The organism is Caballeronia calidae (assembly GCF_900044055.2).
Taxonomy (GTDB): Bacteria; Pseudomonadota; Gammaproteobacteria; order Burkholderiales; family Burkholderiaceae; genus Caballeronia; species Caballeronia calidae.
This window is the reverse complement of record NZ_FCOX02000023.1, coordinates 1-115,343: the sequence shown is the minus strand read 5'-3', so window position 1 is coordinate 115,343 and position 115,343 is coordinate 1. Positions and strand designations below refer to the sequence as shown.

The 115,343-nt window shown below is 61.5% G+C and carries 96 protein-coding genes, 1 tRNA gene and 8 pseudogenes; 54 read left to right on the top strand and 51 right to left on the bottom strand.

Features of this window, described 5'->3' with window-relative positions:
- Positions 1–305 precede the first annotated feature (305 nt).
- The 3 genes from AWB78_RS21290 to AWB78_RS21280 all read left to right on the top strand — a co-directional run bounded on the left by AWB78_RS21290 (position 306) and on the right by AWB78_RS21280 (position 4,003).
- Positions 306–1,442 carry an RNA polymerase subunit sigma-28 gene (locus tag AWB78_RS21290; RefSeq protein ID WP_062607815.1) on the top strand — a complete coding sequence of 379 codons (1,137 nt, stop codon included), beginning with the start codon at positions 306–308 and terminating at the stop codon, positions 1,440–1,442.
- 103 nt (positions 1,443–1,545) lie between these two features.
- On the top strand, positions 1,546–3,480 hold the full coding sequence (gene dnaK / locus AWB78_RS21285; protein WP_062607812.1) for a molecular chaperone DnaK: 1,935 nt from the start codon (positions 1,546–1,548) through the stop codon (positions 3,478–3,480).
- Positions 3,481–3,628: 148 nt separating this feature from the next.
- Positions 3,629–4,003 carry a hypothetical protein gene (locus AWB78_RS21280; RefSeq protein WP_062607849.1) on the top strand — a complete coding sequence of 125 codons (375 nt, stop codon included), beginning with the start codon at positions 3,629–3,631 and terminating at the stop codon, positions 4,001–4,003.
- 196 nt (positions 4,004–4,199) lie between these two features.
- Here the strand turns inward: AWB78_RS21280 and AWB78_RS21275 are convergent, their stop codons facing one another.
- Positions 4,200–4,583 (bottom strand): hypothetical protein, encoded by a 384-nt coding sequence (locus AWB78_RS21275; protein ID WP_062607810.1) that lies wholly within the window; start codon positions 4,581–4,583, stop codon positions 4,200–4,202.
- A gap of 247 nt (positions 4,584–4,830) precedes the next feature.
- Here AWB78_RS21275 and AWB78_RS21270 point away from each other — a divergent pair, with 247 nt between their 5' ends.
- The 4 genes from AWB78_RS21270 (at position 4,831) to AWB78_RS21255 (ending at position 6,495) form a co-directional block, all read left to right on the top strand.
- The gene (locus AWB78_RS21270; protein ID WP_062607848.1) at positions 4,831–5,274 is read left to right on the top strand and encodes an Hsp20/alpha crystallin family protein; all 444 of its coding nucleotides are present in this window, start codon (positions 4,831–4,833) and stop codon (positions 5,272–5,274) included.
- A 25-nt stretch (positions 5,275–5,299) separates the two neighbouring features.
- Positions 5,300–5,707, top strand: a complete 408-nt coding sequence (locus AWB78_RS21265; protein ID WP_062607809.1) for an Hsp20/alpha crystallin family protein — start codon at positions 5,300–5,302, stop codon at positions 5,705–5,707.
- Positions 5,708–5,808: 101 nt separating this feature from the next.
- The gene (locus AWB78_RS21260) at positions 5,809–6,369 is read left to right on the top strand and encodes an Hsp20/alpha crystallin family protein (protein WP_062607807.1); all 561 of its coding nucleotides are present in this window, start codon (positions 5,809–5,811) and stop codon (positions 6,367–6,369) included.
- 53 nt (positions 6,370–6,422) lie between these two features.
- A tRNA-Lys gene (locus AWB78_RS21255) sits at positions 6,423–6,495 on the top strand.
- A 198-nt stretch (positions 6,496–6,693) separates the two neighbouring features.
- Here AWB78_RS21255 and AWB78_RS21250 read toward each other — a convergent pair.
- From AWB78_RS21250 to AWB78_RS21225, 6 genes are all read right to left on the bottom strand, one after another.
- The gene (locus AWB78_RS21250) at positions 6,694–6,933 is read right to left on the bottom strand and encodes a hypothetical protein (RefSeq protein WP_157697587.1); all 240 of its coding nucleotides are present in this window, start codon (positions 6,931–6,933) and stop codon (positions 6,694–6,696) included.
- A 134-nt stretch (positions 6,934–7,067) separates the two neighbouring features.
- Complete coding sequence (locus AWB78_RS21245; RefSeq protein ID WP_232477777.1) at positions 7,068–7,631, bottom strand: hypothetical protein; 564 nt, start codon at positions 7,629–7,631, stop codon at positions 7,068–7,070.
- Positions 7,632–7,652: 21 nt separating this feature from the next.
- Positions 7,653–7,907: a hypothetical protein gene (locus tag AWB78_RS43735; protein WP_074173502.1), complete on the bottom strand. Its 255-nt coding sequence runs from the start codon at positions 7,905–7,907 to the stop codon at positions 7,653–7,655.
- A gap of 118 nt (positions 7,908–8,025) precedes the next feature.
- Positions 8,026–9,648: a chaperonin GroEL gene (gene groL / locus AWB78_RS21235; RefSeq protein ID WP_062607799.1), complete on the bottom strand. Its 1,623-nt coding sequence runs from the start codon at positions 9,646–9,648 to the stop codon at positions 8,026–8,028.
- A 111-nt stretch (positions 9,649–9,759) separates the two neighbouring features.
- Positions 9,760–10,077: a co-chaperone GroES gene (locus AWB78_RS21230; RefSeq protein ID WP_062607846.1), complete on the bottom strand. Its 318-nt coding sequence runs from the start codon at positions 10,075–10,077 to the stop codon at positions 9,760–9,762.
- A gap of 167 nt (positions 10,078–10,244) precedes the next feature.
- Positions 10,245–10,883 carry a hypothetical protein gene (locus tag AWB78_RS21225; protein WP_062607798.1) on the bottom strand — a complete coding sequence of 213 codons (639 nt, stop codon included), beginning with the start codon at positions 10,881–10,883 and terminating at the stop codon, positions 10,245–10,247.
- 186 nt (positions 10,884–11,069) lie between these two features.
- On the opposite strand from AWB78_RS21225, the pseudogene AWB78_RS43730 reads away from it, so the two are divergent.
- Positions 11,070–11,235, top strand: a pseudogene (locus tag AWB78_RS43730) (DUF1345 domain-containing protein); the annotation flags it as partial.
- Between the two features lie 1,076 nt (positions 11,236–12,311).
- On the opposite strand, the gene AWB78_RS21220 reads toward AWB78_RS43730, so the two are convergent.
- The 3 genes from AWB78_RS21220 to AWB78_RS21210 form a co-directional block, all read right to left on the bottom strand.
- The gene (locus AWB78_RS21220) at positions 12,312–12,614 is read right to left on the bottom strand and encodes a putative quinol monooxygenase (protein WP_062607844.1); all 303 of its coding nucleotides are present in this window, start codon (positions 12,612–12,614) and stop codon (positions 12,312–12,314) included.
- A gap of 502 nt (positions 12,615–13,116) precedes the next feature.
- Positions 13,117–13,515: a host attachment protein gene (locus tag AWB78_RS43720; protein ID WP_332460112.1), complete on the bottom strand. Its 399-nt coding sequence runs from the start codon at positions 13,513–13,515 to the stop codon at positions 13,117–13,119.
- A gap of 46 nt (positions 13,516–13,561) precedes the next feature.
- Positions 13,562–14,776, bottom strand: a complete 1,215-nt coding sequence (locus AWB78_RS21210) for an alkene reductase (protein ID WP_062607794.1) — start codon at positions 14,774–14,776, stop codon at positions 13,562–13,564.
- A 709-nt stretch (positions 14,777–15,485) separates the two neighbouring features.
- Between AWB78_RS21210 and AWB78_RS21205 the strand changes: the two genes are divergently transcribed.
- From AWB78_RS21205 to AWB78_RS43715, 3 genes are all read left to right on the top strand, one after another.
- Positions 15,486–15,728: a hypothetical protein gene (locus tag AWB78_RS21205; RefSeq protein WP_062607792.1), complete on the top strand. Its 243-nt coding sequence runs from the start codon at positions 15,486–15,488 to the stop codon at positions 15,726–15,728.
- A 441-nt stretch (positions 15,729–16,169) separates the two neighbouring features.
- Positions 16,170–17,405 carry an NAD(P)/FAD-dependent oxidoreductase gene (locus AWB78_RS21200; protein ID WP_082883375.1) on the top strand — a complete coding sequence of 412 codons (1,236 nt, stop codon included), beginning with the start codon at positions 16,170–16,172 and terminating at the stop codon, positions 17,403–17,405.
- A 55-nt stretch (positions 17,406–17,460) separates the two neighbouring features.
- Positions 17,461–17,733 (top strand): UBP-type zinc finger domain-containing protein, encoded by a 273-nt coding sequence (locus AWB78_RS43715; protein WP_074173501.1) that lies wholly within the window; start codon positions 17,461–17,463, stop codon positions 17,731–17,733.
- Positions 17,734–17,780: 47 nt separating this feature from the next.
- Here the strand turns inward: AWB78_RS43715 and AWB78_RS21195 are convergent, their stop codons facing one another.
- From AWB78_RS21195 to AWB78_RS21165, 8 genes and pseudogenes are all read right to left on the bottom strand, one after another.
- Positions 17,781–20,615 (bottom strand): ATP-dependent Clp protease ATP-binding subunit, encoded by a 2,835-nt coding sequence (locus tag AWB78_RS21195; RefSeq protein WP_062607789.1) that lies wholly within the window; start codon positions 20,613–20,615, stop codon positions 17,781–17,783.
- A 138-nt stretch (positions 20,616–20,753) separates the two neighbouring features.
- Positions 20,754–21,353: an Hsp20/alpha crystallin family protein gene (locus AWB78_RS21190; protein ID WP_062607787.1), complete on the bottom strand. Its 600-nt coding sequence runs from the start codon at positions 21,351–21,353 to the stop codon at positions 20,754–20,756.
- 79 nt (positions 21,354–21,432) lie between these two features.
- Positions 21,433–21,867 (bottom strand): PRC-barrel domain-containing protein, encoded by a 435-nt coding sequence (locus AWB78_RS21185; protein WP_374729483.1) that lies wholly within the window; start codon positions 21,865–21,867, stop codon positions 21,433–21,435.
- Positions 21,868–21,907: 40 nt separating this feature from the next.
- Positions 21,908–22,483: an HdeD family acid-resistance protein gene (locus tag AWB78_RS21180; protein WP_062607786.1), complete on the bottom strand. Its 576-nt coding sequence runs from the start codon at positions 22,481–22,483 to the stop codon at positions 21,908–21,910.
- A gap of 175 nt (positions 22,484–22,658) precedes the next feature.
- On the bottom strand, positions 22,659–23,495 hold the full coding sequence (locus tag AWB78_RS21175; RefSeq protein ID WP_062607779.1) for a helix-turn-helix transcriptional regulator: 837 nt from the start codon (positions 23,493–23,495) through the stop codon (positions 22,659–22,661).
- A 248-nt stretch (positions 23,496–23,743) separates the two neighbouring features.
- Positions 23,744–24,259 carry a phosphate-starvation-inducible PsiE family protein gene (locus AWB78_RS21170; protein ID WP_062607778.1) on the bottom strand — a complete coding sequence of 172 codons (516 nt, stop codon included), beginning with the start codon at positions 24,257–24,259 and terminating at the stop codon, positions 23,744–23,746.
- A gap of 347 nt (positions 24,260–24,606) precedes the next feature.
- A pseudogene (locus AWB78_RS45820) lies at positions 24,607–24,825 on the bottom strand (IS30 family transposase); the annotation flags it as partial.
- A gap of 191 nt (positions 24,826–25,016) precedes the next feature.
- Positions 25,017–26,468 carry an aminotransferase-like domain-containing protein gene (locus AWB78_RS21165; RefSeq protein WP_062607777.1) on the bottom strand — a complete coding sequence of 484 codons (1,452 nt, stop codon included), beginning with the start codon at positions 26,466–26,468 and terminating at the stop codon, positions 25,017–25,019.
- Positions 26,469–26,996: 528 nt separating this feature from the next.
- On the opposite strand from AWB78_RS21165, the gene AWB78_RS21160 reads away from it, so the two are divergent.
- Positions 26,997–28,247: an EAL domain-containing protein gene (locus AWB78_RS21160; RefSeq protein WP_232477776.1), complete on the top strand. Its 1,251-nt coding sequence runs from the start codon at positions 26,997–26,999 to the stop codon at positions 28,245–28,247.
- Between the two features lie 75 nt (positions 28,248–28,322).
- On the top strand, positions 28,323–29,777 hold the full coding sequence (locus AWB78_RS21155) for an aminotransferase-like domain-containing protein (RefSeq protein WP_062607776.1): 1,455 nt from the start codon (positions 28,323–28,325) through the stop codon (positions 29,775–29,777).
- A gap of 304 nt (positions 29,778–30,081) precedes the next feature.
- Here AWB78_RS21155 and AWB78_RS21150 read toward each other — a convergent pair.
- A pseudogene (locus AWB78_RS21150) lies at positions 30,082–30,647 on the bottom strand (IS6 family transposase); the annotation flags it as partial.
- A 79-nt stretch (positions 30,648–30,726) separates the two neighbouring features.
- Between AWB78_RS21150 and AWB78_RS21145 the strand changes: the two are divergent.
- Positions 30,727–30,972, top strand: coding sequence for a 2,5-dihydroxypyridine 5,6-dioxygenase NicX family protein (locus tag AWB78_RS21145; protein WP_510183595.1), 246 nt, complete (start codon positions 30,727–30,729; stop codon positions 30,970–30,972).
- A gap of 116 nt (positions 30,973–31,088) precedes the next feature.
- Here the strand turns inward: AWB78_RS21145 and AWB78_RS21140 are convergent, their stop codons facing one another.
- The 9 genes and pseudogenes from AWB78_RS21140 to AWB78_RS45320 form a co-directional block, all read right to left on the bottom strand.
- The gene (locus AWB78_RS21140; protein ID WP_063958999.1) at positions 31,089–32,399 is read right to left on the bottom strand and encodes an MFS transporter; all 1,311 of its coding nucleotides are present in this window, start codon (positions 32,397–32,399) and stop codon (positions 31,089–31,091) included.
- Positions 32,400–32,490: 91 nt separating this feature from the next.
- The gene (locus AWB78_RS21135; RefSeq protein WP_062607770.1) at positions 32,491–33,429 is read right to left on the bottom strand and encodes a TauD/TfdA dioxygenase family protein; all 939 of its coding nucleotides are present in this window, start codon (positions 33,427–33,429) and stop codon (positions 32,491–32,493) included.
- A gap of 149 nt (positions 33,430–33,578) precedes the next feature.
- A complete protein-coding gene (locus AWB78_RS21130) occupies positions 33,579–34,289 on the bottom strand; it encodes a GntR family transcriptional regulator (RefSeq protein ID WP_157697586.1) in 711 nt (236 codons plus the stop codon).
- 119 nt (positions 34,290–34,408) lie between these two features.
- Positions 34,409–35,629 (bottom strand): alpha-hydroxy acid oxidase, encoded by a 1,221-nt coding sequence (locus AWB78_RS21125; protein ID WP_062607766.1) that lies wholly within the window; start codon positions 35,627–35,629, stop codon positions 34,409–34,411.
- Positions 35,630–35,737: 108 nt separating this feature from the next.
- Entirely contained in the window at positions 35,738–37,072 is a 1,335-nt protein-coding gene (locus tag AWB78_RS21120) for an MFS transporter (RefSeq protein ID WP_062607765.1), read from the bottom strand.
- 94 nt (positions 37,073–37,166) lie between these two features.
- A complete protein-coding gene (locus tag AWB78_RS21115) occupies positions 37,167–37,892 on the bottom strand; it encodes a ribonuclease activity regulator RraA (RefSeq protein ID WP_232477774.1) in 726 nt (241 codons plus the stop codon).
- A 42-nt stretch (positions 37,893–37,934) separates the two neighbouring features.
- Complete coding sequence (locus AWB78_RS21110) at positions 37,935–39,143, bottom strand: porin (protein ID WP_082883370.1); 1,209 nt, start codon at positions 39,141–39,143, stop codon at positions 37,935–37,937.
- Between the two features lie 132 nt (positions 39,144–39,275).
- Positions 39,276–39,935 carry a FadR/GntR family transcriptional regulator gene (locus AWB78_RS21105; RefSeq protein ID WP_232477773.1) on the bottom strand — a complete coding sequence of 220 codons (660 nt, stop codon included), beginning with the start codon at positions 39,933–39,935 and terminating at the stop codon, positions 39,276–39,278.
- Between the two features lie 435 nt (positions 39,936–40,370).
- Positions 40,371–41,259 (bottom strand): annotated as a pseudogene (locus AWB78_RS45320) (LysR substrate-binding domain-containing protein); the annotation flags it as partial.
- 159 nt (positions 41,260–41,418) lie between these two features.
- On the opposite strand from AWB78_RS45320, the pseudogene AWB78_RS21095 reads away from it, so the two are divergent.
- From AWB78_RS21095 to AWB78_RS49340, 5 genes and pseudogenes are all read left to right on the top strand, one after another.
- Positions 41,419–42,667: pseudogene (locus AWB78_RS21095) on the top strand (MFS transporter).
- The gene (locus AWB78_RS21090; protein ID WP_445344265.1) at positions 42,664–43,698 is read left to right on the top strand and encodes a M81 family metallopeptidase; all 1,035 of its coding nucleotides are present in this window, start codon (positions 42,664–42,666) and stop codon (positions 43,696–43,698) included. Before AWB78_RS21095 ends, AWB78_RS21090 begins: the two are co-directional and overlap by 4 nt.
- Positions 43,677–43,919, top strand: coding sequence for a hypothetical protein (locus AWB78_RS50145; RefSeq protein ID WP_445344264.1), 243 nt, complete (start codon positions 43,677–43,679; stop codon positions 43,917–43,919). The genes AWB78_RS21090 and AWB78_RS50145 overlap by 22 nt, the downstream gene beginning before the upstream one ends.
- Entirely contained in the window at positions 43,825–44,505 is a 681-nt protein-coding gene (locus tag AWB78_RS50140) for an EAL domain-containing protein (protein WP_269768944.1), read from the top strand. The genes AWB78_RS50145 and AWB78_RS50140 overlap by 95 nt, the downstream gene beginning before the upstream one ends.
- A gap of 121 nt (positions 44,506–44,626) precedes the next feature.
- The gene (locus AWB78_RS49340) at positions 44,627–44,800 is read left to right on the top strand and encodes a DUF2934 domain-containing protein (RefSeq protein ID WP_074173500.1); all 174 of its coding nucleotides are present in this window, start codon (positions 44,627–44,629) and stop codon (positions 44,798–44,800) included.
- Positions 44,801–44,910: 110 nt separating this feature from the next.
- Here the strand turns inward: AWB78_RS49340 and AWB78_RS21075 are convergent, their stop codons facing one another.
- Both AWB78_RS21075 and AWB78_RS21070 read right to left on the bottom strand, forming a co-directional pair.
- Entirely contained in the window at positions 44,911–46,350 is a 1,440-nt protein-coding gene (locus tag AWB78_RS21075; protein WP_062607759.1) for an aldehyde dehydrogenase family protein, read from the bottom strand.
- The gene (locus AWB78_RS21070; RefSeq protein WP_062607758.1) at positions 46,347–47,285 is read right to left on the bottom strand and encodes a LysR family transcriptional regulator; all 939 of its coding nucleotides are present in this window, start codon (positions 47,283–47,285) and stop codon (positions 46,347–46,349) included. Before AWB78_RS21070 ends, AWB78_RS21075 begins: the two co-directional genes overlap by 4 nt.
- 297 nt (positions 47,286–47,582) lie before the next feature.
- Here AWB78_RS21070 and AWB78_RS21065 point away from each other — a divergent pair, with 297 nt between their 5' ends.
- From AWB78_RS21065 to AWB78_RS21020, 10 genes are all read left to right on the top strand, one after another.
- The gene (locus AWB78_RS21065; RefSeq protein WP_062607833.1) at positions 47,583–49,085 is read left to right on the top strand and encodes a UbiD family decarboxylase; all 1,503 of its coding nucleotides are present in this window, start codon (positions 47,583–47,585) and stop codon (positions 49,083–49,085) included.
- Positions 49,078–49,698 (top strand): UbiX family flavin prenyltransferase, encoded by a 621-nt coding sequence (locus tag AWB78_RS21060; RefSeq protein WP_062607756.1) that lies wholly within the window; start codon positions 49,078–49,080, stop codon positions 49,696–49,698. The genes AWB78_RS21065 and AWB78_RS21060 overlap by 8 nt, the downstream gene beginning before the upstream one ends.
- Positions 49,695–52,718: a xanthine dehydrogenase family protein molybdopterin-binding subunit gene (locus tag AWB78_RS21055; protein WP_062607754.1), complete on the top strand. Its 3,024-nt coding sequence runs from the start codon at positions 49,695–49,697 to the stop codon at positions 52,716–52,718. Before AWB78_RS21060 ends, AWB78_RS21055 begins: the two co-directional genes overlap by 4 nt.
- On the top strand, positions 52,715–53,536 hold the full coding sequence (locus AWB78_RS21050) for an FAD binding domain-containing protein (protein WP_062607752.1): 822 nt from the start codon (positions 52,715–52,717) through the stop codon (positions 53,534–53,536). The genes AWB78_RS21055 and AWB78_RS21050 overlap by 4 nt, the downstream gene beginning before the upstream one ends.
- Positions 53,533–54,078: a (2Fe-2S)-binding protein gene (locus tag AWB78_RS21045; RefSeq protein ID WP_062607749.1), complete on the top strand. Its 546-nt coding sequence runs from the start codon at positions 53,533–53,535 to the stop codon at positions 54,076–54,078. Before AWB78_RS21050 ends, AWB78_RS21045 begins: the two co-directional genes overlap by 4 nt.
- The gene (locus tag AWB78_RS21040; protein ID WP_062607748.1) at positions 54,071–55,642 is read left to right on the top strand and encodes an AMP-binding protein; all 1,572 of its coding nucleotides are present in this window, start codon (positions 54,071–54,073) and stop codon (positions 55,640–55,642) included. The genes AWB78_RS21045 and AWB78_RS21040 overlap by 8 nt, the downstream gene beginning before the upstream one ends.
- 6 nt (positions 55,643–55,648) lie before the next feature.
- Positions 55,649–56,455 (top strand): enoyl-CoA hydratase/isomerase family protein, encoded by an 807-nt coding sequence (locus AWB78_RS21035; RefSeq protein WP_062607746.1) that lies wholly within the window; start codon positions 55,649–55,651, stop codon positions 56,453–56,455.
- 30 nt (positions 56,456–56,485) lie between these two features.
- The gene (locus AWB78_RS21030; protein WP_062607741.1) at positions 56,486–58,216 is read left to right on the top strand and encodes a GMC family oxidoreductase; all 1,731 of its coding nucleotides are present in this window, start codon (positions 56,486–56,488) and stop codon (positions 58,214–58,216) included.
- Positions 58,217–58,312: 96 nt separating this feature from the next.
- Positions 58,313–59,689, top strand: a complete 1,377-nt coding sequence (locus AWB78_RS21025) for an MFS transporter (protein ID WP_062607832.1) — start codon at positions 58,313–58,315, stop codon at positions 59,687–59,689.
- 61 nt (positions 59,690–59,750) lie between these two features.
- Positions 59,751–60,452, top strand: coding sequence for a sterol desaturase family protein (locus AWB78_RS21020; RefSeq protein WP_061127723.1), 702 nt, complete (start codon positions 59,751–59,753; stop codon positions 60,450–60,452).
- Here the strand turns inward: AWB78_RS21020 and AWB78_RS21015 are convergent.
- A complete protein-coding gene (locus AWB78_RS21015; RefSeq protein WP_062607739.1) occupies positions 60,449–61,369 on the bottom strand; it encodes a LysR family transcriptional regulator in 921 nt (306 codons plus the stop codon). The two genes, AWB78_RS21020 and AWB78_RS21015, sit on opposite strands and share 4 nt — an antisense overlap.
- A 536-nt stretch (positions 61,370–61,905) precedes the next feature.
- Between AWB78_RS21015 and AWB78_RS43695 the strand changes: the two genes are divergently transcribed.
- A complete protein-coding gene (locus AWB78_RS43695; RefSeq protein WP_074173503.1) occupies positions 61,906–62,172 on the top strand; it encodes a hypothetical protein in 267 nt (88 codons plus the stop codon).
- A gap of 321 nt (positions 62,173–62,493) precedes the next feature.
- The gene (locus AWB78_RS21010) at positions 62,494–63,696 is read left to right on the top strand and encodes an MFS transporter (protein WP_157697585.1); all 1,203 of its coding nucleotides are present in this window, start codon (positions 62,494–62,496) and stop codon (positions 63,694–63,696) included.
- A 178-nt stretch (positions 63,697–63,874) separates the two neighbouring features.
- Here the strand turns inward: AWB78_RS21010 and AWB78_RS21005 are convergent, their stop codons facing one another.
- The 7 genes from AWB78_RS21005 to AWB78_RS20975 form a co-directional block, all read right to left on the bottom strand.
- Entirely contained in the window at positions 63,875–65,095 is a 1,221-nt protein-coding gene (locus tag AWB78_RS21005; RefSeq protein ID WP_232477772.1) for a glycoside hydrolase family 88 protein, read from the bottom strand.
- 118 nt (positions 65,096–65,213) lie between these two features.
- On the bottom strand, positions 65,214–66,110 hold the full coding sequence (locus AWB78_RS21000; protein ID WP_062607736.1) for a helix-turn-helix domain-containing protein: 897 nt from the start codon (positions 66,108–66,110) through the stop codon (positions 65,214–65,216).
- A gap of 135 nt (positions 66,111–66,245) precedes the next feature.
- The gene (locus tag AWB78_RS20995; protein ID WP_062607735.1) at positions 66,246–66,719 is read right to left on the bottom strand and encodes a MaoC family dehydratase; all 474 of its coding nucleotides are present in this window, start codon (positions 66,717–66,719) and stop codon (positions 66,246–66,248) included.
- Entirely contained in the window at positions 66,716–67,909 is a 1,194-nt protein-coding gene (locus AWB78_RS20990; protein WP_062607830.1) for a CaiB/BaiF CoA transferase family protein, read from the bottom strand. The genes AWB78_RS20995 and AWB78_RS20990 overlap by 4 nt, the downstream gene beginning before the upstream one ends.
- A 30-nt stretch (positions 67,910–67,939) precedes the next feature.
- On the bottom strand, positions 67,940–69,103 hold the full coding sequence (locus AWB78_RS20985; RefSeq protein WP_062607734.1) for an acyl-CoA dehydrogenase family protein: 1,164 nt from the start codon (positions 69,101–69,103) through the stop codon (positions 67,940–67,942).
- On the bottom strand, positions 69,100–69,912 hold the full coding sequence (locus AWB78_RS20980) for an enoyl-CoA hydratase/isomerase family protein (protein ID WP_062607729.1): 813 nt from the start codon (positions 69,910–69,912) through the stop codon (positions 69,100–69,102). The genes AWB78_RS20985 and AWB78_RS20980 overlap by 4 nt, the downstream gene beginning before the upstream one ends.
- Before the next feature lie 4 nt (positions 69,913–69,916).
- Positions 69,917–70,342, bottom strand: a complete 426-nt coding sequence (locus tag AWB78_RS20975; protein WP_063958997.1) for a MaoC family dehydratase — start codon at positions 70,340–70,342, stop codon at positions 69,917–69,919.
- Between the two features lie 326 nt (positions 70,343–70,668).
- Here AWB78_RS20975 and AWB78_RS20970 point away from each other — a divergent pair, with 326 nt between their 5' ends.
- Genes AWB78_RS20970 through AWB78_RS20960 form a run of 3 tightly spaced genes read left to right on the top strand, consistent with a single transcriptional unit; the run spans position 70,669 to position 73,572 of the window.
- Positions 70,669–71,703, top strand: coding sequence for a TRAP transporter substrate-binding protein (locus AWB78_RS20970; protein ID WP_062607725.1), 1,035 nt, complete (start codon positions 70,669–70,671; stop codon positions 71,701–71,703).
- Between the two features lie 53 nt (positions 71,704–71,756).
- Complete coding sequence (locus tag AWB78_RS20965) at positions 71,757–72,290, top strand: TRAP transporter small permease (protein WP_008346641.1); 534 nt, start codon at positions 71,757–71,759, stop codon at positions 72,288–72,290.
- 10 nt (positions 72,291–72,300) lie between these two features.
- Positions 72,301–73,572, top strand: a complete 1,272-nt coding sequence (locus AWB78_RS20960; RefSeq protein WP_062607723.1) for a TRAP transporter large permease — start codon at positions 72,301–72,303, stop codon at positions 73,570–73,572.
- Positions 73,573–73,626: 54 nt separating this feature from the next.
- Here the strand turns inward: AWB78_RS20960 and AWB78_RS47680 are convergent, their stop codons facing one another.
- The 6 genes from AWB78_RS47680 to AWB78_RS20935 all read right to left on the bottom strand — a co-directional run bounded on the left by AWB78_RS47680 (position 73,627) and on the right by AWB78_RS20935 (position 80,742).
- Entirely contained in the window at positions 73,627–73,773 is a 147-nt protein-coding gene (locus AWB78_RS47680) for a hypothetical protein (RefSeq protein WP_198399311.1), read from the bottom strand.
- A 754-nt stretch (positions 73,774–74,527) separates the two neighbouring features.
- On the bottom strand, positions 74,528–75,454 hold the full coding sequence (locus AWB78_RS20955) for a TrbG/VirB9 family P-type conjugative transfer protein (RefSeq protein WP_062607721.1): 927 nt from the start codon (positions 75,452–75,454) through the stop codon (positions 74,528–74,530).
- 618 nt (positions 75,455–76,072) lie between these two features.
- On the bottom strand, positions 76,073–77,002 hold the full coding sequence (locus AWB78_RS20950; RefSeq protein ID WP_062607719.1) for a D-2-hydroxyacid dehydrogenase: 930 nt from the start codon (positions 77,000–77,002) through the stop codon (positions 76,073–76,075).
- Positions 77,003–77,020: 18 nt separating this feature from the next.
- Positions 77,021–77,758: a GntR family transcriptional regulator gene (locus AWB78_RS20945; protein WP_232477771.1), complete on the bottom strand. Its 738-nt coding sequence runs from the start codon at positions 77,756–77,758 to the stop codon at positions 77,021–77,023.
- Positions 77,759–77,764: 6 nt separating this feature from the next.
- On the bottom strand, positions 77,765–79,678 hold the full coding sequence (locus AWB78_RS20940; protein WP_062607716.1) for a TRAP transporter large permease: 1,914 nt from the start codon (positions 79,676–79,678) through the stop codon (positions 77,765–77,767).
- A gap of 35 nt (positions 79,679–79,713) precedes the next feature.
- The gene (locus tag AWB78_RS20935) at positions 79,714–80,742 is read right to left on the bottom strand and encodes a TRAP transporter substrate-binding protein (protein ID WP_062607714.1); all 1,029 of its coding nucleotides are present in this window, start codon (positions 80,740–80,742) and stop codon (positions 79,714–79,716) included.
- 241 nt (positions 80,743–80,983) lie between these two features.
- Here AWB78_RS20935 and AWB78_RS20930 point away from each other — a divergent pair, with 241 nt between their 5' ends.
- Genes AWB78_RS20930 through AWB78_RS43690 form a run of 9 tightly spaced genes read left to right on the top strand, consistent with a single transcriptional unit; the run spans position 80,984 to position 91,182 of the window.
- On the top strand, positions 80,984–82,465 hold the full coding sequence (locus AWB78_RS20930; protein WP_062607713.1) for an NAD-dependent succinate-semialdehyde dehydrogenase: 1,482 nt from the start codon (positions 80,984–80,986) through the stop codon (positions 82,463–82,465).
- A gap of 12 nt (positions 82,466–82,477) precedes the next feature.
- Complete coding sequence (locus AWB78_RS20925; protein WP_062607828.1) at positions 82,478–83,302, top strand: HpcH/HpaI aldolase family protein; 825 nt, start codon at positions 82,478–82,480, stop codon at positions 83,300–83,302.
- Positions 83,303–83,322: 20 nt separating this feature from the next.
- Positions 83,323–84,504 carry an acyl-CoA dehydrogenase family protein gene (locus tag AWB78_RS20920; protein ID WP_062607712.1) on the top strand — a complete coding sequence of 394 codons (1,182 nt, stop codon included), beginning with the start codon at positions 83,323–83,325 and terminating at the stop codon, positions 84,502–84,504.
- A 12-nt stretch (positions 84,505–84,516) separates the two neighbouring features.
- Positions 84,517–86,295: an FAD-dependent oxidoreductase gene (locus AWB78_RS20915; RefSeq protein ID WP_062607710.1), complete on the top strand. Its 1,779-nt coding sequence runs from the start codon at positions 84,517–84,519 to the stop codon at positions 86,293–86,295.
- Entirely contained in the window at positions 86,288–87,511 is a 1,224-nt protein-coding gene (locus tag AWB78_RS20910) for a CaiB/BaiF CoA transferase family protein (RefSeq protein ID WP_062607708.1), read from the top strand. Before AWB78_RS20915 ends, AWB78_RS20910 begins: the two co-directional genes overlap by 8 nt.
- Positions 87,508–89,148 carry a GMC family oxidoreductase gene (locus AWB78_RS20905; RefSeq protein ID WP_062607706.1) on the top strand — a complete coding sequence of 547 codons (1,641 nt, stop codon included), beginning with the start codon at positions 87,508–87,510 and terminating at the stop codon, positions 89,146–89,148. Before AWB78_RS20910 ends, AWB78_RS20905 begins: the two co-directional genes overlap by 4 nt.
- The gene (locus AWB78_RS20900) at positions 89,145–89,894 is read left to right on the top strand and encodes an electron transfer flavoprotein subunit beta/FixA family protein (RefSeq protein ID WP_062607705.1); all 750 of its coding nucleotides are present in this window, start codon (positions 89,145–89,147) and stop codon (positions 89,892–89,894) included. The genes AWB78_RS20905 and AWB78_RS20900 overlap by 4 nt, the downstream gene beginning before the upstream one ends.
- Before the next feature lie 32 nt (positions 89,895–89,926).
- Entirely contained in the window at positions 89,927–90,871 is a 945-nt protein-coding gene (locus AWB78_RS20895; protein WP_062607826.1) for an electron transfer flavoprotein subunit alpha/FixB family protein, read from the top strand.
- Positions 90,872–90,915: 44 nt separating this feature from the next.
- Complete coding sequence (locus tag AWB78_RS43690) at positions 90,916–91,182, top strand: hypothetical protein (protein WP_232477770.1); 267 nt, start codon at positions 90,916–90,918, stop codon at positions 91,180–91,182.
- 110 nt (positions 91,183–91,292) lie between these two features.
- Here the strand turns inward: AWB78_RS43690 and AWB78_RS20885 are convergent, their stop codons facing one another.
- Positions 91,293–91,574 (bottom strand): patatin-like phospholipase family protein, encoded by a 282-nt coding sequence (locus AWB78_RS20885; RefSeq protein ID WP_062607700.1) that lies wholly within the window; start codon positions 91,572–91,574, stop codon positions 91,293–91,295.
- On the opposite strand from AWB78_RS20885, the gene AWB78_RS20880 reads away from it, so the two are divergent.
- Complete coding sequence (locus AWB78_RS20880) at positions 91,573–92,844, top strand: FAD-binding oxidoreductase (protein ID WP_082883367.1); 1,272 nt, start codon at positions 91,573–91,575, stop codon at positions 92,842–92,844. The genes AWB78_RS20885 and AWB78_RS20880 overlap by 2 nt on opposite strands.
- Positions 92,845–93,057: 213 nt before the next feature.
- On the opposite strand, the gene AWB78_RS20875 is transcribed toward AWB78_RS20880, so the two are convergent.
- The 4 genes from AWB78_RS20875 to AWB78_RS20855 form a co-directional block, all read right to left on the bottom strand.
- Complete coding sequence (locus AWB78_RS20875) at positions 93,058–94,743, bottom strand: ATP-binding protein (protein WP_062607698.1); 1,686 nt, start codon at positions 94,741–94,743, stop codon at positions 93,058–93,060.
- Between the two features lie 4 nt (positions 94,744–94,747).
- Complete coding sequence (locus AWB78_RS20870; protein WP_062607695.1) at positions 94,748–96,265, bottom strand: ATPase domain-containing protein; 1,518 nt, start codon at positions 96,263–96,265, stop codon at positions 94,748–94,750.
- Between the two features lie 574 nt (positions 96,266–96,839).
- A complete protein-coding gene (locus AWB78_RS20865) occupies positions 96,840–97,223 on the bottom strand; it encodes a hypothetical protein (protein WP_062607693.1) in 384 nt (127 codons plus the stop codon).
- A 1,363-nt stretch (positions 97,224–98,586) separates the two neighbouring features.
- Positions 98,587–99,495 carry a LysR family transcriptional regulator gene (locus tag AWB78_RS20855; RefSeq protein ID WP_062607688.1) on the bottom strand — a complete coding sequence of 303 codons (909 nt, stop codon included), beginning with the start codon at positions 99,493–99,495 and terminating at the stop codon, positions 98,587–98,589.
- Between the two features lie 104 nt (positions 99,496–99,599).
- Between AWB78_RS20855 and AWB78_RS20850 the strand changes: the two genes are divergently transcribed.
- From AWB78_RS20850 to AWB78_RS20835, 5 genes and pseudogenes are all read left to right on the top strand, one after another.
- On the top strand, positions 99,600–100,406 hold the full coding sequence (locus AWB78_RS20850; protein WP_062607687.1) for a phytanoyl-CoA dioxygenase family protein: 807 nt from the start codon (positions 99,600–99,602) through the stop codon (positions 100,404–100,406).
- Between the two features lie 228 nt (positions 100,407–100,634).
- Positions 100,635–103,685: a D-2-hydroxyglutarate dehydrogenase YdiJ gene (ydiJ, locus tag AWB78_RS20845; protein ID WP_062607685.1), complete on the top strand. Its 3,051-nt coding sequence runs from the start codon at positions 100,635–100,637 to the stop codon at positions 103,683–103,685.
- Between the two features lie 123 nt (positions 103,686–103,808).
- Positions 103,809–104,589 (top strand): annotated as a pseudogene (locus tag AWB78_RS45315) (MFS transporter); the annotation flags it as partial.
- Positions 104,580–105,256 (top strand): annotated as a pseudogene (locus AWB78_RS45310) (aldehyde dehydrogenase family protein); the annotation flags it as partial. The pseudogenes AWB78_RS45315 and AWB78_RS45310, both read left to right, overlap by 10 nt.
- 539 nt (positions 105,257–105,795) lie before the next feature.
- Positions 105,796–106,236, top strand: coding sequence for an ester cyclase (locus tag AWB78_RS20835; RefSeq protein WP_062607681.1), 441 nt, complete (start codon positions 105,796–105,798; stop codon positions 106,234–106,236).
- Positions 106,237–106,801: 565 nt separating this feature from the next.
- On the opposite strand, the pseudogene AWB78_RS48405 reads toward AWB78_RS20835, so the two are convergent.
- Positions 106,802–106,942, bottom strand: a pseudogene (locus AWB78_RS48405) (4-hydroxybenzoate 3-monooxygenase); the annotation flags it as partial.
- Between the two features lie 4 nt (positions 106,943–106,946).
- Positions 106,947–107,873 (bottom strand): LysR family transcriptional regulator, encoded by a 927-nt coding sequence (locus AWB78_RS20825; protein ID WP_062607825.1) that lies wholly within the window; start codon positions 107,871–107,873, stop codon positions 106,947–106,949.
- A 298-nt stretch (positions 107,874–108,171) separates the two neighbouring features.
- Here AWB78_RS20825 and mdlC point away from each other — a divergent pair, with 298 nt between their 5' ends.
- The 5 genes from mdlC (at position 108,172) to AWB78_RS20800 (ending at position 115,320) form a co-directional block, all read left to right on the top strand.
- Positions 108,172–109,785, top strand: coding sequence for a benzoylformate decarboxylase (gene mdlC, locus AWB78_RS20820; RefSeq protein WP_062607678.1), 1,614 nt, complete (start codon positions 108,172–108,174; stop codon positions 109,783–109,785).
- 40 nt (positions 109,786–109,825) lie between these two features.
- The gene (locus AWB78_RS20815) at positions 109,826–111,277 is read left to right on the top strand and encodes an aldehyde dehydrogenase (RefSeq protein ID WP_062607676.1); all 1,452 of its coding nucleotides are present in this window, start codon (positions 109,826–109,828) and stop codon (positions 111,275–111,277) included.
- 73 nt (positions 111,278–111,350) lie between these two features.
- Complete coding sequence (locus tag AWB78_RS20810) at positions 111,351–112,286, top strand: ketopantoate reductase family protein (RefSeq protein ID WP_062607823.1); 936 nt, start codon at positions 111,351–111,353, stop codon at positions 112,284–112,286.
- 188 nt (positions 112,287–112,474) lie between these two features.
- Positions 112,475–113,851 (top strand): MFS transporter, encoded by a 1,377-nt coding sequence (locus tag AWB78_RS20805; protein WP_062607674.1) that lies wholly within the window; start codon positions 112,475–112,477, stop codon positions 113,849–113,851.
- Between the two features lie 359 nt (positions 113,852–114,210).
- On the top strand, positions 114,211–115,320 hold the full coding sequence (locus AWB78_RS20800; protein ID WP_062607671.1) for an alpha-hydroxy-acid oxidizing protein: 1,110 nt from the start codon (positions 114,211–114,213) through the stop codon (positions 115,318–115,320).
- Positions 115,321–115,343: the final 23 nt, after the last annotated feature.

Here is a 115,343-nt window from a genome sequence, read left to right as displayed (position 1 = left end):
CGTGCCATTGATTCGCCAGCCTCCGTCTCACATCCACGGGCCATAGGGCAACGGGGATCGTCGGGAACGGCGCGAATATCCTCGTGCGCGACGCCGCAGCGCCTGAGAGCCGAGCGCGCCGCGCCGCGCGCCAGGATGGCCTCTAAAACCGGCGCCGCAGGGCGACGCGGAACAGTCGGGACGTCGCATCCTCGTGCCGGGGTGCGGGCGGCTTCCCATCGCAGTGGCCGATGAGAAAAAACTTCTGCGGAGTGCGCGCCGGGAATTGTCGATCAGCAGCGAAACGATTCGTGGACAGGCTTGAGATGAAAACGGTCATTCGTTACCGGAACGTGGCGAAGCTTTCACGTCCGGATCTTCATCAGATGATCGAGCGGCTCGCTGAACGGGTGCTCGGCCCGCATTTGTCTCACTTTCCGGCCGAACTGCTCCGTTTGCACGCTACCCTGGACAGGAGCCGCCACCATGGCTCCTATCACGTCCGTTTGCAGATGACGCTGTCCAGCGCGACGCTGGCGTGCTCAGAGGAATCGTCGCGGTTGGAGAAGGCAATCGAACACGCTCTCACGGAGCTGGATCGGCAGGTCGAACGCCACGTTGCACATCTGCGTCACGAGGACGCATGGCGTCGCAAGGAGCGGCGTGCCGGCATGCGGCAACTCAAGACGGCACTGGCCGACGAAAGCGACGCAGAAACGGCTTCGTTCAGCAGCCTCGTACGCCCGCTGCTCGCATCGCTGCAGCGATTTGTGCAGCGGGAGCTTTCGGACCTGCAGGCGCGAGGCGAACTCGACCCGGGCGAGCCGTCCGTCGACGAGATCGTCGATGAGGCGTTGGCCCGTGCGTGTGAGCAGTCGGCAACGCGCCCACGCAAGCTCGATCCGCTGCAGTGGCTTTACCAGATTACGCTGAGGGTTCTCGCCGACGAAGTGAGCCGCCGTCAGGACGAGGCAGGTCGCTGCATTTCGCTCGAGGGCAGACTGCCGATCGAGCTGCGCGAGCCGCGAGAGGACGAGGAAATCTTGTTCGCCTACTGGCAGCCCGACGAAGTCTTGCATCTTGAAGACGTCATGCCAGCACCGGACGCGACGCCCGAGGAGGCCGTGAGCGAGCGAGAGCTCCGCGCGCTACTCGCGACGCTCCTTTCGGAACTGCCGGCACCGTGGCGCCGCGCAGTTGTACTTTGTCGGTTGGAGGGGCTTTCAGTAGGCGCTGCCGCCCAGGTAGCCGGTGTGACGGCGCACGAACTTGAGCAGGGGCTGGCGCATGCCGACGCGTTCCTTCGGGCGAGACTCAGGGAGCTGCGGTTGATCCCGCAGGCGTCGGACGAGCCCGCTGGCTACGTCACGCCAGGTGTGCTGCCGCCGGCGTCGAGCCTTTCTCAAAAATTCGAGCAGGCAACGCTGCGCGACGTTCGAGAGCCAGAGAAGCAACGACGATGAGCATCCGCGCGATTGCGTGGGCGCAAGAAGTGTCGTAGAGGCCGCATGACTTACGGCGACGAGCGATCAGTAATTGAAGCGTTTGGGTACCGGTGAAGACATCATGAGCAAGATCATTGGCATCGATCTCGGCACGACGAACTCCTGTGTAGCGCTAATGGAAGGCAAGCAGGTTAAGGTGATCGAGAACGCAGAAGGCGCCCGCACGACGCCATCGGTTGTCGCGTATCTCGACGGTAATGAGCTGTTGGTGGGCGCGTCCGCGAAGCGGCAGTCGGTCGCCAACCCGAAAAACACGCTGTTTGCGGTCAAGCGCCTGATCGGCCGCCGGTTCGAGGAAAAGGAGGTGCAGAAGGATATTCGGCTCATGCCCTACAAGATCGTCAAGGCGGAGAACGGCGACGCGTGGGTCGAAGCACGCGACAGCAAGCTCGCACCGTCACAGGTCTCGGCCGAAGTCCTGCGCAAGATGAAGCAGACCGCCGAAGACTACCTCGGCGAGTCGGTCACGGAAGCCGTCATCACGGTGCCCGCCTACTTCAACGATAGCCAGCGCCAGGCGACAAAGGACGCCGGGCGCATCGCTGGACTCGAGGTCAAGCGGATCATCAACGAGCCCACGGCCGCGGCGCTCGCCTTCGGCCTCGACAAGCGCGAAAGCCGTGACCGCAAGATTGCCGTCTACGATCTTGGCGGAGGGACCTTTGACATTTCGCTGATTGAGATCGCCGATGTTCACGGAGAAAAGCAGTTCGAAGTGCTGTCGACCAACGGCGATACCTTTCTCGGTGGCGAAGACTTTGACCAGCGCATCATCGACTATCTCGTTGGCGAGTTCAAAAAGGAGCAGGGCGTTGACGTCTCGACGGACGTGCTCGCCTTGCAGCGCCTGAAGGAAGCGGCCGAGAAGGCCAAGATCGAACTCTCGTCGGGTCAGCAGACGGAGATCAACCTACCTTACATCACGGCGAATGCATCGGGTCCCAAGCATCTGAGCGTGAAACTCACGCGCGCGAAACTCGAATCGCTGGTGGAGGATCTGATTGAGCGGACGATGGAACCCTGCCGTGTTGCGCTCAAAGATGCGCGTCTGACGGCGGAGCAAGTCGACGACGTCATTCTTGTCGGTGGGATGACCCGTATGCCCAAGGTGCAGGAGACGGTCAGAGCGCTTTTTGGGCGCGAACCGCGAAAGGACGTCAACCCCGATGAGGCAGTGGCCGTCGGGGCGGCCATCCAGGCGGCGGTGCTGTCCGGGGAGCGCAAGGACGTCTTGCTGCTCGACGTGACGCCGCTCTCGCTTGGCATCGAAACACTCGGTGGCGTCATGACAACGATGATCGAAAAAAACACCACCATTCCGACTCGGTTCTCGGAAGTTTTCTCGACCGCCGACGACAACCAGGCGGCGGTCACCATCAAGGTGTATCAGGGCGAACGCGAGATGGCGAGCGGCAACAAGCTGCTGGGCGACTTCACGTTGGAGGGGATCCCGCCAGCCGCCCGCGGCGTGCCGCAGATTGAAGTCACTTTTGATATCGACGCAAACGGCATCCTGCACGTCTCGGCCAAAGACAAGGCGAGCGGCAAGGAAAACCGGATCACCATCAAGGCGAATTCAGGGTTGTCCGAAGCCGAAATCGAAAAGATGGTCCGGGAGGCGCAGGCGCACGCCGCAGAGGACCACCGGCTGCGCGAGCTGGTCGATGCACGCAATCAAGGCGATGCGTTGGTCCACACTACGCGCAAAGCATTAACCGAATATGGTGACAAGCTTGACGCCGCCGAGAAGCGCGAGATTGAGGCTGCGGTCAGGGAACTTGAAGATGCATTGAAACGGTCCGACAGGGAAGAGATACAAGCCCGGATCGGCGCGCTGGCGACAGCGTCGCAAATGCTCGGGGAACGGATATATGCGGACAATCCATCGCAAGGAAGCGGTTCGACGGAAACGGCCGGGCAACACGAATCCCACAGAGCGAACCAGGATGAAGATGTGATTGACGCAGATTTCAAGGAGGTGAATCGCAAACGGTGACGCTGGGACACTAACCCGTTCGTTAACGATCGGATGCAGGCGTGACCCCTGAGAGACCGCTTGTATCGCTCGTTCTATGGGATCGGCGGTGCGCGAGGTGCAGCGCCGCGGCGTTTGTCAGCCGGCGCTCATAGGTAAGAGGTTGGCTATGAACATGCAACATATAGGGTTCCTGACTGCGGCGGCGATTGCTATGTGCTGGTCCGGCGAGGCTGGTCCAACGAGTGCGCCTATTCGCACCCTGCCGCTGCAAGACGATATCTGGATTACCGGTACCATCCAGCGTGGCAGCGATCAATACGCTCCTGGCGACTACACGACGATTTTGCTGGATCGACCGGCGACCTCGCCCTGTAGCGACAAGGCGGTCACCGATATCCTTCTCGGTAACGGCGGCATCCCGGGTCCCGCACTGCTGCTTCCCTATCTCGATCAGCGGGTCGCTGTTAAGGGGCGCGTGAGCTGCCCTCGCTCGGGCATACAGTTCTCACCGCAGCCGGACGTGGTGTTTCCGGTCTGGTAGACGCCAAGCGGTGCCGGGGCGCGGCGCGTCGAGTACCGAGACGTGGGGCTCGACTCCGCGGGCGTCGTGCCGCAGGGCCGCCGCCCTGCGGCGGCCTGATGAAGACCGGGTGTGCGCGCGCTGGAGGGAAGTCCAACAACATCGACGGCGCTGCCGCGCCCCGGAAGCTCGGGCCTGAGGCTGGCCAAACGACGCGCTACTGGAGTGGCGGCACCACGCCTAACTTTTCGGCGAGCATCCTCTCGTAGACACCGAAATGCAGATCGACCTCTTCCTGCATCACCACTGTGACGAGGATATTGATTTGCGCAGGCTGCAAGCCTAAGACCGTCGCGATCGCCGCTTTGAGGTGTGGTGCGCATAAGCGGTCATCGGCGAACGTGCTGCCAACCGCGATTTCATAAGTAGATTCCTTTCGCGCCACGACTTCGACCATGCGCGCACGCGCGCTCATGTTGTTGTCGATCGCAAGCCGAATGACCTGGACCGCCGTACGCATCGTCTCAGTCGGAAAGCCTTTCGTCGAGCGCAGCCGGATACGGTGCCGGCCAAGGGTCAGCCAATCGTATTCGAATTCCATAATGTCCTCGCGAGGGCCGTCAGGAACGTTGAGAAAATATAGGATGCGGCCGCCCGATTTCAAGAACAGAAAACTCGCAACATCCCCTTGAAATTTCGGCGCGAGATCCTATCTTGAATTTCGCTCAGGCAGTCGCGCAAGCAGTTCGGCGCGCTGCGTGTTTCGATTTGTTTGCCCGCAGCACGGCAGACGGACTGGAGCGCGTAGGCCGGTTCGTCTTCCTGCTGGTTCCAAGGAGGAAATGATCATGAGCGATCTCTATTCCGGGACCGACCTTTTCAGTGAGCTCGATCGTCTGCAACGGCAGATGGCGAGCGCCTTCGGCGGTTTCCCGTCCAGCATCCGTTCTGGGCGTTTCGGCGCCTTCCCGCAAATCAACATCGGTTCCACCGACGATTCGATCGAGGTCGTTGCGTTTGCGCCCGGAGTTGATCCGAAGAGCTTCGACGTGTCAATTGACAAGGGCCTGTTAAGCATCAGCGGAGAACGCGCGGCGGCGCAAGCCGCGACCGCCGGTGAAGAAATGCGCACCTATGCGCAGGAGCGATTCGTAGGTTCTTTTCGGCGCGTCATTGAGCTGCCGGAGCATGCGGACCCCGACAAGGTCACCGCGCAATACACCAATGGCTGCCTGACGGTGAGCATTGGCAAGCGGGAAGCATCCAAGCCACGGGCCATTACCGTTCAATGAAACGTCACAGTCGAAGGAGAACATCATGAACGCCACGACAGAGCTTGCGAAGAAAGGCGAAACCGCGGTGGCCGGCCGGCAAGGGGACTCGTCCGAGCGTCGGATCACCATCGCGCCGCCGGTAGATATCTTTGAAAATAGCCAGGGCGTCGTCTTGTGGGCGGATTTGCCTGGCGTAACGAAGGACCGGCTCGACGTGAAGGTCCACGACGGTAATCTGTTCATCGAAGCCGAGGCGGTGGTGCCGACTCCGGCCGGGCTGCGGCTGCAGCACGCCGAGATCCGCCAGCCCCACTTCGCGCGAGCGTTCTCGCTCGGGTCCGACCTGGATGCCTCGAAGATCGATGCCAATCTGAAGGACGGCGTGCTGCAGTTGACGATACCGCGTCGGGACGAAGCCCGCCCCCGCCGGATTGAAGTGCGTACGGGCTAAGCCCGGCAAGCGGGAAAAGCAGCAGGAGACCTGAGGTGGCGGTCCGAGAGACCGCCACCCGCAAATTAAGTCGTTGGCTGACGAATCGGCAGGAGCAAACCATGAATACCGATCCAAGGAAATGGAACCCGTTCAAGTTCCTGCGCGGGTCGACGCGCAAGTCTGATGCGGACGCGGAGCACTCACCGGGCGGTGAACAGTCGCGCTCGGCGTGGCCTGACATGCCTCGATTCTTCTCGCGCGATCCGTGGCGCGCCGTCGAAGAATTTTTTCAGGACCCGTTTGCCGGACGCGGGGCGCTGGAAAGATGGTTTGGCGACTTCAGCTCATCGCGCTTCCAGCCGCGTATCGACGTGGTCGACGAAGGAAAGGTGCTGCGCGTGACGGCCGAGCTGCCAGGAATGGAGCGCGAGGACGTGAGCGTAAGCGTCGAGGATGGCACGCTCGTCTTGCGCGGCGAGAAGAAACAGGATGTCCGCAGCGAAGAGGACGGCTGCTATCGGCTAGAGCGAGCCTATGGGCGCTTTACACGGACCATCCCGATGCCGGAAAACGCCGAGCCGGATCGCGCCTTGGCTAAATTCGACCGCGGCATACTCACACTGACCGTGCCGAAGTCGGAGTCGGCACGCTCGGCGAGCCGCACGATCGATATTGGCTAGGAACCGCGTTGAGTGCTACGCCCGCAGCATATTCGTCACTTTCGTGGGCAAGTGGGCCGTTAGCTCGGCTGGTAGAGCAGCGGACTTTTAATCCGTTGGTCACTGGTTCGAATCCAGTACGGCCCATGAGATATCCCGACGTCAATGCTGCCGGCCGCAGGTGTCGCACTTTCGGTCTTGGTAGTCAGCGTGACGACCAATCGGCTGAGCCGATGGAGGCGATCAGCTCGCTGAAACGGGCGCGCTATGACGCGTACGGCTGGCGGTCGCAATCCTCGATGCATACTGGACCGCATCGTTGCTCGTGCCGGATCGAACGTCACATCAGAACTCCTGATGACAGGCGCCGAGAAGGCGGGCGGCCTGATAGCGGTGGGCGTGACTCGCCAGCCAAAACTGACACCCATCGAAGAATATCCTCATGGCGGGCCGCGCGGCGCGCATCGTACCCGTGCGGATGGAAGCCAAAGCGTCTTCTACGGCTGGGCTGCCCCCCGCCGCTCGCATCAGGACTTCATCGCTCACCGACAGTTGCGAAAACTTGAGGTAGTCCAGGGCGAGCACGCCGGATGGGAGCTTGGGGGACAGCGCGCTAGGCGCGCGAAAATATCTCGGCATATCACTCAGATGGCGTACGCACCGAGCAATTGATTACGTTATAGGACATGCCAATTTGAGGGCTCCTCGCGTGTGCACCGTTATCGCGCAGCCTTGGCCCCGTCGTCCGTTGGGCGAATTGATCGCGCTTGCCGCGTGTTCATGGGTCTCGTGAGCGCGGAAAAGCCGAGCCTGCGCAGCGCTGTGTTTGCTTGAGCCATGAAGGTTTCAGGCCAAGCGCCGCAGAGAAACTCAAAGGCGGGTCGGGCCTCTTTTAGCAGCGAGCAGAGCGCATCATTGCATGCAGCTTCCGACGGCGTGCAAGTCATCAATTCGCCGAAGAGAACCTGCTGGACGAGGGCGACGCCGCCGCGCTCTGCCACAAAAGAAATCACGGGATAAAAGCGCGGATCGTCGACGATGGCTTGGCCGTACGTCTCGGCCAACGCAATCAAAATCGCCATGTCCATGCGCGACGGCGCTACGGGAAGATGATATCGACTTGGCTTACAACCGCGCTGCATCGAGGTTTTGCGCATGAGCGTCACGACTCTCTCAAGTTCGGAGACGATGCGCGCGACCGCGCCATCGGGCATCGCCGCGCTGTTACTACCGCCCGAGCTCGCGAGGTCCGTCGAGTCGTTCGGTTTGTAGGCCCTGTTCATGATTTCATGCTCCATCGCAAGTCATTGACCAGTCATGAGGTGACGAATAATCAAAGCCGGGTCGGCGATGTCGAGGATCAGGCGACGGAAAATACGCTTGCGCATATGGTCCTCGTCAAGTACCCACGGCGCACCTTTTTCGCTCAGATAACGGGCGAGGGCGTCGCCAAGGTTCGCGTCGTGGGGCAAATCGAGCCGAAGCGCCAGGAGCGCCGCAATGACATCGTCGAGCTCGACTTCAAGCGGCTTCGAATCAATGCGAAGTTCGAGTTTCATGTCAGCTTGCTAAATGCCTAAAAAGCGGCGCCGCACGACGGAGTAAGATGCGGCGCCGATAATGAACCAATTGCATCTGCCATCAATACAACAGGCACTTCTAGCAACCCGCTGCAGGTCAATATTCCAGCTGCCGTGCGGGCGTCTGCATCGCATTATCGTCCTTTGGCGCTTCGGCGACGGTGGCATCGGTTGTGAGAATCAACCCTGCAATCGATGCGGCGTTCTGCAGCGCGGTGCGTGTGACCTTGGTGGGATCGACAACGCCCGCTTCAACAAGATCGCTGTATTCGCCGATGGCTGCGTTATAGCCAAAGTTGCCATGTCCTTCGACCACTTTGGCGATGACGACCGAAGGCTCGTCGCCCGCATTCGCGGCGATGACGCGCAGCGGCGCCTCGAGCGCATGCAATACGATCTGGATGCCCGCGTCCTGATCGCTGTTGGCGCCTTTGAGTCCGGTCACCGCTTCACGCGCGCGCAGCAGCGCCACCCCGCCGCCCGGCACGATGCCTTCCTCGACTGCGGCACGTGTAGCGTGGAGCGCGTCGTCCACGCGGTCTTTCTTCTCCTTCATTTCGACCTCGGTGGCCGCGCCGACCTTGATGACGGCCACGCCACCGGCGAGCTTCGCCACCCGTTCCTGCAGCTTCTCGCGGTCGTAGTCGCTTGTCGTTTCCTCCATCCCCGTACGAATTGACTTCACGCGCGCCGCGATGCGCTCTTCGTCGCCCGCGCCGTCGATGATGATCGTGTCGTCCTTGCGGACTTCAATGCGCTTCGCTCGTCCGAGATCATCAAGGGCCGCCTTCTGCAGTTGCTTGCCGGTTTCTTCGGAGATGACCGTCGCGCCCGTCAGGGTTGCGATGTCCTCGAGCATGGCTTTGCGCCGGTCACCGAAACCTGGGGCTTTGACGGCAGCGACCTTGAGGATGCCGCGCATGGCATTAACGACCAATGTCGCCAGCGCTTCGCCATCGATGTCCTCTGCGATGATCAGCAGTGGCTTCCCAGCCTTTGAGGTCGCCTCAAGCACCGGCAGCAGATCTCGGATGTTCGAGATCTTCTTGTCGTGCAGCAAAACCAACGCGTCGTCAAGATAGGCAGCCTGCTTGTCGGGATCATTGATGAAGTAAGGGCTGATGTAGCCGCGGTCGAACTGCATGCCCTCGACCACATCCAGCTCGTTCGCGAGCGACTTGCCGTCTTCGACGGTGATCACGCCTTCCTTGCCCACTTTTTCCATCGCCTGCGCGATGATCGTCCCGATCGCTTCGTCGGCGTTCGCGGAGATCGATCCGACCTGGGCGATCTCACGGTTGGTCGATATCGGCTTCGACAGCTTGCGCAGTTCGTCGAGTAAGGCCGTGACGGCCTTGTCGATGCCGCGCTTCAGGTCCATCGGATTCATGCCGGCGGCGACATGCTTCATGCCTTCCTGAACGATCGCTTGCGCAAGAACGGTGGCCGTCGTGGTGCCGTCGCCCGCCACGTCCGCCGTCTTCGACGCGACCTGTTTAACGATCTGTGCGCCCATGTTCTCGAACCGGTCCTTGAGCTCGATCTCCTTGGCGACTGACACCCCATCCTTCGTGATGGTCGGCGCGCCGAAGCTGCGTTCGATCAGGACGTTTCTGCCTCTGGGCCCAAGCGTCACCTTCACGGCATCGGCCAGCACATTGACGCCCTTGACGATGCGGGCACGGGCGGTATCGTGGAATTCGACCTCTTTTGCACTCATGTTATTGCTCCGGACTTTGTCGTTGACCAGCGGGTCGCGACCTACCGATGCATCGACCGGCGCAAATTACCTGCGCAACGACCAGCCGAGCGGCGACGACCCGATTTAAGTTCAGGCAGCCTTGCGCGCTGAACCGGCGTCCGCCTCGAGAACGCCCATGACGTCCTCCTCGCGCATGACGAGCAACTCCTCGCCATCGACCTTGACGGTTTGGCCTGCGTATTTGCCGAATAGAACCTGGTCACCGACCTGTAGCTGGAGCGGGCGCAGCGCGCCGTCCTGCAGCAGCCGGCCGCTGCCGACTGTGACGACTTCGCCTTGTTCTGGTTTTTCTGCTGCTGAATCGGGAATTACGATGCCCGAAGCGGTCATCCGTTGCGTTTCGATTCGCTTGACGATAACCCGGTCGTAGAGGGGACGAATATGCATTTCCATCTCCTGAGCGATTAAAGGATCACCAATAAGGGAATCCGGCTGCACGACTGCGACACGCTAAGTGCCACCGTGCAGCCGAGCCAAGCCTGGCGAAAAGCGAAATAAGGGTGGGCGTTTTTCGATTCAAGGGGTGGCGAAAGCTCGAGTTGTAACGTTTTGTTTCAGGGCGGTAGCAGGATGCGATTAACCTGGCCAAGCCGATAAACCGTGCGCCCCCGGTGGTCTCGCCGGCGAGATATAGGCGCTGCCGGACACGGGGGCCGGCGTCCGCCGTCAGCCCCCAATGTGTCGTCCGGTTCGTTGAGCACGCGCCACAAGCCAGACTGCACAGGTCGAAAAAGCCAGCGGAGATAGCCTCGGCGCGCAGCGAGTTGCATTAAGCTTTCGCGCTCGCTCTCGTCATCGTCTCGCGGTGCCCTGTTGCTCGCGTCTGCCTCGTAGAAACCGAACGCCTGCCGGCAGGCGAGCGCCTCTGCCGCGCTTGCGCCTATGACGTTGCAACTGCGCTGCTCGACACGCTCCACGTCCCACGCGCCGAGTTGCCAGGCTGCGTCAAGCACCAGCAAATCCACCGTCTCGAAGCTGCGCCATTGAAGATTCAGCGTGATGGTCGATGGGGGGACGGGACGTGACGAAATATCAACGCCAGGCAAGACGAGGGGCGTCGCACGCCGGAATCCGTGCCAGTGAAGTAACACGATCAGCGGCGTATTGATGTGCGCCGCAGCGGTGACGGTGACGGCAAAAAGCGGCAGCCGCACCGTGTCGATCTGCTCGTGAAGCCGGTCGAAAAGGTCCATGAAGCCTCCCCGTTGGACAAGTTGCAGAGCCCCTTAATTGCCCGTTCCTTGTGCAATTTTATGCATCGCTCCGACCGTCGACCAGGCGGCGAACATGCGTCGTCGATTCTGTGCCACAGGCAAGCGACTGCGTGGGCAGGCTGATTGGGCCGTTGCGCACCATATCGACCGCTTCCCGTCGCGTTTTTCTACTCGTTCACGATCGCGGTTGCGTCGCAGACCTCGGACGTCGTGCTACGCTCGCGCGAAAATTGCTGCGCGACGCTCGCTCAATCGATCCTGTCGTTCTATTTCAACGTTGCCGTGCTCGGCTTGTGCTTTGAACATCGCGGCGGGGCTGCTGGGCTTATGACACTGCCCGTGCGAGGTGGTAGGACGATTTTCACGCGAACGCCACGAGCGTGCCTGAGCGTTGCGACGCGGGTGCCACCCAAGCTGCGTGCGTCCACTTCAGGTGGACTCGAGCCTCGTCACCCCGCGGACCGCCTGACGCCAGGCGCTATTCCATCGCGTCAATAATCGACGCCTGCATAAGAATCCTCACCAAATGAATTTCCATGCCTCGCATGACGACGTGGCTCGGGCAATCACCGATATATCGAGGATATCGCTCAATGGTGACGCGAGATGAACGGTGAAAACGCCTCATATCTGCTCGCCTAATTGCGTGCTACACCACGCACTTCACGAGCGACCGTTGAACAATCGAAGTCGGCCCTTGGGAGTTCCGGCCACGGTCGTCGCAGACCAACGACGCGGGAAACTGCGATTATTGAATGGTTGAGACCTAGGACCGCATTGGGGCCGAGCTACGTTTCGACCCTTGAGACAGATGGTCACCTGACAATGTTCGTAAGGAAGTCGCTGCGCGCGAACGATGGCACGCCATCGGAAGTGAACGCGGAGACATTTGTCGATGGCCTTGACGATCCAACCGCATCGGGCGATCTCTTTGCCCGTTAGCTCGACCGTCGCCGTCTACCAAGCATCGTCCGATAGATTTGGGACGGCGATGTTAGCGGCGCAATCGGATCTTGTTGGCAGGCTGGAACGACCGAATTGCCGCCGAATGTGCTTGGACATATCGGCGTCTCTGTCGTGCCGTGGAAGAAAGGCACCGGCTAACCCAGGCAGGCGCTCAACATGATGCTCGGCGAAGCGAGGCGGTGTCTGTCCTACGTCAAGCTAACGGTTCACCCCGTGAATATTGCCTCGCAGCGGGTTCGCAGCATGCAGTGGTGTCTTGATCGAGCGCTTCCGAAAGACGGCGGCCTCTGGATTCGAGAGCCTCTTAGCGACCGAGTTGAACTAGTCACTGACGAATCTGTCTTCTCGCGCCTCTTACGCGCAGGCTTTGCGCGGTTTTTCGACGGCCAGGTTGTTCAATCTCTGCGACGGTAACGAGTCCCGCACCGGAAGCCGACGTGGCTACCACGGCAGCTTCGCCGCGAGTACATCGATGTTCATAATTTCTGGCGAGTTCTCCAAAAGCTCCGGGGCCCTCGCCATCAGCGCCTCGGCTACTTTGCCCGACAGGTGCGCCTGGCGTCCGGCGTCGTCGGGGAACGCGTCGAAGATGCCGTACACCGATGGCGCGATTTTCAACGCGAACCACGCGATCGTCGCGGGCTCCTGCTCGACGAGTGGCAATCCGGCCATCAGGAAGCTTTCGACTTCCTGCTCCCTGCCCGGCTTCGCTTCAAGCCGGACGAACAGCGCTGTCTTGACCATGTCTGCCCCTGTGTTGATGCCGCTTACGGATATCGACGGAAACTCCCTTTCGATCTCTTCACGCATGCGTGGCGCGCGCCGTAGCCATGTTACTCTTTTGACCACAAGAAGTTCCGCTAGTGCCTCCTTCGGTCGACTGCGGCAATCCGAAGAAAGTCGCGCCCGCTGCTCAGTGTTCGTGGCTACATGTTCGGCAACCCGTCAGGTTCAGCCATTCGGCCGAGCACTCTGTGATGACCCCGCGTAGATGAAGTGGGCCGGTTCAATTACCGCTTGTGGTCGCCAGCATCCGGCGTTTGAGTCTGGCCCATGTACGCCGCGGGTGATGCGTCTTGACAGAAGTCTCAGCACCCACCGGGTGTGACCCCGACGCTTGTAACGCTCCCTACGGCTTTAATCAATTCGGCTGCAAGCAAAGTTGACTACTCGGGTTCGTCGGCCCGAATTGTGAGGGCGCGGCGGTTGACACATTTGATGCGGCCCACCACCAGGCAGGTCGCCTTCAATGCCTTCCCAAGTGCGCTTGAATTTTGCGCGGGTCGAGGCCCGAGAGATCTTCATTGATCTCCTCGAAAATCATCTGACGCGTCTGCTCGCTCAGACGCTCGCGAAGCATGCCGAGAAATTTCGGCTCTACGGCAAATCGCAATCGCTGATACCGGTGATGAAGCCGTCCTTGTTCGACGTGATCGGCGACGGTCTTTGCGAATTTTTCGCGTTCCTTCTCGCTCAGCGCAGGCCCACTAGGGGCGACATTGACGAGGTCTTCGATTTCCCGCAGGTCTAGTTTAAGTCCCGGAGTCTCGAAGATTCGAGCACGGCTGCCGTCGGCGACGACAACCCAGGTAGTGTCAGCCATGGTGCGCCTCTCAGCGTGATCGGTCGCCAGCTCGGCGGCCATCGCAAATCGTCGCATGACGACAGCGGGCTTTCCGGTCAGCGACAGTCTATCTCCAGCGCCCATCGGTGACGGGCCGTGGGGCTTCCCCGCGCTCCTGCGCGAGCGACGGATAGTCGGTATATCCGCGTTCGCCGCCCCCGTAGAACGTGGACGGATCCGGCGAATTGAGCGGAGCGTGCGACCGCAAGCGCTCGGGCAGGTCGGGATTTGCGATGAACAAACGTCCGAACGCGATCAGGTCCGCGTTGCCGTCCTCGAGCCATCTTTCCGCGCTGCCTCCGTCGAACCCGCCGGCGACCATCAGCACACCACGATAAGTGCGGCGTATCATCTGGCTCATGCGTTTCGCGCGCTCGATGTAAGCCACATCCTCACCGGTCGCCGCCAGCATCGGATTGACGATGTGCAAATAAGCCAGCCCGTATCGATTGAGCTTTTCGATGACGTAGGAAAAGGTCGCTTCGGGATCGTCGTCGTGCATGTCGTTGAAGGTGCCAAGAGGAGAGAGCCGTACGCCGACCTTTTCCGGCCCCCACACTTCGCAAACCGTCTCGACCACGTCGAATAGCAGCTTGGCCCGACGCTCGCTCGATCCGCCGTATTCGTCCGTGCGGCGGTTCGTGCCGGACAAAAGGAACTGGTCGAGGAGATATCCGTTGGCGCCATGTACTTCGACGCCGTCCATACCGGCCGCCTTTGCGTTGCGCGCACCCCTGGAGTATTGGCGCACGAGATACGGCATCTCTTCGACCTGTAGCGCGCGAGGCTTGACGCACGGCGCGACGACACCTTCACCCCGCTCGTTCTCAATGAATGCCTCTGCTTTCGGCTGGACAGCAGAGGGGGCAACTGGCAGCATTTCATCGGGCTGCAATGAGGGGTGTGATATGCGCCCTACGTGCCACAGCTGCATGAACATCAACCCGCCCGTCTCGTGCACGGCGTCTGCCACGAGCCGCCAGCCTTCGACCTGCTCGCGACTATGGATGCCAGGTGTCCATGCATAGCCCTGTCCTTGCATGGACACCTGCGTCGCCTCGCTGATGATGAGCGCGGCCGCTGCGCGCTGGGTGTAATAGCAGGCGTTGAGCTGCGACGGTATGTTGCCTGGTCGGTTCGCGCGCGAACGCGTCAGCGGCGCCATTACGACACGATGACGAAGGTTGTACGGTCCCACCTTTATGGGTTCGAACAGCTTGTGTAGGGAATTTTGCGCGTCGTGCTGCCGGGCTTCTCTGGGTGCGATTTCCGTATCAGGCATATTCGCTCCTTGTGTTTATGGGCTCGGCCCGAAAAGCGCAGCCCTAGACGCATCAAAGCGTCGGCGTCAAATCACATCGACAGGATCCAACTACCGGCAGTCTAGCCATGACCTTGCACGCGCTTCTTTCCGGTTTCTGCTCAGATGTGTCACGATCCTGCGGTCATCCGGTCCATCGCTTCATCGGGGGGGCGTGCGCCCCTGCCGTGCCTCAGCTACTCTGCCGTTTTTGAAAGATTCACGTCTGAGCGCGCCTCGAACTTGGGCACGGGGGATGTATCAGCCGGGCCGAAAGAGGGGCGCCCTAGTCGATGCAGCGAGGTCGTCGCCGGGCGGGAGAAGGGCTTTCCACCTGCCGCCCAGTCGCTCATGGTCCGGAGAACCTTGACGATGATCGCGCTGGCTACGGGGGCGTCTTCAGAACCCGTATCGTGGTTCAGGCCCGGGCCGGCGTAGCAATTGCCTGGCGTGGGCTGCCCGACTGCGGCGAGGCGTCGAGATTGTCTCTCTTCGCGGTTGATGCGGTCGGCCCGCGAGGGTCGCCTTTTTTCTGCGTCTCTCATCAGCGGGTGGGACGATCATTGTATTAGCCGGTCCCTATCCGAATTAGCGACTACACTTAAAAGATCGTAGGCGCATGCTTACCCAAGTGGGAACGTATGCGCACATTCAGTCACGATCCGAACGTGCGACCGAAGGAGGTAGACCGATGCCAAAAACCGTTCGAACCCCTGAGCAGATTCGCGACGAACTGCAAAACCGCATGACGAAATTCGCCGCTGACGCGCCGGGAGCTTTGGACGTGCGCATACCGCTACCAGAGCGGCACCCGCCTGACGCATCCGGCCGCAACTGGAACATCGTGCCGTTCAATGACCTCGGTGCGGATTTTGTACATCACTTCCAGAAGGTGATCGAAGACATGCGTACCGAGTTCGTGCTTCCAGATTGACGCCGTGATACGAAACCTAAACGGATCATACAGCCGCACGCGTGTGCGCATCGAAGCTAGGAGACTGTTGTACGGCAAGGGCCGGGGCAGAACGGACACGGTGCGTTTTAGGCACACAGTGACTGTGCGTCATGCCGATAGCCCGTGGCGGAATTTCGTCCAGAGACGGCTCAGCCAGAATGACTGGCGCAGGAGACCCGGTGCGCAACGGCATCGGGTGGGGTACGCGTTGTTGTTGGCCGCAAGGAAGAGTCGCATGACCGATGTCATGGAATCGCCGGCAGAAAGCCAGCAAAATCCGGCAGAATCGCGAAAGACACATCCCTACGATGTCTCTAATGTGTTTGGGATATGGTCTCGTTGTTATCGAGCGCGTGCTGCTAGTCAGTGAAGGCATGAAACGAAAGAAACTCCTGAATGGCCTCAAAGGCGGACAAGTTCATGGTCAGGATCTATGGGCGCATGCGAAGCGCTAAAGGCTACGCGATACGCGACTTCCTCCATCGTTCCGATATACCGTTCGAATGGATCGAACTGGGCAGCGATAAGGAAGCGAAGGATCTGGCGCACGTGCAGCATCTTTCCGACTCCCGCTTGCCGATCTGCGTCTTCCACGACGGAACCCGGCTCGAATGTCCCACCGTTCGCCAAATTACCGAGAAGCTCGGCTGGTTTGCGAGTCCATCCCGAGAAGCCTATGATCTGGCCATTTACGGCGCGGGACCGGCGGGGTTGAGCGCGGCTGTCTACGGAGCGTCGGAAGGGATGCATACCGTACTGGTGGAGCGGTGGGCGCTGGGCGGTCAGGCAGGAAGTAGTTCAAAGATCGAGAACTATCTGGGCTTCCCACAGGGCGTGTCCGGCGCCGAGCTGGCAGAACGGGCGCGCGACCAGGCCATCAAGTTCGGCGCCGACATCCTGATAGCCCGCGCCGGCGTGCGCGCGGAGTTTCCGCCCGGCCAGGGCATCGTGTATCTGGAGGACGGCACACGTATTACGGCGCGCACGTCGATCTGCGCGACCGGCGTGGCATATCGCACGCTCGGCCTCGAAGGTGAAGCGCGCTTTCTCGGCGCTGGCCTTTACTACGGCGCGGGCGCGAGCGAAGCAGCGCTGATCCATGGCGAAGACGTCTACGTGGTGGGAGGCGGCAATTCGGCGGGACAAGCCGCCATGCACTTTTCGCAATCGGCCAACCGCGTCTATATGCTCGTGCGTGACACCTCGCTCAAGAACACGTTGTCCCACTACCTGGTGGATCGCATCACGGCGGCGCCGAACATTGAAGTTCGGACCAGCACTGAAGTGACCGCGCTCGCAGGCAGTGACACGCTGCAGGCAATTACGCTGACCGATGTGCGCACGGGACGGCAAATCTCGGTAAAGGCGAATTGGCTATTCGTCTGCATCGGCGGCGTGCCCCAGACCGAATGGGCGCAGGAGGTCGGCATTGTCCGGGATTACGCCGGTTATCTAGTGACTGGTCCCGACTTGCAGGAATATCGGTCGAGCCTGAATTGGCCGCTCGAGCGCGCGCCGCTACATTTGGAGACCTGTGTGCCTGGCGTATTCGCAGCGGGCGACGTGCGTCACGGGTCGATCAAGCGTGTCGCGTCTGCAGTCGGCGAAGGGGCGATGGCTGTCGCGCTGGTGCATCGCTATTTAAATAGCGCGTGAGCGTAAGCGCAACTTGTTTCGCATGCCTGCGCGCGTCTGTCCGAGGAGTACGATCATGACCCCTGGTTGCACGCATCTAGACGAGGCCCGCATCCTCCACACGCCCATCGACTATTGCGAGGAGTGCATCAAGCTTCGCCAGCCGTGGGTACATTTGCGGCTGTGTCTTTCATGCGGACACGTCGGCTGTTGTGACTCGTCGCCCAACCGGCACGCAAGCAAGCATTTTCACGCGACCGGCCATCCGCTGGTGCGCTCAATCGAACCTGGCGAGACTTGGATCTGGTGCTATCGCGACGAGATGGTCGTAGGTGAACTTAAATCGTGACGGGACGCCGCCCGTGAGGGCGGCGTCCCGTTCACGCAATGCCGGACTCACGTATGCGCCGGTTCTTCCTTCGCCCCTTCCTTCGTCGCTTCTGCGGGTGCTGAGCCCTTTTGCACACGTACAGAGTGGGAACCCGAGTCGTAGCTCATTGTGACCTTGTCGCCGTCGCGAACGTCCCCCCGCAGCAGCGCATCGGCGAGTTGCGATTCGACTTCAGCCCGGATCTTACGCTTGAGCATCCGTGCGCCGAACTCGGGGTCATAGCCGATCTCCGCGAGATGATTACGCAGCGAATTGTCGAACGACACCTCAATGTTCTGCCCGGCCGCAGTGCGTTGCACACGCGCGAGTTGCAGATCCACAATGCTACGGATTTGCTCCTTGCCGAGCGCATGGAACACGACGACTTCATCGACCCGGTTCAGGAACTCGGGCCTGAAGTGATGCCGCAGTATTTCCATCAGGCGGTCGCGCAGCGCGGGGTAGTCGAGTTGCTTCTTGTCTGAGCGCAGGTTGTCCTGGATCACCTGCGAACCGATATTGCTCGTCGCGATAATGATCGTGTTCGTGAAATCGACGAGACGGCCCTTTCCATCGGTGAGGCGGCCTTCGTCGAAGAGCTGCAACAGGATGTTGTGCACCTCCGAATGCGCCTTTTCAATCTCGTCGAGCAACACCACGCTATACGGGCGGCGTCGCACACGCTCAGTCAGCTGGCCGCCTTCCTCATAGCCGACATAGCCCGGAGGCGCGCCCACCAGCCGAGCTACGGTATGCCGCTCGGCGTACTCGCTCATGTCGATGCGCACGAGCGCGTTCTCGTCGCCGAACACCGTTGCGGCGAGCGCTTTGGCGAGTTCGGTCTTGCCCACGCCAGTCGGTCCGAGAAAGAGAAAGCTCGCGGTCGGCTTGCCGCCTTCGGTGAGACCGGCGCGCGAGAGTCGGACTGCCTTCGCAACAGCGCTGACCGCCTCGTCCTGACCGATCACGCGTTCCTTCAGGCGATCTTCGAGACGCAGGAGCTTCTCGCGGTCCTCGGCGGTGAGTTCAGACACCGGCACGCCGGTGAGCGACGACACGATCTGTGCGATGTCCTCCGCTGTGACCTCTTGCGAACTGGTGCCGCGTTCCTTTTTCCACGTTTCGGTCGCATCGTCAAGCCGCTTCTGTTCCGAAACGAGCTTGTCTTCAAGTTCCTTTGCCTTGTCGAATTGCTTGGCGGCGCTTGCCGCGTCCTGTTCCTGACGTGTGCGGCGGATGGTCGCCTCGATGTCATGCAACTGCCCTGGCCGAGAATTTGACGAGATGCGCACGCGAGCGGCCGCCTGGTCGAGCAGGTCGATGGCCTTGTCCGGCAGGAAGCGCGCTGCGATATACCGGTCCGACAGCTTGGCAGCGGCGGCGATAGCCTCCTCGGTGATCTTCACCTTGTGATGCGCCTCAAGGCGGTCGCGCAGTCCACGCAGGATTTCGATCGTCTCCGCGACGCTCGGCTCGGGCACGTTCACCGGCTGGAAGCGCCGTTCAAGCGCCGAATCTTTCTCGATGTACTTTTGGTATTCGTTGAGCGTTGTCGCGCCCACAAGATGCAATTCGCCCCGCGCGAGCGCCGGCTTGAAGACGTTGCCGATATCCAGCCCGCCTTCGCCGCCGCCCTGGCCAGCACCGACGATCGTATGCAGTTCATCGATGAAGATGATCAGCCGGTCCTGGTTCTCGACGATCTCGTCGAGCACCTGCTTCACGCGCTCTTCGAACTCGCCACGATACTTTGCCCCCGCCACCACGCTGTTGATATTCAACTCAACGACGCGCTTGCCACGCAGCACTTCTGGCACCTGGTCCTGGGCGATGCGCTGCGCGAGTCCTTCGACGATCGCCGTCTTGCCGACGCCGGGTTCGCCGATCAGCACCGGGTTGTTCTTGCGTCGACGCGCAAGGACTTCGATAGTCGTTTCGATTTCCTTGTCGCGGCCGATCACCGGATCGAGCTTGCCGCGCCGGGCGAGATCGCTGAGATCGCGCGCGTACTTGTCGAGCGTCGGCGTGGTGGAGCGGCCCTCGACGGTGCCTTCCTCGGCGCCCTTGCCGACCACCTTGACCGTCCTCTGCCTAAGCGCATGCGACGATAACCCGTACTTGCGCAGCAGCTCGCCCGCGAAGCCGTCTTCCTCTTCCACGAGCCCGATCAGGATATGCTCCGGTCCGACGTAGCTGTGGCCGAGTTCTCGTGATGCGGTGAGCGCGTTTTCAAGCGCACTCTTCGCGCGCGGTGATACGCCGATGCGTTCTTCGTCCGTCTTCTGCGCGCGGTTGCCGCGTGGCGCGTTCTGATCGATGTTCTTCTTGATCTCATCGGGATCGAGCTTGAATTCGCGCAGAATCTCCTGCACCACGTTATTGCTGACGAGTGCGAGCAGCAGGTGCTCGGTATCGACTTCGGACTTGCCGAACTCGACCGCTATCTGCGCGGCCGCCTGCAAGCGGTCCAGGCCGCTTTCGCTCAGGAACGTCTGCAGATCGACGGCTTCACGCGCACGGCGATGCCGGCGCGGTCGGCCGCCTGCGTGACCGCCGGCGGACTCACCCATTTGCCCGCTATCGGCGTCTGTACGCTGATCCGAGCCGCCGGGTTGTCCGGGCGCGCGTCCGATGCGTGGCCGGCTGCCCTGGCCACTTTCCATCTGCGGCCACATGTCGTCGAACAGACTGTCGAACAGTCCGCCGTGAAAGAGGGACTCAAGCGGCGACAGACTGCGCTGATTGCGCGCCATGAACTCCATGTAATGCTCATCGCACAGCATCAACTGACGACGCTGGCCGTTTTCGGTGATCGTGATCTGCGAGGTTGCCGGTTTGCCGCAAACGCTGCAAGTAGGCATGATGTTCTCCGTAGTGTGGACGGGGGATGGTCCGCGTCGTTACGCGCGCACAGCCTGACGGGTTTCGTCGCGAAGGCGGGGGTATCCTCGAGCGCCATGGAAGCTGTCGAGCTGTCGGATGTCGCCGTGCGCACCGCGCTATTTGATCTCGAGGCGCCGCTTCGCCGCGGGTTCATTCGCCGCTTTGGGCACCCGCACGGTGAGCACGCCATTCTCGAAGTTCGCCTCAGCGCGTTCGAGATCGACGCCAGAGGGCAGCGGAATGGCGCGCTGGAACTGTCCGAACGCCCGCTCCACCCGGTAGCAGCCCTTCTCGTCGCTCTTCGATTCGATGCGCTTCTCGCCGGTCAGCACCAGCATGTCCTCAACGACTTCCAGCTCCACGTCCTCGCGAGACAGTCCTGGCAATTCGGCCACGATGCGAAGCGCGTCGCCGTCGTCGACCACGTCGATTCGCGGCTGAAAGCGGCTGGGACTGAAGTCGCCGAACCAGTTGCCGAGCGGTCCCATTCCGCCGAATGGATCGCGGATGAGGTCGGTGAGAAGATGCAGGGGATCGGGCAGAGGCCAACGCGCCGCATCGAACGATGCTGGCCATGCGGACGCGGCCGCATCCGAGGTCGACGGCGCGGGGGCTTGCTGTGAGGGCGGGGCGTTCAGCTTCGCGCCCGCGCCCTTTTCCTCAGGACTCTTGCGCAGGAAGCGGAAGGGGTTCCACTTATCGAGGTCCAATAACATCGCTTTGCTCCTTGTTCCGATGAGCCGTAGGAGCGGCCCGAATCTTCAGTGACTGCCGCCTTGGCGCTCGCGGCCAATGTCAGCCCTTGACATATTCGAACTCCGGCAGTTTCTTGAGCGCGTCCTTGTTGGCGCCAACCAGGATTGCCTTCGGCGCTATCTGCTTGAACTGCTGAACGGGAATGGCGACACGGTGCGCCGCGACCCCGAGAAAGCCGCCGACGTCGATAATCGCGGCCGAAAGCGAGCCATCGGGCGCGACAATCAGGTCGTCGACGCGGCCGATCTTTTCGTTCTTTTCGTTGTAGACATCGGTGTGAATCATCTTGGATGCGCGCCAGCCTTTTGCGACCACTTGCTCTTCGGTGATGGTCACCCCGAGCGTCGCCTTGCCGGCGATGGGCGCATCCTGCGCGGTCGCGCCGCTGGCCGCAAAGCCACAGGCGCACAGCGCGAGGATGAATGACGACAGCCTTGCGGCCGATGCGAGATTAGTCTTCATGGCGTTCTCCAAATGCGCAACGGACTACGTGGACGCCGGGCGCGGGATGCACTCATGAGTGCAGCGGCGTGTTTTGCTGGTCGCGAAGGACGGCGCTGCGCCAATTCCGTGCGCCGAGGCCAAGGACGAACAGAAGCGCACCGGTCATGAACGCGTAGGTGCCGATCATCCAGACGAGGGCAAGCGCTCCAGCACCCGGGACGGCCAGCACGAAGATGCCAAACAGAACCGACAGGCTACCGATGAACAACAGCAGCCACTGCGTGCGGCCGCGTCTTTTCAGCCGAACCCAGGCGATGAGGTCGAGCACTCCGGTGACGATGGCGTTCGCGCCCATCACGGTGATCAGCACGAGCGCCGTGACGCCCGGCGCCGCGACGGCGATCAGGCCCGAAGCGATCATGCACAGCCCAAGCAGCAACGGGAGCCACCAGTCGGTGCGGATCGAACGATTTCGTATCGCTGCGCTGACCGCAGCGACGCCTCCGATGAGTGCATACGCCGCGAACATTGCGACCAAAAGCAGCAGCGTGAGACCAGGCCAACAGAGCGCGAGGAGGCCGAACAGGATTCCCGCGGCGCCACGCAGCGCGAGCATCCACCATGCGCGACCGAGCAGTTCGTCCATCGTTTGGGCTCCTCAGCCGGATCGCGAGTATTCGGCTAACAGTGCGTCCAATTTCTATTTGCTCAAGCCTACGTGCGCGCGGCGCGCTCTTCTTTCGAGTTCCTGCCCAAAGGTGTCGGATTTCTGCGTTTGTTGGTTGCTGACGGATTCAGTCGAAAAGGCCGCACGCCGGATCCTAGGGGCGGTGATGCGCAATGCGGAAAGCGCGGGGCGTACACCCCACATATCGATGAAATACTGCGGTGAAATGCTGCTGCGTTTGAAAGCCGACGCATGCTGCGATATCGATCAGCGGGAGGCTCCCTTCCGAAAGCATCGACTGCGCTAATCGCAACCTTTCGGTTGTCAGGTAGAAGTGCGGCGGATGCCCTGTCGCGTTCTTAAAAGCCCGCGCGAAATGCGACGGGCTCATGTGCAGGAGCACGGCGAGATCCTCGATCTGGATATTGTCCGCGATGTGATCGTGTATGAAATGTTCCACGACGCTTAGCTTTGACTGGGTGAGGCTCGTACCCGCGTCGCGCGTATCAGCGGTGAGTCCATACCGGTGCAGGAGATGAAGTGCAATTACGTCGGCGAACGCGGCGAGGCATCTAAGGTCCGGGCTACTGCTGGCATGCAACGCGGTAAGCGTGTCGCCCGCTTCGCGCAGGAAAGGATCCCACGCCTTGAACCAGCATGGGATCTCGCAAGCCGTGGTGCCGAGCGCGTTTCGAGCAGTTTCTCTCAGCCTAGCCCAATGGAGCGCGACGACAAGGCCGCGCGGATCGTCGTCATTGACGAGCTTGACACGAGCCCACGCCGGCACGATCGCGACGAACGGCGCGCTGACGCTTAGATGATGATAGGGGCGCGCGCTGCTGCCGACGGTGTTCGCGTGCGCGGTGGTCCGGTCCGCCGGGATGATACACAGGATCCATTGCGGCGAATTCAGGGCGCAGTCCGTGCATGACGCCCCGATCCCGTGGCAGCTAAGGCGGTGCAACTGTGGGGAACGCTGTAGTTGCTCCATTGCGCGCGTCCTTCAGGGGGCCGTTCGTTACGCATTGAATGGTAGTGTTCAGTTTCTGTCGATGTCAGCTTGTTTTGTAATATGCACGGAGACGTTCCGCACGAGCGCCAGCAAAATGCAGGTCCGACCTTATGCATTGATGCGCGGAGCCTGACATTGAATCAGGGACTTCGCTCAGCACTCCAGGCCTGCGCGAAGATTGAGCAAAACTTACAGGTATCGATGATCTTTGAGGGAAGATAGGTAAATCAATCGCGCTTTTCGCGATCCCGCACGGTGCGCTCTGCAATAGCCGAATCGACGGGATCGTCGCGTTGCCGCATTAGCCAGTAGACGCCGCCAAGCGCGAGCAGCGCGGCCGCGAGTGCGGCAATGCGACCGGGGTCCGTGGACGGATCAAGGATAATGAACTTGCGTGCTATCGCGAGCATCGCGACAAGGATCACTGTCTTGACTTGTACGATGTGGTCGCGTCTTAACATGACGCGGGTGATCGAATGCTTGAATTCCATCGCGATCAACAACGTCATCACCATCCCGAAAACCGCTTGAAAGATCGCATGATCCAACGGATTGAGTGCCCCGGACAGCAATAGCGCCATGACCGCTCGAATCAACTGCCACAGCGATACGACGATGATCACCGAGATCACGAGGCTCAGGATGTGGGCGATGATCTGCTCGAAGCGCTCGTAGAAGGTCAGCACGCGCCATTGCAGCCGAAATTCGTCGAGCTTCACGCGAACTTGCGCTGGTTTGCTCATGGATCAGTTTTGCAGGAAGACTCGGCTACGGGGTGACGCCGATCATGGCGGGATGCCCAGTGACGGCGGCAACGAAAGCCGTAGCCGGCCCCCTAATGTTGAGCCATGCGTGCGGCCTTTTCTTTCGTTTTTGTGCTGATTCTTTTCCCTTTTATGCTGTGCACAAGGTGTCTCACGTATGCCCCCCAGCTCGCGTAGCATTCATCTCGTGTCTGGCATCCTCAAGTGACGCCGCAATCGCTGCGCCGCCGACGCTGGGGCGAAGAAGGCATTCGCGGCGGACGTCGTGGACGCGGAACGCTTCTGCTCATACGTTCACGGGTGGGACGCGTTCATTTCATTGCGTACAATGGTCGCCACAACTGGGCAGGTATGTCCGCCATGGTCTTCTTGAGTGCGTTGACCACCGTGACAGCTCCGTAGCCGGCCAGCGAGGGTCCGTTTCTCGTGCGCGGAATAATTCCATAGCCTTTCTTCCGAGGTAAGTGCACGAGCACTGTGAAATGGCTTGAACTTTCTACCAGCGTCCCGATGGCGGATCGGCTCAGGCCAATGAAAAGGACGCCTTACGGTTAACGCCGACATGGCACCGACTCTGGGCGCTCAGAAAGAACGACGGTTTTGGTCGACTTCCATCCCGACCGGCTCAAGCTTGCAGAATCAATCGGCGCGATTGCGATCAATTTGGAATGAATGCTGGTGCATGAGATTCACTCTTCGCTGCGCCGCATTCTCTGCCGAGTCTCAGTGGCGGCACTCACGCCGGCTGAACTGGTCCGGCCAGCCTTGCCCCGCAGCGCGATTCGTCGATGCATAACGCACCAAGCGTCGCAATCGCCTTCTCGAGTTGCGAGGACCACTGATATCCGTAGTTAAGACGCACGTGGTGTCGATAGCCACCGTCCGCCGAGAAGATCGGTCCGGGCGCAATGCTGATGCCGTTTTCGAGTGCTATTTGGAAAAAGCGTATCGAGTCGATGTTAGCCGGAAGCTCCACCCACGTGAAATAACCTCCGTCAGCCCTCGTCGCCACCGTATCGGCTGGGAAGTAATGGCGAATCGCATCAAGCATCTGCGATTGCCGATGGGCCAACTCGCGACGTAGTTTGTGCAGGAAGCGATCGTAGCCGCCGCTCTGCAAATAGTCGGCGATTGCTCGCTGGGCCGGAACGCTGGCCGAAAGCGTGGTCATCCATTTTGCACGTTCCAGCTCGCCCGCGAACCGTCCTCCCGCGGCCCAGCCGATACGGTAGCCTGGGGCGAGGCATTTTGCGAACGATCCGCAGTGGATGACAAGACCGTTCCGGTCGAAAAACTTGGCCGAACGCACCGGCTCCGGAGCGAAGTGTAGTTCGCTATAAACGTCGTCCTCTATGAGCGGTACACCATGTCTGGCCAGTAGTTCGACCAGTGCCTGCTTCTTAGGTTCGGCCAGCGTCACGCCCGTCGGATTGTGGAAAGAGGTCATGAACCAGCACGCGCGAACGGGGCGATCTTCTAGCGCCCGTTGCAGCGCAGCCAGATCGTGACCCGCCACGGGGTCAACGGGAATCTCCACCACCTTCAGGCCCAGCCGCTGGATCGCCTGCAGCGCTGCATAAAACGTTGGCTTTTCGATCGCGATGAGATCGCCTGGAGCTGTGAGCAGTTGCACGCTCAGCGTTAGGGCTTCGAGCGCCCCACTTGTAATGATGATTTCGTCGATCGGCACCGTCATTCCCGCCATCAGGTACCGCAGCGAGATCTGTCGGCGCAAACCTTCGTGTCCCGGCGGTAGCGCGTCAACCATCGTCGCTTGGTCCGTTGAGCGATTGACCGCCGCGCAGGACTTGCCCACCCGGGCCATTGGAAACAGCGCGGGGCTCATGAACGCTGAACCAAGTGGGATTGTCTCGACTTGCCTGATCGTGCGAAGGACTTCAAAAACGAGATCGCTGATATTGACTGCTTTTGTGCCCGCCTGCGACGTCGCCCCGGACGTTTCCCGTGGTAATTCTTCGGTCGTCCGCGACACAAAGTAGCCGGACCGTGAGCGCGCGTTAATCAATCCGCGGCTTTCGAGCAGGTAATAAGCACGGAATACCGTCGCGGGGCTGACATCCCAGGCCCTGCATGCCGCCCGAACCGAGGGTAGGCGGGCGCCCGGCGGTAAATCAGCGTGCCTGATAAGTTCGCTGATCTGCTCCGCTAACCTCTCGTACCGTTTCAATCTTCTCCCCCTGCGTGCGAACTCTGTTGCCGTGTCCGATTCGGCGCGGCGGGGCCCCGGTCAACACTACAACACGCCGTAGATCTGATACGGCTTTTTTTTCGCAATCTGCTTCTATTACGCACGCTTGCGCACTGGCAAAGTGCCGCGGTGCGCCTTCTCTTTCTCCAGATGTTTCGAACGACCCCGCGTCCGGCGATTCTAAGGCCGGATCTTTTTCTCGTTAAGTCAACGGAACTCGCGTTCCTGGTAGCGCCGTTCGTGGACAGCGTGTGCATCGCGCTGTTTCGGTCCTCGCTACGCGCTGCCGCAATGTTATTGGCCATGTGGGCTGGCGCCTCACTCGCTAACCCAGCTCCGGCCGAGGGTGTTGCCAGCCGCGGTCGCGCGGAGGAGGGAGTGCAGCGTCACCTGACGGACTGGCTTACTGATCCGCAAGCGGACACGCCTCACTTCGGCACAGCTTGCACGCCCATTACGCGCTGGCCCGCTATGCCCGCCGCTCTCGGCGGACCGGTCGCTAGCCCAATGCTTCTTGCACCGATTGCTTGCGCTTTTCTGAACGCTTCCCGTCTGGACGCCACCGACACCGCTCCTGCTGTCGTCAGCCTGAGCCGGACGGCTGCGCCGCTGCCCGGCGAAGTGCGGTGGCAGATGAGTTACGAGGCGGCAAATCAAGGCGGTATCCCGGCCTCTGACGCAGTAGTGGCTTTCGCATTACCGGTCGACCTGGCGGACGGGTCAGCGGTGCCACCGACGACGCCCGCGGTCGATTGCTTGTTGGACGGGGCGTGTGGAACGCGAGCGGCCACGCCTTCGAACGGCGCCGACGAATTCGATCGGGCGCGGTTCTTAGCGGCCCCGACTCAGGGTTCTTCAGCATGGACCCTATTGAGCCACGTATTTTGGCCGATCCTCCTGTTTCTGTTGGCCATAGCTGCGGGCTGGAGTCTCAAAAGATGGTTTAGCTACGACAAGGCGCTGCTGCGTGCGGCCCGTGCAGGGCTGCGTCGCGGGGATTTCCACGTCGAGTACCAACCGATAGTTGACGTCAGGCGGGCCGTATGCGTTGGCGTCGAAGCATTCCTGCGTTGGGACAACCGGAAGTATGGCGCGCGAGGTCCGGCACACTATCTGGAGTTCATTGAAAACAGTAGTTTGGTCGACCGGATGACGCAGTTCGTCGTGTCGCGGGCCGCTCAGGATCTTCTTGAGATCGGAGCTCCGAAGTCGCTCTACGTAGGCATTACCGCTCCGGTGTCGTACCTTCTAAGTTCCGGTGTCACGGCGCACCGGACTGTAGTTGGCTCCCATGGTCTTCCACCACTGATTCTGACTGTCAGCGCAAGCAGCGTGAGGATGTTCAAAAAACGTCTTACTCCGATGATGGCCCAGGCGCGTGAGAAACGGATGCGCTTCGCCCTCTCGGGAGTGCGTTCTACTGATTACGAACTTGCACTGCCGACAGGGATGACCTTTGAGATAGTCAAGATTGACAGGGAAGTACTCGGATTGGATCCCGATGAGCGTGCCAAACACCTCGATGCGTTGACGCGCATGGGCCACGATTTCGGCGCGGCGGTGGTCGTCGAAGGAGTTGAGCACTCGGCGCACCACAAGCTTGCGCGAGCGAGCCGGGCCGAGTTTGGTCAAGGCTTCTTCTATAGCCGTGCACTCGACGCCACGGGGTTGAAGGTCTTTCTCGAGACCGCCAACGAGCGGTCCTCAAATCGGGCTGGAGCTGCGACCGTGCTCGGCTGGCGGGTTCGAAACTCCTAAGGGAAACCTCGCAAATGCGAACAATAATTCCTCTCATATCGCTCCAACACTTGAGTTAATTCGTATGCCGAAATAATGAAGCGATATCTTCATCTGGTCGCGCAATTCCAAAAAGTGATCGCGGACGGTACGCTTGAGCCGGGTATGCGGCTACCATCAGTGCGGCAGGCGAGCAGCTCATACTGCGTCAGCCCTTCAACGGTTTTCCATGCTTACTACGTCCTCGAACGATTGGGCCTGGTAGTGGCGAGACCTAGGGCTGGGTATTTTGTTGCACGTCGGACGGAGACGATGCAATCGGTAACGTTGGCGTCGGGGTGCAGTTTCGACGAGGTTAATGGAGACAGTCTACTCGTCCGCTTCATGAAGGCGCAGCGTCGTTGCAGACATCCGGGATTGGGTTCATCGGAGCCAAGTGCGCAGTTGTTTCCGTTCGCTCGGCTCTCGCGCTCGTTGGCGGTGGCGACCCGGAAGATGGCGCGCTGCCAGAACGTCTTGCCGGAAGGAAAGGCGGAAGAAGACCTTCGCCGCCAGATCGCCCGGCGCTACATTATCACTGGCCTTACTGTTCAAATCGATGAGATTATTGTGACGAACGGAGCTCTCGATGCGCTGACACTATGCCTGCAGGTGCTGACGCGGCCGGGTGATACTATCGCAATCGAACGGCCGGCTTCTTCTGTCGTGCAAGGCGTGGTTCGGCGCATGCATCTGAAGGCCGTGGAAATTCCAGTCGACCCGCAGTGCGGCCTTGATCTCGGGGCCTTAGCGGCCGCGTTGCGCCAGCATCCAGTGCGGGCTTGCTGGTTTATGACAACGCTACATCATCCGACTGGCGCGACACTTTCAGATACGCAAAAGAAGGCCCTCGTCAGCCCACTGACGAAACATGACGTACCGCTGATTGAGGACGATGTTTTCAGCGAACTGCACTTTGGCTTGACATCTGCGCGTCCAGCCAAGCACTTCGATCCTAACGGCCTCGTGCTTCACTGCGGTTCATTTTCAAATAGCCTCGCGCCGGGACTCCGCGTGGGTTGGGTCGCGGCAGGGCGCTACGCCCCGAGAATACAGCACAGCCGGATGCTGACAATGTCCTCGGCGTCCGTGCCCTCGCAATATGCAATTGCCGACTACCTCGAGCACGGTGACTACGACCGACTTTTACGCAAGCTGCGTCGCGAACTGGCATCCCTTCAATACCAAATGGTGGCCGCAATTGCCAAGTACTTTCCCCGAAGTACGGCAGTTATCCAGCCGCCCGGCGGATTCTTTCTATGGGTGGAGCTTCCAGAAGGCGTCGAAGCAGTTCAACTGTTCGAGACGGCGCAGAAGCACGACATCGCGATCGCGCCCGGTGCAATCTTTTCGCGCAACTCCGAATTTCGCCGTCATATCCGACTTAACTACGGCCGTCCGTGGTCGCCGGACGTAGAGAGGGAGATACGCACTTTGGGCATGTTGGTGGGCGTGCAACGGCAGAGCGAGGTAAGCGCCGAAACGATTCGAACAATGACTCGGGATACTTGAGAGATTGAGATTCATTGATTAAATCCAGTATGCTCATCGCACTGAGCGCGCCTTTGCTCGGCGAAGCTTTTCGGTCCGCGAACAGGGCCTGCGCTTTTGCGCTCTTGCGATACTCAGTGAGAACACTCGCATTTACCGATTTATCGATGCGCTTTACTCCTCCTCAGGCGCAAGCGCCGCCTCATGCAGAATCGACGATCGAATCAACATATCGTTGGGCCGTCATCGGAGCGCCCGCAGTTGCGATGCGTTTTTAGTCGCAGTAAGGCCCGCGGAGGAAGTTGATCGGTATGCAAAGTACTGCTTATGTTGACAGTTCGTAGAATTGATCAGCGGCAGACCGATGGGTTCCGCGGTTCTGCGAGCCCATTTCATCTATCCTTCGGCGGCCATGCGCATAATCTCAATGCCGGCCAAGAGGATCCGAGCACAGCGAAACGTTTTGAATCCCAGCATGGGGCGAGTGCGTCGCTTGATCGCGCGATGGTCCTGTTCGACAAGATTGTTGAGATATTTGGACTGGCGGATCTTGACGGGCGTTTCACGATAATCATTGATGGCTTCGAGTGCAGCGAGATTGGCGCCGCTTTTGCCGATGGTCACCGTCTGGGGCACGCCATTGTGGGCGATCGATTTCTCAGAGTAACGCTGCCGGGCTGCAGTCTTGTCCCGATGGGCGCGCAGTAGAAAGTCAATGGTGTTGCCATCCTTGTCGACGGCGCGGTAAAGATACCGCCATTCGCCCTTGACGCGAATGTACCTCTCGTCCGTTCGTCAGCTCGTTCCGACCGGCCGCTTGCGGCGGCTGAACGCCTTCTCCAGCACCGGCAATTGCTTGAACGCCCAGCGATGCACGGTTAAATGATCAATCACATACTAGGCTCTACGAAGCTATATGGACCAGTTCGACGATCCTTACGTCTATGCGTTGTCCCATGTGGACTGAGGTTTGCAACCACGGGCGCAATGGGCGGCATTGACTCTGAACGACAAGGACAGTTCCATCGGCATGGATGCGCGCGCATTCGAGGGTGATTTTCTCTTCTCGACCGGATCGAACACCGAAGTAGGCGGGCCGCGCAACACGCCATGCCACATGGACATTCCGACGCGCCATTGCACTGTGTCGCTGGGCGATAAGCCCGTCGTCATAGAAGGCCGCGCCGTCGACGGCCACTCTGTGGGACATCTATGACCTGAAAGTCTCCACCAAACAGACTGCCCACACCATGCCCGCGACCGACCGGCCGGCGAGAGAAAGCGAATGCGGTTCGGACTCGCGGACTCGACCCGGCGACCGGTCTTCGTGCATCAATTCAGTTTCGAGAGAGCTAGGTCCGAAACGTCTGCCTCCGGCGCTTCGATCAGCCGGCGCACCACAAACATGTACACGAGCGCGGCGCCGAACGCGACGCCCGCGCTGATCAGAAACGCATTGACGAACGAATGCGTCGTGTCGACGACGACGCCCGTGATGAACGGCGCGAACGATCCACCGAAATAGCCGCCAAAGTTCTGGATGCTTGCGAGCGACGCGACCATGTGCCGTGGTGCGGCAACAGTTGCAAGGGCCCAGCACGCGCCGCTCGCCATGTTCACGAAGAACATCGCGGCGCATAGGTAGACCATCGCCAGCGTCAGGTTCGGCGTGAACGCTGCGGGAACGGTGAAAACTGCCGCCCCGACGAGGCCCACGCAGATCGGCCATTTGCGGCTGCGCATGGGCGCCACGCCGCGCGCCATCAACCCATCGGCGACGAAGCCGCTCGAAAGCATGCCGAGCGTGCCGAACAGGTACGGAATCGAAACGAGCCATCCCGTGTTCGCTATCGACAGATGCCGCTCGTGTTCCAGGTACGCTGGGAGCCAGGTCAGATACAGCCACACCATGTAAATCACGCCCATGTTGCCGAAGATCATGCCCCAGGTCGTCGCTTTACTGAAGAGGCTGCGCCATTCGAGCATCGTCATGCGGCGCTCCACTCGTTCGCCGCTCTCGCCGTCAGTCAGATAGGCGAGTTCACGCGCGTCGAGCGGCATCGTGCGGCGGTCGCGATAAAGCAGATACCAGCCGATCGACACGACAATGCCCAAGACACCCATGATGATGAACATCGCGCGCCAGCCGAACACGAGCAGCAGCACGGTCAGTACCGGAGGGGCGAGCGCGGGCCCGATCGTGGACGACGTGATGAAAATGCCCGTCGGCCTGCCGCGCTCATGTACCGCGAACCATTCGCTCACGACCTTGGCGCCTGCCGGAAAATTAGGCGACTCGCCGAGGCCCAGTGCCACGCGGGCGACGAGAAATTGCGTGAGATTCGAAACGAGTCCGCCGCACAACTGCGCGGTCGACCAGACGAACATGCCGACGCCGAGCATGATCCGTGCGCCGAAGCGGTCGAGCAACACGCCGATAGGCAATTGCGCGAACGCGTAGGCGAACGAAAACGCGGAGAGGAGCAGCCCCATCTGGGAAGCGGACAAGCCCAATTCCGCACTCACCGAATGATTCGCGATCGACAGCGTGCTGCGATCGAGATAATTCACGATGCCCGCGATCGTCAACAACGCGATCGCCATGGCCTGGATTCGCTTCAGGTGTGTCGACTTCTCCTGCATGGTGTCTCCTGCAGAGTTTTTATCTTGAAGGCCGCAAGACGCCGCGACCGCTATCGCTTGTTCGGGATTGCAGGCGCTCGACCGAGGCCCATCAGCGCGGGCGAACCTTATTGATCACGGCATGCGAATACGGACCGAGCACGGGGCCGTCGCCCGCAACGGTCGTTCGGCGGAACACGCGGCGATACGTGCTCATATCGTAGGCTTCGGCCTTGTGCAGCATCGTGCGGTTGTCCCAGACGACGAGGTCGCCCTTTTCCCACTCGTGGAAATAGGTGAACTGCGGCTGCGAAATATGGTCGACAAGTCTGCGATGCAACGCGCGGGCTTCGTCCAGCGGCAGCCCGCTGATTTCGTTGCCGGCGTTCGCCGTGAGGTACAGCGACCGCTCGTAATTGCGGTCGGGATGCACGCGAACGAGCGGGTGACTCACGGGGGGGACGGCTTCCTTTTCGAACTTCGTGAGAGGCGGCAGTTCGGGAAAGAGCCGCCGGCCGAATTCGTAGGTGTGAACCATGTGCAACGGCTCGATCTCGTCCTTGAGATCGTTGGGCAACGCTGCATAGGCCGCGATCATGTTGGAAAAGCCGGTGCGCCCGCCCGGCGCGCCCTTGGGCATCACTTCGATTCCGTACAGCAGGGACACATACGCGGGCACGTACCGATACGAACTGTCCGTATGCCAGCGCGCGTTCACCTTCTGGAAAATCACCCGGAAATCGGTTTCTGGCAAGCTCTGACCGTCTGCCGACACGTTCGCAACGTGATAGACCGATGGCGCGGATACGGTCTTGTCTTCCTCCGGGAAGTCTTCGAGCGGACCCCACAGCTTCGAGAATTCGATTTGCTGCGCTTCCGTGAGCGACTGCTTGCGAAAGCACAGCACACCGTACGTCGCGATGGCTCGCTTCATCTCTGCGATCGTCTCGGGAAGAATCGGCTGCGCGAGATCGAGGCCGGTCACTTCGGCACCTAGCGCGTCCGCCAGCGGCGTAATGACGTAACCAGTATTGAGTTTCGCTTGCTCCATCGTCTTCGCTCCTTAGAAAATTTCGGTTTCCTTCTGGCATGTCACTGGCATGCCAGAGACGAAGTGATGTTAAGGTGCTTGTTGCGCGGCGGGCAACCGCGAGAAAACCCTAGCTGAAACAAATCGTTTGGCCGGACCGGAGCGAAAGGTTAGTCAAGCGTCAGGGGGTGAGGCAGCGTCGACTGCGCGAAAGTGGTGAGATAGTCAATCAGGCGGTTCGAGGCGTGTCCGGCGCGCGCCGGGTCGCCTGAAGCAATCGCCTCGACGAGGCTGCAGTGCACCGGACCGATCTCTCCGAGCGGATTGTGTTGGTCGTGGTGATAGAACCAGAAGCGGCGGGAGACGGTGTGCAGCGTCGAGGCGAGCGCAGCAGCCGTGGCGTTGCGCGCAGCCTTCGACAGCAATTGATTGAGTTCGGCGTCTAGCCGGAGGAATTCGCGCGTGTCGCCATCGGCGACGGACTTCTGCGTGCGCTCGAAGTTTGCCGCGAAGGCTTTGCGCTCCAGCGCGTTGGACCGTCTCGCCGCCGCCGAGCTGAGCAGCCGGTCGAGTTCGCGTCGCGTTTCGAGCACTTCGAACTGGCGGCGCACGTCGATGGTCGTCACAACCACGCCGCGCCGGGGAATGATCTCCACCAGGTATTCGCGCGCAAGCCGTTGCAGCGCCTCGCGTATCGGCGTGGTGCCGATGCCGAGTTGCCGGCTGAGAATGGCTTCAGATACGAGCGCGCCCGGCGCCAGTTCCAGCGTCACGATCATTTCCTCCAGACGCCGATAGGCTTCCTGGTTGAGCGTGGCCGCGGACTCTTGCCCAGGTGCCGTGGTCGTTGGGGTGCCTCTGACGTCCTTCAGGCGCTGCACGTGACGGTCTCCGGATGCCGTATTGAGCCAAGCTGGCAATATACCGCTTATTTGCGCGACCAGGTCCACGGCGCGTCGCTGCGCTCGCCGCTCTCGCCCGCGCGGGGGCTCGCATCCGATCAACGATACACGCCCGCGCTCAGCTCACCGGGCCCAAACCTCAACAGTCGCAGGAATTCTGGCCCGAATTCGTCGAGACGATTCACGCCGAGCAATCCCATATCCGCATGAATCTCTGCCTTCACGAGACCGATGGCATGCTCGACCCCGTCTTGGCCGCCCACGCACGCCGCGTAGTTCATCGGCCGCCCGATGAAAGCGCATTTCGCGCCGAGAGCGACTGCCTTCAATACGTCGGTGCCGCGTCGAAATCCGCTGTCGATCATGAGCGGCATGTCCGGACACGCTTCCCCGATGGGAGGCAGCATGCGCATCGGCGAGACCGATCCGTCGAGTTGCCGGCCGCCATGGTTGGACACGATGATGCCGTCGGCGCCGAGGTTTCGCGCGGTCGCGGCATCGTCCGGATGCAGAATGCCTTTGATCACCAGCGGCCCCTTCCAGCGCGCGCGAATTTCGCGGATCGCATCCCAGTCCAGATGCTCACGCCCGCTGAAATCCCGGTTGGCTCGACGCGAGAGCAACGGTTCGCCCCTTTGCGCCGAGGCATTCTCGAAATGCGGCATGCCATGACGAACCAACGTGCGCAGGAACGTGAAGAGCGACCAGGTCGGATGCGTCAGGCCGTCGCGCAAGAGCTGAAAGTTCGGCCTGAGCGGAGTCCTGAAGCCGTTGCGCAAGTTGTTCTCCCGATTCGGCACGACCGACGAGTCCACCGTGACGACTAGCGTCGATACGTTGGCGGCGCTGAGTCTCTCCACCAGCGCGCGCATCTCTTCGAGCGTTCTCGGCATGTAGACCTGAAACCATGTTCCCGGCGCGGCCTCGACGACTTCTTCGAGCCGGACGAGCGACGCCGCGCTGAGAATCATGGGCACACCGCACGCGCGCGCCGCCTGCGCCTGTGCGAGGTCGCCCCGGTAGCCCGTCAACGAACTGATGCCCATTGGCGCAATGCCGATGGGCGACGCGTAACGCACGCCGAAGAGTTCGATCGACTGGCTTCGCTGCGCCACGTTGCGCAGTACGCGCGGAACGAAGCCGAGTTCGTTGAAAGCCGCGCGGTTGTCCGCGAGGGACGCATTGTCTTCCGTCGCGCCCGCGACGTAACCGAAAAGAGGGCGCGGCAGCCTGCGCCTGGCCGCTGCTTCGAAATCGGCGAGCGACAGGAAGCCGCGCATTTGCCGGGAGACGCTTTTGGATTGCCTGATTGTGATCATGCTGCGCAACGACCTTCCATTTTCCAGTGGTCCCCGCGCTCGTCGGTCTTCGTCACGAGCGCGCAGACCGTTTTCATACGCCCCAGGAGGGCAGGCTTTTGAGCAAAATCAGCGCGTGGCGGTGACCGCATCGTTGCCGTCGCGTCCCGCCAGACCGAGACGGAACCACACGACCAGCGCCCCGGCTCCGAGCAACAGCAGGCTGATGGCCGGCACGAGCATCGGTGCTGATGTACTGTGCATCGTCTTGCCGACCCACGGCATGATGTTTTGCGCCAGGAAGCCCCCGACGCTGGAGCCCGCGGCAATGACCGCGAGTGCGGCGGCGCCGCCCGCGCCTTTCATGAACGATGCGGGCAAGAGTCGCGGCGGCAGCGCCCAGAAGCACGGAATCATCAGATACAGGCACGGCGCGCCGAGAGTAAGCGCCGCGAAACGCACCGCATTCGAAAACGGCCCGACGCTCGCGACGAAGCACAAAATGCCGAGGAACGCGGCAGCGAACGCTGCCATCAGCACGGTTCTAGGCGTGCGCAAGCGGCGGGGGAGCCAGAGCAGCATGAGTGAAGTCAGGAACCACGGAATCATGTTGAGCATACCGTTGACACTGCTCGATACGCCAAAGCCCCGGACAAGTGTAGGGAGCCAGTAGGCGATACCGTAGATCGCAATGGAGATCGTGCCATAGCCGACCGAAAACAGCGCCACGGTCACGAGCGAGTTGAATGACCAAGCGCCGCCGGTCGCCTGGACCGGCGCAGGATCACGGCGCAGATTGTCCTCGATGATCTCCTTCTCGCGCTCGGAGAGAAAGCGCGCCGAGCGCGGATTGTCCGGCAGGAAGTACAGGGAGACGAACGTCAGCAGCACGGCGGGCGTGCCCGTCGTGAGAAATACCCACTGCCAGCCTGCAAGGCCGAGCAAACCGTGCAGTTCGAGCGAGAAGCCGCCGATCAGCGAGCCGAGCATATTGCCCATGCTGCTGCCGAGCGTGAGCAGTCCGATGATGCCGGTGCGCTGGCGCTCCGGAAACCACATGCCGAGATAAAGAATGATGCCGGGATAAAGTCCCGCTTCGGCCGCGCCTAACAGGAAGCGCAGCACCTGGAACGCAGTTTCGGACGGCGTCCACGCGAGCAGCAGTGTCGCGACGCCCCACGTGAACATGATGCGCGAAATCCAGCGGCGGGCGCCATAGCGATGCATCGCCAGATTGCTCGGCACCTCGCACAACAGATAGCCGATGAAAAACAGCGACGAAGCGAACCCATACGATGCCTCGCTCATATGCAGGCTCGTGAGCATCTGCAATTTGGCGAAACCGATGTTTGCGCGGTCGATATAGGCGGTGAGAAAGATCGCGATGAGAAGCGGCACGAGCCGCCACGCCACGCGCGTGAAAAGTTGAGCTTCCGCACTACGGTTTGTCACTATGGTCTCCATGCCCGGCGGCTTTCTCCGCTCGCCGTGGCGCTCAAGGATATTGCAGTTGCGCCGCGCACCGAAGGCGTCGCGCAACTGTTTCGGCTTTGCCGGCCTAGTTGCTGCTGTTTGCTTGCCAGGCCTCGAACTCTGCTCGCGTCGACTCATCGGGCGGATAGAGGCCAAAGGTGGAACGGCCGTCGCGCACTCGCGCATCGACCCAATCCTCGAAAAGCGTCATCGCGGCCGCTTCCTCGGCGGTTTCGTTTGCCAGATGCGCTGGGATCACGACGACGCCTTCCGCATCGCCGACGACGATATCGCCGGGATACACGGCGAGATCGCCACACGCGATCGGCACGTTTAGATCCACAGCGTGGTGGTGTATCAGATTCGTCGGCGCGGACGGACGGGCCGCATAGCACGGGAAGTCGAGCGAGCGCAGATCCGGCGTGTCGCGAAATCCGCCGTCAGTGACGATTCCGGCGACGCCGCGCATCTTCATCCGTGTGATGAGGATGCCGCCCGCGGAAGCGGCGCGCGGGTCCTTGCGGGAATCCACGACCATGACGTAACCAGCCGGAATCTCTTCGATGCCGCGCCGCTGCGGATGACTGCGATCGGTGAAGACGGACATGGTGTCGAGGTCCTCGCGCGCCGGGATATAGCGCAGCGTGAACGCCTCGCCGACCATGCGCGCCGCCGCTGGATTGACCGGCAGCACGCCCTGGATGCAGACGTTGCGCAGGCCCCGCTTGAAGAGCGCAGTGGTCAAAGTCGCCGTGCTGACGCCACGAAGGCGCGCGCGGTTCTCGTCGGTGAGCGAACGGGTGGTATTCACTGGAAGCATCCTGTTGAAGGTGAAGCCGTGTGTAGCGACTCGTTAGAACTTGTGGCGCACAGCGAAGCGAACGGCGGCCTGCTGGTCCGACGACGATGGCGTAAGGCCGTTGAGTGACGCGCGTGCCGCGTGGCCGGTCGAGTCGGTACCTGATGCGTGTTGCAAGACGCCGATCAGATAAAAGTCGGTTCGCTTGGAGACTGCGTAGTCGGCAGCGAGCGCGCCCTGGTGATACCTGGCGTCATGTGCGCCGCTGTTTTTCGTGTAGCTGTAGGCCGCGCCGAGCGACAGCGCCGGGGTCAATTGATACTGAAAGTCGAGTTCGGCGCTGTTAAAGGTCGCCGTGCCGCTGGCGCCCGAAGGGTTGAGGACGGATACGGCGCCGCTCAGGCTCTTGAACTTGGTGTTGGAGTAGACGGCTCCCAGCGTCGCACGGCCGATCGCATAGGTCGCGCCGGCCCCGATGATCTGCTCGGTTTGCGCCGACGCATAACCGTTGATCACGGGAGAACTGCCGAAGTTGTTGCTCGCTGCGGTGGCGCCGACCGCCGTCCCGAAAAACGAAGCATTCGGGTTGCGCGCGTTGAGGTAACCCGCACCGACGTTGAGGGGACCGCTCGAATAGCCAACGCCCATCGACCAAATCTGATTCGCGCCGACGCTACCGGGAACGCCACCAAAGCTATAGAGCCCTTCGGCCGAAAAGCCGTTCAAGGCGACAGTGCGGTACTTGATCGCATTGTTTATGCGGTTCGCGTTGTTCAGGTTGTCGACGTCCGCCGGATGCGCGCCGATGCTTCCGGAGAACATCGCGCTCGGCATCAGCGCATGCACATAATCGACGAGCGGATCGTACTGGCGCCCGAGCGTAACCGTTCCGAGCTTCGCGGAGAGTCCGACATATGCCTGGCGACCAAATTCCAGCGAGCCTTGGCCCATCCGGCCGTTGTTCACGTCGAAACCGTTCTCCAGCACGTAGATCGCCTTCAATCCGCCGCCGATATCCTCCACGCCGCGCAGGCCCCAGCGACTGCCGCTCAGTATGCCGCTGGAGAGGTTGAACAGGTTATGACCGTTGCCGGGGTTCGTTTGGACGTTGCTTGTGTAATTCACGCCTTCGTCGATGATGCCGTATAGCGTCACGCTGCTTTGCGCGTGCACCTTGCCGGCCGCCGTCAATGCGCATGCGGCGGCGAGCCCGACCAGCGGAAGGTTTTTGAGGTAGGTGCGAACTTGGACTTGCTCTTTCATCAAAAGTCTCCGGTTTGTAATTGGTTCGTATAGAAGTCGGATGTGTACGGCGTAGTAGTCTGGAAATCAGGTTGTCAGACAAAGTGTGCAAAACAATCTGCGGCGCTCATCGCGAACGTGAGCGCCGCCGTGTCAGTCGTTGCGGGGCAGGTCGATGCCTTGACGCTTCGCCGCCGCGCGCAAATGGCGCTCGGCTGCTGCGGCTGCCTCTGTGCAATCACCGCGTTCGATTGCGTCGAAGAGCTCGCCGTGCTCGCGCCAGGCGAAATCGCCGGCGTGCTGCGCCGTCTTTTCCCACTGCGCGCGCCGCGCTATCGCGAGTTGGCTATGCAGGAAATCGTGGAACGCGACGAAGTACTCGTTCTTCGTCGCCGCCGCGATTGCGCGATGAAAAGCGACGTCCGCCGCCGACGCCGCTTTCGAATCGTTGCGCTTCAGCTCCATCTGCCGAATCGCATCGCTCATATGCTTCAGGTCCGCGCGCGTCCGACGTCGCGCGGCCGCAGTGGCTGCCTGCGTCTCTATCCACAGTCGAAACTCGAACAATTGCGGAAGATCGATATGACTACCGTCGTGACTGGGAAGGCGAAAGACCGTGCCCGAAGGTGTGCCGGAAATGAAAGAGCCTGCGCCCCGGCGCGCAACCAGCACGCCATCGGACTTCAACTGAGCGATCGCTTCGCGCACAACCGACCGGCTGACATTGAGCCGCTCCGAGAGTTGCTGCTCGGTCGGCAAGCGAGATTCCGCGGGGAAGTTGCCCGCCTGAATCTCCGCGCGGATCGCGCTCACTACTCGCTGCACCAGCGAGTCAGGTCTTTCAAGCTCAAGCATTGCATCGGCGATTAATCAGGTTGTCGGACAATACCGTGTTCGACGTGCTGTGTCAACGCCGACCGTGTCCGCCAACTACGGCGTTCGGAAAGCTTGGCCGTTGTCGCCGTTGGCTGAGTGTCGGCGTCTGCTGCGTCACGCTTTGCGTTACGAGCCTCGCGTATCGACGGCCGAACGGTTTTCACTGTTTGACGAATGGCGCCGTCGACACCGGGGGAAGATCCGGTACATAACCGGGTGAATCGCAGTGCGGCGCACGAAGCCGGCGAACATTCGCAATGGCCGAAGCGTCCCGCGTCCGCTGTCGGCCCCGATCCGGCACGTTGCTCGCAACTCGATCTCGTCATCGGCCGATGCTTCTGCGGCATCCCGAAAGGGTGGTTGGGTGAGCGCGCCGTAGGCGCTCGCCGCGAATACGCTCATCCGCTGCACAATCCAACTCAGCAGTTCTTCGGCCGCGCCGGAAAGCGGCCGTCGCGCCTTCACGAGAATGCGTGCTTTCGCTGCCTCGAATAGGGATGCAGGATGGGTAATGCGGCCAGCTCGCCCGCATCGATTTCCCGGTACAACACAGAAAACGCGCCGATTAGCGTCGCGCCATCGCCGCGGGTCACGAACTGGCGCAGTACCTGGAGCGAGTTGGTGACGAGCGTCGGTCTGACCTCGACATTTTCAGTGTAGGCGAGCATTTCGATGAGTTGTCCGAGATCGAAGGCCGGCGGCATCAATGCGAGCGGATACTGCAACATCTCGCCGATGGTGACAGCGCCGCCGCGTTGCGCAAGCGGATGCGCCGCATTGACCAGCAGTACGACCGGCTGCGATGACGTCGCCCGATACACGATGTCCGGATGCGCCAGCGGGTTGTACGCGAGGCCGATATGCGCCCGGCTCTGGGCGACTTCTTCCAGCACATCGTTGAACGGCAGGATATCGACGGCCACATCGAGCTTCGGATAGTGCATGTGGAAGTCGCTCAGAACTTCCTCCATCAGGCCGTCCGATATAGCCTTCGCTGATCGCAAGCCGGATCCGGATGTGCCCGCGCCGCAGGCCGTGCAACGCGCGCAATCGGTCTTCGAGTTGCTCCTGCTGCGCCTGACAGCCACGCCAGTATTCGAGCAGATGCGCTGCCGCCTCGATCGGCTTCACGCCGCGCGCCTGTCGTTCGAACAGCGCCGCGCCGACTTCTTCTTCGAGCAGGCGGATTTGCCGCGTAATTGGAGCCTTGCGCGAGCACTTCTTGAAAATACCGCGGCCTTCGCTGATTCAGTTCGCGCATTCCCGTCCCATTGTGGAAGCGTTGCCAAACAGGCAACGATAGCGGACTTCGGTTGCTCCTGCTCGTCGCATTCTGGCTGTTGCAGATACTTTTGCTTCACGACCGAAACGTTTATCCGAGACTCCCTTGTCCGCCATTCCCTCTACGCACATCACCGAAATGCACGCGGCGCTGTATCGCAAGCTCGACTGGCGGCTGCTTCCGTTTCTGCTGCTTTGCTACACGTTCGCGTACCTTGACCACGTCAATATCGGATTCGCCAAACTGCAGATGCAGAGCGATCTCGGTTTCTCCGACACCGTTCATGGCCTTGGCGCGGGCATCTTTTTTCTGGGCTACGTGCTGTTCGAGGTTCCCAGCAATCTTTAGCTGCCGAAGGTTGGTGCACGAAAGACCATCAGCCGGATCATGATTCTTTGGGGAGTGACATCGGCGGCGATGCTGTTCGTGCGCAGCGAAACGACCTTCTATGCGATGCGCTTTCTGCTGGGCGTGTTTGAGGCCGGCTTCGCGCCGGGCATGATCTTCTATCTGACTTACTGGTACGGCCGCGCGCGCATGGCGCAGGTGATGGCGATCGTGATGCTCGCCGGGCCGATTGGCGGCGTGTTCGGCGGGCCGCTCTCGACCTGGATCATGAAGTCTTTTTCCGGCGCGCACGGTCTCGACGGCTGGCAGTGGATGTTCCTCATCGAAGGACTGCCGTGCGTGCTGTTCGGCGTGCTCGCGCTGTCCGTGCTCTCCGACCGCCCCGCCGCTGCGCGCTGGCTCTCCGACGATGAAAAGCGTCTGCTCGCGTCCGAACTCGACCTCCAGCGGTCATCATTCGTTTGCGCAGGTGGCGCGCGATCCGCGGGTCTATCTGATGACCGTGCCGTACTTCTGCTTCATCTCGGGCATCTATGCCGTGAGCTTTTGGCTTCCGTCCATCATCAAGGCCGCAGGCGCCAAGGACATGATGCAGATCGGCCTATATTCCGCGATTCCCTATGTCGTCGCCGCCATCACGATGCTCGTCATCGGGCGCAGTTCCGACCGGCGCTGCGACCGGCGCTATCACAGCGGGGTTCCCGCGTTGGTCAGCTCGTTGGCGCTCGCGCTCGCAACCTTCTTCGGCGGCGATCTAGCGATATCGTTGAACTGCATGACCATCGCGAGCGCGATGATGTGGTCCGCCTACACGGTGTTCTGGGCGATGCCTTCGGAGCATCTGAAAGGCGATGCCGCCTCGGGTGGAATCGCCCTCATCAACACGATCGGGCTGATCGGCGGGTTTCTCAGCCCGACGATCATTGGCTGGGCGCAAAGCGCGACCGGCAGCCTGCATGCCGGGTTGTACGTGATGGTCGCGCTACTCGCCATCGGCGCACTTGTGCTGATCGCCATGCGTCCGGCGCGTGCTGAGTGACATTCGCTCGTTCAACGAACAGACCACGAAAACGAGAGGTTTCTATCTTGCCAAGTTCCGATCGCACCATTCTCATCGCCGGCTTCCAGCACGAAACGAACACTTTCGCGCCATCGAAAGCTGCCTATGAAAACTTCGAGCGCGGCGAAGGTTTTCCGCTGATGTGTCGCGGCGACGACGTGCTCGCGCTGCGCGAGGTCAACATTCCCGCAGGGGGATTTATTCGCGCGGCGGAAGCGTCGGGGCACACGCTCGTGCCGGTCATCTGGGCGGGCGCAAGTCCGTCGGCCCACGTCACGCGCGACGCCTTCGAGCGTATCGTGGGCGAAATCGTCGATGCCGCGCGCACGCGTTACGTCGACGCGGTGTACCTTGATCTGCATGGGGCGATGGTCGCCGAGCATGTGGACGACGGTGAAGGCGAGTTGCTCGCGCGCGTGCGGAAGGCAGTCGGGCGCGACATCCCAATCGTCGCTTCGCTCGATCTGCATGCGAACGTCACGGAGCGCATGTTACACAACGCTGATGCGCTGGTTGCATACCGCACGTATCCGCACGTCGATATGGCGCACACCGGTGCGCGCACGGCGGCGCTGCTCGAACGACTCTTAGCGGGCGAGACGCTACATGGCGCGTCACGGCGGCTGCCATTCCTGATTCCGATCAACGGCATGTGCACGCGCTCCAGCCGTCGCGCGGCATGTACGACGCCGTACGCAAGGCGGAGGCGGGCGAGGTGGTGTCCGTGTCCTTCACGCCGGGTTTTCCAGCGGCGGATTTCCGCAATGCGATCCGGTGATCTGGGCTTACGTGCATTCGGCCGATGCGGCGCATGCTGCTGTCGATTCACTGTATCGCCGCATGCTCGGCAACGAGCGTGCCTGATGCGTGCTGTTCCTTTCGCCCGACGAAGCCGTGCGCGAAGCGATACGCCTGTCGGAGAAGGCGACCCGTCCGGTCGTCATCGCGGATACGCAGGACAGCTGGCGCGGGTGGCGATGCCAACACCATGGAGATGCTGCGTGCGCTGATACGCAATGGGGCGACTCGCGGCCTTCGGGCTGATCTACGATCCCGCTGCGGCCGCGCGGCGCACCGTGCGGGTATAGGCGCGCGCTTGGAACTGTCGCTGGGCGGGCAATCCGATGTGCCGGACGATGGGCCGCATCTACGGCGCGGAGGCGCTTCTCCGATGGAACCATCCGCAGCTCGGGCTGCTCACGCCGGCCGACTTCCTCAACGTGCTGCTTGAATCGCCGGCCTACGAGGCGACGGGTCTGTCGCCCACGACGATCCAGAACTGCGACCTGGCTGCACTGGTTTCGGAGGGAGCCTTGGCGTCCGGCGTATGCGCTTCCGTACTCGACATCGAGGTGACGGAGACTGCCGTCATGAGCGACTTCGCCGCCGCGTCGCGCGCGCTTTCGGCCGTACGAAGGCTCGACGTGACGGTCTCGCTCGACGATTTCGGCACCGGTTACTCCAGCCTCGCATACCTCATGCGGCTGCCCGTTGATCGCGTCAAGATCGACAAGTCATTCGTACAGGAACTCACTGCTAAGGAGACCTGTCGCCAGGCACGCGACGATGGTCGAAGCGATGGTGGCGCTAGCGCGCGCGTTGGGCATGCGAACGGTCGCGGAAGGCATCGAGACGGAAACGCAACTTGGTCTCGTCAAGGAGCTCGGGTGCGATGCCGCGCAAGGCTACTTCATTGGCAAGCCGGTGTCGGCAGCGCGCATCGAACCTTTCGCGGAGACGCGGTTCTGACCGGTGTCGGCTGCGGTTTCGCAATCTCACAACGCAAGAAGCAGGTCGCGTTAGCGGTCAACGCGTAGTCGGCCGTTCGCATTGTTTCAGGCTGCGCCCCGGTGAACCAACATTAGCCTGCGCGTCCCGACACGGGTGCGAAAGGGAGCGACCGATGTTTAATGGCCACGCGCTGAGAAGAATTCCGGAATCCGGAAAGAATTCCGCGATTTCGTCCCGGAAGAGCAAATCCGCAGCCTTGCTTACCGGTTGTGGGAGGAAGCGGGCAACCCTGAAGGCTGCTCAGACGAATTCTGGATCCTGGCGCAAAACCGGCTGACGAGTGACACCGGCGATGGACGGCAGGAGCATGCCACTCGTTGACGGATATGGCGATGCCCTTTTGCCCGTTATCGCCGCACCGAATTTCGGCGCCAGCCGTTCGGGTGCCCCTACGTTAAGAAGCAGGCAGAGTGGGCTGCCCGCCAGCGTACTCAACGTAGCGGTGTCACGCCATCGGCGACGCCTGCCGGCATGCAGATGTGCTTGATTTCCGTGAAGTCGGCGAGGGCATCGTAGCCGTGCAGGCGGCCGAGACCGCTTTGCCGATAGCCGCCTGTTTCCGCTTCGGCAAAGAGCTTGTTGTGGTCGTTGATCCACACCGTGCCATTGCGCAGCGCGCGCGCGATGCGAAAGGCGCGCGCGCCGTCGTTGGTCCACACGCTCGCGGAGAGGCCAAATACGGTGTCGTTCGCTTTGTCGATTGCCTGCGCTTCAGTGTCGAACGTCTCCAGCGTGACGAACGGTCCGAAGATTTCCTCCTGGCAGAAGAACGCTTTCGGGTCGCTGTGTTCGACGAGCGTCGGCGAGAGGAACGCGTGTCCTGAGCGCGTGCCGCCCAGCAGTACGCGATCGGCTTCGTCGCAGGCGCGGGCAATGGTTTGCTCGACCGCGTCGCGGGTGGCCGCGTCGATTAGCGGACCGATGTCCGTTGCCTCGTTGATGCCTTCGCCCACTTTCAGCGCTTCGAGCGCACGCGTCAGATGCTCACGCATCTCCGCCGCTCGCCGGGCATGCACGAGCACTCGGCGCGCAGCAGTGCATTGCTGACCTGAGATGATCGTCGCGGCGCGCGCGATACGCGGCGCGATCGCGGCGACGTCGGCATCCTCGAAGACGACACAGCACGACTTGCCGCCGAGTTCCAGCGAGAGCTTCTTCATGCTTTCGGCGGCGGCCGCCATGATCTTCTTGCCCGTCGCGGTCGATCCGGTGAAGCTCGCCACATCGACGTCATGCGACGCGACCAGCCGTTCGCCTGCCGCGTAGCCGATCTCGTTGACGAGGTTCACTGCGCCCTTCGGCAGCGCGGTCTGCTCGAAGCAACGCAGCATGGCCGCGATCACTAGCGGGGTCTGTGCGGCGGATTTGACGATTGCCGTGCAGCCAGCGGCGAGCGCGGGCGCGAGCGAGCGCACGAGCAACACCGCGGGCGCATTCCAGGGCACAAAGATGGCCGCGACGCCAGCGGCCTCGCGCAGCATTGTCGAGATCGTTCCCGGCCCTGGTTCTAGCACGTGCCCCGCGATGTGCCGAGCGAGTCCCGCGTAATATCGGACTTCGGAAATCGCGGCTGCGATCTCGCCGCGCGATTGCGCGATTGCCTTGCCGTTTTCGCGCGTAAGCAGGGTCGCAAGCGGCTCGCGTTGCGCATCGAGCGCGCCGGCCCATGCGAGCAACACGTCCTGACGCAGACGCGCGTCCTGTGCCCACGTCGTGCGGTCGAACACGTTCCGTGCCGCGGCGATGGCCGCATCGGCTTCTGCCGCCCCGCCGTCGGCGGACTGGCCGATGCTTTCGCCGGTAGCGGGATCGATGCTGTCGACCGACGGTATGCCGACCCATGCGCCGGCTATCCAATGAGGTGCTTTCATGCAGTTTCCTTAGAGATAAGAGGGGCGTTCGTGCCGGATGCGTTCGACACGCGATGCAGCTCGTCGGCGATGATCTCGATCAGCGCCTCGGCCGCAGCGGACAACGGCCTGCGCGGATGGCTCACGCGCACGATATGCCGCACGATGCGTGGCGCGAGAATCGGATAGGCCCGCAGCGTCCCACGCTGCACGGCCCGCCCAACGGCGATGCGCGGCAGGATCGTCGCGAAGCGAGTGCTCTCTACGAGCTTCACGATCGTGCTGAGCACGTCGATCTCGAAACGCGGCGCAAGCAGCACGTCTTCGTGCTGTGCGGCGGTATCGAGCACGCCGCGCAGGCCGTGGCGCTTGGTCGGCAACACGAGTTCGAGTTCGGGTAACTGCGCAAGCTCGATCGTGTGCGGCAGGTCAGGGCCGTGCTGCACGCTCGTCGCCAGCACCATTTCTTCATCGAGCAGCGTCTGCGAATCCAGCGACAGGCGCGCGCGGGGCTTGTTGATGAGGGCAGCATCGAGTTGGCCACCCGCGACCCAGTCAATGAAGGTCGCGCTGAAGCCGTCCGCCACGGTCACTTCGACATGCGGATAACGCGCATGAAAGCGCGAGAGCGAATCGGCAAGCACGCTTTCCGTCACCGATGCGATGAGCCCGATGCTCACATGCCCCGTCACCACTTCGTCGCGCTGCTGAAGCTGCTGCCGCGCGTGCGCGAGGTCGCGCATGATCGGCAGAAAGAGGCGATACATCAGACGTCCGGCGGCGGTTGGCGCCATGCCGTGCGCGCCGCGCTCGAACAATTGCTGATGTAACTCGTCCTCCAGCTTCGCGATCTGCATGCTGAGCGCGGGCTGCACGATGTTCAGCCGTTTGGCCGCGCGCGTGACCGATCCGTCCTCGAAGAGCGCGATGAAGTACTGGATTTGTTTGAGGTCCATTTCTCGTCGGATTGGCATCAATAAGAATAATGATGTTCGGTCGCGTTATCAGTCGGCATCCGCCGCCTGGCCTTGTCGGCCACTTCCCGCAATGCGCTGCCGTGCGTAAAGGCGTCACCACAGTATTGATATCGATCTGAAAGTCCGGTGTCATTAGGGCTAACGCTGATATCAACATTAATGATTCAAAACATCAAAAAACAGTATTAGAACTTATATCGCGATCTCGCTAACCTTCATTTCACCCCTTGCCGCGGCGCTCCGGCCGCAAAAACGCAGGGACAGATGGAGACGCAGATGAATATTCGCGATGCCGCGACGCACGGCACCTCTTCCACCTTTGCTCTTCCGTGGGCTTCGAATCGCTCAGCGACGTCAGCGCTCACGCTGCGCGACTGGCTCGCGCATCTCGCGAAGACCGGCCGCCTGGCGACCGTTGAACGGCCGGTTGCGCTCGAACACGAGCTCGCTGCGATCGCCAAACGGCTCGACGGTACGCAGGCCGCTTTCTTCACGCAGCCCGGCGGCAAGGATGTGCCGGTCGTCTCTGGCTTCATGTCGAAGCGCGGCTGGATCGCGGAGGCGATGGGTGTCGAGGAAGCGGGACTGCTCGCGCGCTTTTCGGCGGCGGTCGCGCAGCCGGTCGCATCGAGGGTGGTCGATCGAGCGGACGCGCCCTGTCAGGAGATCGTTCATACGAACGGCATCGACCTGCACGCATTGCTGCCGATTCCTACCCACAGCGAACACGACAATGGCCCGTACATCACGGCGGGTCTCGTTATTGCGCGCAATCCGCGCACCGGCGTGCAGAACGTGTCGATTAACCGCATTCAGGTGCACGGCCCGGACCGTATGGCGATTCTGCTGCTGCCGCGCCATCTGTACGCGTTCCAGAAAGCCGCGGAGGAAGCGGGCGATGCGCTCGACGTGGCCGTCGCGATCGGCGTCGATCCGCTGACGATGCTCGCTTCGCAGGCGATCACGCCGATCGATCACGACGAACTGGAGATCGCCGGGGCGCTGCATGGCGCGCCGCTGCCAGTCGTGAAATGCGTGACGAGCGGCGTGCATGTGCCGGCGTTCGCCGAGATCGTCATCGAAGGGCGTATTCTGCCGAACGTGCGCGAGCCGGAAGGCCCGTTCGGCGAGTTCCCGAAGTACTACAGCGCGAAGGAAGCACGCGAGGTGATCGAGGTGACGGCACTCACGCATCGCCGCGATCCGATCTTTCATACGATCGTGCCCGCCGAAATGGAACATTTGCTACTGGGCGCGATTCCCCGCGAAGCGACCCTGCTCGCGCATCTGCGACGCAGCCATCCGGGTGTCACGGATGTGCATCTGTCGGTCGGCGGCGTGTGTCGTTATCACCTCTGGGTGCAGTTCGAAAAGAAGCGGGAAGGCGAAGCGAAGAACGTGATTCTGTGCGCGTTCGGCGCGCATTACGACATCAAGCAGGTCGTCGTCGTCGATACCGACGTGGACGTGCACGATCCCGCCGAAATCGAATGGGCGATCGCGACGCGCTTTCAGGCCGATCGCGATCTCGTCGTGATCGAGGGGGCGCAGGGTTCGCCGCTCGATCCCTCCACGACGGTGGGCCAACCGGCGGACGCGCCGCCGCATCTGCAAGGCGTGAGCGCGAAGATGGGTCTCGACGCGACGCGCCCCGTGGTCTATCCGGAACATGTGTTCACGCGCGTTCGCATTCCTGGGCAGGATACGGTCGACCTCGACGCGCTCTTGGCCGGCGACAACGCCGCTTTCGAAGCCTACCTGGACCGCGATCATGACTGAGCGAAACAAGTCGCGCATCGTGGTCGGCATCTCGGGCGCGAGCGGCGCCGCAATCGGCGTGCGCCTGCTCGCCGCGCTGCGCCGGCTCGGCACGCACGAGACGCATCTGATCGTGTCGGCGTCGGGCGCGGTCACGGCGGCGCAGGAGCTTGGCCTCGGACGCGGCGACCTCGATGTGCTCGCCGACGTCGTCCATAATGTGCGCGACATCGGCGCGGCGGTGGCGAGCGGCTCGTTCTTGACCGACGGCATGGTGATCGCGCCGTGTTCGATGAAGACGCTCGCGGGCGTCGCCAACGGTTTCGCGGACAACCTGCTCACGCGCTCCGCCGACGTGATGCTCAAGGAGCGCCGCCGCCTCGTGCTGGTCGCGCGCGAAACGCCGCTGAACCTCGCGCATCTGCGCAACATGACGCTCGCCACCGAGATGGGCGCGATCGTTATGCCTCCGGTACCGGCGTTCTACGCGCATCCGAAGACGATCGAAGACGTGGTCGATCACACGGTCGGCCGCATTCTGGATTTGTTCGGCATCGAGCACGGCGAGATCGCACGGCGCTGGAGCGGTCTCGCCGACGCGTTCGCGAGCTGCGAAGAAGGAGCCGCGCGATGAACCAGCGCGAGACCTCTTTCGCGACTATCGACGCACGCGCCGAGCAGGAGCCACCTGCGAAGCGCCACGTCGGCCGCTCGATGCAGCGCCTCGAAGATCCGGCGATCCTGACCGGCCGCGGCCGCTACGGCGAAGACATCGCGATCAAGCCCGGCACATTGCACGCGGCCGTGCTGCGCTCGCCGCACGCGCACGCGGAGCTCGTATCGATCGATGCGCAGGCGGCGTCGAAGCTGCCGGGCGTTCGCGCTGTCCTTACGCGCGACGATCTGCACGCATGGTCGCGGCCGTTTGTCGTCGGCGTGAAGTCCCCCATGGAGCAATGGTCGCTCGCGATGGATCGCGTGCGTTATGTCGGCGAGCCGGTGGCCGTGGTGATGGCCGAATCGCGGGCGCTTGCGGAAGATGCGCTCGATCTCATCAAGGTCGAATACGCGATGCTCGATCCGGTGACATCGATCGAAGAGTCGATCAGGGACGATGCGCCGGTGCTGCACGACCGCGTCGGCACGAACGTGATCAGCGACCGGCATTTTCGCTACGGCGATCCGCAAGCAGCGTTTGAAAAGGCGCCGCATCGCGTGAAATTCGTCGCGCACTACCCGCGCAATACGTGTGCGCCGATAGAATGCGGCGTGGTGATCGCGGAGTATCTGTCGGGCGACGAAGGCTACGACGTCACCTCGAATTTCATGGGTCCGTTTTCGCTGCACGCCGTGATGGCGATGGCGCTCAACGTGCCAGCGAATCGTCTGCGTCACAAGGCGCCGCGCGATTCGGGCGGCAGCTTCGGCGTGAAGCAGGCGGTGTTTCCCTATGTCGTGCTGATGTGCCTCGCATCGCGTAAGGCGGGCGCGCCGGTGAAGTGGGTCGAGGACCGACTGGAGCATCTGAGCGCGGCAACTTCGGCGACCGCGCGCTTTTCCACGATCGAAGCCGCCGTCGAAAGCGACGGACGCATTACTGCGCTCTCATACGATCAGCTCGAAGATGTCGGCGGCTACGTGCGCGCGCCGGAACCCGCGACGTTCTACCGGATGCACGGCTGCCTGACGGGCGCGTATGCCATCGACCATCTCGTCGTGCGCAATCGCGTCGTGCTGACCAACAAGACGCCGACCGGACTCGTGCGTGGCTTCGGCGGTCCGCAGGTCTACTTCGCGCTCGAACGGCTGGTGCAGCGCATCGCGATCGAACTGAAGCTCGACGTGCTCGACGTGTACCGCCGCAACTTCGTTCCTGCCGATGCGTTTCCATATCGCGCGGCGGCGGGCGCGCTGCTCGACTCAGGCAATTATCAGGAAGCCTTGCGCCGCTCTCTCGCGGAAGGCGGCTCCGACGAGCTCGTCGCGCGGCGCGAGGCGGCGCGCAACGAAGGGCGGTTGTACGGCATCGGCTTTGCGGCAATCGTCGAGCCTTCCATGTCGAACATGGGCTACATCACGACCGTGATGCCCGCCGACGCGCGCAGGAAAGCCGGTCCGAAGAGCGGCGCGATCGCAAGCGCGACGGTGAGCGTCGATCTGCTCGGCGGCGTGGTTGTGACGGTGGCGTCGACGCCGGCGGGGCAGGGACACATGACCGTGTGCGCACAAGTCGTCGCGGATGTGCTCGGGCTCGATCCGAAAGACATCGTCGTGAACGTCGAGTTCGACACGCACAAGGACGCGTGGTCCGTCGCGTCGGGCAACTATTCGAGCCGCTTTGCGGGAGCAGTGGCGGGCACCGTACATCTCGCCGCGATACGGGTGCGCGACAAGCTTTCGCGCATCGTCGCGAAACAGTTCGGCTGCGCGCCCGAGGAAGTCTGCTTCGATGGCGCGCGCATCTATAAGAAGGGCGCCGAGGATCGCGCGCTGCCGTTTGCGCGCGCCGCAAGCAACGCGCCGCATTGGGCGCCCGCGCTCCTGCCCGAGGGCGAGGAACCGGGCTTGCGCGAGACCGTCTTCTGGACGCCCCCGAACATGGAAGCGCCCGACGAGGACGATCGCATCAACACGTCGGCGGCGTATGGGTTCGCGTTCGATATGTGCGGCGTCGAAGTGGATCGCGCGACCGGCCGCGTGCGAATCGACCGCTACGTGACCGCGCACGATGCCGGCACGCTCTTGAACCCCGCACTCGCCGACGGCCAGATTCGCGGCGCGTTCGCACAAGGTCTCGGCGCGGCGTTGATGGAAGAGTTCCGCTATGGCGCGGACGGCAGTTTCCAGTCCGGCACGCTCGCCGATTACCTGATGCCGACCACCTGCGAAGTGCCCGATCCGCTGATCGTGCATCTGGAGACGCCGTCGCCGTTCACGCCGCTCGGCGCGAAGGGTCTTGGCGAGGGCAACAACATGAGCACGCCGCCGTGCATCGCGAATGCCGTAGCCGATGCGCTCGGGGTCGACGATATCCGCCTGCCGCTCACGCCGTCGAAGGTGATGGCGCTAATCGGCATGGACGATCCGGAGCCGTCGCGGCCCGAACTGCGCGACGCGCCCGCGAAGAAGCCGGCGACGCCGGGCGGCAAGGCGCTGACGGCGCAAGGCACGGTCGATTTGCCCGCGACGCCCGAAGCGGTCTTCGCCGTCTTGCTCAACCCGCAAGCGCTCGCGAAGGTCATCCCCGGCTGCCATGCGCTCGACGAAACGGCGCCGAACCAGTATCGCGCGGATGTGACCGTCGGCGTCGGCATGATCAAGGCGCGGTTTGAGGCGCGTATCGGTTTGTCGGAGATCGAAGCGCCGCATCGGCTGCGGCTTTCGGGCGCGGGCATCTCGCCGCTGGGCAGCGCGCGCGGCAATGGACTCGTCGAACTCACGCCGACTGACCACGGTACGCGTCTGTCGTACGACTACGAAGCGCAGGTGTCGGGCAAGGTCGCGGCGGTCGGCGGCCGCATGCTCGAAGGCGCGGCGAAAGTGGTGCTCAAGCAGCTCTTCGAATCGCTCGGAAGACAGGCCGCCGGCCGGCCGGTGCAAGCGGGCGGTTCATGGCTATCGCGCTTCATCGCGCGTTTCAGGAGCCGCACATGAAGCCCGCCCCGTTCGATTATTTGCGCGCTATGTCGACGCACGATGCACTCGATGCGCTCGCTCAATTCGGCGAGGACGCGCGCGTGCTCGCGGGCGGACAGTCGCTGATGGCGGTGCTCAACATGCGGCTCGCGCAACCGCGCGTGCTCGTCGACATCTCGCGTACGGAAGAGCTGAACGCGGTTCATGCCGACGACAAGACGGGGCAATTGCGCGTGAGTGCGGCGGCGACGCAAGCGTGCGTCGAATGGCGCAAGAGCTTGTTCGACGAAGTGCCGATGCTCGCGATGGCGTTCCCACATATCTCGCACTTTCAGATCCGCAATCGCGGGACCGTATGCGGTTCGATCGCGCATGCGGACCCGAGCGCCGAACTGCCGCTCGTGCTTGCCGTGCTCGGCGGCGACGTGACGTTGCGATCGAAGAAGAAAAAGCGCGTGCTCGCGGCGCAGGACTTCTTTCAAGGCATGTTGATGACGGCGCGCGAACCGGACGAACTCGTGGAGTCCGTGCGCTTTCCGCTAAAGAAGCCGGGCGAGCGGTACGCGTTCACCGAATTTTCCGCGCGTCACGGCGACTTCGCGATGGTCGCGTGCGGGGCGGTCGTGACGGACGACGCGATCCGCATCGGGGTGGGCGGCGTCGCGGACCGGCCGACGGTCGAACATTGGCCGCGCCTCTCAGGCGACGACCTGCGGGGGGCATTGAACGATTTGAGCTGGAAGCTGGGCGCGCAGGACGACGCCCACATCAGCGCGAAATATCGCCGGCATCTGGTCCGGCAACTGGGATGGCGCGTGATTGAGGAGGCGAAGTGAGCAAGACATCGACGAACATCCTGCGGCAAGGCGAAGCGCAGCGCATCACGCTGACGCTCAACGGCCGCGAACGCAGCGGCCATTGCGAGCCGCGCGAACTGCTGTCGGACTTCATTCGGCACGAACTCGGCGCGACCGGGACGCATGTCGGCTGCGAACACGGCGTGTGCGGCGCGTGCACGGTGCACATCGACGGCGTTGCGGCGCGTTCGTGCCTGATGCTCGCGGTGCAAGTGCAGGGAAGGCGTGTCGAAACGGTCGAGGGTCTCGCACCCGACCAGACGCTCGGCGACTTGCAGCAGGCATTCCAGCGGCATCACGCGCTGCAGTGCGGCTTCTGCACCGCGGGCATTTTGATGTCGTGTGCGGACTATCTGCAACGCGTGCCCGATCCGAGTGAAGAGCAGGTGCGCGAGATGCTCTCGGGCCATATCTGCAGGTGTACGGGCTACACGCCGATCGTCAAGGCGGTGCTCGACGTTGCGGCATGTCGCAATGGCCGCGTTCGCGGCGAACAAGGCCAGGAGGTCGAGCATGCTTGATCTCGGCCGCACGTTCCTGCAAAGCGTCGAGCGCAGCCCGCATGCGCTCGCGCTCGTCGATGGCGATATGCAATTCACCTACGCGCAGTGGCACCGCGTCATCCTCGATGTCGCCGAAGGCTTGCGCAAACTCGGTCTCTCACGCGGCGACCGGCTGCTCGTCGTGCTGCAAAACCGCTGGGAGATGGCGACGCTGCACTGGGCCTGCCAGTTCGCGGGAATCGTGATCGTGCCGCTCAACTGGCGCGCCAAACCCGACGAACTCGACTACTGTGTGACTGACGCGGGCGTGAAGGCGATCGTCTACGAACCCGTGTGCGCGGATGCCGTCATGCAAAGCAGCGCGGCGCAAAACGTGCCGCGCATCGGACTCGATGATGCCCAGGGCCGCACGACCTCCTATGACGCGCTGCTCGCCGAACGCGCGCATACACGCGAAACCACCGACGCGAATGCAGACGATGTCTCGCTGATTCTCTACACATCGGGCACGACCGGCAAGGCGAAGGGTGTGCCGCGCCGCCACCGGCACGAACGCGCGGGCGCGCTTGCGCATGTCGCGCAGAACCTGTACCGGCACGGCGAACGCACGCTCGGGGTGATGCCGCTCTATCACACGATGGGCGTGCGCTCGCTGCTCTCGATGGCGCTCGTCGATGGTCTCTTCGTCTGTGTGCGGCGCTGGAACGCGCGGCTCGCGCTCGAGTCCATCGCGAAGCACGGCCTCACGTGCCTGTATCTCGTGCCGACGCTCTATCACGACCTGCTCGCCGATGGCGCCTTCGCGAACATCGATACCTCGTCGGTGAAGAAGCTCGGCTTCGCGGGCGCGCCGATGAGCGATGGCCTGCTCAAGCGCCTCTCGGCCGCGTTCGAGCCTGAACTGTTCGTCAACCACTACGGCTCGTCCGAGGTCTACACATTCAGCATCGACCAGGACGCGACGAAAAAGCCGGGCAGCGCGGGACGCGCGGGCATCAACGCGCGACTTCGCGTCGTGAAGCTCGACGCGAAGTCGCCCGACGATCTCGCGCCGGTGAACGGGGAAGGTCAGATCATCGCGGACCTGCTCGGCGACGAAGCGTTCGAAGGCTACTGGAACCGCCCCGATGCCAACGCGAAGTCGCTGCGCGAAGGCTGGTACTTCACCGGCGACACCGGCTACTTCGACGAAGACGGCGACCTGTACGTCTCCGGACGAGTCGACGACATGATCATCAGCGGCGGCGAGAACATCTCGCCGGTCGATATCGAATCGGTACTTTCGCTGCATCCGTCGGTCGATGAAGTGGCCGTCGCGGGCGTGAAGGACGAGCGCTGGGGCCAGCGCGTGGTCGCGTTCATCAAGCGCCGCGAGTACGTCGATTCAGCCGCGCTCGACGCATGGTGCCGCGAGTCGGACCTCGTCAACTTCAAGCGTCCGCGCGACTACGTGTTCGTTGACGATATCCCGAAGTCGCCGGTCGGCAAGATCCTGCGCCGCAAGCTTTCCGCAGGCGAATATCAATGCGATGACGGTCCGTCCGCATCCGCTGCACACCACACTGAAATCACGAAGGAGTAGACCAACATGACCGATTTGATCCATCGCGGCCAGGCACTGCTGCAGGACCTCGACGGCTTCTCGATCGAGATAGACGCCGGGCGCGAGCGCGCCGACATCATCCTGCATCGCCCGCCGTTCAACGTAATCTCGATGCACGCGCGCGACCAGTTGCGCGTCGCGTTCGAGGCGCTCGACGAAGACGATCGCGTGCGCGTAATCGTCGTGCGCGCGAAGGGCGAGCACTTTTCGAGCGGCGGCGACATCAAGGGCTTTCTCGAAGCTTCGCCCGAGCATGTCTCGAAGCTCGCCTGGAATATCGCCGCGCCCGCGCGCTGCTCGAAGCCGGTGATCGTGGCCAATCGCGGTTTCTGCTTCGGCGTGGGCTTCGAGTTGTCACTTGCGTGCGACTTCCGCATAGCGACCGAGACCACGTTCTATGCGCTGCCCGAACAGAAGCTCGGGCAGATTCCGGGCTCGGGCGGATCGGCGCGCTTGCAGCAGATGGTCGGCATCGGCAGGACCAAGGACATCGTGATGCGCTCGCGCCGCATACCGGGCAAGCAGGCGTACGAGTGGGGCATCGCGGTCGAGTGCGTGCCGGATGCGGAACTGGAAGCCGCTACCGATGCACTCGTCAACGAGTTGCGCACGTTCTCGCCGCTCGCGCAACGCACGGCGAAGAAGCTGCTCAACGATTCCGAAGATACGCCGCTCTCGATCGCGATCGAACTCGAAGGGCATTGCTATAGCCGTCTGCGAACCTCGGACGATTTCCGTGAAGGCGTTGAAGCGTTCCATGGCAAGCGCAAGCCGGTGTTCCGCGGTTCCTGAGAAGCCCGCAAAAGACGAGGAGACAGGCAAATGGATCGTTTCGACTACGTGATCATCGGTGGCGGATCGGCGGGATGCGTGCTCGCGCATCGGCTGTCGGCGGTGCCGTCGCTGCGCGTCGCGTTGATCGAGGCGGGCGCGGATACACCGCCGGGCGCGGTGCCCGCGCATATCCTCGATAGCTATCCAATGCCCGTCTTTTGCGGCGACACCTACATCTGGCCGGATCTGAAAGCGAAGGCGACGAAGACATCGGCGCCGCGCGTGTATGAGCAGGGCCGTGTGATGGGCGGTGGGTCGAGTATCAACGTGCAGTCGGCGAATCGCGGCCTGCCGCGCGACTACGACGAGTGGGCCGCGAACGGCGCGCCGGGCTGGGCATGGGACGACGTGCTGCCCTATTTTCGCAAGCTCGAGCGTGATGTGAATTTTCCCTCTGGCGAGTTGCATGGCAGCGATGGTCCGGTGCCGATCCGCCGCATCATGCCGGAAGACTGGCCCCCATTTTGTCACGCGTTCGCCGATGGTCTGCGCGCGAACGGCTTCGCCACCTTGCAGGACCAAAACGCCGAGTTCGGCGACGGCTTGTTTCCCGGGGCGTTCTCAAATATCGACGACAAGCGCGTGTCTACCGCTGTCGCGTACCTCGACGAAGCGACGCGTAAGCGGCCCAATCTCACTGTGTATCCGAACCTGCGGGTCGAGCGGATCGTGATGAAAGGGACCGCCGCTCAGGGCGTGGTCGCGGTGGCTTCGAACGGCGAGCGGTTGCATCTGGACGCCGATGAGGTCGTGATCTGTGCGGGCGCGCTCCAGTCGCCCGCGTTGCTGATGCGCGCGGGCATCGGCTCGAAGCATGAGCTCGGCGAGCTCGGCATTGGATGCCTCGTCGACCTGCCAGGCGTCGGGCGCAATCTGCAGGATCATCCGTCGCTCACCTTCTGCCATTTTCTCGAACCGCGCTTTCGCATGCCACTTTCCCGGCGCCGCGCAAGCATGACAGCAGCTCGTTTCACGTCGGGCGTCGATGGCGGCGAATCGTCGGATTTGTATCTGTCGAGCGCGACGCGTGCCGCGTGGCATTCGCTCGGCAATCGGCTTGGTCTTTTCTTTCTCTGGTGCAACCGGCCGTATTCGCGTGGCCGCGTGCAACTCGTTTCATCCGATGCGGCGGTCGCACCGCGTGTCGAGCTCAATTTGCTCGACGATCAACGCGATCTCGATCGGCTTGCGGTTGGCGTACGGGTGCTCGCGAAGGTCGTCGCGGCATCGGGTCTCGGTCACGATCAGCGCGATTTCTTTCCCGCGGCTTTTTCGCCGCGCGTGAAGGCGCTAAGCCGTGTTGGCGAGGGCAACGCGCTGCTGACTTCGATGCTCGGCACGCTGCTCGATACACCCGCGCCGATCCGCCGTCTGCTGATCGAGCGCTTCTTCACGCGGGGGCTCAGGATTTCCAAGCTGCTCGCCGATGAACGCGCGCTCGCGGATTTCATCCGCGCGAACGTCTTCGGCGTATGGCATGCGAGCGGAACGTGCCGCATGGGCGACGCGCGCGAGCGCAGCGCCGTCACCGACACCGAGGGCCGAGTGCACGGAACGCGAGGCTTGCGAGTGGTTGATGCATCGCTGATGCCGCGACTGCCTTCGGCGAATACCAATATCCCGACCATCATGATTGCCGAGAAGATCGCCGACGCGATGGTCACGGGACGACGCGCAGGCAGCGCATCGACGACGCCGCCGCTCGCCGCCGCGCACTGACAAGTTTCTTTAACGGCAATAAGAGCACGCCACAACTACGTGCCTTCAACACGGGGTCGATCGAGAGATGGCCCGGTGACATTCAAGGAGATGGAAATGTCCGTAGCAGCGCAAAATGGCGCCGCCGCACCCGCTGTCGATCAGCGGCAGGTGATGGGCGCAGTGGTAGCTTCGTGTCTCGGCTGGGCACTGGATTTGTTCGATCTGTTCGTGCTGTTATATGTCGCGCCAGTGGTCGGGCGTCTGTTCTTCCCCTCCGAGCACGCGATGCTTTCTCTCGCCGCCGTCTATGCATCGTTCGCGGTGACACTGCTGATGCGCCCGCTCGGCTCCGCGCTCTTCGGTTCTTACGCCGATCGCCGTGGCCGTAAAGGCGCGATGATCGTGGCGGTGGTCGGCGTCGGCCTGTCGACGGCCGCGTTCGGCCTGCTGCCGACCGTCGCTCAAGTCGGCCTGCTCGCGCCGATTCTCTTCCTCTTGCTGCGCCTCATCCAGGGCGTGTTTGTCGGAGGCGTGGTTGCTTCCACGCACACCATCGGAACCGAATCCGTCGCGCCGAAGTATCGCGGCGCGGTGTCGGGACTGATCGGTGGCGGCGGGGCGGGACTCGGCGCGCTGCTCGCGTCAGTAACGTTCCTCGCGATGTCGGCGTTTTTCCCCGGCGACGCCTTTGACGTATGGGGCTGGCGCTGCATGTTCTTCACCGGCATCATCAGCTCGGTGCTCGGTCTGTTCGTGTTCAACAGCCTTGAAGAGTCGCCGCTGTGGAAGAAGCTCGCCGCCGAAAAGGCTGCGAAGGCCGCCGCGCAGCTCAAGGGCGCGCCCGTCGAAGTCGTGCGCTCGCCGCTAAAGACGCTGTTCTCGCGCGACTACCGCAAGATCCTTTTCGTCAACCTGCTCCTGACGATTGGCGGCGGCAGCGGCTACTACCTGACATCGGGCTACCTGCCGACGTTCCTGAAGGTAGTCAGCCACGCACCCAACGGTGCGGCCGCGGCGATCCTGATGATCTGCAGCATCGCGGTTGTGATCGCGTCGATCGCGGCAGGGCACCTCAGCACGTTCATCGGCCGCAAGGGTGCGTTCGTGTGGATCGGGCTGATCCGGCTCCTCGCGTTGCCCGCGCTGTTTTTGCTGCTGCCTACCGCAGACAGCATCATGATGGTCGGCGTCTATGCAGTCCTTCTCAGCGCCCTCGGCAGCGCGGGCTATGCGCCGATCCTTATCTTCCTGAACGAACGCTTCCCGACCTCGATTCGCGCGACGGGCACGGGCCTCTCCTGGAATATCGGCTTCGCGATCGGCGGGATGATGCCGACTGCCGTGTCGCTGGTGGCGAAGGACGCGAGCCAGTTGCCGATGACGCTAGCGATCTTCATCGGCGCGATCAGCGTGATCTTCCTCGTGGGCGCATTCGTCGTCCCCGAGACGCTCGGCAAGCTCGAAAGCGGTTCCGCGCGCAATCCCTCCTGAGTCATTGGGCATAACGGCGGACGCCAACGGGCGCACGCCTTCATAACAGCCGGAGACATCGATGAAATACGAAGAAGACGTTCGCGCGCGTTCCTACAAGTTTCGTGACGAGTATGTGAATGCCACGCCATGGTGGTATCGCGGCGAAATGCACCTCGGCTTCACATTGCTCTTCACCGGCGGCGTGATCGTGTATTGCCTGATGCAGCTTCATGCGCCGACGCTCGCCGAATGGCTGGCGGTCATTCCGCTCTTTCTGTTCGGCAATTGGGCGGAATGGGCGGCGCACCGCTACGTGCTGCATCGTCCGACGAAGTATTTCAGCATGATCTACAAGCGCCATTGCGCGGTTCATCACCGCTTCTTCACGCATGTGACGCTTGAATACAAGGGCCACCGTCACTGGCGCGCGCTGCTGTTTCCGCCTTTCGCGCCGGTCGCGTTCGTGCTGGCGGCCGTGCCGTTCGCGCTCGTGATCGGGTTCGTATTCTCCCGCAACGCAGGCTACATCGCGCTGTTCACGATGGCGGCGTACTTTCTGATGTACGAGGGCCTGCATACGCTCTCACACTTCACCGACAGCCCGTTCCTCGACCGCGTTCCGCTCGTCAACACAGTGCGGCGCCTGCACGCTACACACCACGATCCCGAAGTGATGGCGACACAGAACTTCAACCTCACGTTCCCGATCTGCGACACGCTGTTTGGCACGCGCAGCGACGTGCCGAGTAGTGCGCGCGAACCGTTGGAACGCGGCCGCTAAGGCGCTTGTTTGCCCAATACACCCGTCGTCACGCGCTTTATCTCGTCAGTGATGATTGCGATGAGCGCCTGTGCGGCGGGACCGATCGGCCGCTTTGGATGCGTAACCTGGATGATGTGCCGCACGATCGGCGGCGATGTGATCGTGTGTGCGAGCAGCACGCCTTCATCCACCTTGCGCTGCACGACCACGCGCGGCAGGATCGTCGCGATATTTCCCTGCTCGACGAACTGCACGATCGAGCTGAGCAAATCGATTTCGAACTTTGGCTTGATGACGATATCGGCGGCCATTAGCGCGGCGTCGAGCGCGCCGCGCAGGCCGTTGCGGCGCGTCGGCAGCACGAGTTCCACGCCGGACATATTCGCGAGATCGATCTCCGGCGGCAACTCGACGCCGTGTGCGGCACTCGTCACGAGCACCATTTCCTCGACCAGCAACGGCTCGACATCGAGGGCGAGGCGACCGCGCGGCTTGTTGATGATCGCGGCATCGAGCCGGCCTGCCTCGACCGCATCGATGAGCTGTGTGCTGAAGCCGTCGGCGACCGATACCTCGACTTGCGGAAAGAGCGTGTCAAACCTCTCGAGCGACTCCGGCAAGACGCTTTCTGCTTCCGAGGCCACCATTCCAAGCGAGACGCGACCGGTGATGATTACGTCGCGCCGGCTCAACTGCGCGCGCGCGTGCTCGATGTCGCGCATGATCGGCGTGTATAGGCGATACATGAGGCGCGCCGCTTCGGTCGGCGCCATGCCGTGCGAGCCGCGTTCGAAGAGCGTCTGTCGCAGTTCGGCTTCGAGCTTCGAAATCTGCATGCTGAGCGCGGGCTGCACGATATTGAGCCGCTTGGCCGCGCGCGTGGCAGAGCCATCCTCGAAGAGGGCGATGAAATACTGGATTTGCTTGAGGTCCATGATGCCCGATCGAGGTGGGAAAGCCGAAGACTGCGAGTGTAGCCACAGGTCGAAGCGTGCTATCAACGCAGCGGCGAGCCGCCGAAAATGCTCAAAACGCGCCTGCGCGACACCGAAAGCGATGAGCAGATGCACGCATTATCGCCACTGAAGGATGGTTTAGGCGATTCGGTTCGCCACCGACGTCGAACATACTCTTTAGCCGCCCCATGGCAAAGCAGAACAGAGTGCTCGGTTAATGCAACAGGACCGGCTTCATTGTGCATGCCATTGATTGCGGCTTCGAAGGAATCGTCACTGTTTGAGCTGCTCGACAATGTACGAAAGGGTTCTCTGATGCGAAGCGCGTCGTACCGAGACACGCTTCGCTTGCGACCGCACGCCTTCATTCGCTTCAATCTCCAATTCGCGCCTCCCTCTTTCGGATTCTATTGCGCCGAAGGCCAGCTATCGCGACACGGTCGATGTGGCAAGGCAAACTGCCGCTCTTGGCATGCGCATTGCTCATTAACGAGTTCAAAGGAAGGAGACTGGTCATGAGCAACGATCGTTTGGAAGGACCGGGCAGCACCGATAAGCCGCTCGGCGATGCGGGTAGCGGAGCAAGCGGTGGCGGCTCACTGGGCAACCAGCCAGGACCGGGCGCCGCCACCGGCGGCGATCCCGCCCAAGGAGTGCGTCAACCAACTTCCGGCGAGGCGAAACAGTCTCCCGCGCAACACCCGTCGAAACAGGAAGTGCCACCTGAGTCGGGCAACACCACCGAGTCACCCGGCAAAGACGACGCGCTCAAAAGCGAGTGACAATGATCGATCGCTTCTCTCGGATTGGCATCGAAAAGGCGCGCGATCGGCCGCTTCCTTGTTAGGAGCGATACATCGACATCACCAAGCCAGCGCTGGGCATCGTGTATCTCGATTCTGCCGGCGGCATCATCGTACGGCGCACTGATGCGTAATGCAGAGGCGCTCGCCGTTCGGCAATCACGTCAACGCGTAACAGCACCCCTCCGGCCACCGCGACACGCGCTCCGCTGCCTGACTGCTTCCAATCAAAACGCTTGAAATGAACACCCTCAATCAGCGAAGAAACATGGTGTAACGCAAGCGATGCACCGGACAAGCGTGATACGCACCAAAGGTTTCTTACCGCTCTGGACGGCGGGCGCGGTCTCAACCGCGATGATGTGGCTGGAAATGCTCGCAGCCGCGTTGTTTACCTTCAAGACTATGAATTCGGCAGTAGCGGTCGCGGTGGTCTCCGCGTGCGGGAGTTTCCCGCTTTTGCTAAGCGGCGCGGTCATGGGCGTCGTCGCGGACGCAATGGATCGCAAGAGAATAGTGCTGCTCGGATTGTTGCTCGCGAGCGCTTCGTCGGCGACAGTGGGAGTCTTGTCTTTCCTCGGGGTTCTATCGACATGGCACCTTTGCGCCGCTGCGCTCGTGAGCGGTGTCGTCTATGCCACCAAGATGCCTGCGCGTAGGCGCATGATTGCGGAGACAGCGGGCACGGCGATGGCCGCTCGCGCGGTCGCTATCGACAGCATGACCAACTTCGCGACGCGATGTCTCGGGCCTCTGCTTGGAGGCTTGATCTACGGAGCACTCGGCGTCTCGACATCCTATTTCCTCTCCGCGACGGCGTCGCTTTGCGCCGCGGTGTGCATCTTTCGACTTTCGACCGTGCAGGCGCCGTCCGGACGCCTCTCCCTGACGCGGATCCGCGAGGACCTCCAGGAAGCGTGGCAATACGCGCTCGACAGTAAAACGATCATGGCGCTCCTGATCGTGACGACAATCACGAACCTATGCGGCTATAGCTATAACGTTCTACTGACACCTCTCGGGAGGGAGACGTTCGACTTGTCGGCCACGATGATCGGCGTGCTTTCGTCGGCGGAGCCCGCGGGATCTTTTGTCGCCGGCGCGATCATCGGAGGCGCTCGCCTACGAGGGCGGTCCTTTGTCTGGTTGATAGCCGGATCCAACGTGTTTTTCCTGGCTATTGCGATCGCTGGGTTCGCGAGTTCTTTCCGATGCTCGCTGGCTTCGTTGCTCGTCATTCTCTTCATGGGCGGCTTTGGTAGCGCCGCCTACAACATACACCAGACGACTATCGTGATCGAGTCCGTGCCCGGCATCATGCGCAGTCGTGTGTTCGGTCTGGTCACTGTCGGTATCGGATGTTGGCCGCTCGGAACGCTGTTAGCGGGCCTGCTTGCAACAGTACTCGGACCGACGGGAGCCTTGATCGCGTTGGGCGTCACAGGCATCGCGGGCAACAGTGTCCTGACACTTCGCGCGGTGAAGGAAAGGTCGCATCGGTAGAAAGGCCGACGGGTCGCGAGTGCCGCCGTCAGCCGTCGGCGTGCCAGAGAGCGGAACATGCATTCGATCGTTTCCGATCCTTCAATGGCAATTGAACAAGCAGTGATGAGTGACTGGTCGTGGGCGGAGCGGCGGCGATGCCGTCGTTCCGCCGTTCGTCGTGGCTTCGTCGTGGCGCTCAGGCGAGTGGAATGCGCGTGTGGTCCAGCGGGCGTAGCTTGCCGGGATGCACGGCGCGGCATAGCGCCTCGACGAAGTAGAAGTCGCCGAACATGGTCGCGCCGTCCACGCCGATATTGTGCGGCTTCGAGTAGCACGAGTTATGCAACAGCCCGTGCTGGCCGTCCCCAGTGAATTCGTCGCGGCATAGCGCTTCGAGCATCTCCAGGCCATGGCCTTGCCATTTCGCGGCGGCGTGCGCCTCGGGATGCACGCGTGCCATCTCCAGCAAGGCCGACGCCACCACGGCGGCAGCGGCCGTGTCCTTGATCTCGGCGTCGCGGCCGGTCGCATCGAAGTCCCACGGAGGCACCTGACGCCCGTCGAGGCGGCGCAGGTAGTAATCGGCGAGACGCTCGGCCAGATCCAGATACGCGCGCTTGCCGGTTTCCCGCGCGGAGTTGACGTAGCCGTAAATCGCCCAAGCCTGGCCGCGGCTCCACGCCGATTCGTCGAACGCGCCTTGAAACGTGTAGCCGCGTTTCCGGTCGCCGCTGTGCACGTCGTATTCGACGGCGTGGTAGGTCGAGTCGTCGGCGCGGACGAAGGCGCGCGCGGTCATCTCGGCGTGCGCGTCCGCGGCTTGCCGGTAGCTGCCGTCGTCGGCGTAACCGGCGGCCCAGTAGAGCAGCGACAGATTGGCCATCGTGTCGATCGCCGAGGCGCTCCGGCCCCGCGGATCGGAGATCGGTCCCCAGGACGCGAGATACGCGCCGTTGCGCGTCGTCACGAGTCGAGCGCGCAGCTTGTCGGCGGCTTCGAGCGCAATCTCGGCGAACCACGCGTCGCCCGTGATGTGATGTCCCGGCACCGCGCTGCTATCGAAGATGAAGCCGATGTCATGCGTGTTCGGATCCTGCGCGCGCTGGCGGACGAGCAACATTCGGGCGCGCGCCCATTCCAGAAAGCGCGCCTCGCCGGTGTGCACGTACGAGCTCAGCAGCAAGCCGACCCAGAAGCCGCAGAACCAGTTGCCGTGGCTCCATGCGTCGCCGTCGTAGCCCGCCGAAAGCGAGGCGGGCAGACGCACCCATTGACCATCGGGGCCGGTGACTTGCGGGAATTCGACGCCGAAGGTCAGCTCGTCGGAAGCGACCTTTTGCGCGGTTTTATCGAGGGTTTCGCGAAACAGCTCTGCCCGGGTCTCGCTGACTGACAGCGAGTTCATTGCGTTCGACACGGCGTCTCCTTGAGTTCGTCATTCGCAGGACGATTCTAAGAAGCGCCTGCGCGACCGCGTTAGGATGAAACGCATGAACTGTTGGACATTTCCGCATCGAAGCGCCGCATGTAGGCGCTCAGATGTGCAGCTTGTCGAGGCTGCGCCGATAGTCGATCGGCGAGCGGCCCGTATGCTTGCGAAAGCAGCGGCTGAAGTAGGCGGGATCGTCGAACGAGAGCATCGCGGCGATCTCCGCGACATTCACTTCGGAGTGCAGCAGCAGACGCTTGGCCTCCAGCATCACGCGCTCGCGGATCAGCTTGGGTGCCGTGCTGCCGAGCGCCTGACGCGTCGCTTCGTTGAGCGCGCGTTCCGTGACGTTGAGCAGGCGCGCGTAATCGGCCGCTTCGTTGACCGAGCGAAAGTGCTTCTCCAGCAGGCTCTTGAAGCGGCGCGACAGCAGCACGCTGCGCGTCGCGGCGGCATCGCGTATGGCGGCGGCATCGCACATGCGTGCGACCTTGATCAGAAACACGTGCAGATAGGCCCAGATCGCGTCGGTGTAGCCGACCTGCTCCTCCTGATACTCATGGCGGATGCCGTCCATCACGCGCGCCAGTTCGCGCACCTGCGCGTCGCTCAAGTTGACGCACGGGGCGAGCTGCTCGAAGTTATAGACGGGTACTTCCGTCTCCGTATGGCGGTTCTGCACGCGGAACGCGAAAAAATCCGACGAGAAACTGAGCGAATAGCCGAGCGTATCGGCGGACAGATCGAGATCGTGAATCTGTCCCGGCGCCATGATGTAGAGCGTATTGGGGCGCACGTCGTAGCGCACCGAGTCGATCACATGCGAGCCGCTGCCCGCGAGCACCCACATCATGTGATAGAAGTCGTGCCGGTGCGGATAGACCAGCGTCGATTTGAGCGCCTCGATCGGCGCGAGATGGAAGTCCGGCGTCTTGACGTGCGCGCCGTATTCGTAGTCCTCGATCCGGATCACCGGAACGTGACAGCAACATGCGGTATCCAACTGTCTCCTCCGTCGGCGGCGGAGCGTCTTTGCACCCGCCTGCATGCCCGCGCTGCGCGGGCGACTGCACGAGTGTAGCCGTGCCCGCGCCCGCCGGTTAGTTGGCATTTACACCATGCGGCCTGCGCGACGGTGTCACGCCGCCGCGCTGCGCGCCATCAGCGCATGATCGAAGCGGAGTTCCTTCAGCGCGGAAAGCCCGCTCAGCACCACGCGCCCTTGCTGATTGCGCACGGTCGTATCCATCACGAGGATGTGCTTTGCGGGCTTCTTTTCGACGACGCAAACGTTGATCGTCACCGTATCGCCGATATACACCGGCCCCAGAAAGCGCAGCTCCTGCCCGACATACGCGAAGCCCGGACCGGTCAATTCGGTGTGCGCCGCCGAGACCAGCGCGGCCGTCAACAGGCCATGCACGACGCGCCGTCCGAAAGGGGAGCATTCGGCGAAGGCATCTTCCATATGCAGCGGATTCAGGTCGCCGGACAGGTGTCCGAACGCGTTCACTTCGGCCTCTGTGACCGAGTGAACGTTGACCTGCGCGCGGCCGATCTCGACGTCGTCGAAGCGCAAGAGCGCCGGCCAGTTGTTCGGTTGCGCGCTCATGCTTCTCTCCTCGAAGTCAATGCGATGCCGCGTTCGACATAGCCGTCGATCTCCTGCGGCGTATAACCCAGTTCCGCGAGCACTTCGCGGGTATGTTGTCCCTGTTTCGGCGGATGCCGCCGCAGCGCAGGCGCCGCGCCGTCGTAGCGCACCGGATGCGCGAGCACGCGCACCGGTCCCGCTTCCTCGTGATCGAACGACATGATCATTTCGTTGTGCGCGACCTGCGGATCCTGCTCGACCTGCTCATAATCGTTGACGGGCGCGAACCAGATATCGTGTTCCTCGAAGGTGTGCATCCACTCTTCCGTCGTGCGCGTTTTCAGCGTGTCATAGACAAGACGGTTGATCTCGTCGCGCCTCAGCACGTTGTCCTTCGGATGCGTGAACGCGGCGAGCGCGGGACACGACAGCGCGTTTGCAAGCTTCTGCGTCGGCGTGAGCGACATCGCGATATAGCCGTCACGCGTCCGATACACGCCATACGGCGCGGGATGAAAGCGGCTGCCGGTCGGCGGATGCGTGCGTGCCCACAACGGCCCCTTGTTCATGTAGTACGTGAACGGCTCGATTTGCAGGTCGAGCGCGGCGTTGAGCAGGTTGCTCTCGATGCGCGTGCCCACGCCCGTGCGCTCGCGCGCCTGCAACGCGACGACCACGCCGAATGCGGCGAGCACGGCGGCATGCTGATCGACGATGGCGGAACCGACCGGCGTGGGCGGCGACTCCGCGTCGCCGGAAAGCATGGTCAGTCCGCTCATCGCCTGCAGCAGCAGATCCTGGCCTGGACGCTTCAGATAAGGCCCGGACGAACCGTAGCCCGTGCACGAGCAATACACGAGACGCGGATTGACTTCATGCACCTGCGCATAGCCGAAGCCCATCTTGTCGAGCACGCCGGGACGATAGTTCTCGACGAGCACGTCGGCTTCGCGGATCAGACGCCACACGATTTCGCGCGCGGCTTCGTCGCGCAGATCGAGCGAGATGCTGCGCTGATTGCGGTTGCCGAGCAGAAAGAACACGCTCACGCCTTCGAGGAATGCATCCGCGCCGGTCCAGCTACGTTCGAACGCGCCGCCGGGCGGTTCGATCTTGATCACATCCGCGCCGACATCGGCGAGCATCTGCACGGCGGCGGGGCCTTGCAGAAAATGCGTGAAACTCAGCACCTTGATGCCTTCCAGCATAAACATTCTCCTCTCGGTTTCGGCGCGCGATCACGCGAGCAGCGTGCGCGCGATGATCATGCGTTGTATTTCCGAGGTGCCTTCGACGATCTCCAGCACCTTTGCATCGCCGAATGCGCGCGCGACGGCAAACTCGGCCATCACCCCGTAGCCGCCGTGAATCTGCAGCGCCTGATGCGCGGCTTTCATCGCGTGCTCGGTCGCGAACAGTTTGGCTTGCGACGCTTGCGCATCGAAGGCCGCGCCGGCGTCCTTCGACGCGGCGGCGTCGTAGAGCATCAGACGCGCGGCGTGCGCATCGGTCGCCATGTCGGCGATCTTGAACTGCAGCGCCTGAAACTCGGCGATCGCGCGTCCGAACGCGCGGCGCTCCTTCATGTATGCGACCGAGCGATCCAGCGAGCCCTGCAGGACGCCGAGCGCGAGCGCGCCGATGAGAATGCGCCCCGTGCTGATCTGCGCGAGCGTCTGGCGCAGGCCCGCGCCGCGTTCGCCCAGCAGTTGATCGGCGGGAATCGCGCATTGCTCGAAGAACAGTTCGTGCGTGATCGATGCGCGCCAGCCGATCTTGCGCAGCTTTCTGCCCTTGCCATAGCCTGGCGTTCCTTGCGGCACGATGAAATTGGAGATCTCCTTGCGGCCATCGGGCCGAGTGCCGGTCACTGCCGCGATCACGGTCGGCCCGCCGATCTCCGTGCCCGAATTGCTGATGAAGGTCTTCGCACCGTCGATGATCCAGTGTTCGCCGTCGAAGACCGCGCGCGTGCCGATGTTGGCCGCATCGGAACCGGCATCGGGCTCGGACAATCCGATCGCGCCGATCTGCGTGCCGTCGAGAATGGGGCGCAGGAAGCGCGCTTTCTGTTGCGCCGTGCCGTAGTTGTTCAGCAGGCTCGCGACGGTCGAGTTCGCCATCAGCGCATTGGCGACGGCGCAGTCCACGCGTGCCAGTTCTTCGAGCACGATTATGAACGACAGCCAGTCGCCGCCACCGCCGCCGTATTCCTCGGGATACGGCAAGCCCGTGAAGCCGAGTTCGCCTGCCTGCCGCCAGATCGCGTAGGGAAACGCTTCGTGCTCCCAGAGCGCCTCCGATTGCGGCGCGATTTCCTTCTCGGCGAAGCGGCGCACTGCTTCGCGCATCATCGTGTGCTGTTCGCCGAGCCAGTGAGGTCGATTGAAGTTTGTAGTCATGGCGTGACCGGTGCGGTGTCGGCTTGCGCGGCGCGGCGCGCACGTTTGCGTTCCACGAAGTGCCGCAGGCCCGCGCGCGCGCCTTCGCTCGAAAAATTCACGGCGTATTGCGCGGCCTCGAAGTCGAGTCCGGCGGACAAGGGCAATTCGCCCGCGCGATTCAGCGCGCGCTTGGCCATCTCGGCCGCGAACGGATCGTAGGAGGCGAGGGTGTCGGCGAACGCGCGCACGGTATCGAACAGCTTCTCGGGCGCGGCGATTTCGTGGATGAAGCCGAACGCCTCGCACTCGCGCGCGGAAAAGCGCCTGCCGCTCAGCACGAAGCGTTTCGCGCACGCGAGCCCCATCTTGGCGACGGCCAGTTGCGTGCCGCCCCAGCCGGGCATGGTGTTCAAGGTGATCTCGGGAAACGCGAAGCTCGCATCGCTCGATGCCACGATGAAGTCGCACGCGAGCGCCAGTTCGAAGCCGCCGCCGAGCGCGTAGCCGTTGACCATCGCGATGGTCGGCTTCGCGCTTTCATGCAGACGCAGCAGCGCGCGCTGGCCGGCCACCATGTCGCGATAAGCCGAGACGCCGTCGAGCGACACCAGGCGCTCGATGTCGTTGCCCGCGGCGAATGCCTTCGCGCCGCTGCCGGTGAGCGCGATCACGCGCGTCGCGTCGTCGGCGAGCGCATCGGCGATTTCGGCTTCGAGCGCCGCGAGCATGTCGGGCGTGAACGCATTGAGCTTGTCGGCGCGATTGAGCGTCAGGAGGCGCAACGCGCCGTGCTGCGAGGCGAGAATGGGAAGCGTGTCGTTCGTCATGGCGTTACAGCACTTTCAGATAGGTCTTGCCCGATGCCACGACCACGCCGTCCTGGCGCGTCACGTCGGCGGCGAAGACGCACACGTTGCGCTCCTCGTCCTTTTCTTCGAGGGTGAGACGCGCGCTCACCGTGTCGCCGATGAACACCGGCGCGTTGAAGGTGATGTCATAGCGGTACGAAACGGCGCCGGGGCTCGGCGCTTTCCCGGCCATGTAGCCCATCACCGTGGAGAGAAATCCGACCGACAGGCAGCCCTGCGCGATGCGTTTCTCGAAGCGCGTGCCCTTCGCATATTCCTCGTTGAGATGCACGGCGTAGAAATCGCCGACGATGCCGGCAAAGCCATAGATATCGTATTCGGAGACGGTCTTGGCGAAATTGGCGGTGTCGCCAATCGCATAGCAATCCATATGAGGGCGTTTGGCCATGTCAATGTTTCTTCGTGATGAGTTGGGGTTATCGCTGAATGATGCGTTCTGACATCGCACCGTCGGCGTGGAAGTCACTTTAAAGAGGGGCCTCATTCAACCGGTAGGACGGTTCGCGCGATCTTTTGGACTTTCTTGCATCGGACCCGGCGATGCGAAAGGGCCGCGTAAAAAAGTCCAAGAAATTCGACGACTGGTCCTAACGCACCATCGCCGCGATCACAAATACTTGCGTCAACCCGCCGGCTCCGCATTCGCACCGGGCACTCGCACCGAACGATGCGGCGCACTCGCCGGGCGGTATCCCTATCGAGCAAGGAGACAACATGAGTTCGCTTTTCAGAGCGCAGAGCATGCTGCGCGTAGCGATGAGCGCGGCGCTCGCCGCGATGTGCGTGGCGGTATCGTCTGGCGCGATCGCGCAGGACAAGGTCGTGATGAAGCTCGGACACACGCTGGCGCCGGACAATCACTATCAGTTGACCGCGCAGGTGTTCGCGAAGGAAGTCGCCGCGCGCACGCACGGCCACGTCGAGATTCAGCTGTTCCCGCAATCGCAGCTCGGCGGCGAAGTGCAGATGACGCAGGCGTTGCGCACCGGCACGCAGGAGCTGATGATTTCCGCGCAGGCGCCGATCGATAACACCATTAAGCAATGGCAGATCTTCGATATGCCGTATCTCTTCTCCAGCATGGACGAGGCGAACGGCGTGCTGCAAGGCCCGGTCGGTCGCAAGTATCTCGACATGATGAAGCCGGTGAACATGATCGGCCTCACGTGGCTCGCGGTCGGTGAACGCAACCTGTTCACGACCAAACGCCCGGTCACGTCGCTCGCGGACATGAAGGATCTCAAGGTGCGAGTGATGCAGAGTCCGGGCTATATCGCGGGCTACAAGGCGCTCGGCGCGAATCCGACGCCGCTCGCCTACAACCAGTTGTTTCTCGCGCTGTCGCAAGGTCTCGTCGATGGTGCCGATACCTCGCCCGAGCAGTTCGTGCAGGACAAGTTCTCCGACGTCGCCAAGCACTTCTACGTGACGCGCGTGAACTATCTTCCGGTCGTGCTGGCGATGAGCAAGAGCTCGTGGGACAAGCTTTCGCCCGCCGATCAGAAAGCGTTCCAGGACTCGGCGAAGATCGCGGCGGACTTCGATCTCAAGGAATACAAGCGCGAATACGACGCTGCGATCGCTTCGATGAAAGCGAAGGGCATCCAGGTCACGATGGTCGATACGGCGCCGTGGGCGCAAGCCACCAAGTCCGCGCGCGACGAACTCATCGGCAAGATTCCGGACGGCCCGGCGCTGTATCAGGAGATCAACTTGGCCAAGCAGGCGCCGGCGGTCGCATCGAAATGACGGATGCGAACGACGGCCACCGCACAACCCAGGCACCACGGGAGGCGACACGCATGGAAAAGCTCGCGCGCGGCTTGATGTTCGTTGACGGCATCGTGCTGAAGATCAATCTGTTCGTCTGTAGCTGCCTCTTGCTCGGGGCGGTGATCGTCGCGGGGCTCGGGGTGATCTTCCGCTTCGTGCTGCACGATTCGCTATCGTGGTCCGACGAGGTGTCGGCGTATCTGTTCGTGTGGCTCACGTGCCTCGGCGCCGCGGCCGGCGTGAAGCTGCGCGCGCATCCGGAAGTGCGCGTGCTGGCCGATCGCGTGCCGGCCGCGTTCGCGCCGCTGCTCAAGGACTTCACGGACTGCGCGATCCTTGCGCTCGGCGCGGTGTTCGTCCTATACGGCACCGACATGCTCGCGCTGATGGGCACCGAAACCGCCGCATCGATTCCGATCTCGATGGTCTATCCGTATCTCTCGATTCCGGTGTGTGGCGCGCTGCTCGCGTTTCATTCGCTGGTGCGGATCGCCGTCTCGCATCTCGCGCCGCAGACGCAGACCGACGCCACGCTCGTCGAGGGCGTGTCCGAACATCTCTAGGAAGAAAATCATGTGGGCAATCGCTTTTGGAGCGGGGCTGCTCGGTCTCGGCGTGCCGGTGGCCATCTGCATCGGCATTGCGGCGACGCTCGCGCTGTCGATCAACGGCACGTCGCTGCTCGTGATTCCGCAGCAACTGTTTTCGAACCTCAACAACGTCGGCCTGCTCGCCATTCCGTTCTTCATGCTGACGGGCGCGATCATGGATTCGGGCGGCGTGTCGAAGCGCATCATCGAATTTTCGCAGGCGCTAGTGGGATTCATGCGCGGTGGCATCGGCCAAGTGACGATCGTCGCGAGCATGTTCTTCGCGGACCTTTCCGGCTCCGCGACGGCCGACACTGCCGCGATCGGCTCGGTGATGATTCCCGGCATGGTGAAGAAGGGTTATAACCGCGCGTTCGCGGTGGCGCTGCAATCGGCGGCGGGTTCGCTCGGGCTGCTCTCTCCCGTGTCGATGAGCATGCTCGTCTATGCGTACACGGCGAACGTATCGGTCGGAACGATGTTCATCGCCGGCATCGTTCCGATGCTGCTGGTGGTCGTGTCGTTCATGATCGTCAATTACGTGACCGCGGTGAAGAAGGGCTACAGCGCAGTCGAGCCGTTCGATGGGCGCAAGCTGTGGACGACCTTCCGCGAGGCGTTCTGGGCGCTGCTCACGCCGGTCATCATTCTGGGCGGCATCCTCGGCGGCATCTTCACGCCGGTCGAGGCGGGCGTGGTCGCGGCGGTCTATGTGACGCTGGTGAGCGCGTTCGTCTTCCGCACGCTCAAGCTCTCGCATTTCAAGGACATTCTGGTGAGAACTTCGGTGAACACCACGCGTGTCTCGTTCCTGCTCGGGCTTGCGTTCGTGCTCGGGCGCTATCTGATCGAAGCGCAGATTCCGCTGCATGTAGCAAACAGTTTTCTCGCGATCACCACGAGCGCGATCGTGCTGCTGATCCTGATCAACCTGTTCCTCATCGCGGCGCATACCGTGCTCGAAACGATCTCGAGCATCGCGGTGGTGATTCCGGTGTTCCTGCCGCTCGTCGTGCAGATGCACATCGATCCGGTCGTGTTCGGCGTGATCGTGCTGATCAACTCGGCTATCGGTATCAATCTGCCGCCGATAGGTTTTTGTCTCTTCACGGCGGCGTCGATCGGCGGAGTGTCGGTGGAGAAGGCGACACGCGCGATTCTTCCGTTCATCTTCGCGCTGGTGATCGATCTGCTGCTGATCATCTTCTTCCCGCATATCCCGCAGTTTCTGCCGCATTTGCTGGGCGCGAAGTAAGCGGTTGTTTGCTTTACTTCGGACAAGAAGGGCGCGAAAGCGCCCTTCGTCACATCATGCGTGCGCGCGTTGCAGCCATTGCTCCAGACCGATGCCGCCGCGACGCGCTTCGCCCGACGGCACGAGCGAGTCTTCCCTGATCGGCGCGCCGAGCGCGACATCCGCGACGATGGCCGCGACAAGACTGAACGAAACTTGCATCGGTGCGCAATGTAGTCAGCGCAGCGCGCGCGGCGCTGAAACGCAAATCTGCTAGCTCGAATCGTTGCATCGCTCGACGGTATTGCATGCCGCCCATCCGTGCAGCCGATTCCATCGGGATCGCAAGCGTGCGCTTTACATTGATGCAGGACCTGCGAAGGCGACAGACTGGACGACAGCAACGGCCGAGGGCTCGCATGCGCGTCAGCACGCCCGACTTTCGCGCTGGCGACGCTTCGAAGAACAGGAAAGGAACTTGGAGCGGCCGCATGAAGGTCGATACCCGAACGGCGGCAAAGACCGAGGCGGCAGCATTTGTTATGAGGCAGGGCTCAGCCAGTAGACGTCGTTCGAAAAGTGCGTCTACGCACCTATCGCCTGCCGAAGAAGCGCCGAATGCTACAGCATGGCAAGCGCCTCAATCGCAGCGGCGCACAGATCGAGCGTTCCGCCCTACGTCTCATTTCGAGGATCAAGCGCATCTCGCACGCCGTCGCCGACAAAGTTGAAGCTCGCCGTTGGGGTTGGTCGAGAAGTCATACTTGTGCAGCATGTTCGGAATCTACTTGGCCGGAACCTCAGGACCAGCAGGCGGGTGCAGCTTTCGGTACATGATCCAGCCTATGAGGCCGAGCCCGAGAATGACTTCAGTGCGACAAACGCACGCATTCCCTGAATACGGTGCCGGGACGCGACGACGCTCCCAAACGAGTCACGCCCGCCGGAGATCGGTCGGTTTTCGTCAACCAGCTCATCAATGTTCTGTTCGCGCCTGATCATTGCTCATCCTCGCTCTTATCACCCGCCTGAAGCCCGGAACGACCGTGGCGCTCGGGGTCGCCCCGCGTGACGGATCGAACTCGCTATCAACGATGCCGATGACCTTCTGCTGGCCGTAGCGCACGCGCCACTCCTTCGCCGTCGTTTCAGCGACGATGATGTTGTGATCCGCGCCTTCGACATGGGCGTTGACCGTGCTTTCCTCGCCATCGGAACTGATCACGAAAATCTCAGGCAGCTCGGCGTTGGCCGCGAACTTGAAGTAGGTGAAGCGGAAGTCGTCCCACACGTTGACCGGCGCGATCGACGCTGACGCTGCATCCGCCGACATCTGATAATCGATGTTGAACGACTCATGGGGGTCAGTCCGAGCCATCGCCCCTCTCAGCTTCGCTTTGGCGATCTCGGCTTTGGCCTTGGTCGCTTCCTCACTCGGGTACCGGTAATTCAGCTCGATCGTTGCCTGTTTCATCGACCACGGGTTGTTGATAAAGGCCCGCACGGGCTGACCGTCTGCGCCCGGCTTCATGTCGTGGCCGATAAACTGGAGCAGGATGTTGTACGTGTGCTTGTCGGTCACGATCGTCAGATTGGTATCGCTCAGATCGGCGGTCGGACGGATGAAGAAGTTGCTGCCGCTATGCGTGAACTGCCACGCCTTGGTGTCGCCGAAGGCGTGCGTCACGTACTTTTCATCTTTGCCCACCGTGATATGAATCTGGACGCCGAGCACGGCATTCAGCTCGACCGTGTCAAGCTCGTTATAGACCACTGACTTGATGCGATAGTCGTAAGGGGAGTTCTTCTTCGGCGACACAGCGATTGCCGGCGACGAGGCGAACAACACAGCCGCCACCAGTGCGGTAAGACCGACGAATGACATGGATCCGATGCGCCGCATCGTCAGCCTCCCAGCTTGCCCACGTTCGCCGGACTCTCTGGGTTCGGCCTGAAACTGGTGACCTGGAAGCCAGCCGGATTGATGAACGAGACTCCCCGAACGCCCGACGAAGGACATGCGGTCGAACGTACCGTACTCCTTACGGCACGACTGTCTATCGGCGGAGGATTTGATCTGGACTAACGCCCGTGCCGTGGCAATCTCTTGACCCCGCAGTATTTTGAGCTGATTGTCAACCGTTTTCGTATAGCGGCTGGCGTCGCGTCGGCCAGCTTGGAAAAACGCAAAGATGCCCAATATTCATAAAGCGCCTGCGAGCCCTTTGAGCTTAATATCGCTTCGGATTGACATAAAGGAATTTAGCGCCCGTGGAATAGGAGTACTACCTAACAGGGCGCGTCGGAGAGCGGCGGAGGCGAGTCTCCTGGGCGGACAGAATCCTAGACAGGCAGACCGACCGGCATCGCCGACGGTCGCGGTGATTCGTTGAATCGATGCGCTACGATGCTCCAAGCCTAATCGAGTTCGGGCCACAAGCGGCCGCTCGTCCAGAGTAAGAAGCTGCCGTTTCGAACGGCACTTGGGCGGGCGCATTGAAGTTCACAGCTTCAACCACTCTTAGTGCCGCGCGTAATGCTGTTCGATGCCGTGCGCGAGCTGTGTAACGAGCCGCTGCATCGCCACCTGAGTCCGCCATGCGACATGTGGAGTCACGATCAGGTCGGCGCGCGCGTTGGTCAACAGCGGATGATCGGCCGCCGGCGGTTCCTGCTCGAGGACGTCGAGCGCGGCATTTGCTATCAGCTTGCGGTCGAGCGCCTCGATCAGCGCCCCCTCGTCGACGATACCGCCGCGTGCGGCGTTCACGAGTGACGCACTGCGCTTCATTCGCTCAAATTCGGCGAGACCGAACAGATGCTGCGTTTCATCGGTAAGCGGGCAATGCAGGCTGATCACATCCGCTTCTCGCAGCACCTCGTCGAACGCAGCATAGCCCTCGCGCACCACCGCGGCGTGCCTGCGCTCGGCGAAGAGCACACGCATGCCGAACGCGCCGGCCAATTCGGCGAGTCGCTTTCCACCGTGACCGGCGCCGACGATGCCGAGCGTCGAACCGTGCAGATCCTCGATCGGATGCAGTTCAGCGTAGAAAGTGGGTGACCCGCTCCAGCCCCCATCATAGACGTCGCGCCAATAAGGAACCAGGTTGCGGCGCAGCGCGAGCATCAGTGCGAACGCGTGCTCCGGCACGGAGATCGTCGAATATCCCGGACACGCGACGACTTCGATGCCTCGTTGGCGGCATGTTTCCATATCCAGATGATTGACGCCTGCGGCCGGCACGCCGATCAGTTCCAAATGCGGCAACTGCGCGAGCACGTCGCCCGTCAGCGGCACCTTGTTAGTCACGACGATCTGCGCGTCACGGCAGCGCTCCACCACCTGTTGCGGCGTCGTGGACGGATATTCGACCCAGCGATGCGGAAAGGGAAGATCGGGTAGATCAGTGGACAGCGTCGCGCGGTCCAGAAAGACGATGGTTTTCAAAAAGCTACTCCAAGCTCATTAACTTTCGGACGGGCTCGTGGACACAGTGTCGAGCATGCGTTTCTTTCCCGTCTGCACGTGATTCTCGAAAGCCTGTGCAGCCGCGTCGGCCTGACCCGCACGCAGCGCCTCAAAAAGCTCGCGGTGTTCTTTCGAGGAACGCTGCATCTGCGTGAACGAATACACGCCTTTGTGAATGTAAAGGGTCAGCTCGTCTGCAACGGCCTGATTAATCGTGATCAGCCGCGGATTCTTGGTCGCCGCCATCAACTGACGGTGGAACTCGGTGTTCAGAGTCTGATACAGAGGGCTGTTGCGCTCGGCCACGGCGGAGTCCATCTTGTCAACGAGCAGGCTCAGCGACTGCTCCTCGTCGGTCGTCAGACGCAGCGCGGCGAGACGTCCCGCCGTGCGTGCGAGCCCTGCTCGAATCTCGTAGAGATCCATGGCCTCTTCGAGCGACAGCCGCCGTACTTCGGCGCCCCGATTGGGGACGATTCGCACGAGTCCCGCCTGTTCGAGCGAGCGCAGGGCCTCGCGCGCCGAATTGCGGCCGACCCCGATCTGGTTTGCGAGTGCTTGCTCATTCACACGTTCGCCGGGGCGCAAGTCCCCCCGCTGAATCATGCCGCGCACCTGTTCGCGAATGTCGTCGAGCTTCGACGCAATCACCTCAGGCGCGCGCGCGTTCACCTTGCCGTTCGCTTCATTGTTAAACGCATTTTTCATGTCCATTGCCCTTTCTGTGCCATTCAATACCTTTTATTTTGCTTGCAGAAAACCAGTCGATACCCACGGAACCAGCACGATCACGATGAGGGCCACCGCCAAAGCCCCCAGATAGGGCCAGACGCGGCGCATCGCGGTGGACGGATCGACCTTGCTGACCGCGCACGCCGCGTAGAAGCCAAGCCCAAGCGGTGGCGCGAACAGGCCCAGTCCCATCGCGAATACCACGACCATTGCATAGTGCACGTCCGAGATACCCATCGCACGCGCGATCGGGAACAGCAGCGGACCGAACAGTACGATTGCCGGAATGCCTTCGAGAAAGCTGCCGAGCACCACGAACGTAATGGCGGAGATCGCCAGGAAGCCGAGCGCGCCCCCGGGCGCTGCCATCATCAAGGACGCGAGTTGCGCGGAGAATCCTGACTGCGTGAGCGCCCATCCCATCGCCGCTGCGCAACCGATGATGATCAGGATCGCGCCGGACAGCGAGGCCGACTCCACCAGAATAGGATAGAGCCGGCTCCAGTCGAAGCGGCGGTACAGTAACAAGCCCGCCGCGCAAGTGTATGCGACACCGATCGTCGCCACTTCCGTCGCGGTCGCGATCCCTTCGACCACCGCGGCCCGGATCACGAAGGGCAGCGCGAGCGCAGGTAGCGAGACCAGAAATGCGCGGCCGATCTGGGCCCGGGAGGCCCGTTGCACGCCTTGCAGGATTTCCCCGCGGCTTTTGAACCAGACGACTGCCGCGAGTGCTACCGCGCCGACCACGGCCGGCATGAAGCCACCTGTGAACAGCGCCGCAATCGAAACGCCGGTTACCGACCCAATTGTGATCAGCACGAGGCTGGGCGGAATCGTTTCGGACATGGCCGCCGACGAACTGAGCATTGCGACGAGGTCGCCTTCATTCGCGCCGCGCTTCTTCATTTCCGGGAACAGGCCCGGCGCGAGCGCGGCCATATCCGCCACCTTCGAACCGGAGATGCCGGACACCAGGTACATGGCGCCGATCAGCACGTAGGCGAGGCCGCCGCGCTTATGCCCAATCAGCGAGGCGAGGAACCGGATCATCGCTTCGGCGAGCCCCATCGCTTCCATCAGCGCGCCGAGCAGGATGAAGAGCGGGACGGCGAGCAGGATCAGGCTAGACATTCCCTGATTCATGGTGCTCACGACGATCGACAACGGTGCGCCGGTGACAGTTGCGAGATAAGCAAACGTGCACACGCCAAAGGCGACCATGATCGGCACGCCAAGACAGATGATCGTGACCACGCCCACGGCGAAGAAAAGGATCAGGCTGGCTGCGGTCAATGGAGCGAGTGCTTGCCGTGCAAGGTAGAGCGCAACAGCGACCCCGCCCACCAGCGCGAGCGCCTTCACGCAATCGCGCAGCGACGAGCGTTCGAGCAACCGGGTAATGGCGAGCACGAGCATCAGCCCAGCCGCCACGGGAATCGCGGCCGCCGAAACGGTGTTCGGCAGATCCAGCGCCGGCGTACTGATGATCCACTCGTCCATCGCCCACTCGGTCGCCGGCCGTACCAGCAGCAGTACGAACGTCATCACGATGAAATTTCCAAGCGTTTCCGCGAACGCGCGGCTTTGCGGCGACATTCTGGCGACGAACATCGTCAGGCGCATATGTTCGCCGCGCCGCAACGCTACCACCGCGCCGAGCATCGACAGCCAGATGAACAGGATCGACGCGAGTTCGTCGCCCCAGATCAACGGATCGTGCAGCACGTAGCGGCAGGTGACGTTCGTGAGCAACAGCACGACCTCGGCCACCAGGAGCAACGCGGCGGGCACTTCGGTGATCCACTTGATGGCCGTTTCCAGTGCGCTGCCGACGCGCACGACCTTCGATGTCGCATATCGGTCTTTCGGCGCGCCGATGTCGTGGGCGAACCCCTGCTCGGGATGAACTCGGGAAGTCATGACTTGCTCTCCGGAAACTCTTCGATGGTCCGCGCTCATGCGAACTTCTGCGTGTATTTTTCGAGCAACGCCCAGGCTTCATCGCCATATTTCTTGCGCCACTGATCGTAAAAGCCGGCTTTTTGCAGCGAGGCGCGGAACGGCTGGATATCGGGCTTGTTGAACGCCATGCCGTGCGATTGCAACTTGTCGATCAGCGATGTGCTCAGTGCGGCGACGTCCGCGCGTTCAGCCACTGCGGCCGCATTCAGGTGTTTCGCCACGATCGTCTGCAAGTCCGGTGGCAGCTTGCCCCAGGACCGCGCGTTGCCGAGAAACCAGAAGCCGTCCCAGATATGGCCGGTCAACGAGCAGAACTTCTGGACTTCATAGAAGCGTCCGGTTTCGATCAGCGCGAGGGGATTTTCTTCTGCATCAACGACCTTGGTTTGCAGCGCCGAATACGCCTCGCTGAAGTTGATGCTGGTGGGCGAGGCGTCGAGCGCCTTGAACATCGAGGTCCAAAGGGGGCTGACCGGCACGCGAATCTTTAGGCCTTTAAGGTCGGCCGGGCTTTGCACTGGCTTCACCGAGCTCGTGAGATGCCGAAAGCCGTTGTCCCACGGTTTCTCCATCGCGACGAGCCCGACTTTCGAGATCGCCGCGCGGATGTGGCTGCCGAGCTCGCCGTCCATGGCTGCCCAGACCTGGTTGTAATCCTTGAACGCAAAGCCGATGCCGTTGATCGCCGAGACCGGCACGAGCGTCGACAGCACCACGCCACCCTGGGTCAGGAAGTCGATGGCGCCCGATCTAACCTGCGACAGCATGTCGGTATCCGTGCCCATCTGACCGTTCGGGAAAATCTGCAACTCGACCCGGCCGCCGGATTCCTTCTTGATGGCGTCCGCGGCTTCTTTCGCGCGAACGTTGAGCGGATGGGACAGCGCGAGATTGTTCGCGTACTTCAGCTTGAACTGCGCGGTCTGCGCTCGAGCGAGCGACGGCAGGACGCCGGTCCCCGTCACGGCCGCCGTGGCGGCTCCGAGAGTCTGAAGAAAGGTACGACGGGAATACAAACTCATTTGTCTCGCTCCATGGAAAGGAATGCTAGGTGAGGCATTCGGCGGCGCCGGTGGCGTTCTTGTTGAATCTTCCGCTAGGCAAAGTGCATGCGGATGAATGCATTTCGCTGACACACACTCTAAAAGTGTTGACACTTTGATGTCAAGGTGTTCATATAAATAAAAGAGTGCATGCAAGAGAGTCCCCGGGAAAGCACCTACAAAGCCGGGAACATCCGCCATACCCGTCAGGAGGAAGCAAATGGAACTAGAGGCGCACTACCGCGAGCACGGCTTGCTGCTCGGAGGCCGCTGGAAAGCCGCAACGGCTGACGACGGCCAGCTCTCGATCAATCCGGCGACGGAAGAGCGGCTGGGCTACATGCCACTGGCCAGCCAGGCGCAGGTGACCGAGGCCGTCGACGCCGCGACTGAGGCCTCGGCCGCAATGCGCAAGCTCACACCATGGGAGCGCTCAGCGCTGCTGCGCCGGGCTGCGACGCTCATCCGCGAACGCACGCCGCAGCTTGCGCGAATCGTGGCGCTGGAAACAGGCAAGCCGATCGCACAGGCCAGTGGGGAAGCCCACGCGTCCGCTGAGTCGATCGACTGGTTCGCCGATGAAGCGCGCCGTGTGTTCGGCATGTCTTACGAAAGTCGCGTCAAGGGCGGACGGTATCTGGTGCATTACGAGCCGCTCGGGGTGGTCGCCGCCTTCACGCCGTGGAATTTCCCGCTGCTACTGCTGGCCCGCAAGATGGGCCCGGCGCTGGCCGCCGGCAACGCGATCGTGATCAGGCCGTCAAACGAAGCGGCGGGCGCGACGATGGCACTGGTGCGCTGTTTCGTCGATGCCGGGTTCCCAGAAGGCGCAGTCAATCTGGTGATCGGCAAAGCCGACACCATTACGCCGAGGATCATGGCCGACCCGCGCGTGGCGAAGATCAGCTTCACCGGTTCGGTGCCTATCGGCCGTCAGATCGTCGAAATGTCCGCGCAGACCCTCAAGAAGGTCACGATGGAACTCGGCGGCCATGCGCCCGTGATCGTGCATCGCGACGCTGACATCGGCGCTTTCGCGCACCTCGCGTCGCTGGGCAAGTTCCGCAATGCGGGCCAGGTTTGCGCATCCCCGACTCGTTTCTACATCCATGAATCGATCTTCGACAAGACCGTGAAGGCGCTGGTCGAGCGCTCCAAAGCGCTCCGCGTCGGCGATCCGTTGCAGCAGGACACCGATCTGGGACCGCTGACCACGTCGAAGCGCCGCGACGCGATCGAACGTCTCGTCGATGAAGCCGTCGGTGAAGGCGCCAGCGTGCTGTGCGGTGGGCGGCGCCCCGCGCCATTCGGTCGCGGCTGGTTCTACGAGCCGACGCTCGTCGCCAATCCCGCTTCGCACATCGGCCTGATGAACGACGAACCGTTCGGCCCCGTCGGGACGCTCACCCCGTTCGCGACGATGGACGAAGTCATCACCGAGGCGAACCGGCTGCCGTTCGCGCTCGCGGCGTATGTCTTCACGCGCTCGATGCGCAACACGCTGGAAACCACGGAGCGTCTGCAGGCCGGCGTGATCGGCGTGAATACGTTCGTGGCGTCGACGGCGGAGACGCCATTCGGCGGCAGCAAGGACAGTGGGTTCGGACGGGAAGGCGGACCGAACGCGATCCGCGACTACATGGACACCAAATTCATCAACCTCGAACTGGCGAACGACGAGCCGCTCGACGCCACCGCCTGAATGGGATCGATCATGCGAAGCATCAAGAATCACGCGAAAGCGCAACTCGCCGCGGGTGAACTGGCACTCGGCATGGGGCTGCGCCAGGCCCGCACCGTCGATATCGCGCAGATCGCGCAGACGGCGGGTTTCGACTGGCTGTTCATCGATATGGAACACAACTCGATGGACATCGACACGGCCGCGCAGATTTGCGCCGCCGCTCTGGTGGGCGGTGTGACGCCGATCATCCGCGTGCCGGGACACGAGCCGTTCCACGCCACTCGACTGCTCGATACCGGCGCGATGGGCATCGTGGTGCCGCACGTGAGTACGCCCGAGCAGGCTGCGCGGATCGCCGACATGTGCCGCTTCCCGCCAGCCGGCGGACGGTCGATCCCGGGCATGTTGCCGCAGGTCGGCTTTCAGGCTCTTCCGATCGCCGATGTGGTTCGCGCGATCAATGACGAGGTGCTGGTCGTGGCGATGATCGAAACCCGCGAAGGGCTCGAGAACGCCGACGCGATCGCGGCCGTGCCGGGCATTGACGTGCTGCTCGTCGGCGCGACCGATCTTGCGGCGGATCTCGGTATCACCGGACAACTCGGCCATGTACGTGTGGCGGCCGCCATCGACGCCGTGTGCGCCGCCTGTCACCGGCACGGCAAGGTGCCGGGCGTGGGCGGCGTGTACGACGAGGCATTGATGACCGCCTACGTGCAAAAAGGCGCGCGTTTCATTCTCAGCGGCTCGGACCTTGCGTTCCTGATGACGGGGGCGAAGTCGCGTTCGCAGATGTTGCGTGCCATCCCGCTCGGCCAAGCGGAACAAGAGACGGCGCAACGCAAGGCATCCTGATCGGTAAAGAAGGAGACATAGTGAATCCCGAATACGCAAGCAATCTGGTCAACCGGCGCGACCTGAAACCCTACCTGAATGCCGATCAATTCGAGTTTAGAGATTCGGTGAATCGGGTGCTGACGCGCCATGCATCGCCGGAATACGTGCGCCAGTGCGACGAAGAGAAGCGCTTCCCACTGGAACTCGTGAAGGTGGCCGCCGAACAGGGCTGGTTCGGCATCACGCTGCCCGAAGAATACGGCGGCATCGGCGGCTATCTCGACATGGCCGCTTATCTGGAAGTCGTCGCATATCACACCATTGCGCTCGCGCGCTTCTGGAACGCCAACGTGAACATGTCGGGCGGCGCGCTGGCGCGCTTCGCTACACACGACATCAAGGCGCTGGTGTTGCCGAAGCTGGCCGAAGGGCGTGCCTTTCTCGCCTTTGCGCTGAGCGAAAACGGCTCCGGCTCGGATGCCGCCTCGCTGACGACGCGCGGCGTGGCCGACGGAAACGACTTCATTCTCGACGGCACGAAGATGTGGATTTCCGGTGCACTGCAGGCCGACTACATTCTGACCGCGGTGCGCACCAATCCGGAAGCGAAGAAGCACGACGGGATCAGCCTCTTCCTCGTACCGAAGGAATCCAGAGGTTTGACCATCAATCCGATCGATTTGCTCGGCGGCCACGCTATCCGGACCTGCGAAGTGGTGTACGACGGCGTGCGTGTCCCGCAAGACATGATCGTGGGCGGCCTGCACGTGGGTTGGAAGAAGCTCACCACGGTGCTGTCGAAGGAGCGCATCGCGTTGTCGGCGATGTGCGTGGGCGGCGCGCAGGCGGCGATCGATCTTGCCCGCTGGTATGCGAACGACCGCAAACAGTTCGGGCAGTCGATCATCGATTTCCAGGCCGTGTCGCATCTGCTCGCCGATATGCAGACGCGCGTGGATGCCGCCCGGCTGATGGCGTTTCGGGCCGCGAAGCTGCTCGACGAAGGCGAAAACTGCGACGTCGAGTCGTCGCAGGCGAAGTATTTCGCGTCGGACACCTACGTGCAGGTCGCGACCGACGGCATCCAGATCATGGGCGCCAATGGCTATTCCGCCGAATACGCGATGCAGCGTCATTACCGCGAAGCCAAGATGTTCCAGATCTTCGGTGGCACCAATCAAATTCAGCGCAACATCGTGGCACGCGCGCTCAAATCGTAAGCGGAGACAGACGTGACGGCAGTTCGGACGTTGGAGAAATTCGGCTTTGGCGTCGACCACGCGCAAGCCGACGTGGTGGTGGTCGGCGGTGGCGGCGCGGCGTCGCGCGCTGCCGTGTCCGCGGCGCAGGCGGGTGCGAAGGTCCTCATGCTGGCCAAGGCGCCGGTTGGACAGGGTGGCAGCACGGTGCACGGCGCGAGCGAAATCATGAGCATGGGGGCATCCGGCTACGGCAGTCCCGACGATAGCGCAACCGTGCACTACGAAGACACGATGCGTCCGGCAGCCGGCTTCATCGACCGCGACCTGGTGCGCGTTCTGGCGGAGGACGCACCGAAGCGCATCGCTGACCTGATCGAACTCGGCGTGCCGTTCGACCGCTTCGACGATGGCTATAAGCTCATCCGCAGCGACTTCGGCAGCTATGCGCGCGCGCTTGGCGTCAAGGGCAAAACCGGCAAGGCCTTCGTGAGCGCGCTCGCGGACGAAGCCAGAAAGCTTGGTGTCGAGACCCGTCAGCCAGCGGCGTTGATCGATCTCCTGCGCGACTCGACAGGACGCGTGAGCGGCGTGGTTGCGATGGACCTCGAATCGCGGCGGCTGCTGGTGGTTTCGGCGGGGGCCGTCGTGCTTGGCACGGGCGGCGCGCACGGCCTGTTCTCGCAGCAGGTGTCGACGGCGGAGATGACCGGCGACGGCCAGGCGGTCTGCTTCCGCCACGGCGCGGAACTCGTGAACATGGAGTTCCATCAGTTTGGGCCGGCGATGGTGCACCCTTACGTGCAACTCTTCAGCAAGTCGTGCTTCATCCTGCATCCGAAGATGCTCAATCGCGACGGTCACGAATTCCTCCCGGACTATCTGCCGACGGGCGTGACGCCCGAGGCTGCGATGGACGAGAAAGTGTTCCCGTTCACGATCTCGAACGAGTCGCGCTATATCGATATCGCGATCGCGACGGAAATCGCGCAGGGCAGAGGCACGGAGCGCGGCGCGGTGCAGTTCTCTTTCGCCGACATCGCCGAGGAACGCCTAGCGGCCACCATTCCGAACACCATGCGCTGGATGCGCGCCAAGGGACTCGATCCGAAGCGTGATCTGCTCGAGGTCGGGATTGCTTTTCAATGCCTGAATGGCGGTGTCCGGATGACCGACACCGACGCGATGTCGACCATCGAGGGGCTCTTCGTGATCGGCGAACTCGCGGGCGGCGTGCGCGGTCCGGATCGTCCGGGCGGCAACTCGCTTGCGGAAGGTCAGGTTTTCGGCCATCGCGCGGGCGTGGGTGCGGCCGCATTCGCACGCGGCAGCGCGGCGCCCGGCACGTCCGATGTGGCGCCGCTTGCACGGCGCCTCGAAACGGCGCTCAAACCGAATGCGTCGTTCGACGCTCGACGTATCGCCTCGGATCTGCGTGCGGCGATGCAGGCGCATTGCCTCGTCGAGAAGACGGAAAGCGGCCTGAACATCGCGTTGGCCGCCGCTCGCGAGGCGCGCGCGGAGTTCGCCGCAGGGGGCGGGGCCACGCCGCCGCAGGTGATCGACGCGTTGACGATCGACAATATGGCGACGACTGCCGACGTCATCGTGCAGGCGTGTATCGAGCGGCGCGAATCGCGCAGCAGCCACTATCGCACCGACTGTCCCGAGCGCGACGACGCGCATTTCAGTCACGCATTGACCATCACGCGCGGTGAGGCCGACCCGTTCCGTCTCACCTTCGACGTGCTCGATTACCCCGGTGCGGAACTCACGCACGCATCGCATTCGCAGGCGGCAAATCATGGATAAGAAGCAAGTCGGCCCGTTGTCGGGCTACCGCATTCTGGATCTCACCGTTATGACCGCGGGTCCGGTCGGTACGGTGCTGCTCGCCGACCTGGGCGCGGACGTGATCAAGGTGGAGGAACCGAAGGCCGGTGACCTCTCGCGCAATCTCGGCAATCAATTCGTCGCGGGGGAAAGCGTCCAGTTCCTGTCGCAGAACCGTAACAAGCGCAGCATCCGCCTGGACCTGAAGTCCCCGAAAGGACGGGATGCATTCCTGCGCATGGCGGAGCAGGCGGATGTCGTCGTCGAAAACTTCCGGCCGGGCACGGTGGATCGGCTCGGCATCGGCTACGAGGCCGTGAAAGCGCGCAATCCGATGATCGTCTATGCAAGCGTGTCGGCATTCGGACAAAGCGGTCCTTACGCCGCATGGCCCGCGAACGATCCGATCGTGCAGGCCGTGGCGGGTCTCATGGACATGACGGGCGAAGCCGGCGGCAATCCGGTCCGGCTCGGGGCGCCGTTGCCCGACTTCGGCGCGGCTGCGCTGATCGCGTTCGGGATTTCGGCGGCGTTGTTGCACCGCGAACGGCATGGCGAAGGGCAGCGCATCGATACGTCGCTGCTGTCGGCCGCGCTTTTCAGCACCATCCCGCGCGACGGCGAGACGCTAAGAAGCGGCAAAGCGCCGGAGCGCCTCGGCAGCGGCCATCCGACGATGGTGCCATATCGCAACTATCAGGGGTCCGATGGCCGCTATTTCTTCGCGGCCTGCTTCACCGAGAAATTCTGGCAGAACCTTTGCCGGGCGTTGGGCCGCGAAGACTTGCTGAGCGATGAACGCTTTGTCGGCAACACCGCGCGGACTGCGAATCGGCACGCGCTCGACGTGATCCTCGAACAGCAGTTTCTGCTGCATACCGCCGAATACTGGGTGGCGCATCTTAGTGCCGCGGACGTGCCATGCGCGATCGTGCAGGACTATCACACCGCTCTGACGGAGGACCCGCAGATCGCGTATAACCACGCGGTCGTCGAGATCGAACATCCGCTTGCGGGCAGGGTGACGAACATCGCGAGTCCGGTGAATTTTCACGGCAGCCCGGCGGCTTACCGCCGTGCGCCGCCTACGCTCGGACAACACACGGCTGAAGTACTTGCCGAGTTCGGTTTCGCCGACGAGGAGATCGCCACACTAGAAGGTCGTGAACTGGCCGTTGCCGGAGCGAAGTCATGAAATCGTACACAGCGGACTACGTGATCGTCGGCGCGGGGACGGCGGGTTGCGTGCTCGCAAACCGCCTGACCGAAGATCCGAACGTCAAGGTGATTCTTGTCGAAGCCGGCGAGCGCGATCGTCACCCCTTCATCCACGTACCGGCCGGCTTCGTGCGATTGCTCGATCATCCAACCGTGACCTGGCGCTATCGCACGCGGGCCGACGCCGAGACCAGCGGCCGTGCAATCCTGTTTCCGCGTGGACGCGGACTCGGCGGGTCCAGCGCAATCAACGGCCTGCTTTATGTGCGCCCGTTTGCGGAGGATATCGATAGCTGGGAGCAGTCGGGCGCCAAGGGCTGGACCTTCGCCAACTGTCTGCCGTTCTACTGCCGCTCCGAAACGTGGACCGAGGGCAACAGTCCGCAACGCGGCACGCAGGGTCCGATCCAGGTCAGCCGGGTGAAGAATCCGCCGGACATTTGCGCTACGGTGGTGCAAGCCGCCCAAAAGGCCGGTCTCGAGTTTGTAAATGATCCGAACAGCGACACGCGCGGTCCGTCGATCTGGTACTACCAGCAAACGCGCGACGGACGTCGCCGCTCCAGCGCAGCGCGCGGTTATCTGCGGCCCGCAATGGCGCGGCCGAATCTCACGGTGGTGACCGGCGTCCAGGTGTCAGGGCTCGAAATGAACGGCACGCACGTGAGCGGCATCAATGCGACGACGACCGCAGGCGCTTCTATCCAGTTTCGCGCGAACCGCGAGGTCATTCTAAGCGCCGGCGTCATCGGCACGCCGAGGCTGCTCGAAATGAGTGGCATCGGCGATAAGGACGTGCTCGACAATGCGGGCATTCGAACACGCATCGCGTTGCCGGGCGTCGGCAACAATTTGCAGGATCACTATGTAGTCCGGCTCGGCTATCGGGTACGGGGTGCAGGTACCGCGAACGAGCGCTCGCACGGACTCGCGCTCGCGCGCGAGATGATGCGCTACGTCGTGTCGGGGACCGGCGTACTCACATATAGCGCGGCGATCGTCGGCGGCTTTGCACAGACATCGCTTGCAACCCGGCCCGACGTGCAGTTCGTGATCGCGCCAGGCAGCTTCGTCGAGGGACGGATCGGGGTCCTGGAGTCGGAGCCCGGTGTCTCCTGCGGCGTCTGGCAGATGCGCCCCGAAAGCCGTGGGCACGTGCACATCACCAGCAGCGAGATCACGGCGGCGCCGACGATCGCACCGTCATATCTCAGCAGCGAACTGGACCGCAAGACGATGGTGGAAGGACTCAAGATCGGCCGCCGGATCTTCGCGCAGTCCGAGATCGCGCGCTATATCGTCGACGAAACGGTACCGGGCCGTCAGGCGGACACCGACGAGGCGTTACTGCAATACGTGCGTGACAATGGCTCGACCGTGTATCACGCGGTTGGCACGTGCCGGATGGGAGAGGACGAAATGAGCGTCGTCGATTCCGAAATGCGGGTGCGCGGAACGACCGGCCTGCGCATCGTCGATGGCTCGGTGATGCCGTCGATAACCTCGACCAACACCAATGCAACGGTGCTGATGCTGGCCGAGCGCGCAGCCGACATGATCCGTTCGCCGATGACGGCGCGCGCGGCGTCGACACATGACAAGGAGACGGTATGAAAGTGCTGGTGGGGGTAAAGCGGGTGGTCGACTACAACGTGAAGGTCCGGGTCAAGTCGGACGGCACGGGTGTCGACGTTGCGAACGTGAAGATGTCGATCAATCCGTTCGATGAAATCGCGGTTGAGGAAGCGGTGCGGTTGAAGGAAGCCGGCGCGGTCAGCGAGGTCGTGGCGGTTTCTTGCGGTGTGGCTCAAGCGCAAGATACGCTGCGCACGGCGTTGGCGATCGGCGCGGATCGTGCGGTGTTGATCGAGTCATCCGAAGACCTGCAGCCTCTGGCCGTCGCCAAACTGCTGAAGGCGCTGGTCGACAAGGAACAGCCTTCGTTGATATTGCTGGGCAAGCAGGCCATCGACGACGACTCGAACCAGACCGGGCAGATGCTCGCCGCTTTGGCGAACCTTCCGCAAGCGACGTTCGCTTCGAAGGTGGTTGTGGCTGACGGGAAGGCGACGGTGTCGCGCGAAGTGGACGGCGGAGCTGAAACGCTGTCGCTGACGCTTCCCGCCGTGGTCACAACAGATCTGCGCCTGAACGAGCCGCGCTACGTGACGTTGCCGAACATCATGAAGGCGAAGAAAAAGCCGCTGGAAACGATCAGACCCGAAGATCTCGGCGTCGATGTCACGCCGCGTCTCAAGACGCTGAAAGTCGCCGAGCCGCCCAAGCGCTCCGCCGGCGTGACAGTGCAGGACGTGAAGACGCTGGTCGAGAAGCTGAAGACCGAAGCGAAGGTAATTTAAAGTAGAACGCGGAGACAGGGCAAATGACGAATCTGGTTAGCCTGGTAATAGCAGAACACGATAACGCGGCGATCAAGGCAGCGACGCTGACGACCATTGCCGCCGCGAAGAAGGTCGGCGGTGACATTCACCTGCTGGTCGCGGGTCACAACGCGCAAGCCGCGGCCGACGCTGCAGCGAAAATCGCGGGCGTCAGCAAAGTATTGCTGGCCGATGCGCCGCACCTCGAAGCGGGCCTCGCGGAAAACATCGAAGCGACCGTGCTGACGCTTGTGCAAGACCCGGCAAACGATTATTCGCACATCCTGGCTCCGGCGACCGCCTACGGCAAGAACATCGTGCCGCGTATCGCCGCGAAGCTCGACGTCGCTCAGATCAGCGACATCACCGCAGTCGATTCACCCGATACGTTCGAGCGTCCGATTTACGCGGGCAACGCAATTGCAACGGTGCAATCTCAAGACCCGATCAAGGTCATCACGGTACGCACGACCGGCTTCGATGCAGTCGCAGCCGAAGGCGGCAGTGCAGCGGTCGAGAAGATCGAAGCGGCGCCCGATGCCGGCACCTCACAGTTTGTGAGCCGTGAAGTGACGAAGCTGGACCGTCCGGAACTGACGTCGGCAAAAATCATCGTCTCGGGCGGCCGGGGTCTGGGCAACGGCGAGAACTACACGAAGGTGCTCGAACCGCTGGCCGACAAGCTGAACGCCGCGCTGGGCGCCTCGCGTGCCGCAGTCGACGCGGGCTTCGTGCCCAACGACTATCAGGTCGGGCAGACCGGCAAGATCGTCGCGCCGCAACTGTACGTGGCCGTCGGTATCTCGGGTGCGATCCAGCACCTCGCCGGCATGAAGGACTCGAAAGTGATCGTCGCGATCAACAAGGACCCGGAAGCGCCCATTTTCAGTGTCGCGGATTACAGCCTCGTCGGTGACCTGTTCACCGTCGTGCCCGAACTCGTCGGAAGCATATGAGGCCCTTGATGACTGGCTGCTCGCGTTCACTGGCGGAGAAACCATTGGATCTTTCACAAGAGATCCGGCGAAGCGCAGCGATTGCGGCGAACGCCGAAGATGCGGACGTTTGGCGATGGTTTGCTAACCTTGTCGAGGAACGCCGCGTTCGCTGGTGTCTTGCCGATGATAGCTGGTTGGTGAGCGTCGATCATCGTCACGTCGCGACAGATCAAAGCTTCGACGAGGCAATTCGCGGTGCCAAACTCCGCACTCAAAGAAGGGATGACGAAGCGGTTCGAGGCGATCTTCTACGACGACGCGTCGCGTGAATTGGCAGCGCTTGCTGCCGTGCCCTGTCGCCAAACGAAACTTTGTACCGCCGACGTTACCGTAAGCGATCGCGCGCTTTTTCGCTTTTTCAACGCCGGGACACCTGGTGTTAATACGTATGCGTCTCAATGATATGGTGCAGCGGCGCTGCGCAAACCAGTGAGCCATCCCAGAACCAAGCATCGTTGATCTTGACTGCGGCGAACCACGGCGGCAACGAGCCGGACGCCGCAACCATCGGCGCAACAAGGCCACTGTCGCGATTTTCAAAGTAACGCGTCTTGCCCGTTGCCACGTTCGTCGCGACCACGCTCACGTGCGTGTTGCTGCGATTCAGTTCTTCAAAGTCGCACAGGCTTTCGAGTGTACGGTAGAGCGGCTCGAGGCCCATGATGCTGGCGAGTTCCGGCGACCCGGTGCTGTTGCCGCGCTCGACCGACGAAGTGGCGCGCGCACTCGCGCTCTGCAACGAAGCGGGCCAGCCCGTGGTGCCGCAAGGCGGCATGACGGGACTCGCGGGCGGCGCGATCGCGCGCGGCGATGAGATTGCGCTGTCGCTCGCGCGCTTCGCGGGCATCGAAGAAATCGACGCGGCCTCGGCCACCATGACCGCGCGCGCGGGCACGACGCTGCAAGCGGCGCAGGAAGCCGCGAGCGCCGCGGGCTTCGAACTCGGCGCGCGCGGCTCGTGTCAGATCGGCGGCAATCTCGCGACGAACGCGGGCGGCAATCGCGTGATCCAGTCGGGCACGGCGCGCGATCAGGTGCTCGGTCTCGAAGCGGTGCTCGCGAGCGGCGCGGTGCTGAGTTCGATGACGAAGATGACGAAGAACAATACGGGCTACGACCTGAAGCAATTGTTCATCGGTTCGGATGGGACGCTCGGTATCATCACGCGTGCGGTGTTGCGGCTTCATCCGCCGCGTGGAATACGGCATACGGCGCTCGTCGCACTCGACGATTACGACGCGGCCGTGAAGCTGTTACGCACGTTGTCGTCGCGCTTCGGCAACGACATCGGCGCGTTCGAGATCATGTGGCCGGACTTCTTCGATTTCGGCGTTGCGCTGACGGCGCAGGCGCGCTCGCCGTTCGCGCAGGCGCATCCGCTGTATGCGCTGGTCGAGCATGCGGGTCTCGACACGACGGATCAGGGCGAAGCCTTCTTCGCCGCGCTCGCTCAGGCACTCGATTCCGGTCTGGTTCGCGACGCGGTGCTCGCGCAATCGGTGGCCGATGCACGTGCGCTCTGGGCCGTGCGCGAATGCACGGCGGAGTTTCCGGCACGCATGGACCCGGTCAATTTCGATGTGAGTCTGCCCATTGTTTCCATCGGCGAATTCGTCGATACGTGCCGCGCGGCGCTCGATGCGCGCCGGCCTTCGAACCGCTCGTACTTCTTCGGGCATATCGGCGACTCGAACCTGCATGTCACCGTGGATGGGCATTCGGTTCCGGACGTCGCGCACGAAGACATCTACGCCTTCGTGTACGACATGCTCGCGCCGTATGGCGGCTCGGTGTCGGCGGAGCATGGCGTTGGTTCGCTCAAGCGCGCATACCTGCCGCTTTCGCGTTCACCCGAGGAACTCGCGGCCATGCGTGCGATCAAGGCCGCACTCGATCCGAAGGGCATTCTCAATCCCGGCAAAGTAATCTGAGCGGGCGATCGCGATGTGCAACCGGTGTTGAAGACACGAATGCACAATGCGAAGGTTTGACATCCTAGTGATTTGTGACGCGATGAACGCGAGAAAGCGCCGGGCGCCAATGCCGCTTGTTTCCATCTGCCGCCAGAATGCCTCGCCTAGGAAACTACACATCACATCGCTTGTTGTAAGGTCGTCCAGCCCCAGCTACGTTTGAAATCTCCATTATGCGGGCGCACTCAACGCCGAGCGGACCGCGCGTGAAAGCTCGTCGAGTTGAAATGGCTTGCGCAGCGCTGTGAAGCGCTTATCAGCGATCGCCGAAATATCGACATCTGCGTAGCCTGTGGCCAGAATTACCGGCAGATTCTCGCGCAATTCGTGGGCCTTCTCTATGACCTGTAATCCGTTCATTCCAGGCATGGCATAGTCGACCATCAGCAGGTCAGGGTCGTCGACGCGAAGGCGCTCGAGACCGCTCACGCCGTCACGAGCTTGAGAAACGGTATACCCGAAAGCCTGCAGGCATTCGACAAGCATGCTTCGGACGTCCTCGTCGTCCTCGATTACAAGGATGTGGCGCCCCTCCACCGCGCGGTTATCTAAGTTTGAACCGGCGACGATTTCCTGCGTTTGCTTTTCTACGAGCGGCAACCACATCTCTACAGTGGTGCCTTTCCCCGGTTCGCTCTCAATGCGCGCAACACCGCCTGCCTGCCGTGCGATTCCGTACACTTGACTTAACCCCAGTCCGGTGCCTTTGCCAACCGGCTTTGTCGTAAAGAACGGGTCGAACACGCGAGAGAGGACGCCTGGCTCGATGCCCGTCCCGGAATCGCTCACACTGACGACAACGTAGCGTCCAGCGACAAGTGTTTCGTCCGGCGCAGGTCGCTCGCCTGCGTGGAGGGAAAGGCGACCGCCGCCCGGCATGGCATCTCGCGCGTTGATGGCCAAGTTGAGGACGGCGAGCTCTAACTGGTTGGCGTCTGCCCGCGTCCAAAGATCTTCCGCATCCGCATGGGTAGAGAATGCGATGGCCGGACCCAGCGAGATCGAGATGATGTCACGCATGCCTTGGAGCAGCGAAGTAACGTTTACGGCCTTCAGGTCGAGATTGCTCGTGCGTGAGAACGTGAGCAATTGGGCGGTGAGCTTGCCTCCACGCTCGGTGGCGCGCTTGATCGTCGCAGCCATCTTGCGCACCCGCTCATCATCGCTCAGCCGAGCAAGCAGCTCGGCGTTGGCCATGATGACATTAAGAAGATTATTGAAATCGTGTGCAATGCCGCCGGTCAGTTGGCCCAGCGCTTCCATCTTTTGCGATTGCACAAGCACGGCCTGCACCTTGGCGCGCTCATGGATCTCTTTCATGAGCCGGTCATTCGCCGATGCAAGCTCACGCGTGCGTTCGCTGATACGACTTTCGAGCGATTCATTCAGGTGCTCGAGCGCCTCTTGCGCTTTCACGCGTTCGATCAGATGCTGCTCGGATTCCGCCAGATTCTTGCGCGACTCATATTGCCGGGCGCGGGCGCGCAGGGACGATGTCACCGCACGACGCAAAGTTTCGGAATTTAAGGGCCGCTCGAGAACCAGTACGTTCCCAAGCCGTTCGAGCAGGTGGAGGCTCGCCGCAGAACGGCGGCCGGTGAAACGCCCTGAGAGCAGGATGATGGGGAGATCGGACCAGGCAGCTTGATGCTCGAGCCACTCTCCGAGCCCGCGCGCGCTATCGTCCCGAATGGATTCTTCCGTAACGATCGCAACGCCCGCGCCCCTTTCGAGTTCCTTCAATAGACATTCCGAGTCAAGACAAGAGAAGCAGCTTCGACCGTCGCTCGCGAGAACGTCGGCGATGACATCGGCGTCGCGGCCGAAGGGCGCCATGATGAGAACGCGAAATTCCATTGCGCTAGTCGGAGGAGGGGTTCTTTTTGCCGTTCGAAGGGGGCAGCATAGCCGTCTCCCCCTGGTACCTGGGAAGACCGCCCAGAACGCCTTCGAAATCACGCAACGCTTCGCCGACGATTAGGCCGCGGCTGCCGAGCTGGAACTGGCGGATCGAGCGCTCGTGCCCACTCGCACGACTTTTGACCGCGGTCACCGCGGTGAGGACTTCACCCCGACGCTCAAAGTAGCGGAACAGTACGACCACATCGCTGAGATAGCTAATATCAATGTCGCTCTGAATCTCGCCGATGACACCATGCTGCCCCAAGACCAGCATGGTGATGATGCCGCGCTGATTAAGATAGGTGAGCAACTCATGCATCTGCAACAGCAGATAGCGTTCTCCAGGCATGGCTTGCAAGAACGCGTTAAGACTATCGATGGCGACAAAGCGTGCGTTGTCCTGCTCGACGCTGCGACGCACATCGCTGGCAAACTCGCCGGGCGAGATTTCGGCAGGGTCGACCTGGCGCAGAGTCAGTAACCCACTTTCCAGGTGGCGCCTGAGATCGATGCCGAGGTTGGTTGACCGCCGTAGCAACGTGGTTCGGGTCTCGTCAAAGAGGTAGTAGACGCAGGCTTCTCCGCGCTCGAGTGCAGCCAGCAGACACGAGGTGACGGTGGTCGTTTTACCGACTCCAGATGGGCCGATGAACAGCGTGTTCGTGCCTGGAACAAGGCCGCCGCCAATGAGTGCATCGAGTCCTGGTGTCCCAGTGCTCAATGCATTGGCCGAATAGTCACTGTGATGCTCCGCGGCGACGAGGCGGGGATAGACCTTGATGCCCCCCGTTTCAAGCGTCATGTCGTGGTAACCCTCGCGAAACTTAATGCCGCGCATCTTGGCAATGCGCAGCCGCCTGCGTTCGCCGCCATAGTCGTGTACCAAATTGTCGAGGCTGATCACGCCGTGCGCGATGCTATGCAACTGGAGATCGCCAGGTTCCGAGGTGTTGTCATCAAGCAGCATCACCGTGCAGGCACGGGTCGCGAAATGGCGCTTCAACGCAAGGATCTGACGCCGGTATCGCAGCGGGTTCTGCGACAACATTCGGAGTTCGGACAGGCTGTCAAAGACGAGGCGGACCGGCTTCAGGTCGTCGACCCGCGCGATGACGTCACGGACGGTTTCGCCCAATTCGACTTCCGCGGAATGTAAGATCGTTTGTTCGTAACGAGGATCGAGGCCCTCATCCGTGAGTAGTTCAATGATCGTGATGTGGGCGGTGTCCCAGCCGTGACTTTCAGCGACGGCCTCGAGTTCGGCCTTCGTCTCCGATAAGGTCACGTACAACCCTGGCTCTCCGACTTCAGCACCCTTGAGTAAGAACTGCATGGCCAAGGTGGTTTTGCCTGCACCTGGGGCGCCTTCAAGAAGATACATGCGGTGCGGCGTCAACCCGCCGCCCAGGATGTCGTCCAGGCCGTCGACGCCCGATGAGATACGGCCCGGATTTGGCTGATCGATTATCGCTGACATATGTTTCAAGTGTGGTGGCTGTACCGCCGGCCGCTAGGGCATGCAAAAACTGGGCCACGCTGGCGTCCGCGTGCGACCGGGTTGCGGTGTGTCGGTTCTCGCGGCACCCTCACCACGGGCGCGGGCAGCACGGGTAAGGGAATAAGCGCCGGCACGGCTGGTCGGTAATGTCCTGATGCCGCGGGCGAGCAGGGTCGAATTTTTCGTTCGGCGTCATTGCGCCGGGGCTGGGGCGTCATGCGACTAGGCCTCAGTATCGTCATACGAGTGGAATTTCCGGTCCTGCGCGCCGAGTGCGCCGTCCCATTTTCGCGATTCGGGCGCGGCTAATAAGGCCGCCGGAGCCGGCACTAGGCGTGCATCCCGCGTAAATAAGCTCAGACGCTTCCACGGCACGCGCGACTGCACGCCGTGTTGCCGCGCTCGCGGACAGGCGATGCTCGATGGCAACCGGACAACCGCGAGACGCGGCGTGTTCCACGTGCTCGATCGGTGCAACTGAGGCCAGCTAGCCGGCTGCACCGTAAGGCCGCCGCCGGTTGCCATTGCTGTTCGGGCTACGGTGGCCCTGACATCACTGTATCGGTGGCACGGCACCGACCTTTTCCGCAAGCATCCGCTCATACACACCAAAGTGCAGGTCGACCTCTTCCTGGGCCACGATCCGGACAAATAAATTGACCTGATCCGGCACAAGGCCCATCACTGTTGCGAGAGCGGCCTCCAGTTGCGGCGCACAGATCCGATCCTCCGCTACAGTAGAGCCGACGGTTATGTCGTAGGTCTTCTCTTGCCGGAAGACGATGTCGACGACGCGCGCCCGCGCACTCATATTGTTGTCGACCGCGGTCCGCGTCACTTCAGCGAGTTGGTGCATGACTTCGGTCGGGAAGCCTTTGGCCGAGCGCAGCCGGATGCGGTGCTTGCCAAGCGTACGCCAATCGGTATCGAATTCCACGATGTCCTCCCAATCGATCTATTTGCTCGGGACGATATGGGCAAAGCGACAATTTTCAAGCCGCAGTTGGACCGGAAGAACGAACACCAGCGGTCAGGCGATGTCATGAGCGACGACATCGTCCCCGGAACGGAACCATGGCGCTGTGAACCTGTCACGACGGCGTCGACGCCCGTCGCCGCCCGTCGCCGACGAGCCGTGGGTTCATGGCTCCATTGGCGGTGCAGTGGAATGAGGGCCGCGTAAGGAATGCGTTTGTGGCGGCGCACTGTGTTCGACCTCAGTTCGCTGTCGTTCGTCTTCACGGACGTACGACGGGAGTCGTGTTGTCGCGTGCGGCGGCGCTGCTGAGCCCCGTCAGTCCATCGCGGTGCCTTGAAAGTTTCGGAGAGATTTAGTACGTTATTTTTAGCTCGGCAGTGTGTCCGCCGCCCAACCGGTCGCACGCTGCGTGTTTCGATTTGTTTGCTGGCAGCATCGCAGGCGAACTGGAGCGCGCAAGCCCGTTCTCTTCCTTGCTGCGTCGAAGGAGAAAACGATGAGCAAGCTTTTTTTGCCCTCGGCTTCGTTTGGTCTGGTCGAGCATTTCCATCGCAAGAGCCACGTGCTTTCCAGCCTACTCTGGTTGCTCGTTCGGAGCGCTCGTCGCATGCGTCACGGGCGCTTCCACGCCTCGAGACTCCGCCAGTTTCCCCTCCTGTCGGAGGGCAGTAGCGCAACGCCGTTGGGCGTGCAGGCAATTGTGCGATGCACGCCCCATGTCGTTGTCTAGGTGCATGCGCGACTTTCAGGTGCCACGATAATGCCGCCCGCCAACACGCTTTGAATTGAAGAGAGCGATGGATAGGGGAGCTGCCAGTGGATCGTTTGAAAACCTGACATAAAGGAATCTGACGTCGTTACGTAGGGTTACTACATTTCACGTTAATGGACGTTGCGAGAAGCGAGTTACTGATGATCCGCGGTGGCTCGTCGATGAATCGACGCGCCATGCGGCGGACCCGACCTGACCTGACCGAGTTCGGGCCATGTGCAGTCGTTGGTTTCCACGGCATGAAAGGACAGTCGAACGGCGGCTTTGCACCGTATAGCTGTCCGTCACCCAGCTATTGTGATCAAGACATCTCCGTGCGCTGACTATATCCCCCGATAATTTGGCCGCGGTCCTCGCTGATGCGGATCGTGCCAAAGCGGGACATGACGTTGATTGAGCTGCTTCAGCGGCTTCGCACTGCCTTCTAACGCGACCGGACAAGCAGTCAAATCAACGCTACATACGGCGGCCGCAAATCAAAGCAGTTGTGCTGACAGTTCAACCGGAAAAACTAACCTGTTCATCGCAATTGAAGTCGTACCGCTTGCCCTACTCGACCTGCGCTTTGCCCGGTGCGTGCGCGGCTATTTCGCACGCGAGTTGAACAAAAGAGCCTAGCGCAGCGGGCGGGTTGGGTTCCTTCCACGCGAGGTAGAGTTCGCTTTTCGCGTGCTGTTCGCGCAGCGGACGATAAACGACGTTCTCCATGTGCGTTCGTTGAACCGACGCAGGTACGAGCGTCACACCAAACCCGGCGCTTACGAGGCCAAGGGACGCGTAGATCTGCCCCATTTCGAAGCTCGTGGAAGGAGAGAAGCCGGCCAGTGCGCACAACTGGTTGATGGTGGCGTGATAGTCCGGCGCGACATCTTTCCGGTAATTGATGACGCGCAGGCGCATACAGTCCTTGATGGAAATCTGCCGTTTCGCTGCGAGAGGGTTGTCCTTCGCGATGGCAACGTAAAACGGTTCCTGAAGCAACAAGACGCTGTTTAGTTGGGTTTCCGGCGGCAAAGAGCGAACGAAGGCCAGATCGACGTCCCCTCGATCCAGCGCATTGATCTGTTCCGCAGAGGAAAACCATCGAAGTTCGACTGTCACCGCGGGGTAACGCTGCTGGAATTCACGCAAGAGCGGCGGCAGCAGCGTGTACGCGATGTGCTCAAAGAACCCGACGGCCACCCGGCCGATTTCCCCTCTTGCTGCGCGTTGTGAATCCACGATCGCGGAGTTCGTGTCCGCCAGAATTCGCCTGGCCCGTTCTTCGAAAACCTGGCCCGCCGATGAAAGGAACACGCGTTTGCCCTGGCGCTCGAAAAGCGCCACGCCGAGTTCCGCTTCCAGTTCTCGTATCTGCCGGCTCAACGGCGGCTGGGCCATGTGCAGTTCCTCCGCCGCCTTCGTGAAGTTGAGTGTGCGTGCGACCGTGAGAAAGTAGCGAAGATGACGCAACTCCATTTGGGACCTTTTAGGTATCGATATGCAACTAATTATATCTTTTACATTGGACTCGACGGGTCTTAGGATCATGACATCACACCAACAAGTCAGGAGATGCCCTCATGAAACTTACCGCGTCGCAACTGGAAGCGTACGAGCGCGATGGATTCGTTGTTCTGCCGGAGCTTTTCTCGGAAGAAGAAGTCGAGCATATGAAGAGCGAGTTGCGCCGGATCCAGAAGATCGACACCGACCATCTCGTCCGTGAAAAAACGGGCGGCATCGCGAAGACGATCTACAAAGTTCACGATACAGAAAGTCCGACGGCATCGGCGGTCTTTCACTCCGCAGTGCGCTCCCCCAGATTGCTCGAGCCGGCACAACAACTGATCGACGATCCCGAACTCTACGTCTATCACACGAAGTGCAATCTGAAGACGGCTATCGACGGCTCCGTCTGGCAATGGCATCAGGACTTCGGCACCTGGCACATCGACGGCGTGAAAGAACCGCAGATGACAACCGCGTTGGTCATGCTCGACGAGCCGACCGAAATGGGCGGATGTCTCTACTTCATCCCGGGAAGCCACAAGCTTGGTTCACTCGATCCGACCTTCGATGAGGCAACCGGTTACCGCTTCTACGTTGTACCCAAGCCGACGATGCTCGATATTTTGTCCAGTCATCCCAAGGCCGTGCCTATCATCGGCCGCCCGGGAACAGTCGTGTTCTTCGACGCCAACATCGTGCATGCCTCGGGTCACAACCTCTCCGGTGACGATCGATGGCAGGCCTATGTCGTCTACAACCAGGTGAAGAACAAGCCTGAACAGGTCGAGCAGCCGCGACCGGATTATGTGCGCTCGACCAATTTTGTTCCTATCGAGGTTGGCTCAGACGAGATTCTCGACAGAGTTGAGATCGGCTGAACTTGCGCGCGCGTCGCTCGCCGGGACGCATGTACCTGGCGAGCAGCGGCAAGTCGCATCAACAGGGTAAGCCTTGTCTCCTGAATGTCGGGCGGCCGACGCGTGACCTCGCGTCTTCTCTCCGAATGCGGCCATCACGACGACGCGTCAGGCCTGCTGCTCTGATGGACGCAGGTGAAGCAATACGTACGCAGAGTGCCGCGCAATGACGCATGAAAGGTAAGCGACATGAAGGTCATAAAGATAAAACTAGAAGAAGCACGAGACACTACTTCCGAAGCAGCGTTTCTCGAAGCTCTGCGGGTTGCGGGACTGGAGGGCGAGATCGACGTCAGCCATGCGACGCGCACGGTGCTCGCAACGGACAATTCGATCTATCAGCGCAGACCGACGGCTGCGATTTTCCCTCGCAACGCCGCTGACGTTGAGCGCATCGCGCGGCTGCTCGCCGAGGAGCGATTTCGACGCGTCGTGGTATCGCCCCGAGGCGGTGGCACCGGCACCAACGGCCAGTCATTGACCGACGGTATCGTCGTCGACCTGTCCCGCCACATGAACCGCATCATTGAAATCGATCCGATTAAACGCACGGCAAGGGTTCAGGCAGGCGTCGTCAAGGATCAATTGAATGCGGCTCTCAAACCGCACGGATTGTTCTTTGCTCCGGAGCTGTCCACGTCGAATCGCGCCACAATTGGCGGAATGATCAGCACGGACGCCAGCGGACAAGGCAGCTGCACGTATGGAAAAACGCGCGACCACGTCATCGCTCTGAAGAGCGTGTTGCTTGGAGGCGTTCCGCTCGTCTCCGAGCCGGTCGACGATTCTGCCCTGGAACAGCTTTGCGCACGGACGGATATTGTCGGACGGGCCTACAAAACTGCCCGCGAGATTTCCGACAACCAGGCTGAACTCATACGAGACACTTTCCCGCCGCTTAATCGCTGCCTGACGGGCTACGATCTCGCGCATCTTCGCGAACGTGACGGAAGGCTGAACCTGAACAGCCTGATTTGCGGCGCGGAGGGTACGCTCGGCTTCGTTGTAGAGGCGACATTGAACGTGTTGCCGATACCGCTTCATTCGGCGCTGGTGAACATCCAGTATGAAGGATTCATGGGTGCGCTGAGGGATGCGCGCGCTCTGATGGAACATCGACCGCTGTCCATCGAGACGGTGGACTCCACGGTACTCGCGCTAGCCCGCGATGACGTTGTCTGGACTTCGATATCCGAGTTCTTCCCGGACTATAACGACGAGCGAAGCGCGCAAGGTATCAACCTCGTTGAATTCAGCGCCGATGATCTCGGTCAGCTGCAAAGCCGTGTCGCTGAATTTGTCGAGCACATCTGCACGGACCAGAGCGTTCGGCGTCTCGGCCACACGATCGCCTGGGGACATGTGGCGGTCAACCGTGTTTATTCAATGCGAAAGCGCGCAGTTGGCCTTCTTGGCAACGTACGCGGTAGAAGGCGGCCGCAGCCGTTTGTCGAGGACACGGCTGTCCCTCCGGAGCAGCTTGCGGAGTACATCGCAGAGTTTCGCGCGTTGCTCGATTCCCATGATTTGAAGTATGGGATGTTCGGCCATGTCGACGCCGGCGTGCTGCACGTGCGCCCTGCGCTCGATCTGAGAGACCCCGATGATGCTGCCTTGATCAGGCCCATCTCGGATGCCGTGTCGGAGCTCACCATGAAGTACGGCGGACTTCTTTGGGGCGAGCACGGGAAGGGTGTGCGCTCGGAGTATGCACCGGCCTTCTTCGGGCGCCTTTACCCCTCCTTGCAGCGAATCAAGGCAGCGTTTGACCCGTTTAACCAGCTCAATCCGGGAAAAATCGCCGTACCTGAAGGCGTCGATAGCACGCTTCTCAAGATTGATGCCATCACCTTGTCAGGTGAGCTAAATCGTGAGATCAGCGACGCCGTATGGGAAGCGAACAGTGACGCAGTTCAATGTAATGGAAATGGCGCTTGCTTCAATTTCGATCCGGACGATTCGATGTGTCCGTCATGGAAAGCGACACGTCAACGCATTCATTCGCCGAAAGGCCGTGCGTCGTTGATGCGTGAGTGGTTACGTCTGCAGGTAGCGGCGGGTACCGACGTGATCGCACGACCGCGTGCAATGCGCTTACCCGTACGTTTCTTGAATTCCCTGCGTCGCGGTCGAAACAAAGATGATTTTTCGCACGAGGTGTATGAGGCGATGAGCGGCTGCCTCGCGTGCAAATCTTGCGTCGCTCAGTGTCCTGTCAAGGTGAACGTGCCGGAGTTCCGATCACGATTCCTGGAGCATTACCACACGCGATATCTTCGCCCGGCTCGGGACTACATGATTGCTTCTCTCGAATACACGATTCCACGGCTGGTTTCCGTGCCCGGGGGGCGACAGTTTTACAACGGCGTTGTGGAAAGCCGGTTCGCGCGACTATTGCTCAAGCACGTTGTTGGAGTGGTCGACACACCGAGTATCGCCCAGAGCGAAGTCAGGAAAGCGACCCGGTGCGCTATAGCGACGCCTGAGATTCTGATGCGCATGGACGCAAGCGAACGCAAGCGTTGCGTGGTCATTGTTCGCGACACTTTCACGCGTTTCTTTAGTGGCGACGTCGAAACTGCTTTTGTCGAACTCGCGGAATCTTTGGGATTTCACGTCCTTTTTGCACCCTTTCATCCGAATGGTAAGCCGCTTCACGTTCTGGGCTTTCTGACACCATTTGTGCGAGCCGCACGTAAGAACGCCCAGACGCTCCTCGATATTGCTAATACGGGTGTCACGTTGGTTGGAGTCGACCCGGCCATGACGCTGACGTATCGCCAGGAATATTCCAAGGTACTCGGGAGCGAAAACGTCCCGAATGTGTTGCTGCCACAAGAGTGGCTCGCGGCTGCGATCACTTCGTCACACACGCCTAATGAGATACGCAAGTCGTTCAAGTTACTAGCTCATTGCACGGAGAAGACGAATGCCGCGCAAGCTACGGCGCTTTGGAAAGCGGTCTTTGCCGCGGCAGGTCTGGACTTGGCGATGCCATCGACGGGGTGCTGCGGGATGTCCGGCACTTACGGTCATGAAGCGAGGAACCTGGCTACATCGACCGACATTTTCACGCTGTCGTGGGCGCACCAGATTCCGGAGTCTGCTTACCCGACCATCAACGAAGAAAGCCCGGAGGTCCTGGCGACAGGCTATTCCTGTCGCTGTCAGGTCAAGCGTCTGCGGGGACAGACGCTTCGTCATCCCGTGCAGGTGCTCGCGGATATCTACCGCCGATAGTCGTTAGATGTAACTCCGGTCGTAGCGCTGTTCAATACAACAACTAATACTTATTTCCGAGAATATAAGGAGACGGAATGATCGAGAAAGTCCAATAAATTAAAGGGTGTACAGGTAGCATCAATAGCGCTTCTGACGCTGGCCGGGATTGTCAACTATCTCGATCGGAGCACGTTGTCTATCGCGAACCATTCCGTCAGCAGTGAACTCGCGTTCTGTCTGCCTTTTCGTTCACTTACGCCTTTGCGCAACTGCCGGTCGGGGTGCTTCTCGACAAATTTGGTTCGCGAGTGATGCTCGGACTTGGAATGTTCGTCTGGTCCGCCGCTCAGTCTAGCGGAGGGCTCATAACAAGCCTTTCAGTTGATCATTGCGCGCATCGCGCTCGGAGTAGGTGAATCGCCGAACTCTGGTACTTGATCTATCGTGACGGGAAAAGCGTAAAGCTCTCGGATGGAGAAACTGCCTATCTGAACGAAGGTGCGAGCGATGCTAAGGTCGAGCGCAAGATGACCATGTCGGAATGGCGCAATCTGTTTCCGACGCGTACCACCTGGGGCATGATTCTCGGCAATACGGGCATCATCTATATGCTGTGGCTCTATCGACATGGCTGCCTGCGTATCTCGAGCGCGAGCGTCATTTGTCGCTCGCCAGCACCGGATGGTTGGTGTCGACCCCCTGTCTTTTCGGCACGATCGGCATGCTATCGAGCGGCTTCGTCGCTGATGCGTTGCAGGCCCGCGGTGTCGCGCCGATTCGCAGTCGAAAATGGCCTATCTGTGTTGGTCTGATCGGCGGGGCTGTATTCACGGTTCCCGCCGCGTTCACCCCGAATCTGACACTTGCCATCTTCTATCTCAGCGTAGTGATGTTCTTTGTCCAGATGGCATGTGGTGCTTCCCGATCGCAATACCGGCCTGGAAGATCGCACCGGCTCTTGCGTACGGGAATTGTGTCGTGATCAAGCCAGCAGAACTGGTGCCGGGATGTGCGTGGGAACTCGTGAAAATCCTGTCTGACGCCGGGGTGCCGCCTGGTGTCGTCAACCTGCTGATGGGACCCGGTGCGGCCGTGGGTGAAGCGCTCGTGCGGTCTTCCAACGTCGATGCAATCAGCTTCACGGGCTCGGCGATGACGGGTCAGACTGTCGCCGAAAAATGCGTGTCGAGCGGAAAAAAGGTCCAGCTAGAAATGGGGGGAAGAATCCGATGGCCGTGCTCGACGACGCCGATATGGACGTCGCGGTCGATGCCTGCATCAACGGATCTTTCTATTCGACTGGACAGCGTTGCACTGCATCGAGTCGTCTGATCGTCGGTCGCGGCATTCATGACTCGTTCGTCGAAGCAATGCATGCACGCATGAGAGTGCTGAAGGTAGGCAACCCTTTGGATTCGCAGACGCAAATAGGGCCGGTCGTCGATTCGAGGCAGCTCGGCGGTCGCAAAAAGTCCAGCTACGGAGCGAGAGAACAGGGCAGCTATGCGCAAGAGTTCTTCACGACGGTGAAGACCGCTTACATCGCGGCGGGTATCGTGTTACCTAGGTTCCCTCGCCCCATTGTTTGATGTGCACTATTTAATGCGAACAGCCGAGGCTCCTCAAAGTTGAAACATTCGGATCATTGGCGAGTATTGCGGTGTCGAAGATGAATAGCCTCGGTCTTCCGCAGCACTTGGAAGGCCGGTTCAACAGTCGGAGCGACGTGACCAGTCTTTCGACGTCCGGATCTGAACGTGTCGATCGATGCGCCAAGCAGTATGACCGTAGTGACCCAAGAAGGGACGGCGAAGACAGCGGCAGTTGAAAGGCAGATGCGGGTCGGGTAGCGAAGTTCGCGTCGCGTTCTCGGCGGCTAGCAGCACTTGGCTTGCGAACTTCTCTTCCGGCCTGTTGATAGGCGCGCAAAACTGACCCCCTTCTCACGCGTTTCGTTCGCGCGGCAGGCCGACGCGTGCCGCAGCTCCCGTCGACATCCGGAAGGCGCTCGCACTTCGAGACGCCTTGCACGCGCATGTCGCGAGGTACGGCGTCGCGCTCGGAACACTACGGGACGGCACAAGTCACATTGCGCTAAAGTGTTTCCACTCGTCCCCCAGGAGGCACCATGCCGACGACACCGATTGCAAGCAGCACCGCGTGTAAGGCCGTCGAGCGCATCTACCGAGCGTTCGCCGCGCACGACGTCGCGTTGCTGCGCGAAGCTGTCACACCAGACTGGGAATACGTTCCCGAGCCGCCCGGCCAGAAGCCCGGCCCCGATCAGATGATCGCCATCTTTGCCGACATGGCCACCGCGCTGCCGGACATGCGCATTGAGATTCTGGATATGCTAGTGCAGGACGACCGCGTGGGCGTGCGCGCCGAAGTAAGCGGCACGCAGTCCGGCCCGCTGATGGGCATCGCCCCGACCAGCAAGCCTGTGCGTTTCGCGATCCATTCGTTTCATCAGGTGCGCGACGGCCGCATCGCGAAGACGTGGCATCTCGAAGACTGGCTGAGCGTGTTTCGCCAACTTGGCGAGATGCCGCGCAGTGCCGGGCGCTGAGCCTTCGAATGCGGGGACATGTCCGCCTCAAAGGTCGACGAGCCGCGCGTCGCGCCTTTCGAGCGCGTGCACCAGGTCGTGGTGAGCCGGGGCCATCGCTTTCGAAGGAATCGGAGGACAGCGATTCCCGCTCGCGCGCCGCGCTGCACGTCGGCCACAAATGCGCCTCGCCGTAAGGTGCGGTGCATCTGAACGGTGCGTGGCGAGCAAGCGCGAAGGGATCGGGAGGACGTTCGCCGCGGTTCGACCAGTTCCGGCCGCTCGTAGAGATTCGTCTGCGGCCGTTGGAACGACCGCGTCTCCCGAAAAACGGACAAAACTGGCTGGTCTTGGCTCGGCGAGACGCTTCGATTTGCCTCTCTGTCGTTTAGACCGATGGCGAATTGTTTCCATGACTTCGCCTCACTCCAGTTATGGTCGGCTTCGCGCCGAACGCGCCGTCTTAAATGCATCAGACCGCTACGCACCCTACATAATTCTAAGCAGCGACATAGCCGCGGAGCGCGACGTTGCCACGTGTTCGAGTTCCGCGACCTGCCGGCGTTGTTTCTTCGAAGGGTGACGTCGGATCGCACTGGAAAAACATGCGCTGCACGCCCGGCGAGCGCATGCTGATGAGCGCGAAGCCCCGATCGTGCCGAGCATAGATGATCTCGTCGGAAGAAGGCGGCGCTTCGACTAGAATGCCGAACCAGCCCAACGGATATGGCTTATCGCGTGGTCTGCAACGCCATGCCGCGCTCGGTCAAACTTCTGAGTTCTTCGAGTAGACGCGCGGCTGGACGTGGCAGTATCCCGTTGCGGCGCTGAAACGCAGTCAGTGTTCTGGCCGCGCTAATGCCCGGAATAGGCAGAGTCCCCATGATCCCTGCCTTGCTTTCAGAGTCGTACATCGGTTCGGGCATCCAGCTCAGAAACGAGCATTCGGCTACCAGACTTTTGAGCACGGTCACCGACCGCGTCCGGACAGCAATATCCGGCATGTCGAGGTTGCGAGAGAGGAATGTCTCTCGCATATGTTCGTAAGGGGCTGTACCTTTGGGAGGGATGGCCCACCGCGCAGTCAAAGTGTCGGCGAGAGTGAGCTTAGGTTTCTTGCGCAATGGATGGCTGAAAGCTGCAACCACAAAGCTGTTGTCCTCCCATCGGCAGTCAGGCACGGCCACGATCTCGTCGCTGTCATTGGTAGCCGTACTTAGAGCGAGGTCGATCTCGTAATTGATGAGCCCCTCAGCGAGGCGGTCCCACACGCCTTCGATGATTTCGACGTGTAAGTTGCCCCATTTCCCCAAGACACGATCGACGGCCAAAGGAAGGAAGTGAGCAGCGAGACTGCCTACTGCTCCCACCTTGATCGTTCCTTTGGCGAGTCCGCGCATCGCGTCAATCTCTTCGCGCGCATTTTCCGCCTCGCGCAATAGAAGCTGAGCATGCGGCAGCAAGGCAGCGCCAATATCCGTCAACTGCATACCTTTCACGTGCCGCTCAAAGAGCGACGCGCCCACATCTTCCTCCAGGCGCTTGATAGTTCGACTTAGTGCTGGCTGAGTCACATTGAGCAATGCCGCGGCCCTTCCGAGACTACCGGACGACACGATAGTCGTAAAAGCATGCAATTGATGGAGGTGGAAGCTCATGAGTTCGCAGTAGGTCAACTCGATGCCGGCAAGCGTCGGACGGCGGAACGCGCTACGGCGCATCTCGGGATGTTCCCTAGGGACACTGGCCTGCAGTACCGGCCATAAACAGCAAATGGACCATTAAAACCCTGAAGAAACAGCCGCTTACATAAACGTATGATATTTTCCACATGCCCCGACCCTTAACCTTAAGGTAAATGGTTTCGCGCAAAAAAGCAATATTCAAGCAAGTCTCAGAATCTCATACTCGTTTTACCGAAGAGCAGAAACGCTCTTGAACCAAAAAGGAATTGCAATGACAGGCAGCGACAAACAAGGCGAAGGAAGCAGTCCGTCGACACAAGCCAGCGTTAGGGACGTCGTCATCAAGCTTGTGCGTGAACTGGGAATGAGGTCGATCTTTGCTAACCCGGGATCGACGGAGCTCCCAATGTTTCGGGACTTCCCTGCCGACTTCCGATACGTCTTGGGCTTACAAGAAGCGGCAGTCGTCGGGATGGCCGATGGCTATGCGCAAGCGACCGGAAACGCAGCGTTAGTGAACCTCCACTCTGCGGCCGGCGTCGGCAACGCGATGGGCAATATCTTCACGGCATTCAAGAATCAGACGCCGCTTGTTATTACGGCGGGTCAACAAGCCCGTTCGATCTTGCCCTTCGACCCGTTCCTTTCCGCCGCACAGGCAGTCGAGTTGCCCAAGCCGTACGTGAAGTGGGCGATTGAGCCCGCGCGTGCGCAAGACGTGCCGCGCGCGCTGGAGCGCGCGTATCACGTTGCAATGCAGGAGCCACGTGGGCCTGTCTTCGTTTCAATTCCCGTGGATGACTGGGACCAGCCTGCAGAGTTTCATGAGCGCGCCACGGTCAGCAACTCGGTCCGTCCTGACCCAGAGGCATTGGCGAAACTCGGCGCGGCGCTGGACGCATCGAGAACGCCTGCTCTCGTGGTGGGCGCGGGAGTCGACCGGGCTGGCGCATGGAAGGAAGTTGTTCAACTGGCCGAGAGACATAACGCACGCGTGTTTGTCGCACCGATGAGCGCTCGCTGTTCGTTCCCCGAGGACCACCGGCTTTTCGCGGGATTTCTACCCGCGATGCGTGAAAAGATCGTCTCGCTGCTCGATGGGCATGACGTCGTTTTTGTCCTTGGCGCGCCTGCTTTTTCGTATCACGTCGAAGGTACAGGCCCGCACGTGCCTCCGGGCACGGCCCCTTATCAACTCGTCGACGACCCCAATGTCGCGGCGTGGACGCCCGCGGGGGCCGCGGTGGTCGGTAACGTCCGCCTCGGCGTGCTTGACTTGCTGGCGCGTGCGGCTCCGGACACGCGTCCTTTGCCTGAGCCTCGGCCCAGGCCACCCCGTGCTGAGCCGTCGCCCGTGATGTCGGTCGCCTTCGCGCTGCAAACCCTGGCGGAGGTTCGCGACCCGAACGACGTTGTCATTGAAGAGGCGCCGAGTTCTCGCCCGGTCATGCAACGGTATCTGCCGTTCACAAAGAGCAATACGTTTTTCACGATGGCTAGCGGCGGCTTGGGGTACGGCATGCCTGCAGCGGTCGGCGTTGCGCTCGCTGTTCCCAACCGCAGAGTGATTGGACTGATCGGAGACGGCTCGAGCATGTACTCCATCCAGGCGATCTATAGCGCTGTGCAGATGCGTTTGCCAATCACGTTTGTCATTTTAAACAACCAGCGCTACGCCGCGCTTCAAGAGTTTGCGCCGGTGTTTGGATTCGCTTCCGGCGACCCGGTTCAGGGCACCGATCTTCCCGGTCTGGATTTCGTGTCGCTTGCCCAGGGCATGGGTTGTAAAGGTCTCCGTGTGACGGACGCCGCGGAGCTTGCAGAGAAGTTGAAGGAAGCCCTCGAGGCGGGCGAGCCGCGTCTTGTAGAGGTTGTGGTTGCCTGACGGACCTCGCTCAGGAAAAGAGAAACCTACGGCGGAGACTATGAAGACAATTTCGATGCTCATCAACGGAGCGCATGTCGGCGCGAGTAATGGCGCGACATTCCAACGCTCCAACCCCTTGGATCAGGACGTCGCAAGCGTGGCCCCTGCATGTACGCTGGACGACGTTCGTGATGCAGTGGATTCAGCTGCTGTCGCGTTTGCTCATTGGTCTCAACTGGGCCCGACGCAACGTCGTTCCTATCTCCTTAGCGCGGCGCAAGCACTCGAAGCGAAGGCGGATGCGTTTGCTTCCGCGATGGCGGCCGAAACGGGCGCTTCGCGCATCTGGGCTGACTTCAACGTGCGATTGGCCGCTGACGGTCTGCGGGAGGCAGCGTCACTGACCACGCAAATTTCAGGCGAAGTCATTCCGTCCGACGTACCCGGTAGCCTGGCCATGGCGGTTCGGCAACCGGCAGGCGTATGCCTCGGGATTGCGCCGTGGAATGCGCCTGTCATCCTTGGAGTCCGTGCGGTAGCCCTTCCACTCGCTTGCGGTAACACGGTGGTACTGAAGGGCTCGGAAATCTGCCCGGCGACGCACGCACTGATTGCGGAAGCCTTCATGGATGCACGGTTGCCTGCAGGCGTTGTCAACTTCGTCACGAACGCGCCTGCTGATGCCGGTCCGGTTGTCGAGGCGCTGATTTCGCATACGGCTATCCGACGTGTCAATTTCACGGGCTCGACAAAGGTCGGGAAAATTATTGCAGAAAGCTGTGCACGGCATCTCAAACCGTCTGTTCTCGAATTGGGCGGAAAAGCCCCGCTGATCGTGCTAGACGACGCCGACATAGGGGCAGCGGTCGATGCTGCAGCTTTCGGTGCCTTCGCCAATTCAGGACAAATCTGCATGTCCACCGAGCGCATCATCGTTGACCGCGCGATCGCCGACGAGTTTGTTCTTCAGCTTGGTGAAAAGGCTAAAACGCTGCCGCTCGGCGACCCTCGAAAGGGGCCGGTCGTGTTGGGCTCCGTTGTCGATATGGCGACGGTACAACGATGCAACGCTTTGATCGATGACGCCCTGCTCAAAGGCGCGACCCTGGTCTGCGGGGGAAGAGCAGACAGCACGCTTATGCCTGCAACGCTCGTCGATAACGTCGGACCGAACATGCGGATCTACAACGAAGAAACGTTTGGCCCTGTCAAGGCAATCGTGCGCGTCGACGGCGAAGAAGAAGCGATCCGATGCGCTAACGATAACGAATATGGTCTTGCTGCGGCCGTGTTCAGTCGCGATGTCGCGCGCGCGATGCGGGTAGCCGGCCGCATCCAATCCGGGATTTGCCACGTCAATGGGCCAACCGTCCACGACGAAGCGCAGATGCCCTTTGGAGGCGTCAAAGGTAGTGGCTTTGGCCACTTCGGTGGACACGCAGGCATTGCCGCGTTCACTGACCTCCGCTGGGTCACTGTGCAAACGTCGCCGCGACACTATCCGTTCTGAGTTACACCCCTGTCACCCTCGTCAACTCATTCGACAACCAGGTAAGACCGCAGCCGCGGTCGACATGTCAATTATGGAAATCGCCGTACTCGGTGCAGGAGCGATGGGGTCGTTGTTCGGCGGCTGCCTCGCTAAAGCCGGTCACGCAGTGACGCTGATCGACATCAATCAACCGCATTTGGAAGCTATCCATGCGAAGGGCCTTCGCCTGGAGATGGATGGCGATACTCGCGCCATCAGGAACATCAACGCGATACGACCCGAAGCTACGGATAAATCACCTGACTTGCTGTTGGTTTTCACGAAATCGATGCACACTCGCGCGGCCTTGTCTGGCATCGAGCATCTGCTCGGCGAGACAACCGCCGTGCTCACGCTGCAAAACGGACTCGGGAACGTCGAAGCGATTCGAGACTTCGTGCCGCTCTCTAACGTGCTTGTTGGAGTTACCACGTGGCCGGCGGACCTTGTCGGGCCTGGCTCGGTGAGCAGTCACGGTGAAGGGAAAATTCGGATGATGAGTGCCGACGGTGAACGCACTTCCAAAGTCAGTGCCGTCGCCGAGGCTCTCAATTCCGCCGGATTGAATTGTCAGGTCGACGACGACGTCTGGGAAGCTATCTGGGAAAAGGTCGCGTTCAACGCTGCGCTCAACAGCATCTGTGCGGTCACTGGGACGACGGTGGACCAGCTGGCATTATTGGATGACAGCAAGAACTTGGCGCTGGCCGTTGCCGCCGAGGTCATCTCAGTGGCGAATGCCGCCGGAGTTTGCGCGGATCTGAGCGTGTGCTCGGCAAACATCGTTCATGCGATTGAACAGCACCGCGGTCACAAGCCGTCGATGCTGCAAGACGTTCTAGCCGGGCGAAAGACCGAGATCGAAGGCATCAACGGCGCAGTCGTTGATGTGGCCCGCAAACTCAACGTGTCTGTTCCGCACACCGAGACATTGGCGAAACTCGTCAAGCTGATTGACGCGCGAAACGCATCAGCCGTTGCGGAGTAGATAGCCGCGGGCACGCCGACAGAAAACAACAAGCGTCCGCGTTCATGCATCAAAAGACGCGTCGATCAACTCGGCGCAGCGTACCTAGGAGACATCGTGATGAAGATATATTTTGCTATGCTCCCGCGCGACGTCGCGGACCCTGTTGCAATCGACAGACCATCGAATGCGTGCGCGGAGGTCAAGTAATGAATTCGCAGACCTTCAGCTCTTCAAAGACTGCTGACATCGGCAGTCTTCTCGACGACGGACCATTTACGCTCATTCAGAAGTTCGTCGTTTGCTTGGCCGCGCTGTCCATCATCATGGATGGCTTCGATGGCCAACTCATCGGTTACGCCATTCCCACTATCATCAAAGAATGGGGCATAACACGCAATGCGTTCGCGCCGGCCGTAGCGGCGGGTTTGGTTGGCATGGGCGTCGGGAGCGCTTGCGCTGGCTTGTTCGCCGACAGATTTGGCCGGCGCTGGGCGCTCATCGGTAGCGTCGTGGTGTTCGGCGCGGCAACCTGTGCCATCGGACTTGCCCAAAACATAACGATGATTGCCGCGCTTCGGTTTATCGCGGGCCTGGGCATCGGCGGAGCGCTTCCGAGTGCCACGACGATGACGGCAGAGTTCACCCCGGCACGTCGCCGCACGCTCGCCGTCACATCTACCATTGTTTGCGTGCCGCTTGGAGGCATGCTTGCTGGATTCTTCGCCGGTGCCGTCTTGCCGACCTTCGGTTGGCGTGGCTTGTTCTTCATCGGTGGCACGATCCCCTTGGCCCTTGGCATTCTTCTGTTTTTCGTGTTTCCGGAGTCTCCCCGCTTTCTCGCTCGCAAAGAACAGCGCTGGACCGAGTTGCGCACGCTCCTCGCGAAAATGTCGCGGCCCACTAGTGCGCAGACGATTTTCGTTGACGCCGCGGAGCAAAGGCTCGAGCAACGCGACGGCTTCGGGTCACTTTTTGAGCCGGGTCAGCGACGTAACACCATTGCTATCTGGGGTGCGTTTTTCATGTGCCTGCTCGCCGTCTATGCCGCCTTTAGCTGGCTACCGACCATGCTTGCATCCGAAGGTCTTCCCGCGGCACTTGCGGGTTCGGGCCTGACCGCATACAACCTGGGCGGCGTCTTCGGCGCACTCATCTGCGCCTTGGCCATCACGCGTTTTGGTTCGCGTTGGCCGCTCTTGGTGTGCTGCGCCGGAGGATGTGCGAGCGCTTTCTTCCTGCGAGGCGTTGACGTGGCAAGTCACACGAGCCTCTTGGTTATCGGTCTGGGCGTACACGGTCTCTTTGTCAACGCAGTTCAGTCGACGATGTACGCCTTGTGTGCGTATGTTTATCCGACCCGCGTGAGAGCAACCGGCCTCGCTTCGGCGCTCGCGTTTGGACGACTCGGTGCCATTCTCAGCGCATTCGCTGGCGCCATCGTCATCACCGTGGGCGGGGCGTCCCTTTATCTCGCGATGCTCGGAGCCGCAATGCTGTTGGTACTGATTTCGCTGTCGGCAGTCAAAAACCATATCCCGGCGCTTCGTCAGAAGCGGCTGGTCACTCAAGTCGTCACTGAGTAACGCGGGAACGGCGACTGGGATGGCCGGCGCTTTCTCGTTCCGCCTACCAGTCGCAAGCGCCGAGGCGTTAAGACGGCGCGGTCTGTCGCAACAGTTCAAAGCATTGCATAACCCGCGTCGTGGCTACCCCGTCGAACGACCTGAAGGCTCGTCGCGACTGGCACCGCCTGACTGGCTTCGATCTTGTTCCAAGATTGGCTTGCGTATCACGAGCTGATTCTCGCAATAAGTCGATGTGTTGCTGCCGGTCTAAACTGCGGCTGGTCTTCCTCGGGGGTTTGCGCTCGGCGGTCATGTGGGGAGCGATATGAAATTGCTTTCTTTCCCCGCTTTCCAGTTCAATCACGCAAGACGCAATCATGACAAGAGCATTTCCCGGTATCTTCTCCGTCGGTGACTATCGTTCCGAGGCTCGGCGTCGGTTACCAAGGATGGTATTCGACTATCTGGAAGGCGGGGCTGACGACGAGTCCGGCCTGAGGCACAATCGAGCGGCCTTTGATAGGTGGGAATTGCGCCCCCGGCGTCTTATCGATGTGAGCAAGCGGGTGCAGTCTACCGAGCTTCTGGGAAGACAAATTTCCTCGCCGCTTGTGATCGCGCCGACAGGTCTCAATAGTGCGTTTTGGCCCAACGGAGATCTTTCGCTTGCTCGCGCTGCGAGCAAGGCTGGCATTCCGTTCGCACTCTCTACCGCGTCGAATATGTCCATCGAAGAGGTATCAAGGGGAGCGGACGGAGACTTGTGGTTCCAGTTATACGTGGTGCACCGGAATTTGGCGAAGAGCTTGGTCAGCAGAGCGCGAGAGGCTAACTATTCGACGTTGATCCTGACCACGGACGTTGCGGTGAATGGGTTCCGGCAGCGTGATCTGCGAAATGGGTTCGCTATGCCATTCAAAGTCACTCCACGAGGCGCTCTCGATGGCATTTCACATCCCCGTTGGCTCTGGTCCTACCTAACGAATGGTATGCCGCAGTTGAAGAACTTCGCGACCGACCACGCGTCTGATACCGCCTGCCAGGCTGCGGCGCTGCGGCGGGAAATGGACGCGAGCTTCGGCTGGGACGACCTCCGTCGCTTGCGCGACGACTGGCCTGGGAAGCTGCTTGTCAAGGGCATAGTGACGGCTGAAGATGCCGAGCGATGCGTGGAAATCGGCGCGGACGGTGTCATAGTCTCGAATCATGGCGGACGACAGCTTGCGGATCTTCCTGCACCTATCGACGCATTGCCGAGCATTTCCGATGTAACTCCGACCACCGATCTCATTCTGGACAGTGGTATTCGCAGAGGGGCCGATGTGGTAAAGGCGGTCGCATTGGGTGCGACGGCCGTGATGCTCGGACGCGCCACCTTGTACGGGCTCTCCGCGAAGGGCGAGGCCGGTGTGTCTGATGTCGTCGCAATGATCGTAAGCCGTCCATCTTTGACGTCTGGCGGTGATCGACTGGAGCGAGGAGCATAGGTGTCCACCAATTTCGAGGTGGA

Excerpts from the sequence above, each read along its gene's own strand:
- AWB78_RS21290 (WP_062607815.1), top strand. The coding sequence starts at position 306 with ATGAAAACGGTCATTCGTTACCGGAACGTGGCGAAGCTTTCACGTCCG.
- dnaK (WP_062607812.1), top strand. The coding sequence starts at position 1,546 with ATGAGCAAGATCATTGGCATCGATCTCGGCACGACGAACTCCTGTGTA.
- AWB78_RS21280 (WP_062607849.1), top strand. The coding sequence starts at position 3,629 with ATGAACATGCAACATATAGGGTTCCTGACTGCGGCGGCGATTGCTATG.
- AWB78_RS21275 (WP_062607810.1), bottom strand. The coding sequence starts at position 4,583 with ATGGAATTCGAATACGATTGGCTGACCCTTGGCCGGCACCGTATCCGG.
- AWB78_RS21270 (WP_062607848.1), top strand. The coding sequence starts at position 4,831 with ATGAGCGATCTCTATTCCGGGACCGACCTTTTCAGTGAGCTCGATCGT.
- AWB78_RS21265 (WP_062607809.1), top strand. The coding sequence starts at position 5,300 with ATGAACGCCACGACAGAGCTTGCGAAGAAAGGCGAAACCGCGGTGGCC.
- AWB78_RS21260 (WP_062607807.1), top strand. The coding sequence starts at position 5,809 with ATGAATACCGATCCAAGGAAATGGAACCCGTTCAAGTTCCTGCGCGGG.
- AWB78_RS21245 (WP_232477777.1), bottom strand. The coding sequence starts at position 7,631 with ATGAACAGGGCCTACAAACCGAACGACTCGACGGACCTCGCGAGCTCG.
- AWB78_RS43735 (WP_074173502.1), bottom strand. The coding sequence starts at position 7,907 with ATGAAACTCGAACTTCGCATTGATTCGAAGCCGCTTGAAGTCGAGCTC.
- groL (WP_062607799.1), bottom strand. The coding sequence starts at position 9,648 with ATGAGTGCAAAAGAGGTCGAATTCCACGATACCGCCCGTGCCCGCATC.
- AWB78_RS21230 (WP_062607846.1), bottom strand. The coding sequence starts at position 10,077 with ATGCATATTCGTCCCCTCTACGACCGGGTTATCGTCAAGCGAATCGAA.
- AWB78_RS21225 (WP_062607798.1), bottom strand. The coding sequence starts at position 10,883 with ATGGACCTTTTCGACCGGCTTCACGAGCAGATCGACACGGTGCGGCTG.
- AWB78_RS21220 (WP_062607844.1), bottom strand. The coding sequence starts at position 12,614 with ATGGTCAAGACAGCGCTGTTCGTCCGGCTTGAAGCGAAGCCGGGCAGG.
- AWB78_RS43720 (WP_332460112.1), bottom strand. The coding sequence starts at position 13,515 with ATGGCCGCCGAGCTGGCGACCGATCACGCTGAGAGGCGCACCATGGCT.
- AWB78_RS21210 (WP_062607794.1), bottom strand. The coding sequence starts at position 14,776 with ATGCCTGATACGGAAATCGCACCCAGAGAAGCCCGGCAGCACGACGCG.
- AWB78_RS21205 (WP_062607792.1), top strand. The coding sequence starts at position 15,486 with ATGCCAAAAACCGTTCGAACCCCTGAGCAGATTCGCGACGAACTGCAA.
- AWB78_RS21200 (WP_082883375.1), top strand. The coding sequence starts at position 16,170 with ATGGTCAGGATCTATGGGCGCATGCGAAGCGCTAAAGGCTACGCGATA.
- AWB78_RS43715 (WP_074173501.1), top strand. The coding sequence starts at position 17,461 with ATGACCCCTGGTTGCACGCATCTAGACGAGGCCCGCATCCTCCACACG.
- AWB78_RS21195 (WP_062607789.1), bottom strand. The coding sequence starts at position 20,615 with ATGCCTACTTGCAGCGTTTGCGGCAAACCGGCAACCTCGCAGATCACG.
- AWB78_RS21190 (WP_062607787.1), bottom strand. The coding sequence starts at position 21,353 with ATGTTATTGGACCTCGATAAGTGGAACCCCTTCCGCTTCCTGCGCAAG.
- AWB78_RS21180 (WP_062607786.1), bottom strand. The coding sequence starts at position 22,483 with ATGGACGAACTGCTCGGTCGCGCATGGTGGATGCTCGCGCTGCGTGGC.
- AWB78_RS21175 (WP_062607779.1), bottom strand. The coding sequence starts at position 23,495 with ATGGAGCAACTACAGCGTTCCCCACAGTTGCACCGCCTTAGCTGCCAC.
- AWB78_RS21170 (WP_062607778.1), bottom strand. The coding sequence starts at position 24,259 with ATGAGCAAACCAGCGCAAGTTCGCGTGAAGCTCGACGAATTTCGGCTG.
- AWB78_RS21160 (WP_232477776.1), top strand. The coding sequence starts at position 26,997 with ATGCTTCTTGCACCGATTGCTTGCGCTTTTCTGAACGCTTCCCGTCTG.
- AWB78_RS21155 (WP_062607776.1), top strand. The coding sequence starts at position 28,323 with ATGAAGCGATATCTTCATCTGGTCGCGCAATTCCAAAAAGTGATCGCG.
- AWB78_RS21140 (WP_063958999.1), bottom strand. The coding sequence starts at position 32,399 with ATGCAGGAGAAGTCGACACACCTGAAGCGAATCCAGGCCATGGCGATC.
- AWB78_RS21135 (WP_062607770.1), bottom strand. The coding sequence starts at position 33,429 with ATGGAGCAAGCGAAACTCAATACTGGTTACGTCATTACGCCGCTGGCG.
- AWB78_RS21125 (WP_062607766.1), bottom strand. The coding sequence starts at position 35,629 with ATGATCACAATCAGGCAATCCAAAAGCGTCTCCCGGCAAATGCGCGGC.
- AWB78_RS21120 (WP_062607765.1), bottom strand. The coding sequence starts at position 37,072 with ATGGAGACCATAGTGACAAACCGTAGTGCGGAAGCTCAACTTTTCACG.
- AWB78_RS21110 (WP_082883370.1), bottom strand. The coding sequence starts at position 39,143 with ATGAAAGAGCAAGTCCAAGTTCGCACCTACCTCAAAAACCTTCCGCTG.
- AWB78_RS50145 (WP_445344264.1), top strand. The coding sequence starts at position 43,677 with ATGGAGATGCTGCGTGCGCTGATACGCAATGGGGCGACTCGCGGCCTT.
- AWB78_RS50140 (WP_269768944.1), top strand. The coding sequence starts at position 43,825 with ATGGGCCGCATCTACGGCGCGGAGGCGCTTCTCCGATGGAACCATCCG.
- AWB78_RS21075 (WP_062607759.1), bottom strand. The coding sequence starts at position 46,350 with ATGAAAGCACCTCATTGGATAGCCGGCGCATGGGTCGGCATACCGTCG.
- AWB78_RS21070 (WP_062607758.1), bottom strand. The coding sequence starts at position 47,285 with ATGGACCTCAAACAAATCCAGTACTTCATCGCGCTCTTCGAGGACGGA.
- AWB78_RS21065 (WP_062607833.1), top strand. The coding sequence starts at position 47,583 with ATGAATATTCGCGATGCCGCGACGCACGGCACCTCTTCCACCTTTGCT.
- AWB78_RS21060 (WP_062607756.1), top strand. The coding sequence starts at position 49,078 with ATGACTGAGCGAAACAAGTCGCGCATCGTGGTCGGCATCTCGGGCGCG.
- AWB78_RS21055 (WP_062607754.1), top strand. The coding sequence starts at position 49,695 with ATGAACCAGCGCGAGACCTCTTTCGCGACTATCGACGCACGCGCCGAG.
- AWB78_RS21050 (WP_062607752.1), top strand. The coding sequence starts at position 52,715 with ATGAAGCCCGCCCCGTTCGATTATTTGCGCGCTATGTCGACGCACGAT.
- AWB78_RS21040 (WP_062607748.1), top strand. The coding sequence starts at position 54,071 with ATGCTTGATCTCGGCCGCACGTTCCTGCAAAGCGTCGAGCGCAGCCCG.
- AWB78_RS21035 (WP_062607746.1), top strand. The coding sequence starts at position 55,649 with ATGACCGATTTGATCCATCGCGGCCAGGCACTGCTGCAGGACCTCGAC.
- AWB78_RS21030 (WP_062607741.1), top strand. The coding sequence starts at position 56,486 with ATGGATCGTTTCGACTACGTGATCATCGGTGGCGGATCGGCGGGATGC.
- AWB78_RS21025 (WP_062607832.1), top strand. The coding sequence starts at position 58,313 with ATGTCCGTAGCAGCGCAAAATGGCGCCGCCGCACCCGCTGTCGATCAG.
- AWB78_RS21020 (WP_061127723.1), top strand. The coding sequence starts at position 59,751 with ATGAAATACGAAGAAGACGTTCGCGCGCGTTCCTACAAGTTTCGTGAC.
- AWB78_RS21015 (WP_062607739.1), bottom strand. The coding sequence starts at position 61,369 with ATGGACCTCAAGCAAATCCAGTATTTCATCGCCCTCTTCGAGGATGGC.
- AWB78_RS43695 (WP_074173503.1), top strand. The coding sequence starts at position 61,906 with ATGAGCAACGATCGTTTGGAAGGACCGGGCAGCACCGATAAGCCGCTC.
- AWB78_RS20995 (WP_062607735.1), bottom strand. The coding sequence starts at position 66,719 with ATGAGCGCGCAACCGAACAACTGGCCGGCGCTCTTGCGCTTCGACGAC.
- AWB78_RS20990 (WP_062607830.1), bottom strand. The coding sequence starts at position 67,909 with ATGCTGGAAGGCATCAAGGTGCTGAGTTTCACGCATTTTCTGCAAGGC.
- AWB78_RS20985 (WP_062607734.1), bottom strand. The coding sequence starts at position 69,103 with ATGACTACAAACTTCAATCGACCTCACTGGCTCGGCGAACAGCACACG.
- AWB78_RS20980 (WP_062607729.1), bottom strand. The coding sequence starts at position 69,912 with ATGACGAACGACACGCTTCCCATTCTCGCCTCGCAGCACGGCGCGTTG.
- AWB78_RS20975 (WP_063958997.1), bottom strand. The coding sequence starts at position 70,342 with ATGGCCAAACGCCCTCATATGGATTGCTATGCGATTGGCGACACCGCC.
- AWB78_RS20970 (WP_062607725.1), top strand. The coding sequence starts at position 70,669 with ATGAGTTCGCTTTTCAGAGCGCAGAGCATGCTGCGCGTAGCGATGAGC.
- AWB78_RS20965 (WP_008346641.1), top strand. The coding sequence starts at position 71,757 with ATGGAAAAGCTCGCGCGCGGCTTGATGTTCGTTGACGGCATCGTGCTG.
- AWB78_RS20960 (WP_062607723.1), top strand. The coding sequence starts at position 72,301 with ATGTGGGCAATCGCTTTTGGAGCGGGGCTGCTCGGTCTCGGCGTGCCG.
- AWB78_RS47680 (WP_198399311.1), bottom strand. The coding sequence starts at position 73,773 with ATGCAAGTTTCGTTCAGTCTTGTCGCGGCCATCGTCGCGGATGTCGCG.
- AWB78_RS20955 (WP_062607721.1), bottom strand. The coding sequence starts at position 75,454 with ATGCGGCGCATCGGATCCATGTCATTCGTCGGTCTTACCGCACTGGTG.
- AWB78_RS20940 (WP_062607716.1), bottom strand. The coding sequence starts at position 79,678 with ATGACTTCCCGAGTTCATCCCGAGCAGGGGTTCGCCCACGACATCGGC.
- AWB78_RS20935 (WP_062607714.1), bottom strand. The coding sequence starts at position 80,742 with ATGAGTTTGTATTCCCGTCGTACCTTTCTTCAGACTCTCGGAGCCGCC.
- AWB78_RS20930 (WP_062607713.1), top strand. The coding sequence starts at position 80,984 with ATGGAACTAGAGGCGCACTACCGCGAGCACGGCTTGCTGCTCGGAGGC.
- AWB78_RS20925 (WP_062607828.1), top strand. The coding sequence starts at position 82,478 with ATGCGAAGCATCAAGAATCACGCGAAAGCGCAACTCGCCGCGGGTGAA.
- AWB78_RS20910 (WP_062607708.1), top strand. The coding sequence starts at position 86,288 with ATGGATAAGAAGCAAGTCGGCCCGTTGTCGGGCTACCGCATTCTGGAT.
- AWB78_RS20905 (WP_062607706.1), top strand. The coding sequence starts at position 87,508 with ATGAAATCGTACACAGCGGACTACGTGATCGTCGGCGCGGGGACGGCG.
- AWB78_RS20900 (WP_062607705.1), top strand. The coding sequence starts at position 89,145 with ATGAAAGTGCTGGTGGGGGTAAAGCGGGTGGTCGACTACAACGTGAAG.
- AWB78_RS20880 (WP_082883367.1), top strand. The coding sequence starts at position 91,573 with ATGATGCTGGCGAGTTCCGGCGACCCGGTGCTGTTGCCGCGCTCGACC.
- AWB78_RS20885 (WP_062607700.1), bottom strand. The coding sequence starts at position 91,574 with ATGGGCCTCGAGCCGCTCTACCGTACACTCGAAAGCCTGTGCGACTTT.
- AWB78_RS20875 (WP_062607698.1), bottom strand. The coding sequence starts at position 94,743 with ATGGAATTTCGCGTTCTCATCATGGCGCCCTTCGGCCGCGACGCCGAT.
- AWB78_RS20870 (WP_062607695.1), bottom strand. The coding sequence starts at position 96,265 with ATGTCAGCGATAATCGATCAGCCAAATCCGGGCCGTATCTCATCGGGC.
- AWB78_RS20855 (WP_062607688.1), bottom strand. The coding sequence starts at position 99,495 with ATGGAGTTGCGTCATCTTCGCTACTTTCTCACGGTCGCACGCACACTC.
- AWB78_RS20850 (WP_062607687.1), top strand. The coding sequence starts at position 99,600 with ATGAAACTTACCGCGTCGCAACTGGAAGCGTACGAGCGCGATGGATTC.
- ydiJ (WP_062607685.1), top strand. The coding sequence starts at position 100,635 with ATGAAGGTCATAAAGATAAAACTAGAAGAAGCACGAGACACTACTTCC.
- AWB78_RS20835 (WP_062607681.1), top strand. The coding sequence starts at position 105,796 with ATGCCGACGACACCGATTGCAAGCAGCACCGCGTGTAAGGCCGTCGAG.
- AWB78_RS20825 (WP_062607825.1), bottom strand. The coding sequence starts at position 107,873 with ATGAGCTTCCACCTCCATCAATTGCATGCTTTTACGACTATCGTGTCG.
- mdlC (WP_062607678.1), top strand. The coding sequence starts at position 108,172 with ATGACAGGCAGCGACAAACAAGGCGAAGGAAGCAGTCCGTCGACACAA.
- AWB78_RS20815 (WP_062607676.1), top strand. The coding sequence starts at position 109,826 with ATGAAGACAATTTCGATGCTCATCAACGGAGCGCATGTCGGCGCGAGT.
- AWB78_RS20810 (WP_062607823.1), top strand. The coding sequence starts at position 111,351 with ATGGAAATCGCCGTACTCGGTGCAGGAGCGATGGGGTCGTTGTTCGGC.
- AWB78_RS20805 (WP_062607674.1), top strand. The coding sequence starts at position 112,475 with ATGAATTCGCAGACCTTCAGCTCTTCAAAGACTGCTGACATCGGCAGT.
- AWB78_RS20800 (WP_062607671.1), top strand. The coding sequence starts at position 114,211 with ATGACAAGAGCATTTCCCGGTATCTTCTCCGTCGGTGACTATCGTTCC.